Annotated in this window: 90 protein-coding genes and 2 pseudogenes (2 of these 92 cut by a window edge); 48 read left to right on the top strand and 44 right to left on the bottom strand. The window is 70.8% G+C overall.

Annotation, left to right across the window (positions count from 1 at the left end; translation table 11 throughout):
* A protein-coding gene (locus AC07DF_RS18270) for a dienelactone hydrolase family protein (protein ID WP_478971836.1) crosses the window boundary here: on the top strand, positions 1 to 458 show its 3' portion. The gene continues 268 nt to the left of window position 1, outside the view; the window shows 458 of its 726 coding nt (coding positions 269-726); its start codon lies beyond the left edge, outside the window; the stop codon is at positions 456 to 458.
* A 114-nt stretch (positions 459 to 572) separates the two neighbouring features.
* Here the strand turns inward: AC07DF_RS18270 and AC07DF_RS18265 are convergent, their stop codons facing one another.
* Positions 573 to 1,049 (bottom strand): DUF6214 family protein, encoded by a 477-nt coding sequence (locus tag AC07DF_RS18265; RefSeq protein ID WP_478971834.1) that lies wholly within the window; start codon positions 1,047 to 1,049, stop codon positions 573 to 575.
* A 198-nt stretch (positions 1,050 to 1,247) separates the two neighbouring features.
* Between AC07DF_RS18265 and AC07DF_RS18260 the strand changes: the two genes are divergently transcribed.
* On the top strand, positions 1,248 to 2,591 hold the full coding sequence (locus AC07DF_RS18260) for an FAD-dependent oxidoreductase (RefSeq protein ID WP_478971832.1): 1,344 nt from the start codon (positions 1,248 to 1,250) through the stop codon (positions 2,589 to 2,591).
* Here AC07DF_RS18260 and AC07DF_RS18255 read toward each other — a convergent pair.
* A complete protein-coding gene (locus AC07DF_RS18255; RefSeq protein ID WP_478971830.1) occupies positions 2,588 to 2,938 on the bottom strand; it encodes an ArsR/SmtB family transcription factor in 351 nt (116 codons plus the stop codon). The two genes, AC07DF_RS18260 and AC07DF_RS18255, sit on opposite strands and share 4 nt — an antisense overlap.
* 124 nt (positions 2,939 to 3,062) lie before the next feature.
* Between AC07DF_RS18255 and AC07DF_RS18250 the strand changes: the two genes are divergently transcribed.
* Entirely contained in the window at positions 3,063 to 4,142 is a 1,080-nt protein-coding gene (locus AC07DF_RS18250; RefSeq protein WP_478971828.1) for an NADH:flavin oxidoreductase/NADH oxidase, read from the top strand.
* 31 nt (positions 4,143 to 4,173) lie between these two features.
* Here AC07DF_RS18250 and AC07DF_RS18245 read toward each other — a convergent pair whose 3' ends face one another.
* Complete coding sequence (locus AC07DF_RS18245; protein WP_478972726.1) at positions 4,174 to 5,436, bottom strand: extracellular catalytic domain type 1 short-chain-length polyhydroxyalkanoate depolymerase; 1,263 nt, start codon at positions 5,434 to 5,436, stop codon at positions 4,174 to 4,176.
* Between the two features lie 130 nt (positions 5,437 to 5,566).
* Entirely contained in the window at positions 5,567 to 6,649 is a 1,083-nt protein-coding gene (locus AC07DF_RS18240) for a glycoside hydrolase family 62 protein (RefSeq protein ID WP_478971826.1), read from the bottom strand.
* 309 nt (positions 6,650 to 6,958) lie between these two features.
* Between AC07DF_RS18240 and AC07DF_RS18235 the strand changes: the two genes are divergently transcribed.
* Entirely contained in the window at positions 6,959 to 7,936 is a 978-nt protein-coding gene (locus AC07DF_RS18235; RefSeq protein WP_478971824.1) for a pectate lyase family protein, read from the top strand.
* A 49-nt stretch (positions 7,937 to 7,985) separates the two neighbouring features.
* Positions 7,986 to 8,774 (top strand): pectate lyase, encoded by a 789-nt coding sequence (locus AC07DF_RS18230; protein WP_478971822.1) that lies wholly within the window; start codon positions 7,986 to 7,988, stop codon positions 8,772 to 8,774.
* A 76-nt stretch (positions 8,775 to 8,850) separates the two neighbouring features.
* Here AC07DF_RS18230 and AC07DF_RS18225 read toward each other — a convergent pair whose 3' ends face one another.
* Positions 8,851 to 9,609, bottom strand: coding sequence for a PaaX family transcriptional regulator C-terminal domain-containing protein (locus tag AC07DF_RS18225; RefSeq protein ID WP_478971820.1), 759 nt, complete (start codon positions 9,607 to 9,609; stop codon positions 8,851 to 8,853).
* A gap of 75 nt (positions 9,610 to 9,684) precedes the next feature.
* On the opposite strand from AC07DF_RS18225, the gene AC07DF_RS18220 reads away from it, so the two are divergent.
* Both AC07DF_RS18220 and AC07DF_RS18215 read left to right on the top strand, forming a co-directional pair.
* Positions 9,685 to 11,361 carry an acyl-CoA dehydrogenase family protein gene (locus AC07DF_RS18220; RefSeq protein ID WP_478971818.1) on the top strand — a complete coding sequence of 559 codons (1,677 nt, stop codon included), beginning with the start codon at positions 9,685 to 9,687 and terminating at the stop codon, positions 11,359 to 11,361.
* A gap of 153 nt (positions 11,362 to 11,514) precedes the next feature.
* A complete protein-coding gene (locus tag AC07DF_RS18215) occupies positions 11,515 to 13,533 on the top strand; it encodes a HEAT repeat domain-containing protein (protein ID WP_478971817.1) in 2,019 nt (672 codons plus the stop codon).
* A gap of 257 nt (positions 13,534 to 13,790) precedes the next feature.
* On the opposite strand, the gene AC07DF_RS18210 is transcribed toward AC07DF_RS18215, so the two are convergent.
* Positions 13,791 to 14,375, bottom strand: a complete 585-nt coding sequence (locus tag AC07DF_RS18210; protein WP_478971815.1) for an Rv1733c family protein — start codon at positions 14,373 to 14,375, stop codon at positions 13,791 to 13,793.
* A 213-nt stretch (positions 14,376 to 14,588) separates the two neighbouring features.
* Here AC07DF_RS18210 and AC07DF_RS18205 point away from each other — a divergent pair, with 213 nt between their 5' ends.
* Positions 14,589 to 15,746: a WD40/YVTN/BNR-like repeat-containing protein gene (locus tag AC07DF_RS18205; protein WP_478971813.1), complete on the top strand. Its 1,158-nt coding sequence runs from the start codon at positions 14,589 to 14,591 to the stop codon at positions 15,744 to 15,746.
* A gap of 174 nt (positions 15,747 to 15,920) precedes the next feature.
* Positions 15,921 to 16,082: pseudogene (locus AC07DF_RS18200) on the top strand (cupin domain-containing protein); the annotation flags it as partial.
* 18 nt (positions 16,083 to 16,100) lie between these two features.
* Here AC07DF_RS18200 and AC07DF_RS18195 read toward each other — a convergent pair.
* On the bottom strand, positions 16,101 to 16,706 hold the full coding sequence (locus AC07DF_RS18195; RefSeq protein WP_478971811.1) for a TetR/AcrR family transcriptional regulator: 606 nt from the start codon (positions 16,704 to 16,706) through the stop codon (positions 16,101 to 16,103).
* A 151-nt stretch (positions 16,707 to 16,857) separates the two neighbouring features.
* On the opposite strand from AC07DF_RS18195, the gene AC07DF_RS18190 reads away from it, so the two are divergent.
* Together AC07DF_RS18190 and AC07DF_RS18185 are read left to right on the top strand one after the other, a co-directional pair.
* Positions 16,858 to 18,042 carry an FAD-dependent monooxygenase gene (locus AC07DF_RS18190; protein ID WP_478971809.1) on the top strand — a complete coding sequence of 395 codons (1,185 nt, stop codon included), beginning with the start codon at positions 16,858 to 16,860 and terminating at the stop codon, positions 18,040 to 18,042.
* The gene (locus AC07DF_RS18185; RefSeq protein ID WP_478971807.1) at positions 18,039 to 19,484 is read left to right on the top strand and encodes an MFS transporter; all 1,446 of its coding nucleotides are present in this window, start codon (positions 18,039 to 18,041) and stop codon (positions 19,482 to 19,484) included. Before AC07DF_RS18190 ends, AC07DF_RS18185 begins: the two co-directional genes overlap by 4 nt.
* 188 nt (positions 19,485 to 19,672) lie before the next feature.
* On the opposite strand, the gene AC07DF_RS18180 is transcribed toward AC07DF_RS18185, so the two are convergent.
* Positions 19,673 to 20,350: a uracil-DNA glycosylase gene (locus tag AC07DF_RS18180; protein ID WP_478971805.1), complete on the bottom strand. Its 678-nt coding sequence runs from the start codon at positions 20,348 to 20,350 to the stop codon at positions 19,673 to 19,675.
* A 110-nt stretch (positions 20,351 to 20,460) separates the two neighbouring features.
* Between AC07DF_RS18180 and AC07DF_RS18175 the strand changes: the two genes are divergently transcribed.
* Complete coding sequence (locus tag AC07DF_RS18175) at positions 20,461 to 21,462, top strand: N-acetylglucosamine kinase (RefSeq protein WP_478971803.1); 1,002 nt, start codon at positions 20,461 to 20,463, stop codon at positions 21,460 to 21,462.
* A gap of 125 nt (positions 21,463 to 21,587) precedes the next feature.
* Positions 21,588 to 22,511 (top strand): sirohydrochlorin chelatase, encoded by a 924-nt coding sequence (locus AC07DF_RS18170; RefSeq protein WP_478971801.1) that lies wholly within the window; start codon positions 21,588 to 21,590, stop codon positions 22,509 to 22,511.
* 71 nt (positions 22,512 to 22,582) lie between these two features.
* Here the strand turns inward: AC07DF_RS18170 and AC07DF_RS18165 are convergent, their stop codons facing one another.
* Together AC07DF_RS18165 and AC07DF_RS18160 are read right to left on the bottom strand one after the other, a co-directional pair.
* Entirely contained in the window at positions 22,583 to 23,611 is a 1,029-nt protein-coding gene (locus tag AC07DF_RS18165) for a lactonase family protein (RefSeq protein WP_478971799.1), read from the bottom strand.
* A gap of 97 nt (positions 23,612 to 23,708) precedes the next feature.
* Positions 23,709 to 25,199 (bottom strand): FUSC family protein, encoded by a 1,491-nt coding sequence (locus tag AC07DF_RS18160; RefSeq protein ID WP_478971797.1) that lies wholly within the window; start codon positions 25,197 to 25,199, stop codon positions 23,709 to 23,711.
* Between the two features lie 196 nt (positions 25,200 to 25,395).
* Here AC07DF_RS18160 and AC07DF_RS18155 point away from each other — a divergent pair, with 196 nt between their 5' ends.
* The 4 genes from AC07DF_RS18155 (at position 25,396) to AC07DF_RS18140 (ending at position 30,478) form a co-directional block, all read left to right on the top strand.
* Entirely contained in the window at positions 25,396 to 25,872 is a 477-nt protein-coding gene (locus AC07DF_RS18155) for an Lrp/AsnC family transcriptional regulator (protein WP_478971795.1), read from the top strand.
* A gap of 44 nt (positions 25,873 to 25,916) precedes the next feature.
* Positions 25,917 to 26,612 (top strand): HAD family hydrolase, encoded by a 696-nt coding sequence (locus AC07DF_RS18150; RefSeq protein ID WP_478971793.1) that lies wholly within the window; start codon positions 25,917 to 25,919, stop codon positions 26,610 to 26,612.
* Positions 26,613 to 26,748: 136 nt separating this feature from the next.
* Positions 26,749 to 29,562 carry a beta-L-arabinofuranosidase domain-containing protein gene (locus AC07DF_RS18145; protein WP_478971791.1) on the top strand — a complete coding sequence of 938 codons (2,814 nt, stop codon included), beginning with the start codon at positions 26,749 to 26,751 and terminating at the stop codon, positions 29,560 to 29,562.
* Between the two features lie 151 nt (positions 29,563 to 29,713).
* Positions 29,714 to 30,478 carry a DUF4142 domain-containing protein gene (locus tag AC07DF_RS18140; RefSeq protein WP_478971789.1) on the top strand — a complete coding sequence of 255 codons (765 nt, stop codon included), beginning with the start codon at positions 29,714 to 29,716 and terminating at the stop codon, positions 30,476 to 30,478.
* A gap of 45 nt (positions 30,479 to 30,523) precedes the next feature.
* Here AC07DF_RS18140 and AC07DF_RS18135 read toward each other — a convergent pair whose 3' ends face one another.
* Positions 30,524 to 31,297, bottom strand: a complete 774-nt coding sequence (locus AC07DF_RS18135) for a LysR family transcriptional regulator substrate-binding protein (protein WP_478971787.1) — start codon at positions 31,295 to 31,297, stop codon at positions 30,524 to 30,526.
* Between the two features lie 58 nt (positions 31,298 to 31,355).
* On the opposite strand from AC07DF_RS18135, the gene AC07DF_RS18130 reads away from it, so the two are divergent.
* The 6 genes from AC07DF_RS18130 (at position 31,356) to AC07DF_RS18105 (ending at position 37,306) form a co-directional block, all read left to right on the top strand.
* Positions 31,356 to 31,748: a DUF5997 family protein gene (locus AC07DF_RS18130; protein WP_478971785.1), complete on the top strand. Its 393-nt coding sequence runs from the start codon at positions 31,356 to 31,358 to the stop codon at positions 31,746 to 31,748.
* A gap of 195 nt (positions 31,749 to 31,943) precedes the next feature.
* The gene (locus tag AC07DF_RS18125; RefSeq protein ID WP_478971783.1) at positions 31,944 to 33,272 is read left to right on the top strand and encodes an ABC transporter substrate-binding protein; all 1,329 of its coding nucleotides are present in this window, start codon (positions 31,944 to 31,946) and stop codon (positions 33,270 to 33,272) included.
* The gene (locus AC07DF_RS18120; RefSeq protein ID WP_478971781.1) at positions 33,269 to 34,180 is read left to right on the top strand and encodes a carbohydrate ABC transporter permease; all 912 of its coding nucleotides are present in this window, start codon (positions 33,269 to 33,271) and stop codon (positions 34,178 to 34,180) included. Before AC07DF_RS18125 ends, AC07DF_RS18120 begins: the two co-directional genes overlap by 4 nt.
* Positions 34,177 to 35,121, top strand: a complete 945-nt coding sequence (locus tag AC07DF_RS18115) for a carbohydrate ABC transporter permease (protein ID WP_478971780.1) — start codon at positions 34,177 to 34,179, stop codon at positions 35,119 to 35,121. The genes AC07DF_RS18120 and AC07DF_RS18115 overlap by 4 nt, the downstream gene beginning before the upstream one ends.
* Positions 35,122 to 35,150: 29 nt before the next feature.
* On the top strand, positions 35,151 to 36,059 hold the full coding sequence (locus AC07DF_RS18110) for a 5-dehydro-4-deoxyglucarate dehydratase (RefSeq protein ID WP_478971779.1): 909 nt from the start codon (positions 35,151 to 35,153) through the stop codon (positions 36,057 to 36,059).
* Positions 36,056 to 37,306 (top strand): glucarate dehydratase family protein, encoded by a 1,251-nt coding sequence (locus AC07DF_RS18105; RefSeq protein WP_478971777.1) that lies wholly within the window; start codon positions 36,056 to 36,058, stop codon positions 37,304 to 37,306. Before AC07DF_RS18110 ends, AC07DF_RS18105 begins: the two co-directional genes overlap by 4 nt.
* Before the next feature lie 37 nt (positions 37,307 to 37,343).
* Here the strand turns inward: AC07DF_RS18105 and AC07DF_RS18100 are convergent, their stop codons facing one another.
* From AC07DF_RS18100 to AC07DF_RS18005, 20 genes are all read right to left on the bottom strand, one after another.
* Positions 37,344 to 38,240, bottom strand: coding sequence for a peptidoglycan-binding protein (locus AC07DF_RS18100; RefSeq protein WP_478971775.1), 897 nt, complete (start codon positions 38,238 to 38,240; stop codon positions 37,344 to 37,346).
* Positions 38,240 to 39,784: a DUF6519 domain-containing protein gene (locus AC07DF_RS18095; protein WP_478971773.1), complete on the bottom strand. Its 1,545-nt coding sequence runs from the start codon at positions 39,782 to 39,784 to the stop codon at positions 38,240 to 38,242. Before AC07DF_RS18095 ends, AC07DF_RS18100 begins: the two co-directional genes overlap by 1 nt.
* A gap of 76 nt (positions 39,785 to 39,860) precedes the next feature.
* Positions 39,861 to 42,008, bottom strand: a complete 2,148-nt coding sequence (locus tag AC07DF_RS18090; RefSeq protein WP_478971771.1) for a hypothetical protein — start codon at positions 42,006 to 42,008, stop codon at positions 39,861 to 39,863.
* Positions 42,008 to 45,859 (bottom strand): putative baseplate assembly protein, encoded by a 3,852-nt coding sequence (locus AC07DF_RS18085; RefSeq protein ID WP_478971769.1) that lies wholly within the window; start codon positions 45,857 to 45,859, stop codon positions 42,008 to 42,010. The genes AC07DF_RS18090 and AC07DF_RS18085 overlap by 1 nt, the downstream gene beginning before the upstream one ends.
* A complete protein-coding gene (locus tag AC07DF_RS18080; protein WP_478971767.1) occupies positions 45,856 to 48,966 on the bottom strand; it encodes a putative baseplate assembly protein in 3,111 nt (1,036 codons plus the stop codon). Before AC07DF_RS18080 ends, AC07DF_RS18085 begins: the two co-directional genes overlap by 4 nt.
* Positions 48,963 to 49,391: a GPW/gp25 family protein gene (locus tag AC07DF_RS18075; protein ID WP_478971765.1), complete on the bottom strand. Its 429-nt coding sequence runs from the start codon at positions 49,389 to 49,391 to the stop codon at positions 48,963 to 48,965. The genes AC07DF_RS18080 and AC07DF_RS18075 overlap by 4 nt, the downstream gene beginning before the upstream one ends.
* Entirely contained in the window at positions 49,388 to 49,732 is a 345-nt protein-coding gene (locus tag AC07DF_RS18070; RefSeq protein ID WP_329055117.1) for a hypothetical protein, read from the bottom strand. Before AC07DF_RS18070 ends, AC07DF_RS18075 begins: the two co-directional genes overlap by 4 nt.
* A gap of 19 nt (positions 49,733 to 49,751) precedes the next feature.
* Entirely contained in the window at positions 49,752 to 50,288 is a 537-nt protein-coding gene (locus AC07DF_RS18065; protein WP_193483451.1) for a phage baseplate assembly protein V, read from the bottom strand.
* Between the two features lie 40 nt (positions 50,289 to 50,328).
* On the bottom strand, positions 50,329 to 51,468 hold the full coding sequence (locus AC07DF_RS18060) for a hypothetical protein (protein ID WP_382487755.1): 1,140 nt from the start codon (positions 51,466 to 51,468) through the stop codon (positions 50,329 to 50,331).
* Positions 51,461 to 51,835: a LysM peptidoglycan-binding domain-containing protein gene (locus AC07DF_RS18055; protein WP_478971762.1), complete on the bottom strand. Its 375-nt coding sequence runs from the start codon at positions 51,833 to 51,835 to the stop codon at positions 51,461 to 51,463. Before AC07DF_RS18055 ends, AC07DF_RS18060 begins: the two co-directional genes overlap by 8 nt.
* 8 nt (positions 51,836 to 51,843) lie before the next feature.
* Complete coding sequence (locus AC07DF_RS18050; RefSeq protein WP_478971760.1) at positions 51,844 to 52,545, bottom strand: hypothetical protein; 702 nt, start codon at positions 52,543 to 52,545, stop codon at positions 51,844 to 51,846.
* A complete protein-coding gene (locus tag AC07DF_RS18045; protein ID WP_478971758.1) occupies positions 52,542 to 53,231 on the bottom strand; it encodes a hypothetical protein in 690 nt (229 codons plus the stop codon). Before AC07DF_RS18045 ends, AC07DF_RS18050 begins: the two co-directional genes overlap by 4 nt.
* A gap of 38 nt (positions 53,232 to 53,269) precedes the next feature.
* Positions 53,270 to 60,142 carry an eCIS core domain-containing protein gene (locus AC07DF_RS18040; RefSeq protein WP_478971756.1) on the bottom strand — a complete coding sequence of 2,291 codons (6,873 nt, stop codon included), beginning with the start codon at positions 60,140 to 60,142 and terminating at the stop codon, positions 53,270 to 53,272.
* Positions 60,139 to 60,465 carry a hypothetical protein gene (locus AC07DF_RS18035; protein WP_478971754.1) on the bottom strand — a complete coding sequence of 109 codons (327 nt, stop codon included), beginning with the start codon at positions 60,463 to 60,465 and terminating at the stop codon, positions 60,139 to 60,141. The genes AC07DF_RS18040 and AC07DF_RS18035 overlap by 4 nt, the downstream gene beginning before the upstream one ends.
* Entirely contained in the window at positions 60,456 to 62,432 is a 1,977-nt protein-coding gene (locus AC07DF_RS18030; RefSeq protein ID WP_478971752.1) for an ATP-binding protein, read from the bottom strand. The genes AC07DF_RS18035 and AC07DF_RS18030 overlap by 10 nt, the downstream gene beginning before the upstream one ends.
* A gap of 32 nt (positions 62,433 to 62,464) precedes the next feature.
* Entirely contained in the window at positions 62,465 to 63,325 is an 861-nt protein-coding gene (locus tag AC07DF_RS18025) for a Pvc16 family protein (protein ID WP_478971750.1), read from the bottom strand.
* A 73-nt stretch (positions 63,326 to 63,398) separates the two neighbouring features.
* Positions 63,399 to 64,151, bottom strand: a complete 753-nt coding sequence (locus AC07DF_RS18020; protein ID WP_478971748.1) for a hypothetical protein — start codon at positions 64,149 to 64,151, stop codon at positions 63,399 to 63,401.
* Positions 64,144 to 64,878 (bottom strand): T4 family baseplate hub assembly chaperone, encoded by a 735-nt coding sequence (locus AC07DF_RS18015; protein WP_478971746.1) that lies wholly within the window; start codon positions 64,876 to 64,878, stop codon positions 64,144 to 64,146. The genes AC07DF_RS18020 and AC07DF_RS18015 overlap by 8 nt, the downstream gene beginning before the upstream one ends.
* A 104-nt stretch (positions 64,879 to 64,982) precedes the next feature.
* Entirely contained in the window at positions 64,983 to 65,507 is a 525-nt protein-coding gene (locus AC07DF_RS18010; protein ID WP_004003113.1) for a phage tail protein, read from the bottom strand.
* Positions 65,508 to 65,540: 33 nt separating this feature from the next.
* Positions 65,541 to 67,406 carry a phage tail sheath subtilisin-like domain-containing protein gene (locus AC07DF_RS18005; protein WP_478971743.1) on the bottom strand — a complete coding sequence of 622 codons (1,866 nt, stop codon included), beginning with the start codon at positions 67,404 to 67,406 and terminating at the stop codon, positions 65,541 to 65,543.
* Between the two features lie 708 nt (positions 67,407 to 68,114).
* Between AC07DF_RS18005 and AC07DF_RS18000 the strand changes: the two genes are divergently transcribed.
* Positions 68,115 to 68,603, top strand: coding sequence for a hypothetical protein (locus AC07DF_RS18000; protein ID WP_478972723.1), 489 nt, complete (start codon positions 68,115 to 68,117; stop codon positions 68,601 to 68,603).
* Between the two features lie 48 nt (positions 68,604 to 68,651).
* Here the strand turns inward: AC07DF_RS18000 and AC07DF_RS17995 are convergent, their stop codons facing one another.
* Positions 68,652 to 69,023, bottom strand: a complete 372-nt coding sequence (locus AC07DF_RS17995; RefSeq protein WP_478971741.1) for a hypothetical protein — start codon at positions 69,021 to 69,023, stop codon at positions 68,652 to 68,654.
* A gap of 528 nt (positions 69,024 to 69,551) precedes the next feature.
* Between AC07DF_RS17995 and AC07DF_RS17990 the strand changes: the two genes are divergently transcribed.
* Together AC07DF_RS17990 and adh are read left to right on the top strand one after the other, a co-directional pair.
* Entirely contained in the window at positions 69,552 to 70,802 is a 1,251-nt protein-coding gene (locus AC07DF_RS17990) for a transcriptional regulator (protein ID WP_478971739.1), read from the top strand.
* Positions 70,803 to 70,916: 114 nt separating this feature from the next.
* Positions 70,917 to 72,434 carry an aldehyde dehydrogenase gene (gene adh, locus AC07DF_RS17985; protein ID WP_478971737.1) on the top strand — a complete coding sequence of 506 codons (1,518 nt, stop codon included), beginning with the start codon at positions 70,917 to 70,919 and terminating at the stop codon, positions 72,432 to 72,434.
* Positions 72,435 to 72,960: 526 nt separating this feature from the next.
* Here the strand turns inward: adh and AC07DF_RS17980 are convergent.
* Complete coding sequence (locus AC07DF_RS17980; RefSeq protein WP_478971735.1) at positions 72,961 to 73,878, bottom strand: helix-turn-helix transcriptional regulator; 918 nt, start codon at positions 73,876 to 73,878, stop codon at positions 72,961 to 72,963.
* Positions 73,879 to 74,165: 287 nt separating this feature from the next.
* Here AC07DF_RS17980 and AC07DF_RS17975 point away from each other — a divergent pair, with 287 nt between their 5' ends.
* From AC07DF_RS17975 to AC07DF_RS17960, 4 genes are all read left to right on the top strand, one after another.
* Complete coding sequence (locus AC07DF_RS17975; RefSeq protein WP_478971733.1) at positions 74,166 to 75,020, top strand: oxidoreductase; 855 nt, start codon at positions 74,166 to 74,168, stop codon at positions 75,018 to 75,020.
* Between the two features lie 325 nt (positions 75,021 to 75,345).
* Complete coding sequence (locus AC07DF_RS17970; RefSeq protein WP_478971731.1) at positions 75,346 to 76,290, top strand: alpha/beta fold hydrolase; 945 nt, start codon at positions 75,346 to 75,348, stop codon at positions 76,288 to 76,290.
* Positions 76,291 to 76,319: 29 nt separating this feature from the next.
* Positions 76,320 to 77,078, top strand: a complete 759-nt coding sequence (locus AC07DF_RS17965; RefSeq protein WP_478971729.1) for an SDR family oxidoreductase — start codon at positions 76,320 to 76,322, stop codon at positions 77,076 to 77,078.
* Positions 77,079 to 77,175: 97 nt separating this feature from the next.
* Positions 77,176 to 77,982 carry an SDR family NAD(P)-dependent oxidoreductase gene (locus AC07DF_RS17960; RefSeq protein WP_478971727.1) on the top strand — a complete coding sequence of 269 codons (807 nt, stop codon included), beginning with the start codon at positions 77,176 to 77,178 and terminating at the stop codon, positions 77,980 to 77,982.
* Positions 77,983 to 78,177: 195 nt separating this feature from the next.
* Here the strand turns inward: AC07DF_RS17960 and AC07DF_RS17955 are convergent, their stop codons facing one another.
* Positions 78,178 to 79,608, bottom strand: a complete 1,431-nt coding sequence (locus tag AC07DF_RS17955; protein WP_478971725.1) for an endo-1,4-beta-xylanase — start codon at positions 79,606 to 79,608, stop codon at positions 78,178 to 78,180.
* A 595-nt stretch (positions 79,609 to 80,203) separates the two neighbouring features.
* Between AC07DF_RS17955 and AC07DF_RS17950 the strand changes: the two genes are divergently transcribed.
* Positions 80,204 to 81,673, top strand: a complete 1,470-nt coding sequence (locus tag AC07DF_RS17950; RefSeq protein ID WP_478971723.1) for a non-reducing end alpha-L-arabinofuranosidase family hydrolase — start codon at positions 80,204 to 80,206, stop codon at positions 81,671 to 81,673.
* A gap of 128 nt (positions 81,674 to 81,801) precedes the next feature.
* On the opposite strand, the gene AC07DF_RS17945 is transcribed toward AC07DF_RS17950, so the two are convergent.
* Positions 81,802 to 82,290 (bottom strand): GNAT family N-acetyltransferase, encoded by a 489-nt coding sequence (locus AC07DF_RS17945; RefSeq protein ID WP_478971721.1) that lies wholly within the window; start codon positions 82,288 to 82,290, stop codon positions 81,802 to 81,804.
* Positions 82,291 to 82,495: 205 nt separating this feature from the next.
* Here AC07DF_RS17945 and AC07DF_RS17940 point away from each other — a divergent pair, with 205 nt between their 5' ends.
* Positions 82,496 to 84,181, top strand: coding sequence for a ribonuclease J (locus tag AC07DF_RS17940; protein ID WP_478971719.1), 1,686 nt, complete (start codon positions 82,496 to 82,498; stop codon positions 84,179 to 84,181).
* Between the two features lie 149 nt (positions 84,182 to 84,330).
* On the opposite strand, the gene AC07DF_RS17935 is transcribed toward AC07DF_RS17940, so the two are convergent.
* Positions 84,331 to 85,710, bottom strand: a complete 1,380-nt coding sequence (locus AC07DF_RS17935) for a DEAD/DEAH box helicase (protein WP_478972720.1) — start codon at positions 85,708 to 85,710, stop codon at positions 84,331 to 84,333.
* Between the two features lie 780 nt (positions 85,711 to 86,490).
* On the opposite strand from AC07DF_RS17935, the gene AC07DF_RS17930 reads away from it, so the two are divergent.
* The 11 genes and pseudogenes from AC07DF_RS17930 (at position 86,491) to AC07DF_RS17880 (ending at position 96,896) form a co-directional block, all read left to right on the top strand.
* A complete protein-coding gene (locus AC07DF_RS17930) occupies positions 86,491 to 86,601 on the top strand; it encodes a keywimysin-related RiPP (protein WP_346138028.1) in 111 nt (36 codons plus the stop codon).
* Positions 86,602 to 86,627: 26 nt separating this feature from the next.
* Entirely contained in the window at positions 86,628 to 88,478 is a 1,851-nt protein-coding gene (locus AC07DF_RS17925; RefSeq protein ID WP_478971717.1) for a lasso peptide isopeptide bond-forming cyclase, read from the top strand.
* A gap of 37 nt (positions 88,479 to 88,515) precedes the next feature.
* Positions 88,516 to 88,770 (top strand): lasso peptide biosynthesis PqqD family chaperone, encoded by a 255-nt coding sequence (locus tag AC07DF_RS17920; protein ID WP_478971715.1) that lies wholly within the window; start codon positions 88,516 to 88,518, stop codon positions 88,768 to 88,770.
* Positions 88,767 to 89,204, top strand: coding sequence for a lasso peptide biosynthesis B2 protein (locus AC07DF_RS17915; protein WP_478971713.1), 438 nt, complete (start codon positions 88,767 to 88,769; stop codon positions 89,202 to 89,204). The genes AC07DF_RS17920 and AC07DF_RS17915 overlap by 4 nt, the downstream gene beginning before the upstream one ends.
* A complete protein-coding gene (locus AC07DF_RS17910) occupies positions 89,201 to 91,066 on the top strand; it encodes an ABC transporter ATP-binding protein (protein WP_478971711.1) in 1,866 nt (621 codons plus the stop codon). Before AC07DF_RS17915 ends, AC07DF_RS17910 begins: the two co-directional genes overlap by 4 nt.
* Before the next feature lie 120 nt (positions 91,067 to 91,186).
* A pseudogene (locus tag AC07DF_RS17905) lies at positions 91,187 to 91,288 on the top strand (acyl-CoA dehydrogenase family protein); the annotation flags it as partial.
* A gap of 426 nt (positions 91,289 to 91,714) precedes the next feature.
* Positions 91,715 to 92,731, top strand: a complete 1,017-nt coding sequence (locus AC07DF_RS17900) for an ABC transporter substrate-binding protein (protein WP_478971709.1) — start codon at positions 91,715 to 91,717, stop codon at positions 92,729 to 92,731.
* A gap of 4 nt (positions 92,732 to 92,735) precedes the next feature.
* The gene (locus AC07DF_RS17895) at positions 92,736 to 93,572 is read left to right on the top strand and encodes an ABC transporter ATP-binding protein (protein WP_478971707.1); all 837 of its coding nucleotides are present in this window, start codon (positions 92,736 to 92,738) and stop codon (positions 93,570 to 93,572) included.
* Positions 93,569 to 94,483 (top strand): ABC transporter permease, encoded by a 915-nt coding sequence (locus tag AC07DF_RS17890; protein WP_478971705.1) that lies wholly within the window; start codon positions 93,569 to 93,571, stop codon positions 94,481 to 94,483. The genes AC07DF_RS17895 and AC07DF_RS17890 overlap by 4 nt, the downstream gene beginning before the upstream one ends.
* A gap of 96 nt (positions 94,484 to 94,579) precedes the next feature.
* Positions 94,580 to 95,956 carry an LLM class flavin-dependent oxidoreductase gene (locus AC07DF_RS17885; RefSeq protein WP_478971703.1) on the top strand — a complete coding sequence of 459 codons (1,377 nt, stop codon included), beginning with the start codon at positions 94,580 to 94,582 and terminating at the stop codon, positions 95,954 to 95,956.
* A 40-nt stretch (positions 95,957 to 95,996) separates the two neighbouring features.
* Positions 95,997 to 96,896: a TauD/TfdA dioxygenase family protein gene (locus AC07DF_RS17880; protein ID WP_478971701.1), complete on the top strand. Its 900-nt coding sequence runs from the start codon at positions 95,997 to 95,999 to the stop codon at positions 96,894 to 96,896.
* 162 nt (positions 96,897 to 97,058) lie between these two features.
* Here the strand turns inward: AC07DF_RS17880 and AC07DF_RS17875 are convergent, their stop codons facing one another.
* From AC07DF_RS17875 to AC07DF_RS17865, 3 genes are all read right to left on the bottom strand, one after another.
* Positions 97,059 to 102,287, bottom strand: coding sequence for a family 43 glycosylhydrolase (locus AC07DF_RS17875; protein ID WP_478971699.1), 5,229 nt, complete (start codon positions 102,285 to 102,287; stop codon positions 97,059 to 97,061).
* A gap of 212 nt (positions 102,288 to 102,499) precedes the next feature.
* Positions 102,500 to 102,880 (bottom strand): nuclear transport factor 2 family protein, encoded by a 381-nt coding sequence (locus AC07DF_RS17870; protein ID WP_382587040.1) that lies wholly within the window; start codon positions 102,878 to 102,880, stop codon positions 102,500 to 102,502.
* Between the two features lie 45 nt (positions 102,881 to 102,925).
* Positions 102,926 to 103,687 carry a nuclear transport factor 2 family protein gene (locus AC07DF_RS17865; RefSeq protein WP_478971697.1) on the bottom strand — a complete coding sequence of 254 codons (762 nt, stop codon included), beginning with the start codon at positions 103,685 to 103,687 and terminating at the stop codon, positions 102,926 to 102,928.
* A gap of 107 nt (positions 103,688 to 103,794) precedes the next feature.
* Between AC07DF_RS17865 and AC07DF_RS17860 the strand changes: the two genes are divergently transcribed.
* Both AC07DF_RS17860 and AC07DF_RS17855 read left to right on the top strand, forming a co-directional pair.
* Positions 103,795 to 104,691 carry a helix-turn-helix transcriptional regulator gene (locus AC07DF_RS17860; RefSeq protein ID WP_478971695.1) on the top strand — a complete coding sequence of 299 codons (897 nt, stop codon included), beginning with the start codon at positions 103,795 to 103,797 and terminating at the stop codon, positions 104,689 to 104,691.
* Between the two features lie 240 nt (positions 104,692 to 104,931).
* A complete protein-coding gene (locus AC07DF_RS17855; protein ID WP_478971693.1) occupies positions 104,932 to 107,475 on the top strand; it encodes a tetratricopeptide repeat protein in 2,544 nt (847 codons plus the stop codon).
* A gap of 79 nt (positions 107,476 to 107,554) precedes the next feature.
* On the opposite strand, the gene AC07DF_RS17850 is transcribed toward AC07DF_RS17855, so the two are convergent.
* The gene (locus tag AC07DF_RS17850; RefSeq protein WP_478971691.1) at positions 107,555 to 107,965 is read right to left on the bottom strand and encodes an MmpS family transport accessory protein; all 411 of its coding nucleotides are present in this window, start codon (positions 107,963 to 107,965) and stop codon (positions 107,555 to 107,557) included.
* Between the two features lie 141 nt (positions 107,966 to 108,106).
* Between AC07DF_RS17850 and AC07DF_RS17845 the strand changes: the two genes are divergently transcribed.
* A complete protein-coding gene (locus tag AC07DF_RS17845) occupies positions 108,107 to 109,294 on the top strand; it encodes a polyamine ABC transporter substrate-binding protein (protein WP_478971689.1) in 1,188 nt (395 codons plus the stop codon).
* Positions 109,295 to 109,346: 52 nt separating this feature from the next.
* On the opposite strand, the gene AC07DF_RS17840 is transcribed toward AC07DF_RS17845, so the two are convergent.
* On the bottom strand, positions 109,347 to 109,823 hold the full coding sequence (locus AC07DF_RS17840; RefSeq protein WP_478971687.1) for an ester cyclase: 477 nt from the start codon (positions 109,821 to 109,823) through the stop codon (positions 109,347 to 109,349).
* A gap of 87 nt (positions 109,824 to 109,910) precedes the next feature.
* Between AC07DF_RS17840 and AC07DF_RS17835 the strand changes: the two genes are divergently transcribed.
* Positions 109,911 to 110,378, top strand: coding sequence for a MarR family winged helix-turn-helix transcriptional regulator (locus AC07DF_RS17835; RefSeq protein ID WP_478971685.1), 468 nt, complete (start codon positions 109,911 to 109,913; stop codon positions 110,376 to 110,378).
* Between the two features lie 6 nt (positions 110,379 to 110,384).
* Here AC07DF_RS17835 and AC07DF_RS17830 read toward each other — a convergent pair whose 3' ends face one another.
* The 3 genes from AC07DF_RS17830 to AC07DF_RS17820 all read right to left on the bottom strand — a co-directional run bounded on the left by AC07DF_RS17830 (position 110,385) and on the right by AC07DF_RS17820 (position 114,009).
* On the bottom strand, positions 110,385 to 110,951 hold the full coding sequence (locus tag AC07DF_RS17830; RefSeq protein WP_478971683.1) for a cysteine hydrolase family protein: 567 nt from the start codon (positions 110,949 to 110,951) through the stop codon (positions 110,385 to 110,387).
* A gap of 88 nt (positions 110,952 to 111,039) precedes the next feature.
* On the bottom strand, positions 111,040 to 111,171 hold the full coding sequence (locus AC07DF_RS17825) for a hypothetical protein (RefSeq protein ID WP_478971681.1): 132 nt from the start codon (positions 111,169 to 111,171) through the stop codon (positions 111,040 to 111,042).
* Positions 111,172 to 111,549: 378 nt separating this feature from the next.
* Positions 111,550 to 114,009, bottom strand: coding sequence for a SpoIIE family protein phosphatase (locus AC07DF_RS17820; protein WP_478971679.1), 2,460 nt, complete (start codon positions 114,007 to 114,009; stop codon positions 111,550 to 111,552).
* A 244-nt stretch (positions 114,010 to 114,253) separates the two neighbouring features.
* Here AC07DF_RS17820 and AC07DF_RS17815 point away from each other — a divergent pair, with 244 nt between their 5' ends.
* Positions 114,254 to 115,343, top strand: the 5' portion of a protein-coding gene (locus tag AC07DF_RS17815) for an MFS transporter (RefSeq protein WP_478971677.1). It continues 260 nt past the right edge of the window; only the first 1,090 of its 1,350 coding nucleotides appear in the window; its start codon is at positions 114,254 to 114,256; its stop codon lies off the right edge, out of view.

Here is a 115,343-nt window from a genome sequence, read left to right as displayed (position 1 = left end):
ACCGGATGCGGGGCATCGGCCACGCGGCGCTCGACGTGTTGCGCGCCGAACCGCGGACCGACCCCGACCGGATCGCCGTCGTCGGCTACGGCACCGGCGGTGCCATCGGGCTGGAACTCGGGCGCGACGGCGTCGACCTACGCGCGATCGGCACAGTCAACGCGCTGACCACAGGCCGACCGGGCGAAACTGCGCGCATCCGCTGCCCAGTGTGGGCCGGGGTCGGGTCGGAAGACCCGATCATGCCGCCCGCGCAACGGGACGCGTTCACCGCCGAGATGCAGGCCGCGGGCGTCGACTGGCGCCTCGTGGTCTACGGCGGCGCCTTGCACGCCTTCCACCACCCGCCGGTCGACCACCCCACGGTGCCCGGCGTCGGCTACCACCCACAGCACGCGCAGCGCGCCTGGCACGACGTCATCGATCTGCTCACCGAGTGCCTGCCCGTAACGGAGTGATCTGGTCAGCAACGCGAAGCTGGTACCAACTGGGGTCGGGATGCCTCACGCTCCCCTTCGCGCCAAATGACGCTGAGCGGCCTCCGGGACGCCGTCCTGCCCGGAGCGGCCCGCTCAGCGTCGTGCGCGGCGTGGTGCCAGCAGGCCCGCGTCCCGGGCCTGGCCGATCAGCCTCAGCGACTTGCGGCGGCTGTGCCCGGTCGCGCACATCACGGCGAGGACCGGGTCGGCACCGTCCTGCTGGGCCGCGCGGTACTCCTGTGCCACCAGCCACCGCCCCTCCGCGCCGCGCGGCCAGACCGGCCGGGCCCGGCGCCCCGGGCCCGCGCAGCCCTCGGGAGCCGCGCCCGCACCGGCGCCGCACGCCTCGGCCAGCGAATCCTCGAGCCAGTCGGCGAGCACCGCCAGGTCGTCCAGGGACAGCGCGGGCTGGGCGCGTACCTCCTCGACACCGACGCATCCGCCGGCCACGACCGCCAGCGCGTCGACGTGGGCGCCGTCCGTGAAGGCGAGCCGGACGTCGAACCACCGCGTGGCGTCCTGGTTCTCCCGCACTTCCCACGCGGGCCGCACGGATACCGCGCCGTCCACCGGAGAGCGATCAGAAAGATTAAGAAAGGATGCTTCCAGCACACACGGAACGTAACCGCATGATCACATTCGCTATAGATCCGACACGCGCCCCGGTCGGAGCACAGCACCCTGTCAGCGGAGCCCGGCCGGTGCGATGCTGGAGACATCAGCGCTCTCCTGAGATCCCCCGGGATCTGACGGGTAAGGAGTTCCGCCGTGCTGCGAGTCGCCGTCGTAGGCTCCGGGCCGAGCGGGTGCTACACCGCCCAGAGCCTCGTCCAGCTGGACTCCGAGGTGCGCGTCGACGTCCTGGACCGGCTGCCGTGCCCCTACGGCCTGGTCCGCTACGGCGTGGCCCCCGACCACGAGAAGATCAAGTCCCTGCAGAACAATCTGCGCACGGTCCTGGAGCACGACCGGGTCCGGTTCCTCGGAGGTGTGCAGGCGGGGCCCGGCGGGGTGCCTGCCGCCAGGCTGCGGGAGCTCTACCACGCGGTGGTGTACTGCGTGGGCGCCGCCACGGACCGGCATCTGGGCATTCCCGGGGAGGACCTGCCGGGGAGCTGGTCGGCCACGCAGTTCGTGTCCTGGTACAGCGCCCACCCCGACGCCGTGGACGGCGGTTTCCTGCGGAACGCGCGGTCGGCCGTGGTCATCGGCGTGGGGAACGTCGCCGTGGACGTCACCCGGATGCTGGCCCGTGGGCTGGCCGAGCTCAGCCCGACCGACATGCCGCAGGCGGCGCTGACCGCACTGGCGGCGAGCCGCGTGACCGAGATCCACATGGTGGGCCGGCGCGGCCCGTCCCAGGCCCGCTTCACCACCAAGGAACTGCGCGAGCTGGGCACCCTGCCGGGGACGGACGTCGTCGCGGACCCGGCGGAGCTGGCGGCCGACCCGGGGTACACGGACCCGTCCGCGCTGCCGGCCCCGCAGCGGCGCAACGTGGAGGTGCTGCGCGGCTGGGCCGAGTCCCCGCCGGCCGGCGCCCCGCACCGGATCCGCCTCCGCTTCTTCCTCCGCCCGGTCGAGCTGCTCTCCGAGCAGGGCCATGTGGGCGCGGTGCGGTTCGAGCGGACGGCGCCGGACGGGCACGGCGGCGTGACGGGCACGGGCCGGTACGAGGACATCGAGGCGCAGTTGGTGCTGCGCTCGGTGGGCTACCTCGGAGTGCCGATGGAGGGCCTGCCGTTCGACGCCAAGACCGGCACCGTGCCGAACCTGGCCGGACGGGTCCTGCGCGAGGGCGTCGTCACGCCGGGCGAGTACGTGGCCGGCTGGATCAAGCGCGGCCCTACGGGTGTGATCGGCACGAACCGCCCCTGCGCGAAGGAGACGGCGACGTCCCTGCTGGAGGATGCCCCGCTCCTCGCCGAAAAGGACGTCCCCCAGGACACGCTCGCGGCACTGCGAGCGGAGGGAATCGACCCGGTCGAATGGACGGGCTGGCAGTCGATCGAACGGGCGGAGGCGGAGCTGGGAGCGTCACTCGGACGCGGAGTGGTCAAGCTCCCGGACTGGCAGTCCCTGATGGAGGCCGCACGCGGCATGGTCCCTTAAGGGGCGAGCCTCTCGGCCTGCCGCCCTGCCGCGTCGAGCAGCGCGTCCAGCAGCCCCGGAAACAGCCCCTCCAGATCGTCCCGCCGCAGCCCGTTCATCTTCGCCGTCCCCCGGTAGACCTGCCGGATCACCCCACTTTCCCGCAACACCCGGAAGTGATGCGTGGTCGTGGACTTCGTCACCGGCAGGTCGAAGTGCGAACAGGACAACTCCCCGCTCGCCGCGGCAAGTTCGCGCACGATCCGCAGCCGCATGGGATCGGAGAGCGCGTGCAGCACGTCCTCCAGCCGGATCTCGTCGCGCTCGGGATGCGGCAGGGCGCGGCTGCTCACGGCGGGGGACGTCACGGCGGCTCCACTTCCTCTTCCTCGGGGACTCCATAGTACGAGAACCCTCGTAGTTTGACATCCACCGTACTACGATGCCTATCGTACGAGTCGACACCGGCCCTGTGACGAAATGGAGTCCGCCGTGACCGCGCTCTTCGAGCCCTACACCCTGCGCGATGTGACGATCCCCAACCGCGTGTGGATGCCCCCCATGTGCCAGTACTCGGCGGCACCGGAGGGCCCGGAGGCCGGCGTCCCGAACGACTGGCACTTCGCGCACTACGCCGCCCGTGCGGCCGGCGGCACGGGCCTGATCATCGTCGAGGCCACCGCCGTCTCCCCGGAGGGCCGCATCTCCCCGTACGACCTCGGCATCTGGAACGACACGCAGGTGGAGGCGTTCCGCCGTATCACCCGCTTCCTCGCCGAGCAGGGCACGGTGCCCGCGATCCAGCTCGCACACGCGGGCCGCAAGGCATCGACGGACCAGCCCTGGAAGGGCGGCGCCCCGGTCGGCCCGGACGCGTACGGGTGGGACTCGGTGGCGCCGAGCCCTCTCGCGTTCGACGAGAAGCACCCGGTCCCGTCAGAGCTGACCACCGACCAGATCAAGGACGTCGTCGGGCAGTTCGCGGCCGCGGCCCGTCGCGCCCTCGCCGCCGGTTTCGAGATCGCCGAGATCCACGGCGCCCACGGCTACCTGATCAACGAGTTCCTCTCCCCGTACTCCAACCACCGCACCGACGCCTACGGCGGCTCGTACGAGAACCGCGTCCGCTTCGCCCTCGAAGTGGTGGACGCCGTACGGAAGGTGTGGCCGGACGACAAGCCGCTGTTCTTCCGTATCTCGGCGACCGACTGGCTCGAGGACGGCGGCTGGACCGCTGACGACACGGTCCGCTTCGCCGCCGACCTGCGGGCCCACGGCATCGACCTGCTGGACGTCTCCAGCGGTGGCAACGCCTCCGGTGCCCGGATCCCCACCGGCCCCGGCTACCAGGTGCCCTTCGCCGCCCGGGTGAAGGGCGAGACGTCCCTGCCGGTCGCCGCGGTGGGACTGATCACCGAGGTCGAGCAGGCCGAGAAGATCCTGGCCAACGGCGAGGCCGACGCGGTCCTGCTGGGCCGGGAACTGCTGCGCAACCCCTCGTGGGCCCGGCACGCGGCGCGGGAACTCGACGGTGAGGTCCGGGTGCCGGACCAGTACCACCGGTCGGTCTGACCGGCACCCGGGTCTCGGTGCATCTGGTGCCTCAACCGGCCGTGCACGCCGTCCCGTTGAGCGTGAACACGGCCGGAGCGGCGCTGTTGCCGCCATGGCTCGCCTGGTAACCGATGCTGACACTCGCGCCGGGCGCGATCGTGCCGTTGTACGACACGTTGGTGGCGGTGACCGCCCCGGACGAGGGCGCGTAGGTGGCGCCCCAGCCGCCCGTGACGGTCTGGCCGGCGGGGAGTGTGAAGCCGAGTTTCCAGCCGTTGACGGTCGTCGTACCGGTGTTGGTGAGGGTCACGGACGCCGTCAGGCCGGTGTTCCAGGCGTTCACCGTGGACGTCACCTTGCAGGCGCCGGGCTGGGGTTGCGGCGCCGGGCCGGAGCTGTCCAGGCCGAAGAAGGTGAGCACACGGGACGCCATGCCGTGGGCGTACAGGTTGTGGCCGACGCCCTGGAGGCTGATGGCCTCCACGGGGGCCCGGTCACCGGTACCGCCGTAGCGGGTGCGGGTCCAGCCGGACTGGGGTGTGTCGGTGGCGGTCGGCGTCTGGCTCACGCCGTGCACGTTCGTCCACTGCTTGATCTGCTCCCCGAAGTTGGGATAGCGCAGGACGTCGTCCTGGGTGCCGTGCCAGATCTGCATGCGCGGACGGGGGCCGGTGTAGCCGGGGTAGGCGTTCCGTACCAGGTCGCCCCACTCCTTCGGGGTGCGGGTGAGCGTGCCACCCGAGCAGTTGCTGTTCCACTCGGAGCCGTCGGTGGTGGCGAAGCAGGCGAACGGGACGCCCGAGAAGGCGGCGCCCGCCGCGAACACGTCGGGGTAGTCGCCGAGCAGGACGTTCGTCATCATCGCGCCGGAGGAGATGCCGGTGGCGAACACGCGGCGGGTATCGGCGTCGTAGGTGCGGGTGACCCAGTCGACCATCGACTTGATTCCGACGGGGTCGCTGCCGCCGCCTCGGCGCAGCGCCTGGGGCGAGGAGACGTCGAAACACTTGCTGCTGCGGGTGACGGACGGGTAGAGCACGATGAACCCGTACTGGTCGGCCAGGGTGTCGTACTCGGTGCCGTTGTACATGTCCGGGCCGGAGCCGGTGCACCAGTGCACGGCGACCACGACCGCCGGGTTCGGTGTGACGCTCTCCGGCACGTACAGGTACATCCGCAGATTGCTGGGGTTCGTACCGAAGTTCGTGACCTCGGTGAGCGCCGCGGCGGGCACGGCCCCCTCGCGGGCGGGCTCGCCGGCCGGCTCGCGGGCGGCGGCCGCGGGTGCGGTGAGCACGGTGGCCGCGAGCATCGGCAGCAGCGCGGCGACGAGCGCGAGGAGTAACGACCGCAGTGGTCTCCTCGCCGTGGGGCGGGGGGTGGCAGGCACGTCCGTGTCCCTTCCGTTGTGAGGTGCGGCGCGCGAGACGTCGTACGGCGGTTCAGCAGGTGGGGTTCGTCTGGGTCAGCAGGGCGAGCCGCCAGGGCAGCCGGTAGTACTCGCCGCTCGATGCGGGGTCCATCCCCTGGTAGAGGAACCGCAGGCGGCACGGGTCGATCGTGAGGGTCTGGTCGACGCCGGAGCGGATCATCTCGCCGTGACTGAAGTCCCTGGTCCAGGCCGGCCGTCCGGCCTCGAAGGTGACATTGTTGGAGCGGGCGAAGGGGTTGGCCTCGGTGTCGGCGAGCGGTGTCCAGGCGCCGCCCAGAGAGTCGGCGCGCCAGGCCCGGAAGTAGCGTCGCCAGTCGGATCCGGTCGCGAGCGCCTCGACGAGCATGAGATAGCCGGAGCCGTCGCCGAGCCGGTAGACGTTGCCCCCCTCGAAGAGGTCGAAGCGGTTGGGTTCGGACAGCACGATGGCGGTGTCGCGGAAGCCGTTCGGGAACTCGGCGAGCCCGGTGCGCGAGCGGTACTGGTGGCCGTTGCCGTCGGAGAAGAACAGGTAGCAGTCCGTCCGGTCGCAGCTCGTCCAGAAGTCGAGCCAGGAGCCGTCGCCCTTGTTCTCGGTGACGATCGGCGGCTCACTGCCGAAGAAGTCGCGCGGCGCGCTCCAGCTGAGCGGGTCCGAGGGGTTCTTGGTCGTGGAGTAGGACGGTGGGCCGGTCTGGTAGACCATGTACCAGGTCTTTTGGGGCGCGAAGTAGAACACCTGGGGCGCCGCCGCGTACCGGCCGCCGATGTTCGGGTTGGCGTCGAGGAACGTCTGGGGTGCCGAGGCGGCCTCGGACCAGTCGGTGAAGCTCGTGTGTCCGAGGCTCCAGCGTCCGGCGGTATCGGCGGTCGTGAAGTAGACGTGCCAACGGTCCCGGTAGCGGAAGACCGTCGGGTCCTTGACCGACAGGATCGGGTGGGCCGCGTCCGGCTTGGGGCTGATCAGCGGCCCGCTCGACGACCACGTGAACGAACCCGGCAGCGATCTCCCGGGGCCGGGCCGCGAGGTGCCGGCGGCCGCCGGTCCCGGCGCTACGGCCAGCGCACCTACGGCCACCAGCATGAACACGAGTCCAGTGACGAACGTACGCATGCGCGGAGTCCTCATCGACCCGCCCTCTCATGAAGGGAAGCGTTCGTCGGCATGGTGACATGCACATGGCTTTCATGGAAGCGCTCCCACGCCAGCCTCGCAACGCTCCCCGCCCTGACCAGGACCGGCTGAATGTGTTCTGCGCGAGGCGTTGACTAGAAAGCGCTTGCCCCCTACGTTCCGTTCAGCAGTGTGACCGCGACCTCCGGGCCGGTCGTACGCAGCGCGCGCGGTGAACAGCATGGCGAACGTCATTCATGTACATGACCGACCTGCACCATGACGGCACCACGAAGGGACGCACCCCACATGCGTACTCCCCCACGTACACGTCTCCACAGATCCACCCTGGCCGTCGCCGCCGCGTCCGCGTTGGCGACCGTGGCGGTCCTGGCCGTTCCCCAGCCGGCCGGGGCCGCCGAGACCTCGCCGATCGGGTTCGGCGCGGGGACGACCGGCGGCGGCAGCGCCTCGGCGGTGACCGTCTCCACGCTGAGCGCCTTCAAGTCGGCGGTGACCGGCAACGCGGCCAAGGTCGTCCGGGTCAACGGCCTGATTTCGCTGAGCGGTCAGGTCGACATCGGGTCCAACACGACCGTCCTGGGCGTGGGTTCCGCGTCCGGGTTCACCGGCGGCGGACTGCGGCTGAAGAAGGTCACGAACGTCGTCGTCCGCAACCTGAACATCAGCAAGCCCGTCGCACCCGCCGACGGCATCACCGTCGAGGCGTCCACCAAGGTCTGGATCGACCACAACTCCTTCTCGGCCGACCGCGATCACGACAAGGACTTCTACGACGGCCTGCTGGACGTCAACCACGGCGCGGACAACGTCACGGTGTCCTGGAACACCTTCAAGAACCACTTCAAGGGCTCGCTCGCCGGCCACAGCGACAACAACGCGAGCGAGGACACCGGCAAGCTGAAGGTGACGTACCACCACAACCACTTCGCCAACGTGTACTCGCGCATCCCCAGCCTGCGCTTCGGCACCGGGCACTTCTACAACAACTACGTCGAGGGCGCCGACACCGCCTGCCATTCGCGCATGGGCGCCCAGATGCTGGTCGAGAACAACGTCTTCCGCTCGACGAAGATCGCGGTCACCACGAACCGCAGCAGCGACGTCGACGGATACGCCAACCTGCGCGGCAACGATCTCGGTGGAGCCGCGACCGAGGTCTCGCGCGTCGGCAGCTTCACCAGCCCGCCGTACGGCTATTCGGCGGAGCCGGCCTCGTCCGTCGTCACCTCGGTGACGTCGGGTGCGGGCGCCGGAAGGCTCTGACACCCCACCTCCATCCCTCACGCACTCAGACGACAGAAGGAATCGGGACATGACTTCTGCGACACGCCCGCGAACCCGCAGGCGCGCGCTGACCGGCGCGCTGGCCACCCTCGGGCTCTCGGTTGGCATGATCATGATCACGAACGCCCCCACGGCGAGCGCCGCCACCTGGCCGACCCCCAACGGGAGCCAGGGGACCTCCTCCACCATCTCCGTGTCCGGCACCAAGGACTACGGGATGAAGCGGTACTACGGCACCGGAGAGCTGGCCGGTGACGGCCAGGAGGAGGGCCAGGACCCGATCTTCAAGCTCGCGGACGGCGCGGTGCTGAAGAACGTCATCCTCGGCGCCCCCGCGGCCGACGGCATCCACTGCGAGGGCAGCTGCACGCTGCAGAACGTCTGGTGGGAGGACGTCGGCGAGGACGCCGCCACCTTCCGCGGCGGCAACGGCGCCACGTACCAGGTGATCGGCGGCGGCGCCAAGAAGGCGGCGGACAAGGTCTTCCAGCACAACGGCGGCGGCACGCTGAACATCTCCAACTTCGCGGTGCAGGAGTTCAAGACGCTCTACCGCTCCTGCGGCGACTGCTCCACGCAGTACACGCGCAAGGTCAACCTCAACACCATCGACGTGACCGGCACGGGCGCCACCGCGCGGATCGTCGGCATCAACGTCAACCGCAACGACGCGGCGACCCTGCGCAACATCACGATCCGCAACGACTCCGGCCGCAAGGTCGTCCCCTGCCAGAAGTACAACAACAACACCGCTGTCGGGTCGGGACCGGACAGCAAGAACTGCCTGTACTCCACCTCGGACGTCACCTACAGGTAGTACCTCAAGTAGCTCCCCCCACGGTGAAGGCGGCCGTGCGCAGCGTCCCGGCGGGCGCCGCGCACGGCCGTCCGCGTCATGCGCCCCGCACGCGCGCTCGGACCTCCCCGATCAGCTCCTGCTGGTAGTCGGTGTAGGCCACGCGCAGTTCGGCGCCGGGCCAGTCGGCGGGCAGGAGCCCGGGCGGCAGGACCGGATCGGCCGACAAGTGCCGTACGACGGCGGCGAAGGCGGCCAGGCGATCGGCAGGGCGGTGTGCGTCGGCGATGTGGCCGAGCAGCGCGCGGGCTGTGGCAGGCCAGGTGTCCAGCGGCCACAGGGACGCGGCCAGGTCGCGCGGGGGCCGGCCGGGCCGGGCCGTGTAACGCTGGGACACCTGGTCCAGATCGCCGGGGAGGGCACGGTCCAGGTTGGCGGGCCGCAGCCACACCCCCTCACGGAGTTCGGCGAGACGGAGTCCGGTCAGCCGGGCCCGCAGGTCGGCGCGTTGGGCGGGTCCGCGCCCCGTCGCGGTGATCACGACCATCTCCCAGTCGCCGTCCCACGCGCGGGTACGAGGGTGCACGGCGTCGTCCTGGCGGCGCTGGCGTTCCAGCAGCCGGTCGCTGAGGCGGTAGCCGGTGTCCGTGCGCCGCAGGTCACCGGCGGCCACCATCCGGCTGAGCGCCGCCCGCAGCGTGGAGCCGCCGACGTCAAAGCCTTCCACGAGCCGCACGAGCTCTCTGACCGGCAGTTCGGGGGGATGCGTCCCGAGCAGCAGGCTCAGCACGACCGACCGCGCGGACAGGGGGCGCAGGTCGAGCGCGCCGGGCCGCGCCGGGACGTTCATCGGCATGGTCACGTACTGTACGCGGCGGCCCTCCGTGTTGCAGTATTGCTGCGTCCGCAGACAGAGTGCAACACTCGGCGTATGGTCTCGACACTGGACGAACAGCATGCGTACGGCGGACCCGCCACGCACGACGTCACCAACCAGGCCCCGCCCCTCACCCCGTACGACGCCTCCGACGACACGGCCCTGCTGGAGGGGCTGCGGCGGGAGGGCGCCGGGTGGGCCGAGGAGGAACTGCGCCGGCTCGGCAGACTGGCCGGCAGCGCCCAGGCCCAGGAGTGGGCCGATCTGGCCAACCGTCATGAGCCGGAGCTGCGTACGCACGACCGGTACGGCAACCGGGTGGACGAGGTCGAGTTCCACCCGAGCTGGCACCACCTGATGCGCACCGCGATCACGGAGGGACTGGCCGCGTCCCCCTGGGCGGACAACAGGCCCGGAGCACATGTCGCCCGGTCCGCCGGCGGACTGGTCTGGGGGCACACCGAGGCCGGCCACGGCTGTCCGACGTCGATGACCTACGCGGCGGTCCCCGCGCTGCGCAGGCAGCCGGAGCTGGCGAAGGTCTACGAACCGCTGCTGACGAGCCGGGAGTACGAGCCCGGCCTCCGGGTGCCCACGCAGAAGCGGGGGCTGCTGGCGGGCATGGGGATGACGGAGAAGCAGGGCGGCTCCGACGTCCGGACGAACACCACGACGGCCACGCCGACGGCCGAGCCCGGGGTGTACACCCTGCGCGGGCACAAGTGGTTCACCTCGGCGCCGATGTGCGACGTGTTCCTCGTGCTGGCGCAGGCCCCGGGAGGCCTGTCCTGCTTCCTGGTACCGCGCGTGCTGCCCGACGGCTCCCGCAACACCTTCCGCATCCAGCGGCTGAAGGACAAGCTGGGCAACCGCTCCAACGCCTCCTCCGAGCCCGAGTTCGACGGGACCGTGGCCTGGCTGGTCGGGCCCGAGGGCCACGGCGTCAAGACCATCATCGAGATGGTCAACTGCACACGTCTTGACTGCGTGATGATGTCGGCCGCGCTGATGCGCAAGTCCCTCGTCGAGGCGGGGCACCACGCGCGGCACCGCGGCGCGTTCGGCGCCCGGCTGGTGGACCAGCCGCTGATGCGCAATGTGCTGGCCGATCTGGCGCTGGAGTCCGAGGCCGCCACCACGCTCACCCTGCGGCTGGCCGGGGCGGCCGACCGGGCGATCCGCGGAGACGACGCGGACGGGGCGGAGGCCGCGTTCCGCCGGATCGCCACCGCCATCGGCAAGTACTGGGTGACCAAGCGGGGCCCGGCCTTCACAGCGGAGGCCCTGGAGTGCCTCGGCGGCAACGGCTACGTCGAGGACTCGGGCATGCCGCGGCACTACCGCGAGGCTCCCCTGCTGTCGATCTGGGAGGGCTCGGGGAACGTCAACGCCCTCGACGTGCTGCGGGCGCTGAGCCGCGAACCGGGCACCGCCGAGGCGCTGTTCGGTGAGCTGGACCTGGCCCGGGGCGCGGACGCCCGGCTGGACGCGGCGGTGAGCCGGCTCAAGAACCGGCTGCCCGAGGCGTCGCAGACGACGGCCCGCCGACTCGTGGAGCAGATGGCCCTGACGCTCCAGGCCTCCCTCCTCGTCCGGCACGCCCCGCCCGCGGTCGCCGACGCGTTCTGCGCGAGCCGGCTCGGGGGCGACTGGGGGCAGGCGTTCGGGACGCTGCCGGAGACGGCCGGCATCGACGCGATCCTGGAGCGCGCGTTGCCCGACGGGGACTGAACCGGGACCGAACCACCGCTTGCCGGTGAGGGACTGAGCGGTCGTCAGCCAACCGGCGCACAGATCGCGCACCGTCATCTCCCGATTCCGCTTCGTTGTCAGTGCCGTGGTGCAGACTCCCCGTCAGTTGGTACTTCGCCTGGGGAGGACAACGTGTTCAGGGGGATCGACGAGGTCGACTGGGCCTCGCTGCGGCATGCGTACGGCAGCGCGGAGGACGTGCCCGGACTACTGCGGGGACTGGCCTCCGCCGACCCGGCCGAGCGGGAGAGCGCGCTCGACGGGATGTACGGCGCCGTGCACCACCAGGGAGGCGTGTACGACGCGACGCTCGCCTGTGTTCCGTTCCTCCTCGCGCTCAGCGTCCGCGAGGAGGTGCGGGACCGGGCCGGCGTCGTGGAGCTCCTCGTCGGCATCGGTGACATCGCAGGTGACGAAGGCGCCTCGGAGAACGCCGAAAGGGCCCGTGCCGCGCTGCACGCGGGTGCCGAAGTCTTCGTCCGGCTCGCGGGGGACGCGGACGCCGGGGTGCGCCGGGCCGCTCCGGGCGCGCTCGTGCGTTTCGTGGGCCCCCCGTCCCGGGTGCTCGCCCTGTTGCGGGAGCGGATCACCGTGGAGCGGGACGACCGGGTTCTGCTCGCCCTGGCCGCGAGCCTGGGCCTGTTCGTGGAGCGGCACCAGGAGCACGCTTCCGGCGCGGTGGACCTGCTGGCGGAGTTGAGTGGCCCCCCGTACGGCCCGGGGCTGCGGCTCGGCGCACTCGGCCAGCTGGCCCGATGCGCGCCGGAGCTACTTCCCGCCAATCTCGTACCGGCCGTCGTCCGGTTGCTCAGGGACAGATCCGGGGAGCACACCCGCACCGGCCCCGGGGGCCACTGTCCCGGCCCTGACACCCTCGCCGACCGGCTGCGGCGCCTGCGCCCCTCGGACGAGGAGGGCTCCCAGCTGATGCGGACGCTGCACTCCGCGCTCGGCAGCCGCGTCACCGACCGCGTCGCCCTGCTGTGCGGGCAGTTGACCAGCCCGGATCCCCTCGACCGGTGCAACGCCGTGTGGATGTCGGCCGGGCTGTTCCGCGAGTGGCGCACCGGCGGCGCGGAGCCGGTCGCCCTCATCGGGGCTCAACTGGGCGCCGAGGAAGGCCGGTTGCACGACGCGGCGACCGCTGTCCTGGTGGAGCTGTTCGAGCTGGCCGTGCCGGCCGCGGACCGCCTCCACGCGCTGGTGACCTGCCGTCCCGAGCTTCGCGTACGGCACCGGGAGCGGGGCGGGCCGACGCTGGGCGGGCCGCTCAAGGCCCTGGCAAGGACGGGGGACCCACGGGCCACGCCGGTGCTGTCCGAGGTGCTGGCCGGCCCGGTCGTGCCGGCCGACCTGGGCTACGCGATACCTCACCTGGGGCCGGCGGCCTCGCCGCTGGCTCCCGCTCTGCGGCGTCGGCTCGCCCGCGTTCCGCTCGACGGACCCGACACGCCCGAGCGGGCCGCTCCCCTGTTGTCGGCGCTCACGGCACTGGGAGACACCGAGTCCATACCGGTGGTGTTACGCCTCCTGCGCGGCCTGCCGGACGGGCCGCGCGCCGCCGTCGCGGGGGCGGCGTCCCGTGCCCTCGGTGCGTTCGGCAGGGCCGCGTACGAGGCGGTACCGGATCTGCGGGGGCTGCTGGCGAAGGACCGCGCCGTCGCGGCGGCGGAGGCGCTGTGGTCGATCACGGGCGAGCCGGACGCCGTGCTGCCCGCGCTGCTCCGGCAGTTGACGGACAACGGCGGCGACGGGCGCCGCCGCGCGGCCGCCGCGAACGCGCTCGCACGACTTGGGCCGGCGGCCCTCCCTGCCCTGCCCGGCCTGCGGCGGATGGCCGGCTCCGGCGACGCACGGGAGCGGGCCACGGCCGCGTGCGCGGTGTGGCGGATCGCCGGGGAGCCGGAACAGTTCCTTCCCGTCCTCCGCTCCGTGTGGGCGGAGGATCCGCGCACCCGCACGGCGGTCGCCGGGTGCGTGGCGGCCCTGGGGCCCGCGGGAGCGCCCCTGCACGACCTGCTCCGAACGGAGCTCGCGAACCCACGGCGGCACCGGGCCGACGCCCGCGGCTACGGCAGCCGCGACATCCATGAGGACGAGGGATTGCTGCGGGTGTGCCGGGCGGCGCTGGCCGGGGTGGGACACGGCTAGGGCCTGTCGTTTGGATCAGGTCGCAGGGAATCGGCGGCACCTTGTCAGCGCCGGTGAGCGGGGCCTGGTGCGTGCAGCTGCAAGGCGGAGGAGGGCGTCGGCGCGATGGGGGTCCCTCCCGCGCGAGCGAAGCCGAGCGTGGGGGAGCCGGCAACCGACGACAACGCGGCAGATGTGCGTGCCAGGCCCCGCGTCTGCGGCGTGATCCAAACGACAGGCCCTAGGTGAGATCCGTCAACGGCCTCCCGGGGACTCACTCACCCTGTCGTACGTCCCCACATCGGCCCGAAGCGGGACCACTCGGCGTCCCACTGTTCCATCCGGCCGCGTTCCAGCCGGCGGCGCAGGGCCCGGCCGCCGACGAGCGGCAGCGCCGCGGCGCCGATGCCCGCCACGCTGCCGATCAGGAAGGCCCTTACGTCGGCCTGGGACTCGGTGACGGGGCGGGTCACCTGGCGGCCCTCGGGGTCCGTCCACACCGTGACCGGTGTCCCGGCGGCGCTGCCCGCCGGGACCCGGAGCTGTCCGGAGTGCGCGGAGCCGTCCACAGCGGTCCACGTCGCCTTCGCCCACACCTGCTCGGTACGGGACACGCCGCCGTTCTCGGAAGCCCTCCCGGGAGCCCGCTCGTCCAGCCGCGCCACGAGGGGGCGCCACTCGACACGCTCCCGGGCCAGCCCGTCCTCGACGGACCGGCTCACCGTCGTGCCGGCCAGCATCCCGACGAACACGGTGAGCGTCCACACGCCCAGCACGACCCAGGCCTCCACCCTGTCGGCGCGGCGCTTGAGCGGATTGCGCCGCCAGCGCCACAGCCACACCTTCGGACCTCGTAACGCCATCGAAGGCATCCTCCTCATGAGCGCATGACCATCCCGCTGCCCTCTGCATACGGAAGACGGCCCCCGGATGCTCACTGCACCTACTCCGAGGTGACGGCCCCCACGCCGCCCGGTCCGTGCGGGAGGCCCCCGGCACGCGCTCCGCCGAACCCGGCAGCAGGCCCCCGACACCCGCCTGACCTGCATGGGAGCCAGTTCCAGAGGTGACTGTCAGTGGTGGGGTGCAGACTGGCCGGTGTCAAAGACGAGGGCGTCAACGACGACGCCGCGGAGGTGATCGGCATGGCCGAGGTACTGCTCGCCGTGGGCACACGCAAAGGCCTGTTCATCGGGCGCCGGCGGGGTGGTGGCGCCTGGGAGTTCGACGAGAGTCCCTACTTCAACGCGCAGGCCGTGTACTCGGTCGCCCTCGACACCCGGGGCGCGACCCCTCGGCTGCTGGCCGGAGGCGACAGCGCGCACTGGGGCCCGTCCGTGTTCCACTCCGACGACCTCGGCCGCACCTGGACCGAACCGGCGCATCCCGCCGTCAAGTTCCCCAAGGACACGGGGGCGTCCCTGGAGCGGGTGTGGCAGCTGCACCCGGCCGCCGCCGAGCCGGACGTGGTGTACGCGGGTACGGAACCGGCCGCGCTGTACCGCTCGGAGGACCGCGGGGAGACGTTCGAACTGGTCCGGCCCTTGTGGGAGCACCCCACGCGGTCGAAGTGGGTGCCGGGCGGCGGCGGTGAGGGTCTGCACACGGTGCTCACCGACGCGCGCGACCCGAAGGCCGTGACGGTCGCCGTCTCGACCGCCGGCGTGTTCCGCACGCTGGACGGCGGCGCCAGCTGGGCGCCCTCCAACTCGGGTGTCTCGGCGGTGTTCCTGCCCGATCCGAACCCGGAGTTCGGCCAGTGCGTGCACAAGGTCGCGCGGGACGCGGTGAGCCCGGACCGGCTGTACCTGCAGAACCACTGGGGTGTGTACCGCAGCGACGACGCGGGCGCGCACTGGACGGACATCGGCGAGGGGCTGCCGTCCACGTTCGGCTTCGCGGCGGTCGCGCACCCGCACCGGGGAGACACGGCGTATGTGTTCCCGATCAACGCCGACGCCGACCGGGTCCCGGCCGACCACCGGTGCCGCGTCTACCGGACGGCGGACGCGGGCAAGAGCTGGGAGCCGCTCTCGGCGGGGCTGCCCCAGGAGGACCACTACGGCACGGTGCTGCGCGACGCCATGTGCACGGACGACGGCGATCCGGCGGGTGTCTATTTCGGCAACCGCAACGGCGAGGTGTTCGCTTCCGCGGACGACGGCGACACATGGCAGCAGCTCGCCTCGCATCTGCCGGACGTGCTGTGCGTGCGGGCCGCGACCGTCGGGTGAGCCAAGGAGGGGCCCTGGGCGTCACTGAGCCCGCTCGCGCTCCTCGGCGTAGCGGGCCGGCCCTTCCGCCATGCCCCGCATGAACCTCTGGAGGTAGCGCGGCAGGACCCAGCGCAACAGCAAGCTCGTTTCGTACTCGCCGTACCAGCGGATGACCGTGCCGGAGCTCGTGGGTGGCTCTACGTGCTCAACGGACCTCTGCGGCTGGTGCTCGGCGAGCATGACCTGACGCTGCCGCACGGTGAGGCAGCCGAGTTCGACACGTCCTTGCCCCACTGGCTGGGCAGCGCCGACGGCGGCGCGGTCGAGCTTCTCATCCTGTTCGGCCTGCAAGGACAGCTACACGACAGGCGCTCAGGCGTGCGGTGCCGTGGCCCGGATGCCGGCGAGCACGACGCCGACGATGCGCTCCGCGTCCGCGCGGGTGAACGGGCGCATGCCGCGGTTGACGATGAGGTGCACCGGGCCCGAGATCATCTCGCCTAGGAAGGCGCTGTCGACCGGGGGGAGTTCGCCCCGGTCGACAGCGGTGTCCACCCGCCGCCGCAACGCGGCCACACGCTGGTCGAGGATCTTGGTCAGCGCCTCGACAGTGGCGCTCTGGCGGGCGGGCTGGATGGCCTGTTCGAGCGTCCGGCCGAACGGCGTTTCCAGGCCACCTGCGAGCGCCAGCAGGAAGTCCGCCAGGTCCCGGTCGATGTCGCCGGTGTCGGCGACCGAGGCGAGGTCCTCGGCGTAGCGCAGCAGGGCTTCGACCACCAGGTCCTCACGGTCGGGCCAGTTGCGGTAGACGCTGGTCTTGTGCACGCCGGCGAACTCGGCGACCTCCTCGTAGCGGAAGCCCGCGATGCCGTCGCGCGCCACGAGTTCGACGGTCGCGGCGAGGATCTGCGATCTCACCCGCGCGTTGCGGCCACCGGGGCGCCGTGCGGGCAACCGGTCAGCGGTCCCGTCGGCCATCGCCGCGCTCACCTCCTGTTTCTCTGCTCGGGTGCCGATTGTCGTCAGGTGCGGCGTTGCGGTGCAAGCCGGTGGTAAGTAAGCTCGCTAAAAGCGACAGGTTGTTTCTTTAACTGTCGCGGCCCACCTCAGCGACACCTGGAGCGCACACGTGAACATCCTTGTCTCCGGCGCCGGTATCGCCGGGCTCGCCTGCGCACTTGAGCTAGGCACCCGCGGCCACGACGTCACCGTTGTCGAGTACGCCCGGCATCTCCGGCTCACCGGCACACCCATCGACATCCGCGGTGACGCGATCGAGAGCGTGGACAGCATGGGGCTGCTCTCGAAGATCCAGAAGCAGCGTGTCCGGATGTCCGAGCGCACCCAGTTCGTCGACAGCGCGGGCGAGCCGGTGGCCCGGATCCCGATGGCGGAGATCAGCGACTCCGACGACGACATCGAGCTCCTCCGCGAGGACCTCGTGCGCATCCTCGCCGAAGCCCTCCCCGACACGGCGTCGATCCGCTTCGGCGACTCGATCGAGACCCTGACCGACGGCGGCGACAACGGCGGGGAGAACGACGGCGGTGTCGACGTACGCTTCGCGTCGGGACACACGGGGCGGTACGACCTGGTGCTCGGTGCCGACGGCCAGCACTCCTCGGTACGCAGGCTGGTGTTCGGGCCCGAGGAGAACTACCTACGGCACCTGGGTGTCTACTTCGCCCTCGCCGACCACCCCGGCGAGGCATTGTCCGAAGGCCCCAACTCGATCTACAACGTCCCCGGCCGAATGGCGGGCGTCTTCCGGTACAACGGCAAGGCCGTCGCGGTCTTCCAGTTCCGCTCGGAACCGATCGACTACGACCACCACGACCTGGAGTCCCAGAAGAAGATCCTCGCGGAAGCCTTCGCGGGCCACCGGTCGTGGCGGATCCCGGAGTTGCTCGACGCGGCCCTCGCCGATCCTGCTTTCTACTTCACCTCCGCCAGCCAGATCCACCTGCCCTCCTGGCACCGCGGCCGTGTCGCCCTCGTGGGGGACGCCGGGTACTGCCCTGCCTTCCTGTCCGGCCGGGGCACCTCACTCGCGCTGACCGGCGCCCGCTTCCTCGCCGAGGAACTCGAACGGTGCGGCGACGACCACACCGCCGCGTTCGCACGGTACGAGGCCCGGCAGCGCCCGTACGTCACGTTCGCCCAGGACCGTGTCCATAGCGGTCGCGACCGCATGCTGCCGACCACTTGGGCCGCCATCGCCGCACGCAACGAGGCGCTGCGAGCGACGCGGACAACGCCCGACGGCCCTCAGCAGACCACCTCCCCCCGACGCGCTGGAGAGAACGCAGAGTGAAAGACACACTGGAAAAATCCGCCCCTCGCGCCCAGGAGCAACGCTGGAGCAGGCAGCTCATCCTCTGGGCGGCGGTTCTCACTCTCGCCAACGTCCTGGCCGACGTGGTCATCGGCTCACCCATGATGGTCCTGCCCCAGTTATTGGAGCATTTCGACACCGACCAGGCCGCCTGGCTGAACGCGAGCGCGATGCTGGCCGGGGCCATCTGGTCGCCGCTGCTCGCGAAAAGCTCCGACATCTTCGGCAAGCGCCGGATGCTCATCGCCACGCTGCTCCTCGCCTGTGCGGGTGCGCTGGTCTGCCTCGTGGCCCCCAACGTATGGCTCTTCCTGGTGGGGCGTTTCCTCCAAGGCGCCGCCTTCGCCGCGGTCTTCCTCACGGTGGCCCTCGCACGCCAGATCTGCACCCCGCGGGTGGCGATGGCCCTGGTCGGGCTGGTGACGTCCGGCTCGTCGATCGTCGGAATCATCGAGCCGTTCCTGATGCGGCCGGTCATCGATGTGTTCGGCTACCGGAGCGTGTTCATCATGGCGGCGCTGCTCGCCGCGGCGGCCGCGCTCTGCGTGCGTTCCTTCATCCCGGAGTCGCCGATCCGCGGCGCCGGCAGGATCGACTTGGGCGGGGCGCTTCTGCTCGGCGGCGGCCTCGGGGCGGTGCTCGCCTACATCAGCCTCGGGGGTGACCTCGGATGGCTGTCCGGGGGCATGCTCGCGCTGTTGGCGGCTGGTGCCGCCGCGTTGGCCGGCTGGGCGTTCCTCGCGCTGCGGGTCGACGAACCCATCATCGACATCCGGGGCCTCAGCGGCCCCATCCTGCTGACGCTGCTGGCCCTGGTGCTGGCCGCGGGCTCTTTCCGGAGCATGCTGCAACTGACGGGCATCATCGGCCAGGTGCCCTCCGACCTGGGGCTCGGGTACGGGCTGGGCGATGGAGAGGCGGTGGCGGTGCTGCTCGCCGCGCCCAATCTCGGCATCGTGGTCGGCGGCACGTGCGCGGGGTGGGTCGCGGGGCGGTTCGGTCCCGCACTGCCTCTCCTCGGCGGCATCGCCGTCGGGACGGTGGCGACCTTCGCGATGCTGGCGGGCGTATCAGTGCTGCCGCTGGCGGTCGCCTGCGGCACCATGCTGGGCATGGCCGCCGGCGCGATCGGCGCCTCCGGCTACAACCTGGCGACAGACATCGCAGCGCCCGAGCGGCAGGGCACGATCGCCGGTCTGGTGTCGGTCGTACTCGCCCTCGGCTCGGTCGTCTTCAACTTCGCCGGGGGCGAGGTGCTCAAGGCGACCGTTGTTCCCGGGATCTCCGCCGACGGCGCCCCGGTGAGCACGGCGACCGGCGTGTACCTCTACGTCGCGATGGCGGGAGGGCTCTTCGTCCTCGCCGCGGTGCCCGCGATCATGCTGGCACGCGACCGGCGGGCACAGCGTGCGTGGGTGTGACGGACCCTCCCTGGCTTTCGCCGGCGGCCATGGCGTCGAGCCATGAACGCTGATGAATTGATCGCGGACCTGCACGGCCGGTGGGTGTTCGCCAACGCGACGCGGGGGACGCCTCCTTCGACTTCCGGCGCTCCTTCGGCGAGTTCTACGACAGGCCTCTCTGAACGCGCGGCAACGCCCCGGACGGTCTACGGCAGACGCCACTCCACCGGCGCGCTCCCCTGTCGCAGCAGCAGATCGTTGGCCCGGCTGAACGGACGCGAACCGAAGAAGCCGCGGTCCGCCGACATCGGCGAGGGATGGGCGGACTCGATCGACGGGAGGTCTCCCAGAAGCGGCCGCAGATTGCGCGCGTCACGCCCCCACAGGATGGACACCAGTGGCTTGCCACGAGCCGCCAGGGCCCTGATCGCCTGCTCGGTGACCTCTTCCCAGCCCTTGCCCCGGTGCGCGCCGGGCTTGCGCGGGGCGGTGGTGAGCGCCCTGTTGAGGAGCAGCACCCCTTGCTGCGACCACGGCGTCAGATCGCCGTTGGACGGCCGGGGCAGCCCCAAGTCCGTGTGCATTTCACGGAAGATGTTCTCCAGGCTGCCCGGCAGCGAACGCACCTCGGGCGCCACCGCGAAGCTCAGCCCGATGGCCATCCCCGGCGTGGGGTAGGGATCCTGGCCGACGATGAGGACGCGGACGTCGTCGAAGGGCTGCTGGAAGGCTCGCAGGACATTCGCCCCGGCCGGGAGGTAGGTCCGGCCGGCCGCTATCTCGGCCCGCAGGAAGTCCCCCATCGCGGCGATACGTTCGGCCACAGGTTCCAGGGCCTTCGCCCAGCCTGCTTCGACAAGTTCATGCAAGGGTCGTGGTGCCACAGCGCGTCACCCTACTGGCACACCACCGGTCCCCGCACAGGCACGGAACCCCTCACACGCGGGCGCCGCCCTCGGGGCTACTCTTCCCTTCCGAGAAGGAGGGGAGCCCGTTGCGTCCAGTGACCGTGACCGGGACGTCGGAGGAATCCGGGTTTCTCGCCGTGGACTCCGGCGGGTCCGGGCTGCGGGCGGTGGTGGGAACCGCCGAGCGCGGGCCGCTGGCCCGGCGGGAGTCGGCGGAGCCGGTCCGCACGGGCGACCGGGGCATCGACCCTGACCACTTCATGACCCAGCTGACGCCCTTGGTGCGCGCGTTGACCGCGGAGGCCGGGCCGGTGCGGTTGAGCGCCGTCGTCATCGGCGCCACCGGGCTCGCCTCCCTGGGGGACGCGCTGCGCGCCGAACTGCCGGGTGCCCTGGCCCGGGAGCTGGGCGTACGGAGGATCGCGCTGGCCGCCGACGCCGTGACGGCGTACGTGGGTGCCCTCGGGACACGTCCCGGTGCCGTGGTCGCCGGCGGGACGGGGCTGATCGCGATCGGCACCGACCTCACCGGCTGGCGTCGTGCGGACGGCTGGGGGCATCTGCTCGGCGACTGCGGGGGCGGTGCCTGGATCGGGCGGGCCGGTCTCGAGGCGGCGCTGCGCGCCCATGACGGGCGCGAGGGCGGCTCGGCCCGGCTGCTGGCGAGCGCCGAGGAGGTGTTCGGGCCCGTGCCCGGGCTGCCCGGCCGGTTGTATCCGCGGCCGGACCGGCCCGCCGTCCTCGCCTCCTTCGCACCCCACGTGGCCGCCCGCTCCGAGGGGGACCCCGTCGCGGCGGACATCCTGCGCGTGGCCGCGCGGCACATGGCCGACTCCGCGGCAGCCGTGTGCCCCTCCGGCGGCGAGCCCCGTGTCACCGTCACCGGAGGTCTGTTCAAGCTGGGCGCCCCGCTCCTCGGGCCGGTGGACGAGGAACTGGCGCGGCGGCTCCCGCACGCGCGGCGGGTACCGGCCGAGGGCGACCCGTTGCACGGCTCCGTGCGCCTGGCGACCGAGTTGAGCACCGGTCCCCTCACGCTGCCGGGTGACGCGACGATGCTGTCCGTGACAACCCTTTCGGGTGAATAATCCGACCCGCATGATCCGTACGTAACTCAATCCGTACGTAACTCATCAGACAAAACCGGACGTATACCGCTCACCTGCACCCTCCCCGAACAGGAGAGCCCAGGAAACCAGTAACATGCGGCGCCATGAGTTCCCCCACTGGACCCGAGTCCGGCCTGCCAGTACGAATGCCGCGACCCCGCCAGCCGGGACGGCACCGCCGCCCCGAGCCGCTGGTGGCTCCCGAGGGCGCGCCCGCGCTCGTCCTCGCCGTGCCGGGCACGCCCAGTAACGCCACGCGCAGCCTCGCCGAGGAAGTCGTGAGCATCGCCCGCTCCGAGCTGCCCGGCCTCGACGCCCGGATCGGGTACCTCGACGGGGACAACGCGGAGTTCTTCACGCTCCAGGCCGTGCTCGCGCACGCCGCCGAGGAGCGCACCGCCCGCTTCGAGCAGGCGCGTGCCGCCGGTATGGACGTCCGGGAGCCCGACGGGCCCGTCGCCGTCGTCGTGCCGCTGCTCGCCGGCCCGGACAGCGCGCTGCTGCGCCGCGTCCGTCAGGCCGTCATGGAGAGCCACATCGCCGCGGAGCTGACCGATGTCCTCGGCCCGCACCCGCTGCTCGCCGAGGCACTGCACGTGCGGCTCTCCGAGGCCGGTCTGGCCCGCGCGGACCGTGCCCGCCTGTTCACCGTGGCGACCGCCGCGGACGGCATCATCCTGGCCTCCGTGGGCGGTGACGAGGCCGTGCAGGCGGCCGGGATCACCGGCATGCTGCTGGCCGCGCGCCTTGCGGTGCCGGTGATGGCCGCGGCCCTGGACCAGGAGGGCTCCATCGCGTCCGTCGCCGAGCAGCTCCGCTCCTCGGGCTCGCAGCAGCTGGCCCTCGCGCCGTATCTGATCGGCCCGGAGATCGAGCCGGGGCTGGTCGAGGAGGCGGCCAAGGAGGCGGGGTGCTCCGCGGCGGAGTCGCTCGGCCCGTACCCGGCGATCGGGAAGCTGGCGCTGGCGAAGTACACGACGGCGTTGGGCATTACGCCGCAGCAGGTTCAGCAGACGCCGGTTCGCTGACGCGGCCTGGGTGGTGCCGGTCGGGTGCGGGTGCGCTGTGGCTTGTCGCGCAGTTCCCCGCGCCCCTCGGGTCAGCCGATGACCACGCATGATGCCGCCGCCACCCTGATGGCCCCCTCTCGCCTCGGGATGCCCGTGCGCGGGTCGGTGGCGAACCAGGTCACGTCGCCCGAGCGTTCGTTGGCTACGTACAGGACGCCGTCGGACGTGGTCAGGGCGCGCGGCCAGTGGCCGCCGCAGGGCACCGTGGTGACCAGGTGCAGTTCCGCCCCCTCGACGGCGAACACGGACAGCACGTCCTCGCCTCGGGTGGCGGTCCAGACGAAGCGGCCGTCGGATGAGGTGACGATCCCCGAGGGGTAGGCGTCGCACGCCGGTGCGCCCGGCAGGACCGGGGTCTCGGTCAGCGGTGTCAGCACGCCTTCCGCCGCGTCCCAGCGGCAGACGGTGACGGAGGGGCTGAGTTCGTTGACGACGTAGGCGTACGTGCCGTCCGGGTGGAAGGCCAGGTGGCGCGGTCCGGAGCCGGGCCGCAGGGCGGTCTCCCGGTGCAGGACCGGAGTGCCGTCGGCCAGCGTGCACACCCGCACCGAGTCGGTGCCGAGGTCGACGCTGACGGCCCAGCGCCCGCTCGGGTCGGGCTGCACCTGGTGGGCGTGCGGCCCGTGCTGGCGCGGGGTGTGCGGGCCCCCGCCGGTGTGCTGGAGCACGCCGGAGGCGGACCGCGCGAGAGTGCCGTCGGGCCGGACGGGAATGGCGCTGACACTGCCCGAGCCGTAGTTGGCGGTCAGGAGGTGTCCGGCGTACAGGCTGAGGTGGGTCGGCCCGTCGGCGCCGACCGGCACGGGCGGTCCGGCCGGCTCGGGCTTGTCCCCGGTCACGCGGTACGCGGCCACCGCGCCCGTGGCCGTCTCACTGACCGCGTACAGCGTGTCCCCGTCGGGCGAGAGGGCGAGGCAGGCCGGGTCGGGGACGGCGTTCACGCTGCTCAGGAAGGTCAGTGCGCCGCTGTCGGCGTCGACTTCCGCCGTCACGACGCCGGGGCCGCCGGCCGCCGTGAACGACCCGATGAACGCCCGCCGCCTGCTGCCGTCCGCCATCACTGTGCCCTTTCGTCCCTGAGCCGTCCGGAATGACCGCGCGGTCGATCATGCGCGGTCTAGACCAAAGGGTCAAGAGGGTGTGGCGGCCCGTCGCTCAGGCGCCGGCCAACGGGGAGCCCGACGGCGTCCGCAGTGGCCTGGCGAGCTCCGCGAGGGCCCGTTCCAGGCCGTGCAGATGAGCCAGGACCGGTTCCGTCGCGGACGGTCCGGCCGGCTGGACCAGGACGTCGCCGCCCTCGGTGAGCGCCTGGACCGCGGCCTCCACGCGCCCGCAGGCGGCGGCCAGGCGGGCATCGTGGGAGGCCTCCGGGTCGGCGGCGACGGCGACCAGACCGCGGACCTCACGGGCGCAGTCGTCGAGGAGGGCGAGCACGTGCCGGGCCCGCCGCTTGCGGCCGAGCATCGGATTCAGCGGGTGCACCAGCGGGGCGAGGGAGAGCCGCACCCGGGAGAGCAGCTGCTCCAGCTCTGCCACCCGCGGGGCCGGGTCGGCGTCCGCGGCGCCCGCCAGTCGCCGGGCCGTCTCGGCCGTGCAGGCGTGGACGCAGCGCAGGGCCCGCTGGATCCAGGCGTCGGTGACGCTGTGCGTGGTGACGGGCAGGACGAAGATCACGGCGAGCGCGGCGCCGAGCGCCCCGACGCCGGTCTCGGCGAGCCGCAGGGCGAGCAGGCCGGGGCCGAGCACGCCGAGAAGGCCGTAGAGCAGACCGGCGAGCAGGGTCACGCAGAGCATCATCCAGGTGTACGACACGGCGGCGGTGTAGAAGACGCCGAAGACGCAGACGGCCGCGAGCAAGGCCGTGACGGCCGGGTTCCCGTGCACCGGCAGGGCGACGAGCAGGCCGAGGGCGATGCCGATGACCGTGCCGAGCAGCCGCCGGAAGCCCCGGACCAGGGTCTCGCCGCGCGAGGTGGTGTTGACGAAGATCCACCAGGTGGCGCCGACGGCCCAGTACCAGCGCTGGCCGGACACCAGCTGGCCCACGACGAGGGCGAAGCCCGCCCCGGCGGTCGCCTGGATCGCCTGGCGGGTGGTCACCCGGGCCAGTCCGGTGCCGCCCGGCGGGGCGGGCACGACGGGCGGGGCAAGGTGGCGCTCGTAGCACCACAGGCCGAAGCGCACCGCGGCGGCGGCGAGGACGGACAGCAGGACCGCGGCGTACAGCTCGGGCAGCTGGTCCGTCGTGGCGTGCAGGAACTGCGCCACGAAGAAGGTCATGAAGGCGAAGACGCCGAGACTGTGCCCGCGCGGGCCCCAACGGCGGGCGTACACGCCCGCGCCGACCACGGCGAGGAAGGTGAGGTCCCGGGCCACCGGGTGGTCGTGCAGTCCGGCCGCGGCGGTGAGCACGGGCAGCCCGACGACGGGCAGCAGCGCGGTGGTGACCGCCTGGCCGCGGACCGTGGAGTCGGTGACGGTGAACAGGGCGAGCAGTGCCGCGAGACCGCCGGTGACGGCCCCCGTGAGGGAGTGCCCGGCGAGGCCGCACAGGGCGACCGCGAAGGCGATGCCGAGCACGGCGCGCGCGGCGAACCGCAACCGCGTCCGCCCCGGATCCGGAGCCATGAACACCCTCTTCAGCACCGCTTACCGCCTCCTTCGCGCGCAGGCATGAGAAAGCATGAAAAAGGCGCCGCGGGGTCCGCAGCGCCATCGACGCGTCCATATGAGCATCCCGGACACCACTGGCTCAACTGGCTCCTTTTAGACTGGGCCATTGGTACAGCCGCAGCGGTCGGAGAGCGGCCGCGGCAGGGCCAACGGACGAGGAGGGCGCGGCATGCCCGTGGACGAGCTCGACACCCGCATCCTGCGGCTGCTGCTGGAGCAGCCGGGCACCAGCGTGCGCGAGTACGCCCGTATCCTCGGCGTGGCCCGGGGGACGCTCCAGGCCCGGCTCGACCGGCTGGAGCGCGACGGAGTGATCACCGGCACGGCGCCGGACCTCTCCCCCGCCGCGCTCGGCCATCCGGTGCTCGCGTTCGTGCACATCGAGGTCACCCAGGGCCATCTCGACGAGGTGGGCGACGCGCTGGCCACGGTGCCGGAGATCGTCGAGGCGTTCTCCATCACGGGCGGCGGGGATCTGCTGACCCGGGTCGTGGCGCGGGACAACGCGCATCTGGAGGACGTCGTGCAGAAGCTGATCAGCCTGCCCGGGGTCGTCCGCACCCGCACCGAGATCGCCCTGCGGGAGCGCGTCTCCCACCGGCTGCTGCCGCTGGTGGAGTCGATCGGCCGCGCGGCCCGCTCCTGACCCCCTCAGGCTCCCTGGATCATGGTCTTTGACATGCTGACACCATGAGCAATCTCGGCGGCATATCGGTCATCTTCGATCTCGACGGAACGCTCGTGGACAGCGAGCCGAACTACTACGAGGCGGGCCGGCAGACCCTCGCCGAGCACGGCGTCCCCGGCTTCAGCTGGGCGGACCACGAGCGGTACGTCGGCATCAGCACGCAGGAGACGGTCGCGGACTGGAAGGAGCGGTACGGTCTGCGGGCTTCCGTGGAGGAACTGTTCACCGTCAAGAACCGCCGTTATCTCGAGCTCGCCCGCAGTTCCACGCGCGCCTACCCCGAGATGCGCAGGTTCGTCGAGCTGCTGGCGGCCGAGGACGTACCCATGGCCGTGGCCTCGGGGTCCTCGCCCGAGGCCATCCAGGCGGTGCTGAGCGGCACGGGCCTGGACGCCCATCTGCGGACCGTCGTCTCTGCGGACGAGGTCGCGCGGGGCAAGCCCGCTCCCGACGTCTTCCTGGAGGCGGCCCGCCGGCTGGGGGCGGACCCGGCAGGCTGCGTGGTACTGGAGGACGCCGCCCCCGGCGCCGCCGCCGCACACGCGGCGGGGATGCGGTGCATCGCGATCCCGTACGTCCCGGCACAGGCCGACGCCCCGGAGTTCACCACCGCCGGGCTGCTCCTGCGGGGCGGCCAGAAGGAGTTCACGGCACAGGCGGCGTTCGACTGGCTGGCCCGCCCGGCAGGCGTTTCCTGAACTCGCCCCTCCCGACCCGTTGACGCTCCCCCGCCCCCTCCCTAGGGTCTGGTCGATCACTCGCACAGTGTTCGATATACCGAATACGTCGAACGCGTCGAGTCCGTGGACCCGCTGGCCCCGTGGAGGAGCACACATGGCACGGCCCCTCTCCAGACGAACCCTTCTCCAGGCGGCGACCCTCGCCGCCGCCGTACCCGCGTTCTCCGAGGCGGCGACAGGCCGGGCCGTCGCGGCCCCCGCGGCCGCCGCCGACATCCCGGCCTCCTGGACCGTACGGCCCTTCGGGCTGGAGGACGTGAGCCTCGGCCGGGGCGTCTTCGCCGACAAGCGGCGGTTGATGCTGGACCACGCCCGTGGCTACGACGTGAACCGGCTGCTCCAGGTGTTCCGCGCCAACGCCGGTCTCGCCACGGGCGGCGCGGTCGCCCCGGGCGGCTGGGAGGGCCTGGACGGCGAGGCCAACGGCAACCTGCGCGGGCACTACACCGGCCACTTCCTGACCATGCTCGCGCAGGCGTACCGGAGCACGAAGGAGCAGGTGTTCGCCGACCGGATCGGCACCATGGTCGGGGCACTGACCGAAGTGCGGGCGGCACTGCGGCGAGAACCCGCGGTGCTGAGCGTCGCCGGGAGGTTCGGGACCGCCGCGGACCAGGTGCGGGGCTCCTACCAGTACGTGGAGCTGCCGGCCGCCGTGCTCGGCGGCGCCCCGGCCATCACCCTCTCCGTCTGGGTGCGGCCCACGCACGACGCCGACTGGACCCGCGTCTTCGATTTCGGCGACGGCACCACGCGTTACCTGTATCTGGCCGCCCGCAACCAGGCGGGTGTACCGCGCTTCGCCATCACCACGTCGGGCGCCGGCGGCGAGCAGAGCCTCGACGGCACGGCCCCGCTGCCGCTGAACCAGTGGAGCCACGTGGCGGTGACGATCGCGGGCGGCACCGGCACCCTCTACGTCAACGGCACCGCCGTCGCCCGGAACACCGCGATGAGCCTCACCCCTGCGGCTCTCGGCACTCTGAGGAACAACTGGCTCGGCCGCTCGAACTACTCCGCCGACCCCGTCTTCGCGGGCGCCTTCGAGGAGTTCAACGTCTTCTCGCGGGCGCTGACCGCCGCCGAGATCACCGAGTTGCAGAGCCGCCGGGCCGCCGACGCCTCGACGGGCCGGGGCGATCTGGCGTCGTACTCCTTCGACGAGACGGCCGGCGGAACCTTCGCGGACGCCTCCGGCCGCGGCCTGACCGCCACCCTGCGCCGCACCTGGGGCGGGCCCAGCCACCCCGGGTTCCTCGCGGCGTACCCGGAGACGCAGTTCATCGACCTGGAGTCGAGGACCTCTCCCGACTACACGAAGGTGTGGGCGCCGTACTACACCGCGCACAAGATCCTCAGGGGCCTGCTCGACGCGTACACCGCCACGGACGACGACCGGGCCCTGGACCTCGCGTCCGGCATGTGCGACTGGATGCACTCCCGGCTGTCCAAGCTGCCGGAGGCCACGCTCCAGCGGATGTGGGGCATCTTCTCAAGCGGGGAGTTCGGCGGCATCGTCGAGGCGATCTGCGATCTGCACGCTCTCACCGGCAAGGCCGAACACCTCGCGCTGGCCAAGCTGTTCGATCTGGACCGGCTGATCGACGCGTGCGCCGCGAACACCGACATCCTCGACGGACTGCACGCCAACCAGCACATCCCGATCTTCACCGGGTACGTGCGGCTGTACGACGAGACGGGTGAGGAGCGCTATCTCACCTCGGCGAAGAACTTCTGGGACATGGTCGTCCCGCACCGGATGTACGGCATCGGCGGCACCAGCACCGCGGAGTTCTGGAAGGCCCGGGACGTGATCGCGGGCACCCTGAGCGCGACCACCGCCGAGACCTGCTGCGCGTACAACATGCTCAAGCTGAGCCGGACCCTGTTCTTCCACGCGCAGGAACCGAAGTACATGGACTACTACGAGCGGGCCCTGTACAACCAGGTGCTCGGCTCGAAGCAGGACAAGCCGGACGCGGAGAAGCCGCTGGTCACGTACTTCATCGGGCTGACGCCCGGTCATGTGCGTGACTACACGCCCAAGCAGGGCACGACCTGCTGCGAGGGCACCGGCATGGAGAGCGCCACGAAGTACCAGGACTCTGTGTACTTCGCGAAGTCCGACGGCAGCGCGCTGTACGTCAATCTGTACAGCCCGTCCACGCTGACCTGGGCCGAGAAGGGCGTGACGGTCACACAGACCACCGGCTATCCCAGGGAGCAGGGCAGCACCCTCACCCTCGGCGGCGCTCGCGCCTCCTTCACGTTGCGGCTGCGCGTGCCCTCGTGGGCGACCGCCGGATTCAGAGTGACCGTCAACGGGAAAGCGGTGCCGGGCACTCCGGCGCCGGGAAGCTACTTCGCCGTGTCCCGGACCTGGCGGGCCGGCGACACCGTCCGGGTCACCCTGCCGTTCCGGACGCGGGTGGAGAAGGCACTCGACGACCCGTCCCTGCAGACCCTGTTCCGCGGCCCGGTCAATCTGGTCGCCCGCTCCTCCGCGGCGGAGTTCCTGAAGGTCGGGCTGTACCGCGACGCCGGTCTGTCCGGCGACCTGACGGCCTCCCTCACGCCGGTGCCGGGCAAGCCGCTCCACTTCACGCTGGACGGGACCGAGTGGGCGCCGTTCGCCGAGGGGACGGAGGACCCGACGCACGCCTACTTCCGGCGCACGGAGCCGAAGGCCGTCTTCGGCGGCCGGGACTCGGGCGTCGCCAACCCGGCGAAGGCCGACGGCACCACGCTGCTGGACGAGATATGGGCCGGGGCGCCCTTCCGGAACAAGGGGGCGCTGGTGGCGCGGGTGCGGTCCACGGTGGACGCGTGGGTGACGGCCGGGCTGCTGAGCAGGGCCGACGGGGACAAGGTGGTGAGCACGGCGGGAGCGGCCTCGTACGAACCCTGAGCGGGCCGGGCCGCGTTCGGGTGGGCCCGGTGCTGTGCGGATCCGGCGCCGGGCCCCGTCACATCCGGAACTTTTTTGCAGCAGGGGTGATTGTTTCGCGTCCGGCATCCGTACTTCTCGGTGTTGGGCCGTTCATACCCCAGGAGGCACGATGCGCATCTCGCGCAGCACGGCAGGAACCGCGTTCGTGGGCGGTGCGATGATCCTGACGCTCACCGCGCTCGCTTACCCGAGCATGCTGGGCGTGGAGAACGCAGCTTCCGGCCAGGACCGCATCATCGCCAACACCCAGTACGGTCCGCTGACCGAGGCGGATCGCGACTTCGTGGTAAAGGTGCGCGCGGCCGGGCTGTGGGAGCAGCCGCTGGGGCAAATGATCATGGAGCGGAGCAAGTCGCCGGCGATGATCGAGGTCGCGGAGCATCTGCTCGTGGGGCACGGCCGGCTCGACGCGGGCTGCCGCAAGGTCTCCACGGACCTGGGCATCACCCTGCCGAACGAGCCGTCGCCGCAGCAGCAGCAGTTCGTGGCGACGGCGGAGGGCAGCACCGGCAGGGAGTTCGAGTCCACGGCCGTGACCCTCATGCGCATCGCGCACGGGGGCATCTTCCCGACGATCGCCAAGATCCGGGCGACCACCCGGAACAGCATGGTGCGGGAGCTCGCCGACACGACCAACGACACCGTGCTCGACCACATCACGGTCCTGGAGAAGACCGGTCTGATCAACCAGGAGCAGGTCAGCTTCCAGATCACCTCCCCGCCCAAGCTGCCCCAGGAGCAGACGACTCCCCCGCCGCCGCAGCAGGGTGCGCCGGTCCGTGTGCTGGAGGTCCCGGAGAACCTGAAGGACCTGCAGACGGTCGCTCCCAACCCGTCCTACGGGGCGCCGCAGCCGTCTCCGTCGGCCGGCTGAGCGAGGAACGGGCCGGGGTCGCCCCCTTCTGCGGCGGCCCCGGGATCAGGAACGGCGGCGCGGCTTGCCGCGCCTGTCGCCCTTGGGGGCGCCACGCCCGCCCTTGCCGGTGCGCTTCGCACCCCCGGCCCTCCCGGCCGCCGACCTCCCCGGCACCGGCTTTCGCCGGGCGCCGCCCCGGTCGGCCGCCACGGACTCGTCCGGCTGCTTGCGGCCCCGGGTGCTGTTGACCGTACGGCCGCGCACGATGCCGATGAAGTCCTCGACCTGGTCCGTCGTCGCGTCCTGGGGCCAGGCCAGTGCCACGCTCGACTCGGGGGCGTCCCTGAGGGGACGGTGCGTGAGGTCCTTGCGGTGGTGGAGGCGGGCGAGCGACAGCGGCACGACGAGGACGCCGATCCCGGCCGCGACGAGTTCGACGGCGTCGGCCGTGGTGGCGGGACGTTCGAAGGCGGGCCGCCCGGGGAGGCTCTCCCAGGCGAGCACGTCGTCGAGGGGATGCAGCACGATGTCGTCGGCCAGATCCTCGGGGGACACCTCGTCGACCGCCGTGACCAGGTGGTCCTTGGGCACCACGACGACCGTCTGCTCGGTGTAGAGGGGGATCGCGCTGAAGACCGTCCGGTCCACGGGCAGCCGGACCAGGCCCGCGTCGGCCTCCCCGCCCAGCAGCCGCTCAGCCACCGCCCCGGCGGCCGCCTGCGTCAGATCCAGCGGGACGTCGGGCTGCCGCTCGTTCCAGATACGCACCCACTTGTCGGGCATCACCCCGGGTACGTACACGAGCCGGAACGTGGGAGAAGTTTCCGAGCCTGTCACCTCGCCAGGTTACCGGCCGTGGTCAGCGGTCGTGCACACGCTCGATACGCTTGATGCCATGACGTCGCACCAGAGCACCCAGACGATGAAGCCCGCCACCGCGGCGAAGAAGCTGGGTGTGTACCTCGAGGCCACACCCGCCGAGTTCCGGGAGGGTGTCGTCTCGCGCGCCGAGCTGAACGAGCTCCAGGCGAACCCGCCGCAGTGGCTTCAGGACCTGCGGCACAACGGCCCGCACCCCCGCCCGGTGGTCGCGGCGAAGCTCGGGATCTCGATCGCGGGGCTCGCCCGCGCCGGGGTCACCGAGCCCCTCACCACCGAGCAGATCGAGACACTGAAGCAGGAAGGCCCCGAGTGGCTGGAGCGCGAGCGCGCCACCCAGGCGGAGGTCCGCAAGGAAGCGGTCCGCATCAAGAAGAAGAACGCCGAGCAGGCGGAACGCCAAGCCTGACGCCCCCTTGTCCCGAAGGCCCCGACCGGATCATCCGGTCGGGGCCTTCGTCGTTCGCCACCCTGCCCGGGGGCGTGAGTATGGCGTCGGTGAAATCTTTCGGCCATGTATTGACATGGCGATGAAACGATCCGTAGCTTGGCCGATCATTTAGATTCGTGAAATGAGTTCACGGATATGAACGGAGAACCATCCATGCGGGATCGCCGACGCAGTCACCGCCTGGCTGCCGCGCTCGCCGTCTCGGGGCTCCTGTTCGGAACGGCCGCCTGCGGCTCCGGTTCCGGCAGCGCCCGGGCCGGCGATCCGAACACGCTGGAGGTGTGGACCCGGAGTGATCCGGAGTCCGCCCAGACCTATCAGAGGGTGTTCGCCGCTTTCACCAAGAAGACCGGCATCAAGATCGACTACCAGCCGGTCATGAACTTCGACCAGCAGTTGCAGAGCCGCGCGTCCACCAAGGACCTGCCGGACGTCATGATCAACGACACGGCCCTGATGGGCAGCTACCAGGCCCAGGGCCTGCTCAAGCCCATCACCCCGGGTTCGATCGCCGGGCACGCCGAGATCACCGCCAAGTCCTGGTCCTCCACCGTGGGCCGCGACGGCCGGCACTACGGCATCCCGTACTCCCGTCAGGCCATGACGCTGTTCGTCCGCAAGGACTGGCGGGAGAAGCTCGGCCTGCCCGAGCCGAAGACCTGGCAGGACACCCTCGCCCTCGCCAAGGCCTTCGCCACCCGCGATCCGGACGGGGACGGCAAGAAGGACACGTACGGCATGGTGGTCCCGGGCAGCGCCCAGAACGGCTATGTCGCCTGGTGGGGTTCGAGCTGGCTGTGGCAGGGCGGCGTGCGGATCCTGGAGAAGGAGGGCACGGGCTACCGGCCCGCCATGGACTCGGCGGCGGCCCTGCGCACCGTCACCTGGATGAAGGACAACCTCTTCTGCGTTGACAACGGTGTCATCCAGCCCAGCGCCCTGACCTCCGTCACCGCGAACACCACCAACTTCCAGGACGGCAACGCCGGGATGTACCTCACCGGCCCCTACAACATCTCCACGTTCGACAAGGCGCTCGGCAAGGACAAGTACGAGGTCCTGCCCGCGCCCACCGGCCCGGCCGGGAACAACGACGTGCTGGCCGACGGCGAGAACATCTACTTCGGGGCGAAGACCGGAAAGGCGAAGCAGGAGCAGACGCTCGCCGCCTTCCTCGTTTCCCCCGAGGGCCAGACACTCGCCATGACCGGCGACCACCAGCCCGTCGTGCGCATCCCCGTCAACTCCACGCTGGACGCGGCGCAGGTGCGCGACGACCCGCGCTGGAGTGTCGTGCAGAAGGCGTACGAGACGGCCTCCGTGCAGTTCCCCAACGCCCCCGACTTCGCCCCGATCAAGCAGGACACCGCCGACGCGCTCAACGCGATCTTCACGTACTGCGGCAGCGACGTCCGCTCCGGCCTGAAGGACCTCAACGACACACTCGCCGGTGACCTCAAGGACCAGGACCTGCTGAAATGACCGCGACCGTGACGACACCCGGGCCGCGCAGAGCCCGGATCCTCGGCAAGAAGGCCGTACTGCCCTGGCTTTTCCTCGCCCCGGGCCTGCTGCTCGCCCTCGTCTTCAAGTTCCTGCCCATGGGCAAGGGCGTCTGGCTGAGCTTCTTCGACGTGCGGCCCTTCCTCGGTGACAAGTGGGTGGGGCTCGACAACTACACCCGGGTCCTGACCGACCACCGCTTCCAGGACGCCATCGGCCACACCTTGGTCCTGGGCATCGGGATGTCCCTCGGCGGCATCGTCGCCGGCTTCCTCCTGGCCCTGCTGCTGGAGGGTCAGGCCCGTTCGCTGAAGATCATCCGCACCGCCGTGTTCCTGCCCGTCGTCACCGCGACCGCGGTGGTCGGCGAGATGTGGCGGCTGTTGTACTACCCGACCTCCGACGGCCTCATCAACAGCGGTCTCGGGCTCCTCGGCCTGGGACCCGTGCCCTACCTGGACAACCCCGACACCGCGCTGTGGGCGACGATGGCCATGGGCATCTGGATGCTCGCCCCGTACAACATGGTGATCATCCTCGCCGGACTGGCGGGCGTGGACCGCTCGTTGTACGAGGCCGCCGCGATGGACGGCGTCTCGCTCCGGCAGCGGCTGCGCCACATCACGCTGCCCGCGATCCGCCCCGCCCTCGGCATCGTCCTCACCCTCGCCGCGATCCGCGGACTGCGTGTCTTCACCGAGGTGTACGTCCTCACCGGCGGCGGTCCGGCCGGGTCCACCGACGTGTGGATGACCCGCGCCTACACCCTCGGCTTCACCCGTAACGACATCGGCGGCGCGTCCGCCGCCTCCGTGGTCCTGCTCTGCGTGACGCTGCTGCTCACCGTCACGGTCAACTACCTCCGCAAGAGGGGAGACGTGAGATGAGCGCTCCCGCCATCGACCCCGTCCGGACACCGGTGACCGCCTCCCCCACGCGGAAGTCCGCCGGGAAGCAGCGCGCCACCCCGGCCCGCTTCGACACGGCCCTCGGCTGGAACGACCGGCCGGGCCCCGCCTGGGCACTGCGCGTCCTGCTCTGCGTGCTCGCCCTGGGGGTCTTCGCGGCGCCGTTCCTGACGATCTTCTCCGGCTCGTTCAGCGAGAAGGCCAGCGGCTCCACCCTGTCGTTCCTCCCCCACCATCCGACCCTGCTGAACTTCCGCGTGGCGGGCGAGCGCGGCATCTGGGACTACTTCGGCAACTCCCTGGTCATCGCGGGCGGCGGACTGCTGCTCCAGCTCGCCGTCTGCACGCTCGCCGCGTACGCGCTGGCCCGGCACCGCTTCCGTGGGCAGGCGCTGGTCCTGACCCTGTTCATGCTGACGATGATGCTCCCCGAAGAGGTCATCGCGATCCCGCTGTCCCTGGTCCTCGGGCATGTGCCCGTGGTCGGCATCGACCTCAAGGGCACGGTCTGGGGCGTGATCCTGCCACTCGGCGCCTGGGGATTCTCGGTGATGCTGCTGACCGAGTTCATGAAGGACATCCCCACCGAGATCGAGGAGGCCGCCCGTATCGACGGCGTGGGCGAGCTGCGGATGCTGTGGCAGGTCATCCTGCCACTGTGCAAGCCCGCCCTCGGCGTGGCCGGGGTGCTCGGCTTCATCATGATCTGGGACCAGTACCTGCTGCCCCTGATCGCCGCCAAGGACCCCACCGACTACACGGTCACCGTCGCCCTGTCCATCCTGCGCACCGACCCCGAGGTCGGCTCCGGGGTGGTGCTGGCCGGTGCGGTCATCGCCCTCGTCCCCAGCCTGATCGTCTATCTGCTCCTCCAGCGCTCGCTGGTCACCGGCATCGCCGCCGGCGCCACCAAGGGCTGACCACCCAACCCCCCACATATGAGGGAGACATGAAGTTCCACGGAGTGCTGTTCTTCCCGGTCACGCCGTTCGCGGCGGACGGCTCACTGGACGAGGAACGGCTGGCCCAGCACATCGAGTCGGGTGTCGCCGCGGGCGCGGGAGGTGTGTTCGTCGCCTGCGGCACCGGCGAGTTCCACGCGCTGTCGCCCGATGAGATCGAGCGGGCCACCCGGGTCGCCGTCGAGACCACGGCCGGACGCGTGCCGGTCCTCGCGGCGGCCGGCGGCCCGGCCCCGGTCGCCCGGGACCAGGCCGCCCGCGTCGAACGGGCCGGTGCCGACGGCATCCTGCTGCTGCCGCCCTACCTGGTCAGCGCCCCGCAGCGGGGCCTCGTGCGGTACGTCGAGGAGGTCACGGCCGCCACCGGGCTGCCCGTCGTCTTCTACCAGCGCGGCACCGCCCGGCTCACCGAGGACACCGCCGCCGAGATCGCCGCCCTGCCCGTGGTGGTCGGACTCAAGGACGGCATCGGGGACATCGAGCTGATGCACCGCATCGTCCGCGCGGTACGTGCCGTGCCGGGCACCGAGGACTTCCAGTTCTTCAACGGCCTGCCCACCGCCGAGATGACCGCACCCGCCTACCAGGGCATCGGCGTCGAGCTCTACTCCTCGGCCGTCTTCGCCTTCGCCCCGGAGATCGCCCTGGCCTTCCACCGGGCGCTCGCCGAGGACGACGACGCCCTGGTCTCCCGGCTCCTCGACGAGTTCTACGGCCCGCTGGTCGCCCTGCGCGACGAGGTCCCCGGTTATGCCGTGTCGCTCGTCAAGGCGGGGGTGACGCTGCGCGGCCTCGACGTCGGCGGCGTACGCGCTCCGCTGCTCGACCCGGCGCCGGAACACCTCGCCCGGCTCTCCGAACTCCTCGACCACGGACTGAAGGTGGCCGCCGCATGACCTCCACGCGCATCCGCGAGCTGATCATCACCCCGATCGCCTTCGGCGACCCGCCGCTGCTCAACTCCAACGGGGTCCACGAGCCGCTCGCCCTGCGGATCATCCTCCAGCTGGTGCTGGAGGACGGCACCGTGGGCCTCGGCGAGTCGCCGGGCGGCACGGCCCGCCTGGAGCGGCTGCACACCGCCGCGAAGACGGTCGTCGGCATGGACGTCTTCGACACCACGGCCGTGGCCGCCGCGATCGACGCGGCCCTGCTGCCGACCGTGCCCAGCTCCCACGAACGCGGCTGGACCACCTCGGCGATCGAGGTGGCCTGCCTCGACGCACAGGGCAAGCTGCTCGGCCGCCCGGTCAGCGACCTGCTCGGCGGCACGGTCCGCGACTCGGTGCCGTTCGCCGCGTACCTGTTCTACAAGTGGGCCGAGCACCCCGTACTCGACGGCCGCCCGGCCATCACCGACGACTGGGGCGAGGCCCTGGACCCGGCCGGGATCGTCGAGCAGGCCCGGCTGATGCAGGAGCGGTACGGGTTCAGGTCGTTCAAGCTCAAGGGCGGTGTCTTCCCGCCCGACGAGGAGATCGCAGCGATGCGGGCCCTCGCGGAGGCCTTCCCCGGGCAGCCGCTGCGCCTCGACCCCAACGTGGCGTGGACGGTCGAGACGTCCAAGTACGTCGCCCGTGAACTGGACGGTGTGCTGGAGTACCTGGAGGACCCGGCCAAGGGCATCGAGGGCATGGCGGAGGTGGCGAAGGAGTCCCCCATGCCGCTCGCGACCAACATGTGCGTGATCGCCTGGGAGCATCTGAAGCCGGCCGTCGAGCAGAACGCCATCCAGGTCCTGCTCACCGACCACCACTACTGGGGCGGACTGCGCCGCACCCGTGAACTGGCCGCCGTCTGCGAGGCGTTCGGACTCGCCCTGTCGATGCACTCCAACTCGCACCTGGGCATCAGCCTCGCCGCGATGACCCATGTCGGCGCCGCCATCCCCAACCTCGATCACTCCTGCGACACGCACTACCCGTGGAACTCGGCGGACGACGTGATCGTGCCGGGCGTGCTGGAGCTGCGCGACGGGGAGGTCAAGGTGCCCACCGGTCCGGGTCTCGGTGTCGAACTCGACCACGACAAGCTCGACGAGCTGCACCGGCGTTACGTCGACTCCGGGATGCGCAGCCGCGACGACACCGGCTACATGCGGCGGTTCCGGCCGGAGTACGAGCGGCTGCTCCCCCGCTGGTGACACCCGTGCGCCCCTCCGCGGGGAGGGGCGCACGCGCTCACTTCCCCGACTTGGGCACCTTCAGCCGGTCCCAGGTGAGCTTGCCGGGGATGCCGTCGGCGTCCCTGCCGGAGAAGCCCTGCTTCTGCTGCCAGAGCGCGTAGGAGCGGCGGTCGGCCTCGGACCAGTCGGGGCTGGGTCCCTCCTCGTAGCGGCTGCAGCCCTCGGCGACCAGGCGGCGGCCCATCGCCGTGATGATCGGGGAGCGCTGTCCGGCGTGGAAGAACGCGGCGCCCGGGAACGGCTCGTAGGACGGCTTGGGCGCGGGCTTGGGGTCCGGGTCCGGCTTGGTGCCGCCCCCGGCGCCCTTCAGCCGGTCGGATATGCGCTTGCGCATGCCGTCCATGGTGAAGCCGCGCGGGTCCACCTTGCCCGGCTGCCACTCCTTGTGGCCGATGACGGAGCGCTCGGACCAGCCGTGGTGCCGGCAGATCGCCGCCGACACCCTCTCGATGGCCTCCTTCTGCGCCTCGGGCCACGGGTCCTTGCCGTTGCCGAGGTTGATGCACTCGAAGCCGTAGAAGTGCCGGTTGCCGTCGGTGTCGGCCTCGTTGTCGCCCGGCAGCTTCGACTCGTTGATCACGGCGCGCAGGACGTCGCTGTCGCCGAGGCCGGCATGGTTGGCGCGGCCGTTGCCGACCAGGTGCACATGGCCCTTCTTGTCGATGACGCCGTGGCACAGCGGGCCGGGCAGGTTCGAGTAGCCGTCGTAGCAGATGTCGACGGAGGCGGCGGTGCCGGAGGTGACGGTGTGGTGGATCATCACGCCGTTCACCGGGCCCCAGGGGCCCTTGCTGTTGCGGTTGTGGGTGCGCCAGCCGCGGACCTCGTGGACGGTCACGCCCTCGGCCCGCAGGATCTCCACCAGCTTCGACGCGCTGAGCGGCTTGGCCATCAGTTGTCTCCTTCGACGGCGGCTTCCGCCTCCGCTGTGGTCTGGGACCTCCCCTGTGAGGGGTCCTCGGCGGCCAGCTCCTCGCGGCGGGCCTGTTCTTCCGCGGCGAGCGTCGCCTCGTCGGCGGCCGGCACGCTGCTCGCCAGCGGGCCGAACGCCAGGCGCAGATCGACCGCGCTGCCCTCGCCCTTGATCAGGGCCAGCGGGGCGAAGTGCCGGGCGATGCCGGCCGGTCCCCGGAGCAGCGGGCGGCGGGCCGGGTCGACCGGCCACTCGACGCTGCCGGTGGCGGTGCGGGCGGGCACGATCCAGTGGTCGCCGGTGCGGTAGGCGCCGTCCTTGGCGAAGTACACCTCGACGCCGTCCTCCAGCGGCAGCCACTCCCCCTCCGTGACGGGGATCGCCCCGCCGCGCAGATCGGTGCTGCGGCCCTTGCGCTTCGGGCCGCCTCGGTGGTCCCAGCGGCGCAGGTACGGGTTCAGATGCGCCAGCCGTCCGACGCCCGGGTCCGGTTCGGCCGAGAGGCGGACGCGGCGGCCGGGCAGGTCCAGCTCCTCGACGCGCAGCAGCGGCAGGGGCTCCAGGCGGGAGGCGTAGGCGGTGTCCGTGAACTCCACGTGGTCGCCGACGTCCAGGTCCAGCTTGTCGTCATGACCCAGGGACGCCAACTGCACCCAGGTGCCGTCGAGTTCGTCGACGGGGAAGACGACGGAGCCGTTCTCCCGTGACCACTTGAAGGTGGCGTCCTTCGCCTCGCCGCCCGCGTGGACCTCCACGCGGTACAGCTGGTTCTCCGGGCCCCGGTAGCGGGCGTCCGGCTTGACCAGGCACGGGTCCTCATCCGCGTGGTCGGGCCGCTCGCTGCGGGCGGCGAGCCGGGCCGAGGGGGCCGACTGGCGCTGCGCCCAGCGGGTGAACGCGGCCCGGACGACCTCCTTGGACGGGTCGGTCTCCTCGATCTCCAGCTGGGTGAGGGAGAGCGGCAGCACCTGCCAGACGACCTTGAGGCGGGCGGAGGTGTCGGGCATGGCCGCGCCGAGGGCGACCTCGCGCAGGGCGGGGTCCTCGGCGGCGCTGACCGAGCGCTCCCACACGTTCAGGTAGACGAGGAACGGCGTCTGGGCGGGCGAGGGCAGCCGGTCGCCGGGCTTCTCCGGGTCGCGGAAGGCGTCGGGCTGGTCCCAGTAGGTCCACTGCGCGGGCGGCTCCGGCGCGGACTCCTCGCTCTCCTCGTCGGTGACGGGCACCCCGGCCGCCGGGCGGTCGGCGTCGCACAGGATGCCGTCGACGTAGTAGCGGCCGCCGTGGATGACGAGGGTGTCGATCTCGTGCTTGCCGCCCACGTACTCGATGCGGAAACCGGCGGCGTCGCGCGGGCCGCCGTGGGGGCCGATCAGGTCGGCGGCGAGGCTGCGGGCCTGGTGGAGCTGGATCGCGGTCTGCTCGTTGAGGTCGGCGTCGAGCTGGACGCGGCCCTGCTGGGCGACGACCGCCGAGTAGTGCCGCTCCGGCCGGAACGTCGAGCGGGAGAGGTCTGCGTGCATGAAGGGTGTCCCCCTGGTTCAGAAGTGCGGGTTCACGAAGTCGGTGGCGGTGCGGCTCAGCCGGTGGCGGTGCGGCTCATGTCACGAAGAAGATCCCGGCGTCGGTACCGGCCGGGGTGTACTCGGCGAGCCGGGCCCTGAGGCCGTCCTCGCGCTGCGGCCGGTACAGGTCGTGGAAGGCGCCGAGTTCGGCTCCGTCGTCCGCGCCGCGCCGGATCTCCTCCGGGCAGCGGTCCGCCAGCAGCCCGTACCAGGGCGTGCCGTAACGCTGGGAGGCGAAGAGCGGCTTGGTGTCCGCGCAGCGGTGGCGGCGCGGGGTGCGTGAGCCGGAGGGGACGTAGGAGTAGCGCAGACAGCCGATGCCGCGCCGGGCCACGTGGAGCCGGCCCGTGAAGACGCTGTTCTCGGCGATCTTCACCGCGTGCGTGTGGATCTCGCCGATGACGGTGGTGCGGTGCAGGTGCAGCACGGCGTGGGCGTGGCGGCAGTCCGGGGCGGACAGGGCCTCGCGGTCGTCGGCGGTGGCGTCGAGGACGCTGTCCCGGATGTGGATGTCGAGGGGGTCCTCGCCCACCTCGTCGCCGATGACCTCGATGGTGCCGAGGATGCTGTGCTCGATCTGGAGGCAGGCGGTGGTGCGGTCCAGGACGATGCTCGGCTCCTCGGGCGAGTGCGGATCGCACTCGGGCTCCAGGGACCAACCGGGCACCAGCGTGCTGTGCCGTACGACGACGGCGCCCATCGCTCCGGTCACGTTGATGCCGCGTCCGGCGACCAGCAGTCCGTCGAGGACGACACGGGGCCGCTCGTGCGGGGCGCAGTCCTCGGACACCGCGCGGATGTTGAGCGCGTCGGGGCGGTTGCTGTACCAGTCGAGCAGCCGGATCACGGGGCGCGTGCCCTCCGCCGCCCGCAGTTCGAGCCGGTCGCCGGGGTCGAGGTCGAAGTCCAGCTGCTCCTGGTAGGCGCCGCTGTGCGTGATCTCGATGATGCCGTCGGGCCCGGTGCGGCCTGCCCGGCGGTCGTGCTGCCAGGCCCGGTAGGCGTCCATGATCTGCCGGTAGGGCTGTCCGGGCCCGACCCGGTAGAACTCGGCCTCGGGACGCGGCTCACGGTCGCGCTCGTACTCGCCGCCGCCCATGTCGGCCCCGAACGCGTAGTGGTGATCCACCCACACGCCCTGCCGGGGCGCGGACCGCGCCCCGAAGGCGATCCGGCCCAGCTCGGGATCCACGGCGACCTGTCCGCGCTTGGGACGGTAGCGCCAATCCGACAGGTCCGCGACCACGATGTCCGAGGGCGGAACCGGGTTGTCCTCGCCGTCACGCCGGATGACGAAGCTCTTGCCGGGGCCGTAGTAGTCGAGCAGCCGGTCGTGCAGGAGACGGCGCGTGATGAACGCCGGCACGTTGTCGACGGTGGCGATGTGCGTCGGCGAGGGCTCCGGGAACGGCTTGGTGGCCAGCGGGGTGTCGTTGCCGAGGATCGAGAAGGTGTAGAGGTTGCGGGCCCGGTCGATGCAGTAGGCCGGGGTCCGGGTCAGCGCGTACGCCTTCAGCCGCCACACGAACAGGGCGACGCCGGCCGGAGTCCAGCCGCCCTGCCGGTGCCGTGACTCGGCGCGGCGGACATCGGCGGTACGGGCGCTGTTCGCGAAGGGGCCGCCGCCGAGGGCGAGTTCGGCGCCGTCGCGCAGGTCGGTCAGCCGGCCGCGCTCGCCCCGGTGGGTGCCGGTGCCGTACAGCTTCACCGGCTGGGTGTGGGCCACCTGCCGGGACAGTTCGACGGCGCGCGCCGGCCAGGCCGCCACCTGTTCGGACAGCTCCTCCAGCAGGTGCAGGGTGCCCTTGCGGCGGCGGCTCGCGACCGTGGCGGCCACGTCCCGGCGCGGGGCGACGGCCTCGGCGAGGGCGGCCCGGCCACCGTCGTGCAGGCCGGTGGTGAGGACGCGTTCGTAGCCGGGCAGGGTGCGGTAGCCGACCAGGTCGCCGAGGTACGGCAGCACCCAGGGGGCCGCCGTCTCCACGAACAGGTCCTCGTAGCCCTGCTGGACGCCGTCGCGGACACGGTCGACCTGCTCGGCGATCACGGCGAGCAGCGCGCGCAGCGGCTCGCCCTCCTCGGCGTCGCGCAGCCGGTGCCAGCGGGGCAGCAAATCGGCGAGCCCGTCCGGCTCCCGAGGCACCACCGGGGGCGGAGTCTCCAACTGGGGATCCGGGGACATCACTTGACCTCCGTCAGAATCAGGGTGTCCGCGGCCCGGGGCGACAGCAGCGCGAGCTGGGCCGGGCGGATGCCGCGGAAGACGTACACCGACCGGCCCTCGGGCAGCCGCCGGGTGTCGGTGATGTCGGGGTTGAGGCGCAGCAGTTCGGCGAGCGGGACGCCGTACTTCGCGCAGATCTCCGACAGCGTCTCGCCGTTCCCGGCGCGGACCGTGTGGATCTTCTCGTCGTACGTCGCCGGGTGCGCCGGGACGGATGCCCGCGGTGGGCCGGGCCGGGTGAGCAGCTCGGTGAGCTCCTCCGGGGTCGCGGAGGCGGGCACGCCGGTGAAGACGTCGACGTCCACGTAGTCGACGCCCGGCACGGTGTGAGCGGTGGCCAGGACCTCGGAGAGACGGGCGGGCCGGCCGAGCTCCCGGCCCTCGAAGCCGAGCCGGTTCAGCAGGGCCTGCCGCAGACGCGGCTCGACGTTGTGCCAGGCGTGGTCGGGGGCCACCTTCACCTGGGCGGCGATCAGCAGCAGGACCAGTTCCCGGCCGTCGACGCGGACCGGGAGGTTGGGGTCGCCGTACTCGGTGAGGGCACCCCGCAGGGCGCGCAGGGTGTCCGAGTCGGGGGCGATCGGCACGTCGTCCGTGCCCGCCACCGTCACGTGCAGCACGCGCCGCCGCCCGTCGAAGAGTTCGCGTGCCGAGGCCCGGCCGATGCCGGCGCGGGAGCGGGCGAAGTCCTCGTAGTCGGACTCGGACACCAGCCGGTCCAGCGCCGAGACGGCCAGCGGGACCGTACGCCGCGTCAGGCCGGGGCCGTCGGCGTCGGCGCCACCGGTGGCCGGACGCGGGTTGGTGACCGCGGTGACGCCCAGCGGCCGGGTGAGGGGCTGGGTGACGCGGTCAGCGGGCACGTTGGCTGCCCTGCCGGTGCCGAAGCGGTAGCGGGCGCGGACGTTCTCGTGGCCGGAGGGCAGCCGGGCGCCGTGCACACCGTCGCCGAAGGTCACGGTCGTCCGGCCGTCGGCCGTGGCACCGCTGATGTAGACCCGCTCGGTCGGGCCGCGCCCGGCGAGGCTGTCGACCTCGTGCCACAGCACGCCGTCGACACGGATCTCCAGTACGGGGGTGGCGCCGAGGGGGTTGTCGTCGGCGAGCCAGGTCAGCGGGGACTGCCAGAGCGCGAAGGTCTGGTTGACGCGGTCCGAGTCGCCGCTGCCGATGGCCTCCTCGCGGCTCTCGCCGTGGGTGGCCTCGACGACGTTGCCGAGGATGCGGACCGTCTCGCGGCGGTAGCGGTGGGCGAGGTCCGCGGTGAGGGTGAGCCGGGTGTGCACGTGGTCGCCGGGGAGGCGGGAGTCGACCGCCGGGTCGGCCGCCGCGACCGTGACCATCTCGGTGGCCTTGACGCCGGCCGTGCCCGGGATGTCGCTGCGTTCGCCCGCCACCATGAGCGTGCGGCCGGGCCGCAGCCCCTCGTACAGCTCGGCGAGTTCGATCTCGTTGCCGTGCACGTCCTCGCCGAGGGGCTCGTCGGCGAGACGCAGGGGTTCCCCGGCCGCGTGCACGGTGGTGTCGCGGATGTGCGACAGCAGGACGTCGAACTCGTCCAGCCAGGGGGCGGCGAGGGTGAGTTCGGTGCCGCGTCCGGTGATGCCGTAGTTGGTGTACGCGGCCGTACGCGCGGCCACCACCTGGGTGGTGACGAACGCCAGCTTCGGATCGCCGGGCACACCGCCCTCGGCTCCCTTGGCGGGCCGCTGGATCGCCACCCAGCTGCCGACGGTGATGGCCTCGTGCACGGTGTCCAGCTGGAGCGTGCGGCGGTTGACGGGCTCCGGCTTGCTGGCGATGACGACCTCGACGCCCGGCTCGGCGCTGCCCACCGTGTACTTGAGGCTGATCTCGTGGTCGCCGTGCGTGAACTGCTCACCGGCGCCCGGCCGCAGGGCGATCTGCTGGGAGGTGCCGTTGTGGACGCCGACGTGGACCAGGCCCTCGTCGTCGGGCCGGGACACGAACAGGGTGCGCTCGGGCAGGGCGGACAGGAAGCGGGCCGTGACGCCCGGCTCCTGGGAGTCCGCGGGGCGCCGGTTGAGCCAGCTCAGGTCGCGGTCCTGGCCGGAGCGCACGGACAGTTCGACCTGGCCGGGGCCGAGCGCGAAGGTGACGGGCTGGGCGACGGGCAGGTTCTCCGCGCGCTGGTCGGAGCTGCTGCCCTCGACGTACTGGAACTCGGCCCGCACCGGGGTCTTGCCCGTCGTGTCGAAGACGACCCGCATGGTCGCCAGCACCGCCCCGGTCAGCGGCCAGTCGGCGGTACGGATGACCCGGCCCCGATCGTCCTGGACCGGCTTCAGCGGGGCCGTGGCGCCGAAGGGGGCCGCGGTGACGCGCAGGGCGAGCAGCTCGCGCAGCAGCTGCGGGGTACCGGGGGCGGCGGCCGTGCGCCAGGCCGGATAGAGACTGCCGAGGCCGGGGTTGAGGGCGGAGAGGAGTCGTGCGGTGTCGGTGCCGGGGAGCTGCCGCCGGGGGGTACCAGGGGGGTTGGGGGCCGTGGCACGGAGGGCGGGGAGTACAGCGCCCAGGGCTTTCAGAGCGGCGTTGGAGTCGCCCCTCAGGGGCGCGGGCTGTGTCGATATGCGGCTCCGCCGCGTGGGCGCGACCAGCCCCGACGGCGCAGCAGACGGCCGCGCACCCACCACCACACCCTCCTCATCCGTATCCGTCTGCGCAGGCGCCAACTCCAGAGCCCGCTCGGCAAGTTCGGCCAGCACCGCTTCCAACTGCTCGAACCACGCCGCCACCCCCTCATACGGAGCAGCCAGCACCTGCGCCTCACCGAGCCGGGCAAGAGGCTCGGAAAGCCGGGCCGCGAGCCGCTCGGGCGTCTTGATCTCCTCCAGGTCGTCACGGAGCGGCTCGAGAACCTGATCCTCGAAGTCCTCGATCAGCCGGCTGACCGGCCGCGGGTTGGGAACCTCCGGCGTCGGCGGCTCCTCCCCCGGCTCACCGGGCTGCACGGGCAGCGCGATCCAGCGCCGCACCTCGTCGAGGAGTTCCTTCAGCGTCGCCGGCGCCGACTTCGGCAGCGAGATCGCCGTGATCTCGTCGTCCCGGTCGACCCGCGTCTTCGCCACCGGCAGCAGCTTGCGCGCACCACCCGCGCCCTCCCCGAAGACGAACAGCAACTGGTCGCCGGTCTGGAGCGAGAGCCCCGTGCCCTCGACGAAGAGTTCGGAGCGCTTGTCGAGGTCCTGCGGGGTGAGCAGCGAGGGACGGCGGCGGCGGACCTTCAGCTCGTTGAAGTCCCAGCGGGCCGTCAGGTCCCGGGCGGTCTCGAACGTCAGCGACGCCTCGTCGGCGTTCGCGGGGACGCTGTGGCTGCGCGCGCCTCGCGGGATCAGCACGTTCTGCGCCTCGGCGCGCGGGTCGCGTTCGAGGGTGTATGCCAGGTGCGTGGCGGCGGCGACACCGGGACGCGGCCGGTGCCCGACGAGCCGGCCGAGCAGCACCAGGGAGCGGTGCTCGTCGGCGGTGCGGAGATAGGCCTCGTCGGCGATCCGCTCGGAGTGGAAGGTGAGCAGGTCGCCGAGGACGGCCGTGGCGTCGAGCAGGCCGATCGCCGGGTCGTCCGGGGTGCGGACGGTGAGGCGGTTCAGCGCCGGGTAGGCGGGCGAGGCGAGCCGGTCGAGCAGGGCGGCCAGGAACGAGCCGTACTCGCCGACGCGGTAGTCGAGCGCGGTGCGGCCGGGCGGGTTGTGCGGCGGCTTCGGCGCGAGGCGCTCGTCGTGGCCGCCGCGGCAGGCGCCGCCGCAGCCGCAGTCGTCGGTCGCGGGGACCGGGTACGGGTCCGTCATCGGGCACCTCCCAGGGATATCGCCAGCAGGCCGTTCTCCGGCCGGTCCGGGTCGTTGTCGCACGTGGCGATCTCCAGCGGGCCGAGCCGCAGCACGCCGTCCTCCCTCTCTCCTCGGTCCTGTTCGGACAGCCGGCGCAGCCGGGTGACCTCGACGCTCTCCACCCCGGGCACGGCCGCGGCGACGGCGACCAGTCGGCTGAGCCGGACCGGTTCGCCGAAGGTGAGCGCGTCGGGGTGGAAGAAGCCGAGCCGTCCGCCGGGCAGCCGTCCGCTGCCGAGCACGCGGTACAGCTCGGCCAGGATCTGCCCGTGCTGGTGCCCCGGCTCGGCGCAGACGTTCAGCGCGATGTCGAGCGGCACCAGGCGGGCGGGCCCCACGACGAGGTCGTGGCCGATGCGCCGGTACGTCTCCAGGGCCTGGGCGACCGAGTCGAGCAGGTCCCGCGACGGGGTGCCGGTGCCGTACGCGTCGATCGCGATGTGTGCTTCCTGGACGCTGCCGGTCCAGCGGATCTCGGCCGCCGCCCGCTGCACGCCCGGCAGGGCACCGGCAAGGGCGGCGTAGTCGTCGGCGGTGACCGCGCGCAGCCGGGTGCGGCGCAGGTCGAGCGGGGCGAGCTGGCGTACCTGCTCGACGGGTTCGGGCTGGATGCCGCCGGTGGCGGGCAGCGGATTGCGCACGACGGCGGCCGGGACGTCGCAGTCGCCCTGCACGACCAGGTGGTTGATGGCCTCGGCGCCGACGTTGCCCGCGGTGCCGCCGCCGAGCCGGTAGCGCAGCTCCAGGCGGGAGCCGGGCCTGGGCCTCGCGCCGTGCCGGCCGTCCCCGAAGCGCAGGGCGAGGCGCCCGTCGTCCTCCAGTTCGCCGACGAAGTGCCGCTCGCGGGGACCGCTGTCGAGCAGGTCGCGGCGCGGCACCCAGGTCTGCTCCCCGTCGTGCGGACGTACGGCGGGCAGCGCCCGGCGCGGGTCCTGGGTGAGGGCGGCGGTCGCCGAGCCGCGCAGCACCGTCTCCTCGGGGTGGAGTCCGGCCGCGTAGGCCGGGCCCCAGGCGTGGGCGATCTCCCAGGCGATGTGCCCGTCGAGGACGGTTCCCGCCCGGGCCCGGGCGGCGAGGACCTCGACGCGGCGCAGCTTGGAGTCGAGCAACTGGTCGCTACGGTAGAGCAGTTCGCGCAGGGCGCGGACCGGGTGGCGGTGCAGTTCGAACCGCTCCAGCACGTTCAGGCCGTAGATCACGGCGAGTTCGGCGATCTCCTCCCGGCCGAGCCCGTCCCGGTCGCGGGCGCTGCGCCACAGTTCGACGAGGCGCTGCCGGACCCGGCCCGGGATGGCCGCGATCCGCTCGGCCTGCCCGGCGGCGACGGTGCCGGGGTCGGGGAAGGGCACCGCCTGGGTGACGGGCGTCCGGCCGAGGACCGGGCGGAAGCGGGGCGCGATGCCCGGGTAGACGGACTGGGCGAGCAGGGTGCGCAGGGCGGTGGCCTGGGCGTACGCGGTGCCGGGGACGACCTGTTCGTGCCGCTGCCCGGCGCTTTCCAGGCCGAGTCCGGCGCGGTTGGTCGCGGCCTCCCCTACGACACCGAAGAGTTCGCGGACGTCGCTCGGTACGAGGGCCCGGCCCGACTCGGTCCGGGCCGTCAGGGCGTTGATCAGCCGTGCGGGGGCGTTGCCCTCGTCGGTGTCGTGGCAGCCGAAGACGGGAGGGTCGCAGGGGGCGGTCACGGCGGGCACGGGCGGCACGGTGACCGTCTCGGGCAGGCCGGTGAGCGTCCGTCCGTGGTCGGCGAGGACGACGTTGCCGCGGGCGAGGGTGACGTCGTCGACGGGCAGGCAGTCGCGTCCGCCGCGGGTGGTGAGGCAGAGCGGGAAGCGCAGCGCGTCCTCGGCGGCCCAGGTGATCTCCAGGACCGGCTGGTCCTCGATCCGGTCGAGGCCGGGTGTGACGGAGGTGATCCGGACGGCCTGGCGGTGGGCGGGGTCGGCGTCGCCCGGCGTGCCGGTGCGCGGGCCCTTCACCTCCTCCAGGACGAGCACGTCGCCCGGCCTGAGGGCCAGCCGGCGCGAGCGGCAGGTCTCCGGGTCCACCCAGGCGTCGCGCAGGGTGGCGGCGGTGGCGCCCCGCGGCAGGGTGCACACCTCGCCGCCCCAGGTCCACAGCCGGATGGCGTTGTGCGCGACCCGCAGCTCCAGCGGGTCGGTGGCGACGACCGGTTCGAAGACCTCCACCGAGCCGCGCTCGTCGAGGTCCCCGAGGTCGGCCTCGTCGATCACGGTGCCCGGCTCGGGGCGGTCGTGCGGGTCGAGACTGCGCACGTCGACGGAGGCGAAGCGGAACGTGCCCGGGGCGAGCGTCCGGTCCTGCGCGGTCCGGACGGTGACGTAGGCGCGGGCGTTGCAGCCGTCGTGCATCGCGTAGTCGATGAGCTTGACGTGACGGCGTATGGAGACCCGGCGGCGGGCGGTGTCGAGGTAGGCCTCGGTGGCGACCGCGTCCTGCTGGTAGCTGATCTGGTCGCCGGTGTGGGCGAGGAGTTCGACGAGCGTCATGCCCAGGTCGGCGGGGTTGCGCTCGACCCAGTCGGGGGTGGTGAGCGCGAGCCGGTCCAGGAGCAGCTTGCGGATGGTGTCGTAGTCGCGGGCCGTGTAGTCGATGACGGGCGCGGCGGGGAAGTCCGTCTCCGGCCGGTGCTCGTCCTTGCAGTCGAAGGGGGTGGGGCAGTCGGGGCGGAAGGAGAACGTGGCGCTGTGGTAGCGCTGGTCGAAGCCGCGGTACGGCTCGGTGCCGGGGCGGCCGTACGGGTCGGTCTCGACGAGGGAGAGCCGGTAGCGGGAGGTGTCTCCGGCCCGGTCGAGGGTGACGTAGAGCCGGTCGTCGAGCTCCGGGTCCTCCTCGCGTTCGACGCTGACGTCGACGGCGGTGATGCCGGTGACGCGGCGGCCGCCGTCGACGCGGATGTTCTCGGGGCCGAGGCCGTGCGGGGCCTTGCCGAGGAAGGTGACGGTGAGCAGCAGACCGTCGTCGCCGGTCTCGACGGTGTCGACGCCATTGAGCTGGGCGGCCCTCACCTTGGCGCGGCGGGACGCTGTGGTGCCGGTCGTCATGCGGCGGCCCTCCCTTCGAAGACGTCGTCGCGCCGGGTGCCGGTGGCCCGGACGGCGTACGACAGATACACGCGGACGGAGTGGTCCTCGCTGACGATGTCGAGGGCTGTGACCTCGATGAGGTCGCCGAGCCAGCGCTGCAGCGCGGCCTGCACGGAGAGTTCGAGCGTGCTGATCAGCTCGGGGCTGTTCGGCGCGAACACGAGGTCGAGAAGTCCGCAGCCGAAGTCGGGGCGCATCACGCGCTCGCCGGGGCTGGTGAACAGCAGCTGCTCGATCAGGTCGTGGACGTGCTCGCCGTGGCCGGCGTGCGCGGTGCGGCCGCGGCGGTCGGCGCGGAAGGGGAACGCGACATCGCCGCGCGGGCCCCTGGCACCCATGGGAGCGGTGACGTTGCCGGGATTCATCGGGCTCGTCGGACTCATCGGACGGTGACCTTTCGCTGCGCGGCCTGGACGACGGGCGGCCCCTGCGGGACGAAGGCCGCGCTGAAGCACTGGGCCGCGGAGGTGTCGAGCAGCACGGGCGCGCCGTCGACCGTGATGCCGGTGGTGTCGGCGGTCCAGCGGACCGTGACGCACGGCGAGGGCACCCGGTCGACGGTGTGCGGGCAGCCGGTGACCACGTAGGGGTGCGCGGCCGTGGCGACGGCGGCACCCGCGACGCGGACGCCGCCGGAGGGCGGGGTGGCCGCGGTGACGCGCCCGCCGTGCGGGCAGCCGAGCACGGTGCCGGCGTCGAGAAGTCTTCTGGTCGTACCTGTCACTTGCTGGATCCCCCGTCGTCTATCGCTTCGAGAGCACGGTCAACTGGCCCTCGTTGATCGTCACTTCACGTCCGCGCAGCACGACCTCGGCACCGGCGCCGGTCGCGATGACCACGGCTTCCTTGGTGATGCGGATGTAGGCGCCGCCCTGGGCCTGCAGGAGGATCCCCTGTTCGGCGCCGGGCGTGTCGTTCATGACGAGCTTGTGCGCCTGGGGTGTCTGCACGACGACCGGCTTGCTCGGCGAGTTCGCTTGGAGCTCGCGGCGCGCGTCGGGCGGCAGTTCCTCGGCGGCGCCGTACCAGCACCCCGTCCACACCGGGAAGCTGGGGTCCCCCTGCTCGAACTCCACCCACACGCCCGCGCCGGGCGGCGGCACCACGAACTGCCCGGACTCCGGCCCGGTGAACGGCAGGCAGGGCAGCGCCCAGGTCGACGGCTCGTCGCCGAGCACGTCGGGGACCTCGACGGTGACGCGGCCGATGCGCAGCGGGTCGTTGTTGTCGACGACCCGGCCGCGGAATTTGCCGAGGTAGCGATTGCTGGGTGCCGCCATGGTGGAGGTGCTCCTGGTTGATGGTCTCGGGGGGGGTGGGTTACGGCCGGACGTAGTCGCTGCGGGCTTCGAGCCCTTCCCTGGAGAGGGTGAAGTTCTGCTGGTACGAGCCCGGCCGCAGGTTGTGCGTGACGGACTTGACGTAGTAGTCGCCGTCGTAGGCGCGTCCGGCGCCCCGTACGCCGACGAGCTGGCGCGGCTGGAGGATGTAGCCGTGCCGGTTGACGTCGAGGGAGCCGGAGCCGGAGACGACGTCGGCGGAGACGGCCGCGCGGGCGAGCAGTTCGGCCTCGGCCTGCTCGCGCTGCTGCTTGGCGGTGCCGGACAGCGTCTTGCGCTTCAGGGCCGGGGTGGGGCGCCTGCCCAGGGGCGGGCGCAGCGGGCTGATCGGCGGCTGTGGCAGCAGGGTGGACTGCCGGGTGCCGGGGTCCTGCCAGCGTGCCTGCGGCTCTTCCCGGGCCGTCCCGTCGTAGGCGAACGTCAGCTGGTCGACGGTGGACTGGGCGTCCATGTTGACGTTGAGGGCGTGCTGGCGGATGCCGAGCCGGACTTCTGGGCCCCAACGGGCGGACGACTGCCCCGGGTTGGGTCCGGGTTCCAGGTAGAAGGTGTAGCCGTTGGCGCGGGCGAGCTCGGTGACGTACTGGAGGTCGGTGCCGGTCTGGTAGTGCACACGCAGGTCCTGGTGCGGGGGCTGGGCGACCTTCTCGGTGTAGACGTCGGGCCGTATGCCGTAGTCGGAGTAGCGGCGCAGGATGGCGAGGGCCCGCTCGGAGGGCGGCAGGTTGGGGTAGCGGGCGGTGCGCTCCTCCAGGTCCATCAGCAGGGTGAGGTCCTCGCCCGTGACGGTGAGGGTGGAGTGGCCGGGCCGGTTGCTGGCACCGACCTCCTGCCGTACGACGAGCCCGTCGAACAGCACGGCGGCGGTACCCCGCACGTTGACGGTGACGATGAGCCGGGTCTTCGGATCGAAGTACCCCTCGGGCAGCAGCCGGCGGCTGATGATGCCGTTCTTGGTGAGGTCGAAGGCGAGCTGGAAGCCGCTGCGCTCGCCCGCGGTGGCGGTGATCTGCGCGGACAGCAGGGCCTCGGTGACCTCCGCGGGCACGGGGCGGGCGAGCTTGGGCCCCATGAGGAGGGTGATGTGCACGGGGCCCTGCCCCACGGGCAGGTCAAACACGCCGGTCCCCCTGCGGGAAGCCGCCGGCGACCGGAATGCCGATGATCCGCCCGGCCTCCTCGGTCAACTCGCGTGGATCGAGTACGGGGTTGGCGTCGGCGATCTGCCACCACTGCCCGGGGTCGCCGAAGTACCGCTGGGCGAGCAGGTCGGGCCGCTCCCCGGCGCCGACGACGTGGGGCTGGGTCTCCTGGTCGCCGCCGTCGTCGAGGGGCGGCAGCAGCCGGCGCTTGGTGTACCTGACCTCGCTTCCGTCGGGTCGGCGGTGCACCCCGATCTCGGCGTCGTGGTACCGGCTGGTGCGTGGATACGGATGGGCCCCGGGTATGGCGTCCAGGGCGCTCTCGTACGGTTCGATGTCGGCCATGGTGTGGCTCAGCCCCTCCTGATCGATGCGCTCGCCGCGGCTCCGAGGCCGCCGCCCAGCCCCAGCGCGCCGAGGCTGCCGCCCCGTGCCGCCGCGGCCAGCCGCTCCTTCTGCGCGAGGTGTGCCATGTACAGATCGGCGCCGCGGTGCCCGGCGGGCAGATCGCTGACGGTGAGGATCTTCATGCCGATACTGAGGGAGGCGCGGATGGGGTTGAGGTTCACGTCGAAGGCGGACTCGTTCACGGACAACTCCGTCAACCGCACGGGCATGACCCGCTTGCTCCCCCATGTGAACAGCGTCAGCGGCATCTCGATCGGGCTGATCTCGATGGCGCCCTTCTGCGACAGCTTGCTCGCGGCGCGCAGTTGCGCGGTGGTCGGCTGTACGAGCATCTCCAGCGTGGCGAGCTGAGGGTGGATCCCGTCGGGCGCGGCGACCTCGAACTGATCCGTCGCGTCGATCTCGGCGGTGAACTTCCAGGTCTCCTGCGCGGGCCCCTTGAGCCGCAGCGCCTCGTTCCGGTCACCGCTACCGGTCCCGCCGCCTCCGGCGTCACCGCTGTCACCGGCCGACTGCGGGGTCACGCTGCGTTCGAGGGTGTCCGGGTTGAACTGGAGCACGATGATGCGTTGCGGGGTGCCGGTGTCGGGGTTGACGACGACGATGCCGGAGCGGATGGGTTTGGGGATGTCGGCGTAGCGGGTCACGTGCGCTCCCGGAGGCGGGCCTGCAGGTCCGTGTAGTCGTGGTCGGGGAAGAGGCGGGGGAAAACGTCGAGCATTTCTCCCAGCTCGTCCCCCAGACCCACGAAGTCGTCGTCCGCGAAGGAGACATCGCAGAACAGGAACTGCCAGCCGAACGTCCCCTTGGTGAGCGTGAGGGCGTCGAGATAGCGGCAGTGGTCGAGGGCCATCCGGAAGCCGCCCAGGTTGTAGTGGAAGTCGTGGTACCAGATCTCCGGGTTGGGGGTTTCCGGATTCAGGCGCAGCGCCGTGAAGGCGCCCGTCCCGCTCACCGGGTGATCGTCCAGCACCCTGAACTCCGCGTACCGCTGCCGTTCGTCCTGGGTCATCAGCTCCGTCGCCGTGGGCGGCGCCTCGGTGGCGACCACGGCGGGCAGGTGCGAAATGCTGAACTCTCCCGAGAGGCCGTTCTCAGAGGCTTCGATGCTCCAGCTGGCCGAGCACCGGTCGAAACGAACGAAACAGTCCTTGAGCGCGCCGTCCAGGGAGACGCCCGTGGACGCCGTGATGTCGGCGAATGCCGCGTCGATGTCCTCGCACACGGGGTCGACGGCACCGGGCAGGGCGTCGTACACCTCGAATTCGGATGCCTCTCGCAGTTCGCTCATCATCAGCCGGAGTCGTCGTTCGGCGGGGTTCAGGTCGGTCATGGGTAGCTCCGTTCGTCAGGCGTGGGGCGGTGCCGTGGTCAGTAGGAGATCAGTCCTTCTATGTGCCGTGCGCGGATCTCCGCCTTGACCGTGCTGAACTCGCCCTGCAACGGGCTGCTGGTCGCCTTGAGGTGTTTCTCCAGCCGCGAGGTGAGATCGCCGACGTTCCGGAACCGCCGCTGGCGGGACAGCTTCCTGATCTCCGCGGCCATCTTGGTGGATGCCTTGAAGTACTTCGAGAACATGCGGTCCTCTTCGCTCTGCCGGTTCACTTCGATGAACTTCGGCAACGGAATGTCCTCGGTGTAGTGGCGCTTCGACGCCGTGGTCGGCGGCCTTTCCTTCCACGTGTTCCCGGACTTGTAGTGGTAGTTCCACCTGGTCATGACGTTCTCCGGGAAGAACTCGTGCGGATTGCTCCGGAACTTGACCCGGACGGTGTACCAGATCGCCTTCCCCGCCGCCGACCTCGCCGTGTTCGCTTCGTCTTCGACGCCGTAGTGGAATCGCGTATTGATATCACCCGGCGCCGGTACGAGGTTCGAGCCGGATGCCAGGCCGCCCAGCTTGAAGGGCAGAAGGTGCATCTTGACGAAATGGTTCGGGGCCTGGGAAAGGGCTTGGCTCCACCCCACGGGGTTGGGTGGTTTCTTGTTGTGCAAGCCTGCCGGTTGCCCCTTCGGAATGCCCTGTTGCAGGTAGTATGCCTTGAAGTTCCGTGCCCGCACGTTGTCCACGAACGGCGGGAACACCGCGGGGGGGATGTCGTTGTTGTTGTTCGTGTCGCGTTCTTCGAGGAGGCGGGCGAGTTTGACCATCGCCGTCTGGAGTCGCCTGTACTGCCAGGACCGGATGTTCGTGGGGATCGGACGGCTGCCGTAGTTCGCGGTCGTGTGCCTGGGCGACATGCGGTTCTGCATTCCGTCGATGCTCTGGGACAGCGCGTCCGCCTTGCTGAGGGCGGTCGTCTGGGCGTTCCTCTCGGTACCGGCGGGCATCGTCGCGATGTCCGACTGCCAGTCGGCGAAGAACGCGCTCATCGCCTGCTGCACACTGCGCACCACGAGGTCGGCGCTCTGCGTGCGGCCGTTGAACAGCAGGGTGTGCAGCTCACCGTCGGCCATCCGGAACCGCACCTTCGGCAGCGGAGGCGCCTCCTGCTGCCTGTCCTCCTCACGCCGCCTGTCGTTGTCGCGGCGCCTGTCGCGGTCCCTGTCACGCGTGCGATCCCGGTCGTGCCGGCGTCGCCACTGGTCCCGCAGACGACGCAGCCGGTCGTTCAGACGGCTGCCGAGCCGGCGGCGGGCCTTCCCGTAGAGCTTGCGCGCCGCCCGGCGGGCGCGGTTGACGGCCGCCTTGACCGTCTGGCGGGCACGCCGCAGCGGGCTGCGGCGAGGCCGGTCACCGGGCCGGCGGCCCCCGTCCGGGGAGCGGCGGTCGGGGGTGCTGCCGGTGTCCCGGCGGCGCTCGTCGGGGCGCCGCCTGTCATCGGTGCGGGGCTCGTCGGCGCGCCGCCTGCCGTCCGCACGGCGGTCATCGGGGCGTGTGTCGCGGGCGTCGCGGTCACGGCCGTCCCTCCGGTCGGCGCCGGGGCGGCGCCGGTCGCGGAGCGTGTCCCGGGCCGGGCCGCGGCGGTCGGCCCCGCGGCCGTGCTCGTCCCTGTCGTCGTCGCGCAGCCTGCGCTCGGCGTCCCGTGCCCGGCGCCGGGCCGCGTTCACCTCGCGGCCCTCCTCACGGCGTTCGTCGTCGTCGCGGCGCTTCTTCGGGCGGGTGGAGTGCGAGGGGCGCGGCTTCTTCTCCGGGGAGGAGCGCTTGCCCGGGCGGGGCTTGGACGAGGGCCGGGAGGCCTTGTCCGGCGAGGGCTTGCGCGGGGCGGGGCGGTCGGCCGGCTTGTCCGTGTCCCTGGTGCCGTCGTCCTCGCGCCTGTCGTCCCTCGGCTTGTCATCGTCAGGCTTGCCCGGTGCCTCCGGCCGGTCCGGGCCGGGCTTGTCCTTCTTCGTACGGATCTTCTTCAGCATGTCGCCGAGCCGGTCGGCGACCTTGCCCATGAACCGGCCGACCCCCTCGACCAGGAACGTGTAGACCAACTCGAGCAGGGCCACGACACCGGCCGCGACCGCCTTGGCGAACGGCAGCGCGCCGTTGCCGCTCTTGACCGACTTCAGGAAGTCCATGAACAGGCCGAACGCGGCCAGGATCTCGCTGAGGGCGCCCCACGCCGTCTGGAGGGCGTCGATGATCGCCATGACCCAGCCGGCGCCGGGGATGAGCTTGGCGACGACCTTCTCGACGACCATCACGCCGATGATGACGGGGAGTTGGGGCAGCGCCTCGTCCCAGGCCATCTGCGCCATCTGCTCCACGGTGACGCCGCCGGAGATCAGCTCCTGGAAGTCCTCCATCGGGATGCCGATGATCTCCTGGACCTTCTGGTTGAACCAGGCCCGGACGGCGGTCTTGATCTCCTCGAAGAGGTGTTCCTTGGCGCCCGTCTCCGCGGCGGCACCGGCCTTGCTGATCCAGTCGCCCGGGTCGGAGACGATGTCGTTGAAGATGGCCGCCCACTCACCGAGCGCGGCGACCGCTGCGGCACCGAACTCCAGCGCGCCGACGGTGACCGTCTCGGCGATGTCGACCGCGGCCAGCAGGCCGCCTTCCAGCGCGTCGAGGCCGGCCAGGAGTGCGCCGCACAGGCCGTCGAGGAGCTTCCCGGCGACCTCCTTCAGCGCGTCGGCCGCCTCGTTGACCTTCTGCACGGCCCAGTCGCGCGCCCCGTCGATGGTGTTGCGCCACTTGTCGCGCATCGCCGGGTAGTCGGCGAGGAGCTCGTCACCGAGGGCGATCAGCGCGTCGGCGAAGGTGTTGATCTGGTCGATGACCCAGTTGCGGGCGTCGTCGATGAGCTTGAAGACCTGCTGCTTGAACTTGTCGATGAGGTCGGTGACGACCTGACGGGCCTTCTCGAAGACGCTCTTGATGGCGTTCTTGAGCTTCTCGAAGAACTCCTTGAGCTTCTCGATGGCCTCTTCGAGCCAGTTGTCGGCGTCGTCCTTGCCGTCCTCCTGCTTCTTCTCCGCCTCCTTCTCGGCGTTCGTCTGCTCGTCGTCGATCTTCTTGTTGTCGTCCTCGGTCCGCTTGTCGACGTCCTTGTCGGTGTCCTCCTCCTTCTTCTTGATGTCGTCGCGGACCTTGTCGTACTTCTTGCCCTTCTTGCCGTCGATCTCCGCGACCTTGGCGTCCTGCTCCCCGCGCCACCGCTCCCGTGAGTCGGCGATGTCGGACCGGCCCTTGTCGCGGGCGTCGGACTGCTTCTCGCCGCTGGCCGTGACCTCCTTCTGGAGGTCCTGGTCGTGCTGCTTGCGGTCGTCCGCCGCCTTCTTGTCCTTGGCCCGGCGCTCCTGCCCCATCTTGTCCCGGCCCTGGGAGAAGCCGGCCTGGATCTGCGGGCCCCGGTCGTGCTCGGCGACCGCGGAGGCGGACTCGATCGGCACACCGCCGCCGGACACCGACCGCGCGCCGCCGCCCTTCGCCGTCTTCTTCCCGCCGGCCACCTTGCCGGTCAGGGTCTCCTTGGGCACGTCGGGATAGATCTGGTCCTCGCCCATCGGGCGGGCCGCGTCGTCACGTCCCGACCGGTGCAGCTCGTTCTTCCGCTCGTCGAGCTTGCGGCCCTGCTCGTCGGTACGCTGCGGATCCGAGTCGTTCTCCAGCGGAAGCCTCGGGGCGTCGCCGACGCGGGCGTTCTTCAGCCCCTCGTCCTTGGTCGGCAGTCCCAGGATGGAGTCGATCAGGTCGTCGAGCGGGAGGATCTCCTTCAGCAGCTTGCCGAACAGCTGGGCGCCGATGGTGACGGCGATGTCCCACCAGCTCGGCTCCGGCACGTTCGCGCCCGGGACGTCACCTTCCGGCTTCTGCTCGCCCTTGATCTCGGGCGTCTTGCCCTGAGCGGCGTCGGTACGGGCGACCTTGGCGTTCGTGTACGTGCCCGGGGCCGCCGCCCGCGGGCCGCCGGGGACGGTGCGCGGGGAGCCGGAGGGCCGCTGCATCTTCGGCGGCGCCTTGCGCAGGCTGGTGCGTTCCTTGTCGACCGAGCGGCCGACCGCGCCGCTGACGCCCTTGAGTGTTTCCAGGGCCTGGTGCGGCTTGAGCCCCGCGGCCGTCGACAGACCGGACTCGGGGGTGGCGTTGGAGACGTCCGGGGGCGGGGTTGCCTTCTTGGCCTTGGGGTTCGCCTTTGATCCGCCGGCCTTGGAAGGGCGGCCACCGGATCGGACGGCCGCCGGGGCTGCGGTCCTACGGCCGCCGCCCGCACCTCCGCCGCGGCGCGACGCGGTCTTCGCCGCCTTTCGCGCCGCCTGGCGCTTGCTGCCCGCCGGGCGGGAGCGCGAGCCCGTGGAGCCGCCGGACGATCCGGCGGGGGCCGCGGAATCGGCGGCCTTGGGGGTGTTGGTCTTGGGTTGCGGTCCCGCGGCCATGGGCGATGGGCCGTTGCCCGGTGCCAGTTTCGGCGCGCTCGAGGGACCCGGGGTGGAGACCTTGTCCGGGCCGCTCTCCGGGCCGGGAGTGGTGGCCGGGCCCTTGCCTTCGGAAGTCTCCTGGCCACCGGGGGACGTGTCGGGTGCCGGAGCCGTGGTCCCCTGGTCCCCGGCGGTGTCGCGTGAGCCGCTCGTCCCGCCCGCCTCGCGGCCGCCTTCGGACTTGTCGGCCTGCTTGTCCTTGCCCTTGTCCGCCGCGGAGCCCTTGTCCGCTTTGGAGTCCGCCTCCTTCCCGCCACTGCGGTCGGGGGCCCCGGCTTCGGGTTTCCGGGCGCTCTGCGCGGCCTCGCTCGCGCCGTCCTTCCCCACCCCGGTGCTCGACGGTGCACCGGCACCCTGCGTACGGGCGTCCTCGCCCGACTTGGCCAACTGGTCCGGCGCGGCGGTCTCACCGGGCGCGGCCGCACCGGTCGACGCCACGTCCGAGGTCCGGGCCTCCTCATCGCGCCGTGCGGCCTCTCCGTCCTCCTTGCGTTCGTCCGACTGCTTCCGGTACCGGTCGCCGTCGGCAGCGGCACGGGCTGCCCCGGTGTCCGCACCCGCCGCTTCGGGGGCGCCGTCGGCCCCGGGCTGCTGCCCGGAGTCCGGCCCGAAGGTGACGGCGTCCGGGACCTCGTCACCCACCATCGTCTCCTCGGCGGACGACGGGGTGTCCTGAGCGGTCCCAGGCCGCTCGTCCTGCTGCGCCCCGTCCGATACCGAGGCGACGTCCGTGGACGGAAGCGGGGGCCGTGGGGCCGTGCCCTTCTGCCGTTCCTCGACGAGGCTCGCGTTCTTCGCCGCGTCGGTGTGCCCGAGGAGATCGGCCTCCGAAGGGGGTGCCGCCTCGCCGCCCGGCGCCTCGTCCGCCCGGACGTCTTCGTCTCTCTCGCCGCGCTCTGACTCCGGTTCGAGTCCCAACGGCTCGTCGTCCGTGTCCTGTTCGTTCTCCGGGTCGCCCGGGGTTCGGGACGTCCGGGCCTCGCGGCCGGTCCGGGACTTCTCCCCGGGCTCGGCACCGCTGCGGTCGACGGTGCCCGGGGCAGGGGCCTGGCGGCGGGTCGCCTCCGACGCCCCCTCGTCCTCGCGCCGCTCCTGCTCGCCGGCCTGCTTCTCGGGCTCCTGGGCGGCCTCGTCCTCGGGGCCGCCCCGGTCCTCCTCGGCGTCGCGCTCGTCCTGCTTGTCCTGGTCCTGCTGGTCGCGTTCGGTGTCCGAGGCGTCCTTGCGTTCGTCGGCGGCGTCCTGCTCGGCGTCCCGGCCGGAGGCTTCCTTGTCCTCCTGCCGGTCCTGCGAACGCTCCTGCTCGTCCTGGGCCCCCTCCTGCTGCCGCCCGGCCGAGCCGGCGCCGCCCTGGGCGGGCTCCTGGGCGTTCTCCTGGTCGGCGTCGCCGGAGGCGGATCCTTCGTCCTGGTTCCCGGCGTCCTCTTCCCGGTCGCCACCGGGCGCGGTCCGGCCATCCTGCGCTTCCCCGCCGGGCTTGCCGGGCTCGTTCGGCCGTACGTCCTGGCCCGGAGCGGGATCGGCCTTTGAGTCCTCGCGAGCGCGCTCCTCCTCGATCTCCTCCGCCGCACCGGGTACGGCCAGCGGAGCCGCGGCGGCCTCCAACGGCAGCGGGCCCGACCGCTCCGTCTCCTCCACGCCCTCCAGCAGCCGGTCGACGACGGGCACGGGCAGCCGCAGTTCCAGCCTGTCCAGGACGCTGTCCTGCACCTCGGGCGCCATGCGGGCCAGCTGGATCCGGACGCGACCCGACCGGTCCTCCGGGTCGCCGCGCAGGGAACGCAGAAGGCCGTTGGCGAGGCGGTCGACGAGGGTCGCGGGGTCCAGTTGCTCCGTGCGGCGGCGGTCGGCGTCGACGGTCGCGTAGCGGAGCCAGCCGGGGGTGGCCTGTGCCTGGTCGAGCTCCGCCGCCGCGTCCGGCCCGGGTTCCGTGTCCCGTACCAGCTCCTGCGCGGCCGACTCGGCCTCCCGTTCGATGGCCTGCTGCGGCAGGCTCACCGCCCCCAGGTCGCGGCCTGCGCGCAGGGTGCCGAGGCCGTGCGGGTTCTGGACGGTGTGCAGGAGCTCGTGCGCGAGCAGCCGGCGGCCTTCGTCCGTGCCCGGCCGGTACGCCCCCTCGCCGAAGAAGATGTCCTGGCCGACGGCGACCGCGTCCGCGCCGAGCAGGTCCGCCAGGTGACCGGCGTCCCTGCCGGTGTGCAGGCGTACGCGGCTCAGGTCGTGCCCGAGGCGCTCCTCCAGCTCCCGTCGTACGCCCGGGTCGAGCGGCTGACCCGCGCCGCTGACGATGTTCTTCGGCTCCGGGGCGCGGGACGTGGCCGCACGCTCCTTGCGCTTGCGGCGGCGCTGCTCGGCGGACTGCTCGGAGCGGCTGTCCTGGGTCGGTGAGTTGCTCATGACGTCACCTCCCCGCGGCCGCACAGGCCTTCGTGCACCGCGCGGGCCAGTTCCTGCCCGAGACGGCGGGCGGACAGGCCTGCGGGCAGCGGGGGCAGGCCGGAGAGGACATCAGCCGTCCAGGGACCGTCGGCGGGCACGCCGCGCTCGCGGACCAGCCGGGTCAGCTCGTCCTCGAAGGCGGCCGAGACCCGGTCGGGGTCCGCGCGGAAGCCGTCGAGGACCAGCTCGCCTATCTCCACACGGATCTCGCGCGGCGCCGGGGCCGACGCACCCACCCGCGTCCCACCCGGCTGCGTCCCACCGTTCTGCGTCACACCCATCCGCGGACCTCCGTCGGCGTCAAGGAGCGTTCCAGCTTGAGGTATTCGGTACGGGCTCCCGCGAGCATGTGCCGCATCTGGAGCGCCTCGCCCTCCTCGGCGGCGAGGAACGCGCCGGACAGGGCGATGTTGCGGATCGAGCCGCCCGCCACGGTCAGCTGCGCGAGCAACCGCGGGTCGATGTCCTTCACCGGGGCCTGCGGCGGCAGCACGCGGCGCCAGATCTCGGCGCGTTCGTGCTCGGCCGGGAAGGGGAAGTCGACGACGAAGCGGATGCGCCGCAGGAAGGCGTTGTCCAGGGCCTTCTTCATGTTGGTGGTGAGGATGGCGAGGCCGCGGTATGCCTCCATCCGCATCAGCAGGTAGCTGACCTCGAGGTTGGCGTACCGGTCGTGGCTGTCCTTGACCTCACTGCGCTTGCCGAACAGGGCGTCGGCCTCGTCGAAGAGGAGGAGCGCGCCGCCGCGTTCGGCGGCGTCGAAGACACGGCGGAGGTTCTTCTCGGTCTCGCCGATGTACTTGCTGACGACCTGCGAGAGGTCGACGACGAACAGGTCGAGGCCGAGTTCCTTGGCCATCACCTCGGCGGCCAGGGTCTTCCCGGTGCCGGATCCGCCGGCGAAGAGCGCGGTGACGCCCAGGCCCCGGCGCAGGGTGGCGGCGAAGCCCCACTCCTGGTGGACCATGGCGCGCTGACGCACATGCGCGACGATCTCGCGCAGCACGCCGGTCTGCCGCTCGTGCAGCACGAGGTCGCTCCAGCCGGCCTGCGGTTCGATACGGCGGCCGAGTTCGTCCATGCCGACCCGGGCCTCGTCCATACCGGCCCGCCAGGCCAGGCCGGCGGCGTCGAGCTCGTCCTCGTAGGGCAGTTCACGGCGCACGGTGGCGGCGGCGGACCGTACGACGTGTGGCGGCAGCTGGAACTGGGCGATCAGGGACCGCAGCTCGTGCTCCTCCAGGTCCGCCACGCCGTCGAACGCGTCGGTCCACAGGGCCAGTTGCTCTTCGTCGTCCAGGCGCGGCACGCTGACCCGGGTGCCGTGCGGGCGGTCCGTGCGGCGCGGGTCGGCGCTCGACACGACGACCGGTACGGCGGCCCCGGCCAGGAACGCCTCCGTGGCGGCCTGCTGATCCCGGTCCGGCTCGCCGAACTCCAGGAGCAGCGCGGCGGGCAGCAGGATCGCCTCGCGCTGCCACAGCCGGGCGAACCGGTCGCGTTCGGCGGGGTCGAGGGGGATGTCCTCGGCGCTCAGCGCGTACAGCCCGAGCCCGGCGCGCGCGGCGGCCGCGGCGGCGATGTCGGCACGGCTGCGCAGGTCGCCGCCGACCAGTTCGACGAGCAGCGGCGCGTCGGGGCGGGCGCCGTCCGTCCAGCCGGCCGCGACCCGGCTCGCGGCGAGGTCGTACGACGGCGGCAGCCGGTCGGGCACCGTCGTGCGGCGCAGCCGGCCGTGCAGCCGGGCGTCCAGGTAGGGCGAGCCGAGCAGGAAGTGCAGGATGCGTTCGTCGAGCCGGAGCCGGGACGTCGTCAGCCGTGATGTGTCGTCCAGCTCCACGACCCGCCAGCGGCGCAGCGGCGACACGGGCGGCAGCGCGCTCCAGTGCGGTTCGTCCAGGGCGGCCAGGGCGAGCGAGAACGTCGGGTACGCCCGCTCCGGATCACCACTCGCCGCGGCACACCGCGCGCCGGTCGTCGGCTCCAGCTCCTGCGCGGCGGCGAGCAGCACGAGATCACGCTCGAACGCAGTGAGCCCGAGGCAGGCGACCAGGGCGTCGAGAGGGGCGGTGCCGGGACCGTCGGCGGGCTCGGGCAAGGGTGTGTGCTCCTCCCGCCCCTCGGTCGTCCCGTCCGTCCCGCGGAGCGCGTGGGCGTCGACACGGCCCAGGACACGCCGGATCTCCGCGGTGAGCGTCGTGCCGTCGCCCGCCGCGGCAGCGACCGTGGCCGTTCCCCGCGCTCCCATGTCCTCACCTGCCCCCGTCGCTGCCATGCGCCTCAGTTCTCCGTGTCCTCACTGCCGTCCGCCTTCTTGGCCGACGGCTGTGACCGTGCGGATTTCGCAGGCCTGGCGGCCGGCTTCTTCGCCGTCCTGGCCGGCTGGGACGGCTTGCGGCCCCGGGCCGGCTTGGCGGGCTCCTTCGCCTCGGTCCTGGCAACGGCCTTCGTCGGCGCGCCGGCGGACTCCGCGGCCGTCCGCGAGGGCTGGACCGACTCGTCAGGCACCGCCTCGGGCGACGGCGCCCCCGGCGCCCCGAACGGCAGCACCCGTACCTCCGGCCGTTCCACCGGCTTCGCCGGCACCGGCGTCTCGCGCCCGTCGATGAGGACCAGGACCGCCTGGTAGACGACGGACAGCGTGTACGGCGTCTGGTGGAGCATCCCCCACAGCTTGGACGTCTCGTCGACGTCCATCACCGTCGGCGTGAACCGCACCCGCTGTACCGCATCGGCCAGGTCGCTCCCGCTCAAGTGCGGCCGCTGACCGGCGAGTTCGATGATGTCCCTGGGCAGTACGGGTATCTCGTGCAGGGTGCGCACCACCGAGCCGATCAGGCGCTGCCCGACCAGTTCCGCCTCCTCGCCGTACGCGCTGATCAGGTAGTGCAGGTCGAGCGCGGCGGCCGGTCGCCGGACCAGCGTTCCGTCGGACGCCCGGGCGGGCAGGTCGTTGTTGCGCTGCGAGGTGTTCGGCGTGACCTGGTACAGGAACACCGTGATGGTCGGCTCGAGAGGCGGGTCGGCCGGCGGCTTGCGCGGCTCGACCTTCACCGCGATGTCGATGTCCGGCGGCAGATGGGCCTCGATCAGCAGGGCGAGGGCCTGGGTGACGTGGGCGAGGGCAAGTGCGTTGCTCATGGCGTCGGTTCCTCGGTCCCTCTCGTCGTCCTGGTCCTTCTCGTCGTACGGCTGCCGTGCCGTCGCGTGTCACTCACTCGCGTCCCCTGGCCAGATAGTCCGCCAGGCTGACCGCGGCCCGGGGGCGCTCCGCGTCCCGTGGCCGGGGCCTGTCGGCACCGCCCTGCGGCGCGCCGCCCGCGGTGACCTCCAGCCGCCCGATCTGCACCTGCACCACCTGCTCGGCCGGGCGCCCGGGACGGCGGGCCGCGGCCTGCCGGACGGCGTCCCGTGCGGCCGCCGTGTCCGCCGCGCTGGGGAGCAGCGGGGCGGACACGGCGGCGGGGGAAGCGGCGTCCGTACCAGGGGGGGTGGGCACGGACGCCGCGTTCGTGGGGGCCGCCCGCTCGGTACGGCCCCGGCCCGCCGCGCGGCGGGCGGTGTCGGGGACCGGCCGCAGCACGGGGCCCGTGGGGGTGACGGGACGCAGCAGCGGCCCTTCGTTCTCGGCGGGCCGGGCCGGCCGGAGTGCGGGCTCGTCGGGTGCCGGGGCCTGCTCGGTCCGTACGACCGTCCGCTCCCGTTCCGTACGGACGACCTCGCGGGCCGCCGGGCGCGTCCCGTCCGGCCGGGCGACGGCGGCCGGGGCGGCGACGGGCCACAGCGGTTCGGTGCCGTCCGGGTCCGCCGCGGCGGCCCGTACCGCCTCGACGCGCTCGAACGGGCCGGCCAGCCGCGGCCGTACGCGCACCACTCCGGGCCGCCGCGCGGCGGGCGCCGCGTGCCGGGCGAGCAGCCGGTCGAGGAAGTCGGGCTCCGGCCGCCCTTGCGAGGTGGAGTCAGGCATCCGCACACAGCTCCAGGTAGTAACGGCGCCGCAGCGGGCTGAGCGCCAGGATCTCCGGCTCGCTCCAGCCGTACGCGGTGGCGAGCAGATGGACGTCGAGCAGGAGGTCCCGGGCCCAGGCGTCCAGTTCGGTCCACAGGTAGGAGGCGATGTCCAGCTCGGCCCGGGTGGGCTCCCCGCATTCGGGGCAGGCGATGCTGAGCGTGACGTCGGCCCCCGGGTCGGCGGCCTGGGCCGCCTCGGCGATCCGCCGCTGTACGGCGACGGGCAGCGTGTCCGCGGACACGGACTCCCCCTCGCGTACGGCGCTCACCACACACCGCGCCAGTAGCACGCCACGCGGGTCGGCCGCCCGGGCCGCCGCCGTCAGGTCGGCGACGCCGGGCACCCGGAACTCGACCTCCCAGCCGTCCTCGGCGACCCGCACCAGCGGATCGCCCCGGTCGGCCAGGGTGCGGGCGAACTCCCCGGCGTCCAGCTCGAACTCCATGTCCGCGCCGCACGCCGAGCAGTCCAGACGCACCTGCATCCGCTCCCCGAACAGGGCCCGGCGCAGGGCGAACAGATCCGCCTCCCGCTCCCCCACCGGAAGCGACAGCAGCGCCTGCCGGTCACCGCCCAGATCCGGCCGGGCAGCCCTGTGCAACAACAGCGCGCGCCCGGCCGGCTCCTGGGCCAACCCGGTCTCCCAGGTGGCCAGAACGTCGACCGCCTGTGTGATGGCCATGCCTCCCCCACTACGTGCCCCATAGGGGCGCGGGGAACTGCGCGACCAGCCCCCCACGAACCCGCAGACGAACAACAACCCGACGGCGCTTCCCCAGCGGAGCGCTACGCCGGGTTAAGGAACGACGGCTCCTCTGGTTCGGGAACCTCGTAGTCCCGCTCCCAGCCCTCGCACTCGAGCTTCAGCGACTGGATGGCCACCGCGTTGGCGTTGGCGTCCAGTTCGCCGAGGACCTGGTACTCACTCGGCCAGGTCCGGTACAGCTTGTGCGAGACGGCGACCTGGCCGGCCTCGTTGAGGACCTGGATCACGATGTCCTTGCGGAAGTCCGCGAGGGACACCTCGGAGCCGAGGCCCGCGCCGACCTGCCAGACCTTGTTGGCCCAGCGGTCGAACTCGGGGTCGTGCGTGACGCCGCGCTCCAGGGTGATGCCCTCGAACTCGGAGCGGCCCGGCGACTTGCGCGGGGACGAGGGGTCGCCGCCGTGGCGGTGCTTGACGACCTCGGTGGTCCGCTTCAGCGGACTGATCTTGCTGATGCCCGCGACCGTCCGACCGTCCCACAGGACCAGGAACTTGAAGTTCTTGTACGGGTCGAAACGATGGGCGTTGACCGTGAACTCTGCCATCGAAATGTCCTCAGGGATTCCTTGGAGCGTTCCTTAGAGCGCGAACTGTCCGGACGTCTGCTGGATCTTGACGACCACGAACTCGGCCGGGCGGACCGGCGCGATGCCGACCAGGACGTTGACGATGCCGTTCTCGATGTCCTCGTCGGTCGTGGTGTCGCTGTCGCACTTGACGAAGTAGGCCTCGCGCGGTGTGCCGCCCTTGAAGGCGCCCTGGCGGAAGAGCGTGTGCAGGTAGGAGGAGGCGCTGAGGCGGATCTGCTGCCACAGGTTCTCGTCGTTGGGCTCGAACACCACCCACTGCAGGCCCCGCTGGAGGCTCTCCTCGACGTGCAGGGCCAGCCGCCGCACCGGCACGTACTTCCACTCGCTGTCGAGGGCGTCGGAACCCTCCATCGTGCGTGCGCCCCAGACGACCGGGCCGGTCACCGGGAACGTCCGCAGGACGTTGACGCCGAGCGGGTTGAGCAGGCCGGTCTCGCGGTCGGTCAGGTTGACCGTGAGCGAGTGCACGCCCGCGAGCCGCGCCTCGGTGCCGGCCGGGGCCTTCCACACGCCGCGCTCGGCGTCCGTACGGGCGATGACGCCGGCGACGGCGCCGGACGGCGGGAAGGAGCGCAGCCGGCCGGTGAGCGGGTCGGTGAGCTGGAGGTGCGGGAAGTACAGGCCCGCGTGGTTGCCGCGGACGGCGTCGAACGCGGCGAGCCCGGCTCGGGCGGTGTCCACGCTGACCCAGGTGCTCGGCGCGTCGACCAGCAGGAAGATCCGCCGCTCCTGGCACAGCCGCTGGGCGGCCGAGACGACGGTGACGGCGTCCTCCGCCTTCTCGTACGCGGCGAGTTCGGGCAGCACGAGCAGGTTGACGTCGGCGACACCGCGCAGCGCCTGGATACCGGACTTGTCGGCCTCGGACCCGATGAGGTCGCGCGGGCCGGGCGCCTCGCCGTCCTCGCCGCCCTCCAGCGGGAAGACCGGCGGGTTGACGGAGGCCTCGAGGCCGAGGTCGTTGGCGCACTCGCCGAGGAAGCGGACGACGTCCTCGGGGTCGGTGGAACCGGCCACGACCTGGACGCGCCGGCCGAAGGCGGTGACCTCGGCGCCGGCGAAGGCGTGCTTGCCGGGCGCGTCGGGCAGGGCACGCAGCTTGCGCTCCAGCAGCAGCGCCAGCTCGGCGACAGAAGACGGGGCCTCTCCGTCGCAGTCGGGGTCGTAGAGCGTGAACTCCCGCTCGACGTCGCCGATCTTGACGGTGAGGTCCACGGCGAGGTCGGGCAGCTCGTGCCCGAACGGCTTGGAGACGGTGCCGGACGGGTCGGGCCGGCCCTCGCCGACCGCCTCGACGCGGATCAGCCGGGAGCCGGCGTTGACGACGGTCTGCGCGTACCGGCCGCTGGACGGGTCGGCGGACAGACCGGTGAAGCTCTCGCGGGCCTCGCCCTTGGCGTCGTGGACGCGCAGGTTGAAGGTCTCCTCGGGGCAGGGCGTGTCGTAGTCGACGGCGACCCGCAGGCCGTTGCCCCACACGCCGGGTTCCTTGGCGTGCACCTTGAGGACGTCGCACTCGCTGTGGCCCTCGGTGGACTCCAGCGTGACACAGGCGGCCTGGCCGCTGCCGGCCTTGGCGACCCGGACGATCACGGCGACGGTGCCGCCGTTGCCGAAGAACTGGTGAACGGCGTAGCCGACGGCGCTCTGGGCGCTCAGGCCTCCGAAGCGGCGCTCGAACTCCGTGAAGCTGGTGACGCGCACCGGCTCGTTCAGCGGACCGCGGCGGGTGTGGCCCACGAAGGCGGTCACCGAAGTGGTCAGGGTCGAGATGGTGCGGGTGCTGCTGGGAAGCTCTTCGACGTAGACACCGGGATACGTCGGCTTGGCGGCGCTCACTGCACTCATCGGCATTCCCCCTCCTAATCCCTGTCTCGGGCACCGGATGACGGCACCAAGAGACGGTGAGGGAGGGACGTTCGGGCCGGGCGCGAGGAACTGCCCCCCGAGCGTCGGCGGTGGGCACGCGCACCTCATCAGTTCCCCCGTCAGTACCCGTGCGGTTCGGTCGCACAGGTCAAGCAGCGCGCTTGTGACTCCTGATGCTCAAGTGCTCAATCCACCTTGATGCGTTCGGAGTTGACCGAACAAGACAGGTTCTGGCCAGCACGCTGGAAGGTTTTGTGAAGGCAAACTTCCCTGATTCGCACATCCTGCCCGCGTGCCCTCGTGGACTGGCCCACACTTCGCACACAGGGGGTGTGAAGGCCGGTGGCGGGCATGCCTTCGGGGCCGCGCATTTCCGGCGACGACACCCCATCCGCCCAGCGCACTCCCCGAGTTCTCCCCGAGTCGTTCATCGGCCAGTGGCCGGTTTCGTATGGGCGGCATGGACGCGTCCGGAGTTGACCGCGGCCTTACGTGTTGCGTCTTCGAGTGCCCTGTTTCGACCGGGACATGCCCGACCCAAACGCCAGGCCGCGCCACCCCTTCCGGCGCCTAGAAATATCTACGAGCATGACTGGGCCGGACCGGCACCGCGGATCTCCCGGATCCCCGTGGGCCACCGGCCCGAGTCCCGCGTGCGTCCTTCGCGGCGCGCCGACTGTGCCTGGGGTGGCCATGCAGAGCGTCATGTGGAAGCAAGCCGTCGAGTGGCTCGCCGCGGCCGCCACGGACCCCCAGGAGTGCAAGCGGGAGTGGGACTACGGCGCGGGCACGGTTCTCGTGGAGGCCGGGCGCTACTGGGACGTGCTGAGCGTTCCCGACCGGCTCGGCCTGCTCGCCCTGGACTACCTGTGGCGCGATCCGGTGAAGGTGCCGGGCCCCACCCTCGTGGACTGCACGGCGCGCAGAGTGGGCTTCTTCCTGCCGCCCGACCCCGTCAGCGAGTGGGTGGGGTTCGGGGTCCGGCACGTCGGCCGTGGTTCCTGGGTCGCCGTACCACCGCCGTACCGGCCCGCCGGCCGCCTGGAGTGGCTCGTCCCACCGGACGGCACCGGCGCCCTGCACTCCCCCGGCACACTCGAGTCGGCCCTGCGCGAGGCCACGGGCACCCTCGCGGTCCTGGCACCGGTCAGCGCGGAGCCGGTGGCCCCTGAGGGCTGGTGAGACGGACGGCGGCGGGAGCGGCCAGTGTTCCCGCAATCCGATCGGCGATCAGGCCTGTGTGGCGGCCGGGGGCCGGCGGTGCGCCGGCAGTGCCGGCCGGGCCTGAGGGCCGACCGGCAGCCGGGTGGGCACCGCCAGGGACGACCGGGCCTGTGGGCCGACCGGCAGCCGGGTGGGCACCGCCAGGGACGACCGGGCCTGTGTGCCGACCGGCAGCCGGATTGGCGCCGCCAGGGACGACCGGGCCTGTGGGCCGACCGGCAGCCGGATTGGCGCCGCCAGGGACGACCGGGCCTGTGTGCCGACCGGCAGCCGGGTGGGCACCGCCAGGGACGACCGGGCCTGTGTGCCGACCGGCAGCCGGGTGGGCACCGCCAGGGACGACCGGGCCTGTGTGCCGGCCGGCAGCCGGGTGGGCACCGCCAGGGACGACCGGGCCCAGGTGCGGGCCGGTGTTCCACGCGGGGACGGCGGTCCAGGTCTCGCTCTCGGTCGGCGCGGCGAAGGAGACCCACTGGCCGTCACGGTGCTCCGGGGTGGTGTGACCCCTGGCCTCCCACTCGGCGACCAGCGCCGCGTAGATCGGCGGATGGCCCGAGTATCCGCTGGTGAGTTCGGCGTACGGCCGGGACGCGGCGTCGTTCCCGAGCAGGCGCCACGCCGTCGCAGTGCTGTCCATGCCAGGGCAACGCGACGCCGCGCGCCGGTGGTACGCGGCCGGGACGCCGTCCGTCGGGTCGAGTGAACCCGTCACCCGAACGGCGGCACGCGGGGTCCGGACAAACATCCAGTCAGGCGGTCGCTCGTTCAGAGCAGAGCCACTTCCCGGCCGGTCATGCGAAACCCCGGACCCCGGTCCGCCGGTTTCCTCGACCGGGCCCGGCGCATCCGGTAACACTGACCTCACGCCGAGAACCGGTACGACGGCTACGACGGCAGGGAGAGGCCATGTCACAGCGCCCTGACCTCCGGCAGCGCAGGACCGTGCTGGAGCACGAGTGGTCCCACTGGGTACCGCGGCTGAGCGTCCCCGGCACGCGGCCGGGCGGCAGCGCGGCGCTGCGCCACGAGGTGACCGAGTCCTGGGCGCGCTCACTGGGCAGTGTGGACCCCGGCCGGGACAGCGCCCCGGTCACCGACGGCGGCCCGGTGCACCAGCGCTGGACGTCCTCACCGCTGTACCGGCCGGTCTCCGGCCTCGCCGGCGAACTGCACAGCATCGCCGAGGACGCCGGTTTCGTCACGGCGGTCACCGACGAGTCCGGCACCATCCTGTGGACCTGCGGCGGCCCGACCATGCGCCGCAAGGCCGAGCGGGTCAACTTCGCGCCGGGCGGCCGGTGGGACGAGCAGGCCATGGGCACCAACGCCCTGTCCCTCGCACTGCGTACCGGCCGCCCCAGCTCCGTCTTCTCGGCCGAGCACCTGGTGTCGGCCCTGCACGGCTGGGTCTGCTACTGCGCCCCCGTGCACGGCCCGGACGGCCGGGTCCTCGGCGTTCTGGACCTGTCCACCACCTGGGACCGCTCGCACCCCCTGGCCATGTCCACCGTGCGGACGCTGGTGTCCACCATCGAGGCCCGCCTCTCCACGGAACACGACCGCCCGGGCCGGCCGAGCCGGGCGAGTCGGCTGCGGCTCACCTGCCTGGGCGCCGAACAGGCTGTACAGGACGTGTCCGGCGAACGTCACCTCACCCTGCGCCCCCGCCAGTTGGAGATCCTCACCCTGCTCGCGCTCGAACCCGACGGCTACTCCCCGGAACGGCTGCGCGCCGCCCTGTACGGCGACCGGCCGGTCACCGCGTCCACCTTCAAGGCCGAGATCTCCCATCTGCGCCGCGCCCTCGGCGGCGGCATCGCCCCTCGCCGCTACGCCCTGACGGTCCCGGTGTCCTGCGACGCCGCCGACGTCCTGCGCGCACTGGAACAGGGCGACACGGACACCGCCCTGCGCCGCTACGGCGGTCCGCTGCTGCCCCGTTCCGAGGCGCCCGGCATCGAGGAGTGGCGCACTCGCATCGAAGTGGCCGTACGCGAGTCCGTCCTGGCGAGCACCCGCCCGGACCACGCCCTGCGCTACGGCGAACGGGCCCCGTACGACGCGGAGATCCACGAACACGCACTGCGTCTGCTCGGCCCGGACGACACCCGCCGCGCGATCGCCGCGGGCCGGCTGACCACGGCCCTGCGCGACTGAGCCTGCGCGCGGCGGCCGGTCCCGCGGCGCCAACCTTGCGCCAACCTCGCGGGAGCACAGTGAAGGGCGTCACTTGTCACCGCCCTTCACCGCCCTTCACCGAGGAGAGCCGCCATGGTGTACGCGCAGCCAGGAACCGACGGCAGCATCGTCAACTTCGCCCGGCGCTACGACAACTTCATCGGCGGTGACTTCGTCGCCCCGGTCGAGGGCCGCTACTTCGAGAACCCGAGCCCCGTGACCGGCAAGGTCTTCTGCGAGGTGGCCCGCTCTTCCGCCGCCGACGTCGGCCTCGCCCTGGACGCGGCGCACCGGGCTGCCGACAAGTGGGGCCGCACGTCCACCGCGGAACGCGCGGGCGTCCTCAACAGGATCGCGGACCGTCTGGAAGAACACCTGGAGAAGATCGCGGTCGCCGAGACCTGGGAGAACGGCAAGCCGGTCCGCGAGACCCTGGCCGCCGACATTCCGCTGGCCGTCGACCACTTCCGGTACTTCGCCGGTGTCGTCCGCGCGCAGGAGGGCAGCATCGCGGAGATCGACGCCGACACGGTCGCGTACCACTTCCACGAGCCGCTGGGCGTGGTCGGCCAGATCATCCCGTGGAACTTCCCGATCCTGATGGCCACATGGAAGCTGGCGCCGGCCCTCGCGGCGGGCAACTGCGTCGTCATCAAGCCGGCCGAACAGACCCCGGTCAGCCTGCTCTACGTCATGGAACTGATCGCGGACCTGCTGCCCCCGGGTGTGGTCAACGTCGTGAACGGCTTCGGCGTCGAGGCGGGCAAGCCGCTGGCCTCCAGCCCGCGCGTGGCGAAGGTGGCGTTCACCGGGGAGACGACGACCGGCCGCCTGATCATGCAGTACGCGAGCGAGAACATCATCCCGGTCACGCTGGAACTGGGCGGCAAGAGCCCGAACATCTTCCTGCCCGACGTCATGGACGCGGACGACGACTTCCTGGACAAGGCCGTAGAGGGCTTCGTGATGTTCGCCCTCAACCAGGGCGAGGTGTGCACCTGCCCGTCCCGCGCCCTGATCCACTCCTCCATCTACGAGGACTTCATGGCCCGTTGCGTCGCACGCACACAGGCGATCGTCGGCGGCGACCCGCTGGACCCGGACACCATGATCGGCGCGCAGGCGAGCAACGACCAGTACGAGAAGATCCTCTCCTACCTCGACATCGGCAGGAAGGAAGGGGCCGAGGTCGTCACGGGCGGCAACCCCCGCGCGGTCCCCGGCCTCGAGGGCGGCTACTACATCGAGCCGACGATCTTCCGCGGCAGCAACGACATGCGGATCTTCCAGGAGGAGATCTTCGGCCCGGTCGTCTCGGTCACGACCTACGACTCCGTCGACGAGGCCCTCAAACTCGCCAACGACACCCTGTACGGCCTGGGCGCCGGCGTCTGGACCCGCGACGGCAACACGGCCTACCGCCTGGGCCGCGAGATCAAGGCGGGCCGGGTCTGGACCAACTGCTACCACGCTTACCCGGCGCACGCGGCGTTCGGCGGCTACAAGAAGTCGGGGATCGGCCGCGAGACGCACAAGATGATGCTGGACCACTATCAGCAGACGAAGAACCTGCTGGTGTCGTACTCGCCGAAGAAGCTGGGCTTCTTCTAGAGGACACATGAAAGGGCGCCTGACCTGACCTTCCACCCAGTCGGGCGCCTCGCGCTCGGCCCCTTCAACACGCTCTTCCGGACCAGTCACGGACCAAAACCCCGGCCTACGTGCAGGATCCTCGCGTCGGGGACTCAGGGCGCCGCCGTACTCGGCGCGGTCCTTGCCGACGAGTTCGCAGATTCCGACTACCTGCGCCACTGGCTCGCTCTCTCCACCGCGGCGACGAATCCCGCCCACCCGACACACGAGTACTCGTAGGGCGAGTGGGCCTCCCAGAACGGCGACGCCGACCCCTGGAGCGGCGCCTTCGCCGAGCACGCTCTTCCACGACCCGGTCGGCACGCCGCCCCTCAAGGGCCGTGCCGCGTCCACGACTTCGCCGTCTCCGTCCTCACGAGTTTCAGCCCCATCGTCGGGCTGACCCCGACCGAGGCGCACACCCTGGACCAGGTCAGTCGCCACGCGGGGGGTGGAGCCGCTGAGCTGGCTATGGGGGGAGCCGGCGGCGGACGCCCGGCCGGGTCTACGCGTGGCGGGGACCTTGTTCGCCCAGCCCGTCCCGTTGCGGCTGGGCGGTGTCCTTGCCTGCGGTGGCGGGGCGGGGGGTGGACTGGGCGTACCAGCTGGCGAGGATGCGCAGTTTTTCGAGGTCGTCGTCAGTCTTGCCGGCGTAGACGAAGAGGATCTGGTCAGGGTCGCCGGGCAGGGAGAGGGCTTCGTAGGTGATGTCGAGGCGCCCGACGACGGGGTGGTTGAACCGTTTGGTGCCCCAGGTGCGTTCGATGACGGTCCGCTCGGCCCACCAAGTGCGGAACTCGGAGGATATCGAACGTAGTTCGGCGACGAATTCGGCGATCTGCGGGTCGTGGGGGTTGCGGCCGGCCTCGGCGCGCAGCACGCCGACGACTTCGGAGGTGACCTGAGCCCAGTCGAGGTAGAGGGAGCGGGCGGCGGGGTCGAGGAGCATCCAGCGCAGCAGGTTGCGCTCGTCGGGCGGGCGGTGGTTGAACGGGGTGAACAGCGCGTCTAGAAGGTCGTTGGAGGCCAGGACCTCGTTGCGGCGGCCGAGGACGAAGGCGGGCTGGTCGTGCAGTCCGTTCAGCATGCGCAGCAGATCGGGCCGCACCTGCTGGGGCGGCGCCTGCTGGGCGCTGCGGCGGGGGTGGGGGCGCAGCAGGTCGCGCAGGTACTGGGTCTCTGCTTGCGTGAGCTTCAGGGCCTCGGCGATGGAGAGGATGACCCCTTCGGAGGCGCTGGTGAGCCGCCCCTGTTCCAGGCGGGTGTAGTAGTCCACGCTGACACCGGCGAGCTGCGCGACCTCTTCGCGACGCAGGCCGGGTACTCGCCGGCCCGGGTAGTTCGCCAGGCCGACCTGGGAGGGGCGGACCGCGTCACGCCGGGTGCGCAGGAACTTCTTGATCTCCTCGGCATGGTTCGCCATGAGAACCAGTCTTGCCCGGCTTGCGGCTGCGATCCACCGGGGTGGGGGGGAAGGTTTTTCCCCGGCAGCAATGGCCCCCACAGGTGGCTTGGCCCTCGGCTCCACGGCGTGCATGAATGGTGGGGCGGCCATCGCAGTGACCTTCAACAGGTCCGCGGCCCGCCTGCCGTGTGTGAGGCACAGGCCGGGGCGGGCGCCGCTTCACCCTGTACGTAGCACCTCTGTCGCCGGAACCCCGTTGTGATCGCCGTAGGAGGGGTGCGTCCGTTCTGAGGAAGATCCGCTTCATGACTGCTCAGCAGAAGGTCTGGTTCATCACCGGCTGCTCGACCGGCTTCGGCCGCGCTCTGGCCCAGGAGGTTCTCGCCGTCGGCCACCAGGCGGTCGTCACCGCCCGCAACGTCGCTCAGATCAAGGATCTTGTCGAGGGCAACGACCAGGCGCTCGCCCTGCCCCTCGACGTCACCGACGCCGCGCAGGTCAAGGAGGCCGTCGACGCTTCCGAGAGGCACTTCGGCGGCATCGATGTGCTGGTCAACAACGCCGGCATCGGCTATTTCGCCGCCGTCGAGGAGAGCACCGACGAAGAGATCCGCCGGATCTTCGACATCAACGTCTTCGGCCTGTCCGACGTCATCCGCGCCGTCCTGCCGGGCATGCGCGCACGCCGCGCGGGAACGATCGTGAACTTCTCCTCCATCGGAGGACTGCGCGCCTTCCCGGCCGTCGGCTACTACGCCGCCACCAAGTTCGCCGTCGAGGGCCTGACCGACGCCCTGCGCCAGGAGGTCGCACCGCTGGGCATCACCACGCTGCTCGTCGAGCCCGGCCCCTTCCGCACCGACTGGGCCGGCCGTTCCGCCAACGAGACGCTGCCCGAGCGGGAGATCGCCGACTACGCCGACACGGTCGGCGCGGCCCGTGCCGCGTTCCGCGCGGACACCGGCAAGGAGCCCGGCGACCCCCACGCCGCCGCCCGGGCGATCATCACCGCCCTCGCCGCCGACGCCCACCCCCAGCGCCTGCCGCTGGGTGCCCCGGCGTACACCATGGCGATCGAGCATCTGGAGTCGATGCTCGCCGAGATCCGGGCGAACGAGGCACTGACGAGGTCGGCCGACTTCGACGCCCCCGCCGCCTGACCCCAGCCTGGAGGGCCGGCCGGTGACGGCGGCGCCTGGCCCGTCACCGGCCGGCACCTAAGGCAGCCCGCGGTTTTGGCCAGCCCTGGCCGGAGCCTGGGCCCCCAGCGTCTTCTCCAGCACTTCCTGCCCTCCTCGCGCACGGCAGTGAAGGAGAGGGAGGCAATGCACACCGCTTTCCCCGCCGATGCGGCGCTCACGGCATGTCCCCACATCGTGGTGACGGCCTGACCTGACACCCACCTCAGCGGACAACCACCTGCGGCCGACTGCCCCGCATCAGGCCCTCCGCCTCCCGCACCCCTACGACGAAAGGCACCCCAGGATGAACGCGCACGCCGCAGCGGCCACCGTCACCGACCACGGCAGTGTCCAGATCAGCCACGGCCGTGCCTGGATCGACCAGGACGCCGGGGTCCGCATCGGCTACACCCTCGCCCAACCGTCCCCTCTGCCCGAGGCCGAGGCGTCGAAGGCGGTGCTGCTCATCCACGGCGCCCCGCAGACCCGGCATGCCTGGCGCAAGGTACTCGCCCCGCTCGCACAGGCCGGCTACCGCGTCATCGCCCCCGACTACCGTGGCGCCGGCGCGTCGACCAAGCCCCGCGACGGCTACGACAAGTGGACGATGGCCGCGGACCTGCACACCCTCATTCACGAGCACCTCGGAGTTCAGGGGCCCGTCTCCGTCGTCGGCCACGACCTCGGCTCGATGCTGGCGTTCGGCTACGCCCTGCGCTTCCGCGACGACGTCGTCAGCCTCACCACCATGGAAGCCCCGCTGCCCGGCACGCACTACTACGAGCAGCGCAAGGTCGCCAAGAGCGCCTGGCACTTCGACTTCCACGCCAACCCCGACATCGCCGTCTACCTCACCCACGGCCGGGAACGCTGGTACATCACGCGGTTCTTCGACGACCTGACCTACCAGCCCGACGCCATCACGGACGCCGATGTGGACGTCTACGCCCGCGCCTTCCAGGCCCCCGGCGCGATGCGCGCCCTGTGCGAGATCTACCGGGAACTCGACCACGACGCCCAGATCCACCGCGATGCCATCGCCTCCGGCGGCAAACTCACCGTCCCCGTGCTCGCCTCCGGCGGCGCCACCCAGGCACTCGCCGCCAACTATCTGGCCATGTGCGAGGAGATCGCCGACCACGTCACCGGCCACCTCGTCGAGCAGTCCGGCCACTGGGTGCCCGAGGAGAACCCGGGAGAGTTCGTGCGCATGTTCCTCGACTTCGACACCCGCACACGCACCGCCTGATCACCGCTCACGCCAAGGAGAGAGCCACCATGGCAGACAGCCACGACACCCGCCTTCAGGGCCGCGTCAGCGTCATCACCGGTGCGTCCTCGGGCATCGGCGCGGCCAGCGCCCGGGCCCTGGCCGCGCGCGGCGCCCGTGTCGTCCTCGCCGCCCGCAACGCCGACAAGCTCAACAACCTGGTCACCGAGATCCGCGACGCCGGCGGCACCGCGACCGCCCGCATCACCGATGTCACCCGCCTGGACGACGTCGATGGTCTGATGGAGTTCGCGGCAAGTGAGTACGGTCCCGTCGACCACCTGGTCAACAACGCCGGCCTGATGCTCTTCTCCAAGTGGTCCGACCGTGCCGTCGACGACTGGGACAAGATGATCGACACCAACGTCCGCGGCTACCTGCATGCCATCAGCGCCGTCCTGCCCGGCATGATCTCCCGACGGTCCGGCCACATCCTCAACCTCAGCTCGGTGGCCGGCATCCGCGTCGGGGACGCCAGCGGCGTCTACAGCGCCACCAAGTTCTTCATCCGTGGCATCACCGACAGCCTCCGCCAGGAAGTCGGCATCACCCACGGCATCCAGGTCTCCATGATCAGCCCCGGCGTCATCGACACCGGCTGGGCCGACAAGGTCTCCAACAGCGAGGGCAAGCAGATCGCGAAGAACCTCAACCAGGGTGCCATCCACCCCGACCGGGTGGCCGACGCCGCCGTCTACGCCCTCGACCAGCCCTCCGACGTCGCCGTCAACGACATCGTCATCCACCCCACCCGCCAGGAGTGGTAAACCCACCCCCGCCCCGGAGCCAGCCCGCGCCGACCCCACGGCGGTCGGCCACCGGCAGCACCGAACGGCCAACCCCACACGGAACGGAGCACGTCTCATGAGCAGCACCGCCCCCTCCCACCGCCCGCTCGCCCTGGTGACCGGGGCCTCCGCGGGCATCGGCTACGAACTCGCGAAGCTGTTCGCCATCAACGGCTTCGACCTGATCGCCACCGGCCGCAGCGAGCACACCGACCAGGCAGCCGCCGACCTCGCGCGGCACGGCGTCCACGTCACACCCGTGCGCGCCGACCTCTCCCGGAGCGAGGGCGTCGAGACGGTGTGGCGGGCGGTGCGAGACATCGGCCGACCGCTCGACGCCGCGGTCCTCAACGCCGGCCGCAGCATCGGCGGCGCCTTCCTCGACACCGACCTCGACGACGAACTCTCCCTGATTCAGCTGAACGTGGCCTCCGTCGTCCACCTGGCCAAGCACGTCGCCCGGCACATGGCCGGCAACGGCTGCGGCCGCATCCTGATCACCTCGTCGCTGTCGGCGACCCTGCCCACGCCCTATGAGACCGTCTACGGGCCCTCCCGCGCCTTCACCCGCATGTTCGCCCTCGGACTGCGCGAGGAACTCAAGGAACACGGCGTCACCGTCACCTGCCTCATGCCCGGAGCCACCGACAGCAACTTCCACGCCAGCGCCGGCATGAACAACACCGCCTTCGGCCCCGGCATGAAGAAGAACAGCCGCAAGGAAGTCGCCCGCCAGGGCTTCCTCGCCTTGATGAACGGACGCGCCGAAATCGTCGGCGGCGACGCCGCCACCAAGCGCACCGCCATCGAACACCGCTTCCTGCCCGAGACCTACAAGGCCGCCCGCCACGCCACCAAGGCCAAACCCCGCCCTGCGCACTAGGTGTATTGATCACGAGCTGAGTGCGGCACCCCTCTGGCCTGAGATAGCCCCACGCGACGAGCCTGAAGTTCCGCAGGGGGCGAGGTCGGTGGTTCAGGTTCGGGGCTTTCGAGATCAGCGCCGTTGCCGCCGTCGGCGGTGGATGCGCCCTGCACCTCCACCGCCTTGCCGTTGGCCGGGACCATCAGCGGTGTCTCAGGTGCGGGTCCAGCGCTGGTTGCTGCCGTTCGAGCAGGAGTAGAGCTGGATCAGGGTGCCGTTGGCGGTGCCGCCTGTGACGGAGTCGAGGCAGAGGCCGGACTGGACGCCGACGATCGATCCGTCGGAGTTGAGGCGCCATTTCTGGTTGTCGCCGCCCCAGCAGCTGTAGATCTGCACTTTGGTGCCGTTGCCGGTGCCGGCGGCGTCCAGGCACTTGTTGCCGTAGACCCTGAGCTCGCCGGCGGCGGTGTACGTCCACTGCTGGTTGGTGCCGTTGTGGCAGTCCCACAGTTGGAGCTGGGTGCCGTCGGTGGTACTGGTGCCGGGCACGTCCAGGCAGCGGCCCGAGCCGACGCCCTTGATCGGTCCGGAGTCCGGAGGGGGCGTGGAGGAGCCGCCGTTGAGTGCGTTGAGGACGGCGGTGTAGGCGGGCTTCTTGCTGCCGTTGCCGTTGAACAGCAGCGGCGTGTGCTCCGGTCGCCAGGAGTCGGTGTCGCGCACACCCCAGACGGTGATGCCGAGGCAGCGCGGGACGGCCAGGCAGTCGTTGGTCACGTTGGCGTAGGTCGTGGCCGCGGCGCCCTGGATGTCGAGTTCGGTGATGGCCACGTCGACGCCGAGGGCGGCGAAGTTCTGCAGGGTGGTGCGGAAGTTGCTGTTGTAGGGGCTGCCGCTGTTGAAGTGCGACTGGAAGCCGACGCAGTCGATCGGCACTCCGCGCTGCTTGAAGTCGCGGACCATGGCGTACATGGCCTGGGTCTTGGCCCAGGTCCAGTTTTCGACGTTGTAGTCGTTGTAGCAGAGCTTGGCGGCCGGGTCGGCGGCGCGCGCGGTGCGGAAGGCCACCTCGATCCAGTCGTTGCCCGTGCGTTGCAGGTTGGAGTCGCGCCGGGCTCCCGAACTGCCGTCGGCGAAGGCCTCGTTCACGACGTCCCACTGGGCGATCTTGCCCTTGTAGTGGCGCATCACGCCGTTGATGTGGTCGATCATCGCCTGGCGCAGCGTGCTGCCGCTGAGGCTCTGCATCCAGCCGGGCTGCTGGGAGTGCCAGGCCAGGGTGTGGCCGCGCACCTGCTTGCCGTTCTGCACCGCCCAGTTGTAGACGCGGTCGCCGGCGGTGAAGTTGAACTGGCCCCGCTGCGGTTCGGTGGCGTCGATCTTCATCTCGTTCTCGGCCGTCACCGAGTTGAACTCACGGCCCGCGATCGTCGTGTACGCCGAGTCGCCCAGCCTGCCCGAGGCGATGGCGGTGCCGAAATAGCGGCCGCTCTGCGCCGCCGCGGCGCCGAGCGTGCTCTCGGCGGCGTGTGCGGTCGGCGGCGCGACCAGTGCGGCGACCGTACCGAGGACGCCGACGACCAGCGCCAGCAGCAGGCTGCGGAGCTTCCGGCGAGTCATGGGTCCGGGTAGGACATACAAGCTCATGGCTGTGCCTCCAAGGTGGTAATCACGCAAGGACTGAAGCGCAGGGGAATGCGTCGTCCGCTCGCACTCGGCAGGCGGACGGGGCGGGCCGGAACCCGGGCAGCACGGAATCACCGGACACCGCGGTCATGGGAGCGGGACGCGGCGTCGCGTACCTCTTCGACTGCGCGAAGAGCCAGGATGCGCTGGTACGAACCTCACCTGAACGAGACGGGTGGCGCAGGTGCTTTGGTGCGCGGATCTGCCGTGCAGCACGACTGCTCAGGGCCGACGTGCTTCGATATCTCGAACTGTGGCCGGGTTCTCAGACAGGGATGATCGAGGTGTTGACATGGATCGTCAATACTCTCCGCAGGAAAAGTTTCCGCCCTTCGTCCGAAACTTTCGGAACCCTGGTACGCCATCCCACAAACCCCGGGCGCGGTTTGTGGACAGTTCGGTGACAGGGCTTGACCAGAGGGCAGCTCATTCCTAGCTTGTGGCGTCGAAGCATCCGGGAATTCTTCGAAACATTCGAGATTTACCCGCCCTCCGGCACGTCCGCTCCGCGGCTCATCGGGGTCACCTCACCCCCCACGCCTAAGGAGGCGCTCTGATGTGGTTTCGTCACCCGTCCCCGGTCCGTCCAAGACGCCTGCTCGCGGCCCTTGCGCCCTTGCTGCTCGTGGCCACCTTCCTCGGGGCCCAGCCCGCCGCCGCGGCGGCCGTGGACCCCAACGCCTCGTACGTGCTGGTCAACCGCAACAGCGGCAAGGCCCTTGATGTCTACAACAGGGCGACCAGCGATGGTGCCCGCATCACTCAGTGGACCAGGAACGATCAGAACCAGCAGCAGTGGCAGTTCGTCGATTCCGGCGGCGGCTACTACCGCATCAAGTCCCGCCACTCGGGCAAGGTGCTGGACGTCCACAACTGGTCCACAGCGAACGGCGGCTCGATCGTCCAGTGGGCCGACCTGAACAGCACCAATCAGCAGTGGCGGCTGGCCGACAGCTCGGACGGCTACGTGCGGCTCATCTCGCGCCACAGCAACAAGGCCCTCGAAGTACAAGGCGCCTCCACCGCCGACAGCGCGAACATCGTCCAGTACGACGACTGGGGCGGCAGCAACCAGCAGTGGCAGCTCGTCAAGGTCGGCGGCGACAGCTCCGGCCCGTGCGAACTTCCGTCGACATACCGCTGGACGTCAACGGGCGCGCTGGCGCAGCCCAAGCCGGGGTGGGTCTCGCTCAAGGACTTCACCGTCGTCCCCTACAACGGCAGGCAACTCGTCTACGCGACGACGCACGACACGGGGACGAGGTGGGGTTCGATGAACTTCGGCCTGTTCACCAACTGGCCGGAGATGGCCTCGGCCGGCCAGAACACGATGTCGGCTTCCACCGTCGCGCCCACGCTCTTCTACTTCGCACCGAAGAACATCTGGGTGCTCGCCTACCAGTGGGGCAGGACCGCCTTCTCCTACCGGACGTCGAGCGACCCCACCAACCCGAACGGCTGGTCATCCGAGCAGCCGCTCTTCTCCGGAAGCATCTCCGACTCCGGAACCGGACCCATCGACCAGACGCTCATCGCCGACGGGTCGAACATGTACCTGTTCTTCGCCGGTGACAACGGCAAGATCTACCGGGCCAGTATGCCGATCGGGAACTTCCCGGGCAGCTTCGGAACGACCTCGACCGTGGTCATGAGCGATACGCGGAACAACCTTTTCGAAGCCCCGCAGGTCTACAAGCTCCAGGGCCAGAACCGCTACCTCATGATCGTCGAGGCGATCGGCTCGCAGGGCCGCTACTTCCGCTCGTTCACGGCCACCAGTCTGAACGGCTCGTGGACGCCGCAGGCCGCGACCGAGAGCAATCCCTTCGCCGGCAAGGCCAACAGTGGCGCCACCTGGACCAACGACATCAGTCATGGCGAACTGATCCGCACCAGCCCTGATCAGACCATGACCGTCGATCCCTGCAATCTGCAGTTGCTCTACCAGGGGCGCAGCCCCAACTCCGACGGCGTCGACTACGGCCTCCTGCCCTACCGGCCGGGTCTGCTGACACTGCGGCGCTGACGGCGTGACACGAGTCCGGCTCCGGTACGGAGCCGGCTTGGCGGGCTCGGCGGAAGGCCGAGCCCGTCCGGGTCACGGGCCGGGCCAGGCGCCGGGCGGGCCGGCCCCACGCGAACCGGCACACCGCGTCACGCCGAAGCAATGCGAAACTCGAATTCGGGACGGTCCCACGGCACGGCGGGCGGGTTCGCGAGCGCGGTCCCGGTCCGGACCGCACCGACGCGGTGGTAGAAGTCCTGGGCAGGAAGATGCGACACGACCTTGACCCGGTCGATCCCGGCGGCACGGGCCTCGGACTGCATGTGCGCGACGAGCAGCCGTCCAATACCACGCCCTTGCGCTTCGTCGGCGACGAACAGCAGATCGAGCTCCGGTGGAGCAAGGACGAGCGAGTAGAACCCGAGGACCCGGCCCCCATGCTCGTCGGCACCGACGGCCACGAAGGCGCGGTGGGCTTCGATGTAATCAGGACCGACCCGGTAGCCCGCCACCGCGGCCGCGAACTTACCCTCGTAGGCGCCTGAGCCACGTACCAGCCGCGTGAGCCGTTTGGCATCCCGCGCGACTGCCCTCCGTATCGTGATCGGCCGGCTGATCGGGGATGTGCGGGAACTCATCGGGAAAGTATGCCGCACCGAGGTCCCGTCAGGATGTTCCTCGGCGTGTGCTTACGGGGAGCGGCCATGGTCGGCATCCTTTTGGGTCTTCGATGCCGGTTCACCCGCGGACGGCGGTCCGCCTTCACCACTCGGGCGCTCCGTCGGACGGAGAGATCACAGAGGCAATGGATCATCTCGTTCGCTCTCCGGGTACCGTCAAGGAATGAGTCATCCACACCCCGAACTGAAAGCCGCCCCGCCCCTTCCCAAAGGAGGGCTGCGGGTCATCGCCCTGGGCGGCCTGGGTGAGATCGGCCGCAACATGACCGTGTTCGAGTACGCCGGCAAACTGCTCATTGTCGACTGCGGCGTGCTGTTCCCCGAGGAGACCCAGCCAGGCGTCGACGTGATCCTGCCGGACTTCACGTCGATCCGGGACCGGCTGGACGACATCGTGGCCGTGGTCCTCACCCACGGCCACGAGGACCATATCGGCGGCGTGCCGTATCTGCTGCGCGAGCGGTCCGACATTCCCGTCGTCGGCTCCAAGCTGACGCTCGCGTTCCTGGAGGCCAAGCTCAAGGAACACGGCATCCGGCCGCGCACGGTGCGGGTGCGGGAGAGCGACCGGCGCGGCTTCGGGCCCTTCGACCTCGAGTTCGTGGCGGTCAACCACTCCATCCCGGACAGCCTCGCGGTCGCGATCCGCACCGGCGCCGGCATGGTGCTGCACACCGGCGACTTCAAGATGGACCAGTTCCCTCTCGACGACCGCATCACCGACCTGCGCGCCTTCGCCCGCCTCGGCGAGGAAGGCGTTGATTTGTTCCTCACCGACTCCACCAATGCCGAAGTACCCGGCTTCACCACCTCCGAGCGTGAGCTGAACCCGGCGATCGAGCAGGTGATGCGCACCGCGCCGCGACGGGTCATCGTCTCCAGCTTCGCCAGCCATGTGCACCGCATCCAGCAGGTCCTGGACGCCGCCCACCAGCACGGCCGCAAGGTCGCCTTCGTCGGCCGGTCGATGGTCCGCAACATGGGCATCGCCCGTGACCTGGGCTATCTGAAGGTCCCGTCCGGTCTGGTCGTGAGCACGAAGGAGCTGGAGAAGCTCCCGGACCACAAGATCACTCTGGTGTGCACCGGCTCCCAGGGCGAACCGATGGCCGCGCTGTCACGGATGGCGAACCGCGACCACATGATCCGCATCGGCAAGGGCGACACCGTCCTGCTCGCCAGCTCCCTCATCCCCGGCAACGAGAACGCCATCTACCGGGTGATCAACGGACTCACCCGGTGGGGCGCCCACGTGGTCCACAAGGGCAACGCCAAGGTGCACGTCTCCGGGCACGCCAGCGCCGGCGAACTCGTCTACTGCTACAACATCGTCAAACCCCGCAACGTCATGCCCGTGCACGGCGAATGGCGCCACCTGCGGGCCAACGCCGACCTCGCCATCCGTACCGGCGTCGATCCCGGCCGTGTCGTGATCGCCGAGGACGGCGTCGTCGTCGACCTCGTCGACGGGCGGGCCTCCATCACCGGCAAGGTTCCCGCCGGCAACGTCTACGTGGACGGGATGGAAGTCGGCGGCGCCACCGAGGCGTCCCTCAAGGACCGCCTCACCCTCGCGGAGGAAGGCGTCGTCACGGTGGTGGCGATCGTCGACGCGGACACCGGCGCCCTCGCCGAGGCCCCCGACTTCCTCGCCCGCGGCTTCGTCCACGACGACACCACCTTCGAGCCGGTCGTCCCCGTCATCGAGAAGACCTTGGCGACCGCGGCCGAGGAAGGCGTCGGGGACGCGCGCCAACTCGAACAGCTCCTCGCTCGCGCCGTGGCGAACTGGGCGTTCCGCACCCACCGCCGCAAGCCCCTCATCATCCCCGTCATCATCGACGCCTGAGCCACAGCCCGGCAGCACGAGCCGGGCTGGTCCGGGGTCGAGTGGACGTGGACCGCTTCCAGGACACCGAACGTGCCGCGCAAGGTCGGTGTCCTGGCCTCACCGTTCCCTCAACGATCAGGACGACTGGGGTGTACGGCCGGCGGGGATCAGCCGCCGCGCCGCACCCGGGCCGCCTTGCGGGCCTCCGCGAGCTTGCGGGCCTCGTTGCTCTTCCGGGACGACCTGCCACCGGAGCCGCTCTTCGCGTCCTTGGCGCTGCCAAGGCCGCGGAACGGGGCGTTGTGGTTCTTGGGCCGGGTTGCGGCCGCCCCGCCGTCGAGCGGCTCTCCGGAGGGGGTCTTGGCACCGGTGATCCGGCTGAGCTCCGCCTCGCCTGAGCGCACTTTGGTCACCTTGGGAGCGACGTCGGCATCCGCCATGACCTGGCTCGTCTCGCGGCGCTGTCCCGGCAGGACGAGCGTCACGACGGTGCCGAAGCGGCCGGCCCGAGCCGTGCGGCCGGCGCGGTGCAGATAGTCCTTCGGGTCGGTGGCCGGATCGACGTTGACCACGAGGTCGAGGTCGTCGACGTGCAGGCCGCGTGCGGCGACGTTCGTCGCCACCAGCGAGGTGACCTGCCCGTTTTTGAACTGGGCCAGGGTCCGGGTGCGCTGCGGCTGGGACTTCCCGCTGTGCAGGGCGGCGGCGGCCACGCCACTGGCCCGCAGATGCCGCGTGAGCTGGTCGACGCCGTGCTTGGTGTCCAGGAACAGCAGGACGCGGCCGTCCCGGGCGGCGATCTCCGTGGTCACGGCGTACCGGTCCGGGCCGTGCACGACGAAGACGTGGTGCTCGATCGCGGAAACCGCGTTGGACGAGGGGTCCACGGAGTGGACGGCGGGGTCGCGCAGATAGCGCTGCACCAGGTGGTCGACGTCGCGGTCGAGGGTGGCGGAGAACAGCATCCGCTGTCCGTCGGAACGCACCTTTTCCAGGATCTCGGTGACCTGCGGCAGGAAACCCATGTCACACATCTGGTCGGCCTCGTCCAGGACGGTGATGCGCACCCGTCCCAGCCGGCAGCCCTTGCGCTCGATGAGGTCGTGCAGCCGGCCGGGCGTGGCGACGACGATCTCGGCGCCGTCGCGCAGTAGGGCGGCCTGCCGTCCGATGGACACTCCACCCACTACGGTCGCGAGCCGTAGCCGCAGTGCCTCGGCGTACGGGGTGAGCGCCTCACCGACCTGCTGTGCCAGCTCCCTGGTGGGCACGAGAACGAGCGCCAGCGGCTCTTTGGGCTGCGCGCGCTGCCCGGCCGTCCGGGCGAGCATCCCCAGGCCGAAGGCGAGCGTCTTGCCGGATCCAGTGCGGCCCCGGCCCAGGATGTCCCGTCCCGCGAGCGCGTTCGGCAGCGCCGCCGCCTGGATGGGAAAGGGCACAGTCACGCCGTGCTCGTCCAGCGTCCGCAGAACCTCGGCCGGCAGTCCCAGCTGTGCGAAGGACGCCACCGTGGGCAGCGCCGAAGCGGCGTCCGGCGCCTCGGACACACAGTCCTGCCGCCGGGCATCGCCACGTGCTGATTCGTTCACAGTAAGCCTTCCTCCGAAGGGACCGTACCGAGGAAGGCGCGGCGGGGACGCGGTCACCAGCCCGGGACATCGATCGGAGCACCGGCACAGCGACCCTGCAAACGGTCAACGTTAGCACGGGGCACGCCGTCGACCCTGTGAAAGCAGCGCTGCCCTGGACCTTGTGCACGCCAGAAGACGCTTCGAACGACCTGCCTCATGTGGTGGCACGGCTTCCTCCACGGCCACGGCATGCACAGCCGGGCCGAGGCGCACGAAGGAAGGCGGCGCACGCCCGAGCGGCGAGTCGACTCGTCGCCTGCACAGGGCTTGCCGGTGAGGTCCTCGGGATTCGGAGTCGAGGGCCCTGAGGGGAGCCCGGCGAGTGGAGTGAGTGCGCCCCAGCGGCGCCCACCTGTGGCCGGCTTCAGACGCCCCCCGGCAGGTGCGGCGAGCAAGTGCCGAGGCGCACGTCAAAACGTCTCTTCGCGCATGCGTACACCCGGGTCACCCATGATGTCGCGCCGAGGACAGACAAAACGAGAGCGGGCGCACAACCCTGGAGATTCGGAGTTTGCATATTATCCGAGCTTCGCAAAGGCTCTTGCCTTGATCTCACGCTCTGCAGCTAGCTATTGCTGCGTCCGCTTCCTGGCCCGGGTTCCCGATGAGCTCTGGGCCGACCGGCAGCGCACGAGCCCGGTCCGGCCGGGCCGTCGGTCAGGGAGGCGGGCGGGAAACCGTACGTGAGGAGTGGTCATGAAGAAGGCATACGAGGCACCGACGCTCGTCCGGCTCGGCACCTTCCGGAAGGAGACGGGGTTCCTTCAGCGCTCCGGCAACGACCGGCTGATCCTGAGCAAGAACTGACGACCGACAGTCCTTGACCCGACGTCATGACTGAACTGCACGAAAGTGCGGGGACGGGCCGCGGCGACGCGCACTTCACGGTCTTCACGGACCGTGCGGACGCGGCCGCCGCGGCCCGCTCCTTCGCCCGCCCCGGAAGCCGGACCCTCGCGCACGCGTCGGGCCGGCCCTGGCTGGTCGGTCACTGGAGCGACGACGAACTCGTCACCGCTGGTGTCGGCAGCGCCTCCCTCGCCGTCGTCGGCTGCTGCCCGATCGGCACGGACGAACTGCGGCGCCGGGCCGCCCGGTTGCGTGATCTCGCGGAGCTCGACGCACTGGCCCGATCCCTCCCCGGCAGTTTCCACCTGGTCGGCGCCCTGGACGGACAGATCAGGGTGCAGGGCACCGCCTCCGGACTGCGACTCGTCTTCCACGCGGAGATCGACGGCGTGCGAATCGCCGCGACCCGAGCCGACACGCTGGCCACCGTCCTGGGCCTGGACCCCGACGTGGAGGAACTGGCCGTAAGGCTGCTGTGGCCCGCCCCTCACCCGCTGTTCGAGACATCGATGTGGCGTGCGGTCACCGCCGTTCCTCCGCAGGACGCCGTGGTCGTCGCCGCGGACGGCCGCAGCGTACGGCACACCCGGTGGTGGACTCCGCCGGAGCCGGTCCGGCCGCTTGCCCAAGCGGCGCCCCTGATCCGGACGGCATTGGAGGAGGCCGTCGGCGCCCGTACCCGCCAGGGCGGCGTGCTGAGCTGCGACCTGTCCGGGGGCCTGGACTCCACCTCCGTCTGCTTCCTGGCCGACCGCTCCCCCGCCCGCGTGGTGGCCAGTACCTGGCCGGGACGGGATCCGGCGGACACCGACCTGTCCTGGGCCGAGCGGGCGATGAGGCACCTGCCCGACGTCGAGCACGTGGTGTGGGACGCGGACGCCTCGCCGCTGGTCTATGAGGACCTGCTCGGCATCGACGACCTCCTCGACGAACCCACCATCGGCGTCATGGACCGCTCCCGGGTCCTGCACCATCTGCCCGGCCTCGCCGCACGCGGCAGCCGGCTGCATCTGACCGGCATCGGCGGCGACCACGTGGCATGGTGCTCCGAGGCGTACTACCACCGGCTGCTGCGCACCCGCCCGCTGTTCGCGCTGCGCCAGTTACGCGGGTTCCGGGCTCTGTGGCAGTGGCCGCTCGGCGGCACACTCCGCGCCCTCGCCGATTTCCGGCCGTACGGGAAGTGGCTCGCCGACGCAGCCGGTGAGCTACGCGGCCCGTTGCCCCCGTCCGTCGCGACGGGTCTCGGCTGGGGCATGACCCCGCGCCTGTTCGACTGGGTGACTCCCGAGGCCGAGCGGATGGCCCGCCGGGCCCTGCTCGACGCAGCGGCGACGGCCTCGCCGCTGCATCCGGACCGCGGTCTGCACACCGACCTGGAGCAGATCCGCTCCTGCACCCGCGTGATCCGGCAGTGGGACCGGATGGCGGCCCGTGCCGGCCTGCCGATGGCCTCTCCCTTCCTCGACGACCGCGTCGTCGAGGCGTGTCTCGCCGTACGTCCGAGCGAGCGCGTCACGCCCTGGCGCTACAAGCCCGTCCTCACCGCCGCGATGCGCGGGATCGTGCCCGAGGAGTGCCTGCGGCGCAGCAACAAGGCCACAGCCTCCATGGACGCCTCCAATGGACTGCGGGAAAACCGCGCCGACCTGCTGGCCCTGTGGGAGGACTCACGGCTGGCGGAGCTGGGCCTGGTGGACGGCGCCGAACTGCGCCGCCTCGCCCGGCGGCCCGCGTCCCCGGGGCTCTCCGACGCCATCCTCTACTCCACGATCGCCGCGGAGGTGTGGCTGCGAGGGCTCGCCCACGGCCGCACCCATGTCCCACAACCCTGACCGCATCCCCTGTCAGACACGTCAGAAAGGCCCTCATATGCCCCTGCGGCTCGGCGAGAACGTCTCCACGGCCGAAACCGACTACGGCACGGTGCTGCTGGACGAAAAGGCCGGTGCCTATTGGGAGTTGAATCCGACGGCCACCTTGGTGGTGCGGGCACTGCTGGACGGCGGCGAGGAGGCGGACGCGGCCGCCGCCCTGGCCCGGGAGTTCGACATCGACCAGGAGCAGGCCCGGCAGGACGTCGAGACGCTCGTGCGGGAGCTGCGCGACTCGGGGCTCGCCTCATGACGACGCCCAGCGCGCTGGAGCGGCCCACCGGTGTTCCCCTGGCCCGACGCCTGACCGCCCGCCTCGTCCTGCTCCCCGCCGTGGCCCTCGCCCTGCTGCCGCCCCGTCACATCCGCGCCGTGCTCGGCATCCTGCGGCGCGGCGCCACGCCGGCGACCACCGCGCAGGCTCAGAACGCACGCGACGCCATGTGTGCCGCCAGCCTGCGCTGCGCCGGGCCGAAGGGGTGCCTGCCGCGCTCCCTGGGGGCGGCGCTGCTGTGCCGTCTCGGCGGAACATGGCCGACTTGGTGCACCGGCGTACGGGTCACCCCGCCCTTCACCGCGCACGCCTGGATCGAGGCTGACGGCCGTCCCGTCGGCGAGGGTGTCCCACCGGGCTACTTCGCCCGCCTGGTGGCCGTCGCCCCGCGGCCACGGCCCACTGACCGATGACCGGCGCGACGGCATCGCGAGGCGGCCGGGCCGCGGTCGCAGAGGTCGAGCCCGGAGCCGACAAGTCCACCTTGGCGGCGGTGGCCACGATGTACCGGCTCACCGCCGGGCATCGGAGCGCCATCGCCGTCGCCAGCGTGCTGACCCTCGTGGGCTCCGCCCTGGGACTGGCCCAGCCCCTGGTCGCCAAGCAGGTCGTGGACGCCAGCGGCCACGGGCAGCTCATCTGGCCGCTGCTGGCCCTCCTGGGCACACTGTTCGTCGTCGAGGCGGCGACGGGGGCAGCGGGACGCTTCCTCCTGGAGCGGATGGGCGAAGGTGTCGTCCGGCAACTCCGGCACGGGCTGGTGGGCCGACTGCTCCGACTGGAGATGAGGGAACACGATCGTCACCGGGGCGGCGACCTCGTCTCCCGGGTGACGGCCGACACCACCTTGCTGCGGGAGGTCGTCTCGCAGGCCGTGGTCGATCTCGTCACGGGAAGCCTGGTCGCCGCCGGGGCGATCGTCCTCATGGCGTGGCTGGACCTTCTGCTGTTGCTCCTGGTCGCCGTGACCGTCGCGGCGGCGGCCGTGGTGGTCGCCTCGCTGCTCAAGGGCATCCGGAACGCGTCCGAACAGATGCAGGGCTCGATCGGTGCCGTCGCCGCCGATCTGGAACGCGCCCTGCACGCCCTGCCGATGGTCCGCGTGCACCGCGCCGAGGAGCGTGAGGCGGCCGGCATCGGTGCCCGCGTGGACGCGGCCTACGGCGCGGGGGTGCGCAGCGCGAAGCTCGCCTCCGTGATGAGTTCCGCGGTCGAACTCGCGGTCCAGGGCTCCTTCCTCATCGTCCTGGTCGTCGGCGGCCTGCGTGTAGGCAGTCAGGCCGGCTCCCTCGGCGACCTCGTCGCGTTCCTGCTCTACGCCTCGTACCTCGTCCTGCCCCTGTCCTCCGTCTTCCGCGCCGTGGGCCTCATCCAACGCGGGATGGGCGCCTACCAGCGCATCGACGAGGCACTCCGCCTTCCCGTGGAGCCCACCGAACCCCACGTCCCGGAAGGCCGCGCCCCCGCACCGCGGCCCGCCGGACCGTCCGGCACCCGCGAGCACCCCGTTCTCGACCTGCGCGACGTCCACTTCGGCTACGCCCCGGGGCGGCCGGTCCTCCGCGGCGTTTCGTTCGCTGTCCCGCAGCGTCGGCAGGTGGCCCTGGTGGGCCGCTCCGGTGCCGGCAAGAGCACGGTGTTCGCCCTGGTCGCTAGGTTCTACGAGCCGGATGCGGGCACCCTGCTCTACGACGGGCGGCCCGCGGCCGAACTCACCCGTGGCGCCTGCCGCCGAGGCATCGCCGTGGTCGATCAGAACACCCATGTCGTCCACGGCACCTTGCGCGACAACATCACCTACGCCGTGCCCGACGCCACGGAGGCGGAGATCCGGCGCGTCGTCGAACTGGCCCGGCTCGAAGAGGTCGTCGACCGGCTGCCCGGGGGCCTGACCGCTGTCATCGGTGAACGCGGCGGCAATCTCTCCGGCGGCGAACGTCAACGTGTCGCCCTGGCCCGCGCGTTGCTGGCCCGCCCCTCGCTGCTCCTGCTGGACGAGCCCACCTCCCACCTCGACGCGATCAACGAATCGGCGCTCACCACGGTCATGAAGGACGTCGCCCAGGAGTGCGCCCTGCTGGTCATCGCCCACCGTCTGTCCACCGTGCAGCACGCCGACCACATCGTGGTGCTCCAGGACGGTCGCGCGTCCGCCGCCGGACGCCACGAGGAATTGCTGGTCAGCAGTGCCCTCTATCGCGAGCTGGCCGCGAGCCAGATGCTCCGGGCGGGCGGGGAGCACGGGTTGGGCGAGCGGGAGCGGAGGGACGGCTGACGCGTTCCGCCTCCCGGCCCGGCGGCTCGAGTTGGAGTGGTGTTCGGACTGCCAATGGGCACCGTCGGGTCCAGGCGGCCGGATCGGCGAGGCGGGGCCAGGGGCCTTCGCCACCCCGAGCAAGAGACCACCGCCCGCGCCCTCGACATCGTCGGTGTCCGCTCCGCGTCCGCGCGGCTGGGCTTCGACCGCTTCTGGCGCGATGGTCGGACCACCCTCCTTTCATCCTGCCCGTCTGACCCTGGTCGGCGGCAATTGTGAACGCCGTGCTTCACTCCCGTGTCGGGCAGTTCAGAAGATGAGACGCATGCGCAAGCGACATTGACGTGGCCGGTTTTCGCTGCAACTCTCTTGACTGTGAGCCATTCCGAGAAACTAGCCGCGCGCCTGCACGTCGACTTGCGACGCCAGGCCAGCGCCATCTGTGCCGTCGGCTTCTGAGCCCCGGACGGGCATCTCTCGCGCGCTCCATTTCATAGTCAACTGTCGCGTCATCCGCTGCTGCTGTAGACGCTGAACTCCTCGTAGCTCTTTCCGGCGAGGTCCCTCTTCCGCCGCCCGTCGCGGCTTCGCGTGCTGTCCTGTTCAAGAACCGCACGCGGTCCTGACCATGGGCGATTTCCCTATTCCGTTGAACAGGACCCTTTCATGGCCACTACGGCATCGTCCCGACGTCAATTCCTCTCGCTGCTCGGTCTTTCGGCGGTGGCCGTGAGCTGCGGAACGACCGCCGGAGCCACGTCCGGCAAGGGCGGAACCAAGACGCTCCGCTATCAGGGCTGGGCGGGCCAGGTCACTCTGCCGGAGCTGGCCGAGGACCTCGGCTATCTGGAGGACGTGAAGCTGGACTGGGTCGGCAACACCATCAGCGGGCCGCAGGACATCCAGTCCGCGGCGACCGGCCAGGTCGACTTCGGCGGCGCGTTCAACGGCGCGGTCGTCAAACTCGCCGCGAACAAGGCCCCCATCAAAGCCGTCATCAGCTACTACGGCGCCGACAAGTACGCCTACAACGGCTTCTACGTCCTCAAGGACAGCCCCATCCGCTCGGCCCGGGACCTCATCGGCAAGAAGATCGGGATGAACACCCTCGGAGCCCACTCCGAGGCCATGCTCGACATCTACCTCCAGCGGGGCGGCCTGTCACAGTCGGACATCGGCAAGGCAGAGCCCCTGGTCGTCCCACCGGTCAACACCGAGCAGACCCTTCGCCAGAAGCAGATCGACGTGGCCGTACTCGGCGGCCTCCTGCGCGACAAGGCCCTGGCCACCGGAGGCATCCGCCCGCTGTTCACCGACTACCAGCTGCTCGGCGCGTTCAGCGCCGGCACCTACGTGATGACCGACCGCTTCCTCAACCAGAACCCCGACACCGCGCGCGTCTTCGTCACCGGCGTCGGAAAGGCCATCGACTGGTCCCGCTCCACTCCCCGCGAGGAAGTCATCGCCCGGATGACCGACATCGTGAAAAAGCGCGGCCGCAACGAGGACCCCGCCCCGCTGAAGTACTGGCACTCCTTCGGCGTCGCCGAGAAGGCGGGCCGCATCACCGGCAAAGAACTCAAGCTGTGGGTCGACTGGCTGACCGAGCGCGGCGACATCAAAAAGAACCAGGTCACCTTGTCGGACCTCTACACCAATAAGTTCAACGCCAGCGGGAGCTGACCCCATGCCGGAATCCACCACACCCAAGATCGAATTCGAGAACGTAACGAAGGAATTCACCGTCAAGGACCGGAAGGGAACGCGGCAGACCACCCGTTTCACCGCCCTCGACGGAATCGACCTGCGGATAGCGGACGGCGAATTCGTCGTCCTCGTCGGTCCCAGCGGCTGCGGAAAGTCGACCCTGCTGGACCTGCTCGGCGGTCTCACCCGGCCCACCGGCGGACGCATCCTGCTCGACGGGCACCCCATCACCGGGCCCGGCCTCGACCGCGGCATCGTCTTCCAGCAGTACGCGCTGCTGCCCTGGCGCACCGCGCAGGGCAACGTCGAGTTCGGCCTGGAAGCCACCGGCGTCCCCCGACGCCAACGTGCCCGGCGTGCCCGGGAGTTCCTCGACCTCGTCGGCCTCACCGGCTTCGAGGACCGCCACCCGCACGAACTGTCCGGCGGGATGCGCCAGCGCGTGGCGATCGCCCGCAGCCTGGCCTACGACCCCGATGTGCTGCTGATGGACGAGCCGTTCGCCGCGCTGGACGCCCAGACCCGCGAGTCGCTCCAGGACGAGCTGCTGCGCATATGGCAGCGCACCGGAAAGACCGTCCTCTTCATCACGCACGGCATCGACGAGGCCGTCTACCTCGGACAGCGCGTCGCCGTCATGACGTCGAGGCCAGGTCGCATCAAGCGGATCGTGCCGGTGACCCTCGGCTCCCGGGACGCGACGGACGACCTGCGCTCCAGCCCCGAGTTCGCACACCACCGGCACGAGATCTGGTCACTGCTGCACGACGAGGTCGCCAGGGCCCAGCAATTGGAGAAGGAGGCGGCTGCCGTATGAGTTCGGCAACCGGCACGGTCACCGAGAAGAGCACCACGTCCGGCTCCACCGAACTCGCCTCGGTCCCCTCCCCCGGGACGTCGCCGCCGGACCCGCGCCGGGTTCCCGCCGCAACGGCCCGGGCCCGCCGGGCGGTGCGCCGACTGCCGGATCTGCTGGTGAGCGGAGCCACCAAGTCCGCTGCGATCGTGGCCCTGTTGCTGCTCTGGGAGACCGCGCCGCGCCTGGGGCTGGTCGACCGGACGTTCCTGCCGCCGTTCAGCGAGGTCGCCCGCGCCTGGTGGGAACTGGCAGCCGACGGTCAGCTCGCCGACAACGCCCGCGCCAGCCTGGTCCGCTCCTTCAGCGGATTCGGCCTCGCCGTCCTCGTCGCCGTGCCCCTCGGCCTGCTGATCGGCTGGTACCGGCCCGTGGCCGACCTCCTCGGCCCGCTGCTGGAGGTCTTCCGCAACACCGCCGCACTCGCCCTGCTGCCGGTCTTCGTGCTGCTCCTCGGCATCGGCGAGACCTCGAAGATCTCCATCGTGCTCTACGCGTGCACCTGGCCCATCCTCCTCAACACCATCAGCGCGGTCCGCGGCGTCGACCCCACTCTGCTGAAGCTGGCGAAGTCGATGGACCTGTCCGCGCCCAAACTGTTCCAGAAGGTCATCCTGCCCTCCGCCGTACCGGTCGTCTTCACCGGCATCCGGCTGGCCGGAGCAGTCTCCATCCTCGTGCTCGTCGCCGCCGAGATGATCGGCGCCAAGGCGGGCCTGGGATATCTGATCAACGCCTCGCAGTACAACTTCGCCATCCCGCAGATGTACGCGGGCATCGTCACCATCTCCGCCATCGGAGTGGCCTTCAACCAGCTCCTGGTCGCCGTGGAACGACGACTCAGCACCTGGCGCCTGCCGGCCGGCGGCTGACCTCGGCCCGCTCTCCTGCCCCACCGCCGTCCGGTCTGCCGCACTGCCCCGCTCGACTCCCGCCTCTCAGTCGCACGCTCCGATCCGAGGAACCTCATGACCGCGACCAGCCCCCGACGCCTGCACCTCAACGCCTTCCTGATGAACGCCGGCCACCACGACGCCGCCTGGCGCCACCCGCGTACCCAGCCCGAACGGGTCACCGAGCTGCGCTACTTCCAGCAGCTCGCCCGGACCGCCGAGCGCGGCCTGTTCGACTCCGTCTTCCTCGCCGACGGCCTCGCCCTGTGGGGGAAGGTCAGACACAACGCCCTCGGTGGCTTCGAACCACTCACGCTGCTGTCGGCCCTGGCGGCGGTCACCGACCACGTCGGCCTGATCGCCACCGTCTCCACCACCTTCAACGAGCCCTTTCACACCGCCCGCAAGTTCGCCTCCCTCGACCACATCAGCGGCGGCCGGGCCGGCTGGAACATCGTCACCTCCGGCACGGTGAACGAGGCCCGCAACTTCGGGCAGGACGAGCACCTGGAGCACGGGCTGCGCTACGACCGGGCGCGGGAGTTCGTCGAGGTGGCCACCAAACTGTGGGACAGCTGGGAGGACGACGCGATCCTGCTCGACCGGGAGCGCGGCGTCTACGCCGACACCGCCAAGGTGCGGGAGATCAACCACCGCGGGGAGTACTTCGGGGTGCAGGGCCCGCTGAACGTCCCCCGTACCCCCCAGGGTTACCCACTGCTGGTGCAGGCAGGCTCGTCGGAGGACGGCAAGGAGTTCGCCGCCCAGTACGCCGAGGCCGTCTTCACCGCCCAGCAGACCCTCGCCGACGGCCAGGCCTTCTACAAGGACCTCAAGTCACGGCTCGTCCGCCACGGCCGCACCGACGAACAACTGCTCGTGCTCCCGGGCATCGCCCCCGTCATCGGCTCGACGGAGGCCGAAGCCCGCGCGCTGGATAAGGAGCTGACGGAGCTGCAGGTGCCCGAGTACGGACTCGCCCAGCTGTCCGCGATGCTCGGCACCGATCTGACCGGGCTGCCGCTGGACGGGCCGCTGCCCGAGCTGCCCGGGGAGCGGGACATCAACGGCAACAAGAGCCGTTTCACGCTCGTCGCCGAACTCGCCCGCCGCGACGGACTCACCCTGCGCGAGCTCATCGCCCGACTCGGTGCGGGCCGTGGTCACCGGGTGTTCGCCGGCACCCCGGAGCAGGTGGCCGACCAGCTCGAGGAGTGGTTCACGCAGGGTGCCGCGGACGGATTCAACATCATGCCGCCCCATCTGCCGGGCGGCCTGGAGGACTTCGTCGATCACGTCGTACCGATCCTGCAGCGGCGCGGCCTGTTCCGCACCGAGTACACCGGCAGCACGCTGCGCCAGCACTACGGCCTGCCCCGCCCCGCCAACCGGCTGGTCGCAGCGGCCGCAGGAGAACTTCTCCGCCCATCACTTCCTGACACCACCCGCTGATGACCTCTCCCTGGTCACTTCCCGAAAGGAACACCCGCACATGACCACCAGCACCGGCTTCGACATCCGCAGGATCGGCGGCCGCATCGGCGCCGAGATCCTCGGCGTGGACCTCTCCGGCGACCTCGACCCCGCCCTCGTCACCGAGATCAACTCCGCCCTCCTGGAACACAAGGCCCTCGTCTTCCGCGACCAGAACCTCGACGACGCAGGCCAGCTCCGCTTCGCCTCCCTCTTCGGCGAACTCACCACCGCACACCCCACCGTGCCCTCCGTCGAAGGCCGGCCCCAGATCCTGCCCGTCGACGGCGACGAAGGCATCCGCGCCAACCAGTGGCACACGGACGTCACCTTCGTCCGCACACCCCCCAAGGCCTCCACCCTGCGCAGCATCGTGGTCCCGCCCTACGGCGGCAACACCCTCATCGCCAACTCGGCAGCCGCCTACCGGGACCTGCCCGAGCCGCTGCGCGAGCTGGCCGACAAGCTGTGGGCCGTCCACACCAACGACTACGACTACGCCGCCCCGAAGAACGACAAGGCCGCCGAACACCGCAAGCGGTTCGTCTCCCGCAAGTACCGCACCGCCCACCCCGTCGTCCGCGTCCACCCCGAAACCGGCGAACGCGGCCTCTTCATCGGCGGCTTCGCCCAGAGCATCGTCGGACTCAGCCCCTCCGACTCCCGCGACCTGCTGCGCCTCTTCCAGGCCTACGTCACCCGCCCCGAGAACATCGTGCGCGTCGCCTGGACGCCGGGCGACGTCGTCCTCTTCGACAACCGCATCACCCAGCACTACGCCCCCGACGACTACGGCGACCTCCCCCGCCTCCTCCACCGCGTCACCGTCGCCGGCGATGTCCCCACCGGCATCGACGGCACCCTCAGCCACGTCGTCGAGGGAGACGACGCCTCCCACTACACACCCACGGTCTCCTAAGAGGTGAGAGGGCCGTCTCCACCGTACGAACCACCTCTTGGGGTGGGCGCGGCCTTCTGCCACTCCCCCCGGCAATCAGACAGGAAAGCCAGGGAACAGAGGGGCGGCGATGCGAACGCTCAACCGCGCAGCACAGTCGCCGCCCCTTCGTCGAAGACGGACCTAACGCCGCTTGCTTCCGATGGTGACGACGCCCTTCGTCCTGGCGTTGGTCTTGTTGTCGTAGAGGACTTCGCCCGTGGACTTCTTCCAGATCTTGATGCGGAAGGTGTCCGGGCCATCGGTGGCGGTGATCCTGAAGGCGTAACCGCCCTTGCCGCCCACCGTGCCGGCGCCCTGGTAGACGGCCTGGGAGTCGTTCACCACGAGCCAGTCGGAGCCGGTCGAGCGGAAGGTGAGTCGGGCGGAGCCGAAGACGAACGTGGCCTTGCCGGTGGGGACAGTGGCTCCCTTCCGGTACTCGGCGCCCAGGGTGAACGCCGCCTTCCCGGTCAGCCCCGGCCCGGCCGGGTAGGCACCGGCGGGAGAGGTGATCGTGCCGACGCCCGCTGCGGGTCCGGCGGCACGGTCGTAGACGATCAGCTCCGCGAGCGTGGTGGAGTCCGTGCCCTCGTCGTCGTCGGTGACCGTGACGACCGGGCGGTGGATTCCCGCGTCGTCGTAGACGTGTGCGGCGCGACAGCCGGAGTCGTGGACCGTGCCGGTCGTCGGCGCGCTGCCGTCCTTCCAATCGACCGTGCAGGTGTGGCGGTCGGCCGTGCCCGGGTCGTCGAAGGAGGCCGTGACCACGGCGGGCTTGCCCGCCGGGAGGGGCGAGGCGGGGCCCTTGGCGGAGGTGATCGTCGGGGCGGCGTTGGAGACCTTGACGGTCGCCGTGTCGGTGCCGCGCCCGCCCGTCAGGGTGACCTGGAAGGTCCCGTCGTCGGTGCAGGTAAGGGTCGTCCGGGCCGCCGCTGGGTCCGTGACGGCGCACGGGGCGCCGCCCTGGACGGTCCACTTGGGGGTGCCCGCCCCGGAGACGGTGCCGGCGAGCGTGATCGCCTCGCCCTCGGCGCCTGTGGCGTCCGGCCCCGCGTGGACGACGGTGACCGGGTCGATGCCGCCGAGGGTGGGGACGACCTTCTTGATCAGGCCGTCGGTGTCGAACTCCAGCTTGTCGATGGTGGTTTCGCGGTGCGTGCCGTCACCGCCGGGGATGGCGAAGCGGTGGTAGGCGATGTACCAGTCGTCGGTGTTCGGGACGTGGACTACGGAGTGGTGGCCCGGACCCTTGATGCCGAGGGACAGGTCCTTCTCCAGGATCACGCCCTGCTTGGTCCAGGGGCCGGTGGGCGAGGGGCCGGTCGCGTAGGCGACGCGGTAGTTCTCGTCCCGGGTGTCGTTCTCCGACCACATGAAGTAGTAGGTGCCCTTGCGCTTGATGACGAAGGTGCCCTCGTTGTAGCCGCTCGGGGTGATGTCCGTGACCTGCGCGGTGTCGATGGAGGTCATGTCGTCGCCCAGCGGGACGACGTAGGCGCGGCCGTTGCCCCAGTAGAGGTACTTCTTGCCGTCGTCGTCGGTGAAGACCGCCGGGTCGATCATCTGGCCGCGGAAGTCACCGGCCTTCAGCAGCGGCTTCCCCAGGGCGTCCCTGAACGGCCCTGTGGGTGAGTCGGAGACGGCTACGCCGATGTTCGCGTCGGCGCAGAAGTAGAAGTAGTACTTCCCGTCCTTCTCCGTCATCGCCGGTGCCCAGGCCCTGCTGTCCGCCCAGCTGACGTCCGGCCCCAGGTCGAGGATGACGCCGTGGTCCTTCCAGTGGACCAGGTCCGTGGAGGAGTAGGCCTTGAACTGTGTGCCGCTCCAGCCCTCGAAGCCGTCGGTCGTCGGATAGATGTAGAAGGTGTCGCCGAAGCGCTCGATGTTCGGGTCGGCGTTCAGGCCCGGCAGGACCGGTGTCTTCATGATCAGCGCCGATACCTTCCAGGTGCGCTTCTTGCCGTCCGACCCGGTGACTTCGTACGTCACCGGCCGGGTGAAGTCGCGCACGCTGCCGGAGGCGGGGCTGATCGTCGCGCCCTCGGCGAGCGTGAACTCCGGTGCCAGGGCGGTGAGGTCCGTGCCCGCCTTCATGGGCAGGGTGATCGCGCCGGCCGCGTTGTCGACGAGCGCGTCGACCTTGAGCGCCGGATGCGTCACCTTGGCGATGCCCGCGGTGTTGCCGCTGAGTCGCATGACCTCGGTGCCCGTGAGGGCACGGTCGTAGACGCGGAAGTCGTCGACCTCGCCGCCGAAGTAGGGGTCGGCCGCATACAGGGAGCGGCCGATGTAGCCGCTGTGGTCCTTGGCCGCGTCGTACAGCTCGGACGGCTTGATGGTGGTCGTCGTACGGGCCGCCTCGACGCCGTCGGCGTAGAGGACCATCGTGCCGGTGGCGCCGTCCAGCGTCACGGTGACGTGCCGCCACTGCCCGGGCGTGAGCTGCGAGCCGGCCGTCAGCTTCGACTCCGCCGACCAACTCGCCTTGGTGATCGCCGAGTAGAGGCTGGAGCCGCCGTTGGAGGGCGTGGCGAACAGGTACTTGTCGCTGTCGGGGCCGAGCCCGAACAGCCACTGGAAGCTGCTGCCGCCCTTCCACTTGGCGTACGTCGACACGGTCACGCTCTCGGCGTTCTTCAGCACACCGTTCGGGATCTTCACGTACGGCGAGTTCGACGAGTCGCCGGACATCTTGAACGAGCCGCCCTCGACACCGGTGCCGAAGTCGGGTGTGCGGACGTAGGTGCCGTGGTAGCCGTGGCCGCTGGAGTCACGGACGATGCTGCCGCCGGTCTCGTCGAAGTCGTAGTGCAGCAGCAGGTCGGCCGGGATGTCCGGCCCCTCCTCGGACACGGTGACCGAGGCGCGGACCGGCACGGCCGTCCCGTCCGGCAGGCTCCCGGTGACGGTGAAGGTGCCCGCCTGGGCGTACTTCGACGCCGGGACGTCCTCCCAGGTGACCGCGACGGGACGCCTGGCGCCGTCGGCGTACTCGGCGATCACGGTGGCCGGCAGCACGGGCGCCTTGCCGACCCCGGTCTTCACGGAGACGTCCTCGACGCTCTTCACGATCTGGTCGGGCTGGTAGGCGCGCAGCAGCCGGTCGTACTCGGCCTGGGTGACCGGCAGCACGGTGCCGTGCCGGGGCTTGGCGGGCAGGTCGTAGCCGGTGGACGGGGTCCAGGTGCCCGAGTCGAGGTCGGTCGTCTCGAACGGGATGTAGCCGCGTCCACCGAACTCGTCGAGGAACGCGTACCACTTCTCCTCGGTGTTGGACTTGAACACCAGCGGCCCCTCGGCGGCGTTCATCGCGCCCTTGCCGATGCCCTCGGCTACCGGGGTCCAGGACGGGTTCAGGATCGAGTCGCTCTTCTCCTGGAAGATGAACTTGCTGTTGGGCGTGGAGGAGCTGTTGTTCCGCTCGTCCTTGGACAGGCGGTAGTACGTGCCGTCGTGCCGGATCATCGTGGAGTCGATGACCGAATAGCCGCGGTCGATCCAGACCTTGGGCTCGCTGAAGGTGTGGAAGTCGCGGGTGGTGGCGTACATCATGCGGTTGTACGTGTCGCCGGAATGGTCGGCGTTGTCGTACAGCTTCGACGCCCAGAAGACGACGTACTCTCCGCGCTCGGCGTCGTAGAACGCCTCCGGCGCCCAGGTGTTGCCCGCGCTGTCGGGTGAGACCTTGACCAGGCGCTGGTTCGTCCAGTGCACCAGGTCGGTGGACTCCCAGACCATGATGGACTTGCTGCCGGTGCGCTGGGATGCGTCCCAGTCGCCGTTGCCGTAGATCCTGAGGTCGGTGGCGATCTGGTAGAACTTGTCGCCCTCCGGGGAGCGGATGATGAACGGGTCGCGCAGGCCCTTCTCGCCGAGCGTGGAGGTGAGGACCGGCTTGCCGTCGTTCAGCTCACGCCAGTGCAGCGGGTCGTCGCCCTTGCTGAGGGCGGCGTAGAGCTGTTCGCCGTCCGAGGTGCCCTCGCCGGTGAAGTAGCTGAACATGTAGCCCTTGAGGGCCGCCTCGGCGGGCAGTTCGGGCACCTTGGCCGTCATGACGCGGGTGGCCTTCGCTTCGCCCTTGGTGACGGTGGCGGTCAGTTCGACGGTGGTGCCGCCGTCGCCGTGCGCGGGACGGTGGACCTCGCCGCCCGCGGAGACGACGTCCGGCTTCGCGGAGGACCAGGTGACGGTCGTGCCGTACGTGCCGCTCTCGGGCAGGGTGAGGTTGCCGCGGGCGTCGTCGAGGTTGTGGACCGTGAGGGCCTCGGCGGCCTCCCGGGTGGCGGCGGCGTCGTCGAGCGCGGGCCGGACCGTGACGTCGAAGGCCTTGGTGCCGGTCACGGTGCCCCTCTTCAGGGTCGCCGTGAGCGTGGCGCGGCCGTCCGGTGAACCGGCCTCGGGGCGGGTCACCTTGCCGGTGTCCGACACCACGGACGGGTTGTCGCTGGCCCAGGTGATGGCGGAGCCACCGGCCGTGCCGGTCCTGGGCAGGTCGAGGTCGGAGGTGACGCCGCTGGTGTCACCGAGGCTCAGTGCGTCCTTGTCGTCGGCGACGCCCTGGGTGGCGACGGGGAGGGAGAGCTGCTCGACCTCCGAGCCGTCCAGTGCCCGGTCGTACACCCGGAAGTCGCGTATCCGGCCCTTGAAGAGCTTGTCGCCGTCGTAGACGGACTTGCCGATGTAGTTGGCCGTAGTGGTGCCGGAGCCGATGGCGCCGGGCGTGGTGGTGACCGAGGTGTTGCGGCCGACCTCGACGCCGTCCTCGTAGAGCACGCCCGTGGAGCCGGTCTGGGCGTAGGTGATGTGCTTCCACACGCCGCGGGTGAGGTTGTGGGAGTCGGACGGCTTGGTGGTCTGCTCGGTAGACCAGTTGCCCGTCGCGACGGAGGTGCGGAAGGAGTTTCCGGTGGTGAAGAGGTAGCCGTTGCCGCTGCCCGCGCTGGTGTTGCCGAAGCCGTAGAGGAAGTAGGGCGTGCTCTGGGCGGGGTCGATCAGCACGTCCATGGAGACGCTGATCGAGTCCATGCCCTTCATGACGTCGTCCGGCACCTTGATGTAGGTGTCGGACCCGTTGAAGGCGAGCCCCTGACCGGATGCCGACCAGTCGGCGGTGCCGCTGACCGTGCCGTTGCGGCCGTTGCCGGAGGCGTCGGTCACGGTGCCGCCGGGGCCTGCGTCGAGCTTGTACCAAAGGGCCAGGCCGTCGGTGATGTCCGCGGCTTCGGCCGCCGGTGCCGCCGGTTCCGCTTGCGCGGGAGCGGCGGGTCCGGTGAGGGTGAGCAGCATCGACGCGGCGGCCAGTCCGGCGAGATGGCCCGCCCAACGTCTCGCGCGGTGGTGAGGTCGTGCGCATCGTACGACGTGCGTCATGTCGAGGTTCCCTGCTGAGGCATGGCTGATGACGGGCAAGGCGGAACGCGGAAACGAGGAACCGACGAGGCGACGGCGAGCTCTTGCCGTGGGCCTGCCGTTACACGCGGGGGACGTGTGTTGCGAGAGTCTCAGCCGACGCCCAGGGCAGCGTCAATAGGTTTCGAACAATGTCCGGCGGGTCGAACGCATTCGTCCCGCGCGCGGTGGCGCTAGAACATGGTGTTGTCGTTCTTGGAGGTGGGCGGGATGACCTGGAGGACGTCCCAGTGTTCGACGATCTTGCCGCCCGCATCGAAGCGGAAGATGTCGATGCCCGCGTACTCCTCTTCGGGCCAGATCTGGTGGCAGTGCAGGATGACGTGGTCGCCCTCGGCGAAGGCGCGCTTGAATTCGACGCGCTTGCCGGGATACTCGGCGGCCATGCGTTCGAAGTAGTCGATGAACGCCTGCTTGCCGTCGGCGACGTGCGGGTTGTGCTGGATGTAGGTGTCACCGACGAACTGGTCGATGGCCTCCGCCGGGCGGCACTGGTTGAACATCAGGTGGTAGAACGCTTTGGCCGTGGCCTTGTTCTTCTCCGGGTCCCTCATGGTTCCTCCGTCGGGTCGGGCGCCGGGTGCGGCGCGATGAGTGCGTCAGAACAGGCCGTTGGAGTGCGGGAGTTCGGCGGGCACGGGGACTACGACGTCCCAGTGCTCCACGATCTTGCCGCCCTGGACGCGGAAGAGGTCGTAGTAGGCGACGGGCACGCCGAATTCGCCCTCCGACTGGAGCAGGACGAAGTCGCCCTCGGCGATGACCTTGTGGACGGTCTTGTAGACGAGGTTCTTGCCCTGCTCGGCCCACTTCGCGGCGGCGGCGCCGAAGCCGTCGAGGCCGTCGGCCGCCTCCGGGTTGTGCTGGTGGTAGGTCTCCGTCGAGATGTAGTCGGTCAGTACCGAGTAGTCGGCGCCCTTGAGGACCTTCTCGGCGAACTCCGCCACCAGGGCGCGGTTGGCGTCGGTCTTGTCCAGGTCGGCCGGCTCGGTGGGGCCGTCGGTCTGGGAGCGGCCGGAGGCGGTGTCCTCGACCAGCGGGGTCAGGGCGTCCCAGTGCTCGGCGAGCCTGCCGTCGGCGTCGACGCGGAAAATGTCGAAGGCGACCAGCGGGTCGGGGCCGAAGCCGTGGTACGTGCCGTGCAGGGCGACCAGGTCGCCGTCGGCGATCACACGGGCACCCTCGTACCGGAAGCCCTCCGGCAGGCCGGTGACCAGCCCGCGCAGGGCCTCGGGGCCGTCGGCGGCCAGGGCGCTGTGCTGGCGGTAGTCGGCAGCGATCCAGCGGTCCACCGCGCTCGGGTCCTGCTCTCCGAACAGCTCGGCGGCTGCGGTCAGGACGGTGTTCTTGGCGTTGCTCATGGCGCTTCTCCCTTACTGCTTTCCGACACCGGATCGACTCCGAGCGGACTGACACCTTCAAGCTATGGGAGATGAACAGGCCGGATCGGATACGCTGGCGACTCGCTATGGTCAAAAAGCGACACGATGCCGATCGCGGCATCCCGGAGATCCCCTTCGCCGCGCCCGCCGGCACCCCGGCCGGCGTGGAGGTGCTGTCCCTCGCCGACCTGCGCCACCGGGTCCCCGCAGAGCGGCTCGCGGCCCCTCAACGCCCGGACTTCCACCACCTGATCACCCTCACCGGCGGGGCCCTGGGGCACACCGTCGACTTCACCGCCTACGCCCTCGAACCGGGTTCCTGGCTCTGGGTACGCCCCGGGCAGGTCCAGCAATGGGGGGATCTCACCGACGCCGAGGGCACCTTGATCCTGTTCCGTCAGGACTTCCTCGACCCGGCCACCGCGCACGGCGCTCGCGCGGAAGACCCGTACGGGCCGGTCCTGCGACGCCCCCTGCCCGACGACGCAGCGGCTCTGCGACTGGCCGCCGACCATCTCGCCACCGAGTTCCACGCCCTCGGACACCTGCCCCTCGAGATCCACACCGCGGCCCTGCGCCATCTGCTGGCGGTCCTCGTCCTGCGCCTGGCGCACCTCACCGCGCCCGCCGGTGGTCCCGCCCCCGAACCCGACGCCACGTATCAGCGCTTCCGCGATGCCGTGGAGAAGGACTTCGCGCGCACCCGCCGAGTGGAGGACTACGCCGAGACGCTCGGCTACTCGGCCCGCACCCTCTCCCGCGCCACACTCACCGCCATCGGTCTGGGCGCCAAGGAATTCATCGACCGCCGCGTCGTCCTGGAGGCCAAGCGCCTCCTCGCCCACAGCGACCAGAGCGCGGCCCGCATCGCGGATCGCCTGGGATTCTCCAGTGCGACACACTTCAGCAAGTTCTTCCACCACCGCACCGGCCATACCCCGATCGCATTCCGCGACACGGTTCGCGGGTACACCGCGAAGTGAAAAGCGGCCCATGGAATCGGGCGATTGATTCCTCTCGGCGGCGCGAGATGGTTGCCCTGTCTACAACCTCGTTCTTGGATACCGTGGTTCTCAGGAAAGAACTTCACCACCGGGATTCACACGACTCGTGGATTCATCATGTTCAACCGCCGAGGAGCAAGCGAAGGGGGACTGAACTCCTCACTGCCCGCTCCCCGGTGGGTGGCATGGTGGGTGTGGAGCGGTTTGGGGACCGTCGGGATGATCGGTCTGCTGATGTGGGCCGGCGAAGATCATCCAGCCTGGAATGACAGTGCGTGGGACTGGGCCTGGGGGTGGGTGCAGACGATCGCCGGATGGATGGCGCAGATCTGCGGCGGCCTCGGCAGGGTCTTCGATCACAGCGGCGGCCTCTCGCTGGGAGAACGGCTTGGGTTCTTCGCCGCCATCCTGCTCCTCTTCTACTTCTACTGGAGGGCGACGCGAGCGTGGCTGGCGTACAAACCAGGCCCCGTCGACGTGCAGCAACTCACTGACTCGACACCGCCCCTGGGGGCGAACAAACCCTCCGTCGAGGACCTGACCGCCGAGTTTCGGCGACAACTGTCCGAGAGCAGCATGTACGCGCCGACAACGCTGCCCGCCGAGGCACCGCCGATGAGCTTTCTGGAACTGCTCGGCGACGTCGAGATCGACCCCAAGAAGCTGGGTGCCGTTCTGCCGCGCCTGCTCAGCCGGCTTCGCCCGAAGTTGGCCTATCGGGTCAGCGGGGTGCTCCGGTACCGGGACGAAGAGCCGGAACGCTACGGCATGACCGTCACCGTCATGGCGTTCGTCTTCGGCGGCTCACGCGCGTTGACCGTATGGGGAAAGGACTGGGACGAGGTCATCCGCAAAGCCGGATACTGTGTGATCAGCTCGCTGTTGCCCGTGACCCGCGCCGGCAGGCAGCCGCCCTGGCGAAAATGGTGGGGACGGGAGCTGAATCCAGCGCTGTACGCGTCCTATCAGAAGGCGAACGAGTTCAGCCGGGCAGGCCACTATCACGAGGCCTTGGAACAGTACTACGAAGCGATCAAGCTCGATCCTGTGAATTCATACCTGCGAGCGGAGCTGGCTGAGGTTCAGGAGAAGATGGGCCTGCACATCGATGCGCTCGATACCTGCCAAAGGGCTCTCACCCTCGACGGACAGACCGCGCACGAGTATGACAAACGCCTGTGGCAAAGCGGTGGGAACCTGCACTGGCGCCGATTCCGCTACCTCCGGCACCCTCGAAAATACCGCGACGTGCTCGGCCTGCGCTACCGGAACACCATCATTCTGGGAATCTCTGAGAAGATAGCAGAGCAGTGGTACGAGCGCATTGGTGCGAATGGTGAGGACACACACAAGGATCTCATACCGATTCTCGTGAACCGTTACTGGCCGGTGGCCATCGAATTGGCAGATATCGACCCCTTGCACCAAGAACAGGCGGAGCTCCCGGACAACGAAGAAAAGGCCAGAGATTGGATCGAGGCTGTACTGTCGCGGACGCGGCCGCCTGACAGCAAAGACCGCGATACGCCGGATATGAATCTGAGGCGTATCCGTCTGACCTTCCAGAAAGCCGCTACGCAAGAGACAGACCGTCTCGCCGCCGATGACCTATGGGCTCGCTTGGCCGGGCTCTATGCACCCGAGTGGGTGTGGATTCTTATGCGGTCCTTCTGGCCCTTCTCCTATGTCCAAAGCGCGCGCGTTCCACTGCAACCGGTAACCCGGGGAGCATTTCAGGTCAACCGGAAGGTGTGGGCAGAACTGCGGTTGACCTGGGCCACCGAGTGCTTCAACAACTGCCGCCCGGCCCGGAACCGCGCCGATGCCACGAAACTCCGCAAACAGATCAATACGGCCCGGGGGCGAATCCCCCTATGTCCCGTGTGGCGCCGTCGCGACTGGTTGACGCTTTACAACAGCGCCTGTGTATATGCCGTAGCGATGATGAAAGAGGCCACCACGAAAAAGCTCAGCGACGAGCTTGCCCGCTGTGCGGTGACGACGCTGGAGAAAGCGATCCTGGTCTCGAAAGGTAAGTTCGCGTCGGTGGAGCAGGCATGGCTGATCAATGAGGACCCCGATCTGGCAATGCTCCAGGGGCACAGATACTTCAAGAGGTTCAGAGATACCGCCTACCCGTCCCCGGAAGTCTCCAAGAAATCTGTTCCGAGCAACATCGAGCAGATGAGGGCTTACGACTACCGGCTGGTCGAGGAAACCGCCAAGGTGATGCAGGAGGTGTGGCTCCGACGGAGCAAGGAGGAGGTCTTCGATATTTATGAGGTGACCGAGTGGCTGCGAGTCGAACGCGTCATCTGGAATCGGATTCATGAGGTCGCCGCCGCTGGCCACATATGGAGTTGGCGCTACCGCGTGGATCTCATACGCTCGGTCCAGGGCAATAGCGATCCGGTCCTGTGCGGCACCGCAGGTTTTCCTCCTTCCGTACTCGTGGACGAGGCCCCGGACGGCCACCGGGCCTTCAAGGAAATCGATGCTCGGCTGAAGAAAGTGATGAAGGAGACTGAGAGGGCGCAGGCTCCCGACTCACGTAGCCTGCAATGGCAACAGTTCCTCAGCCAGACCACAGCGACGCCTGAAGCCTCACTCAGCCCGAGCACCTATCACGATCTGTCGTCCGGATATGCGGCGACGTGGCAGACGCTCCGCGACTGGCTGGTAGGGGAGCCCAAGGACCAAGACGGTGAACAGTCGTTCGTCGCCGCTGTGGAGAGGTTCCCCGAGCCGAACGGACAGTCGTGAACGAGCCCTGGCCGGCCTGACCTCCGCCGCGCATGGGGGCGGGACCTCCTGACGGGGTCCCGCCGAGGCCTCCCCGGAGTTACCCCGCGACCGGGGACTCCGCGATGCAACCACCCGCGGTCACCAGGCCCTTGGCGCTCTGCTCCTCGATGACCTTGCCCTTGTAGGTGATCTTGCAGACGACCTGGGCCCCTTCGAGGTCCGTGGCGACCGGCATGACCGCCGCGGGCATGATGCCGCGCAGCTTGACCGTCTTCGTCCAGGGCAGCTTGGGCTTCGACACCGACTCGATCTTCGGCGCCGTGGCCTTGCCACCGCCGCCGTGAAACTCGATCGAGTCCACGTTCTTCCCCGTCACCTCGTAGGTGACCTCGTACGTCTCGTCCACGGCTTTGTCGACCTGGTCGACCGCCTCGGAACAGGAACTGAGGCCGAGCGCGAGCCCGGCGACGGCGACGGAACAGACGGCCGCGCGGATGGTGCGGTGCATGAGGATCCCCCCGGATCATGATGGTCGAGCCCGCAGCCAACCGCAAAGGGAAAGTAAAGTCAAACTGATATACGACCCAACGAATTGACTTCAGAAGCGCTGTCAATTGTTCGGTCCCGAAAGGCGGGGCATGCTGCCCGAATGCCCTTGCAGACGATCCCTCCGCTCTCCCGCCGCACCCTGCTGCGCGCACTCGGCTCCGGCGCGGTGCTCGGCGGACTCGCCGGGTGCGGTGTGCCGGCCGCGTACGTGCGCCCCGGTGACCGCGCCGCGGCCGATCTCTCCGCCACCGATCGACGGCTGATCTGGGCGAACTGGCCGTTGTACATCGACACCGACGACGAGAACCAGGCGCGGCGGCCGACCCTGGAGAGCTTCGAGCGGCGCACGGGCGTGTCGGTGGACTACGTCGAGGAGATCAACGACAACGACGAGTTCTTCGGCAAGATCAGCCCCGCGCTGATGAACCATCAATCCAGCGGGCGCGATCTGATCGTCATCAGTGACTGGATGTGCGCGCGGTTCGTGCGGCTCGGCTGGGTCCAGGAGATGGACCGGGCGCGGCAGCCGAACGTCACCAAGTATCTGGACCCGCAGTTGCGTTCGCCGGACTTCGATCCCGGCCGTAGGTGCACCGTGCCGTGGCAGTCCGGGATCACCGGGATCGCGTACAACCGGCGCAGGGCCGGCCGGGAGATACGGCAGGTCTCCGATCTGTGGGCGAGCGACCTGAAGGGCCGGGTCACCCTGCTGTCCGGCCTGGACGAGGCGTTCGCGCTGCTGATGCAAGGCAACGGCGTCGACATCACCCGGTGGACGGCCGACGACTTCGAGGAGGTCTGCGACCAGGTGGAGGAGCAGGTGAGTCGGGGACAGATCCGGCGCTTCACCGGCAACGACTACATCAAGGACCTGTCGAGCGGGGACGTCCTGGCCTGTCAGGCGTACTCGGGCGATGTGATCCAGCTCCAGGCGGACGACCCGGACATCGAGTTCGTCGTCCCCGAAGGGGGCGCCGAGTTGTGGGCCGAGTCGCTGATGGTCCCCAACCTCGCCCGCCACAAGGCGAATGCCGAGCGGCTGATCGACTACTACTACGACCCCGAGGTCGCCGCCGAACTCGCCGCCTGGGTCAATTACGTCTGCCCGGTCCCGGCCGCCCAGGACGTCCTCGCCTCCGCCAAGGACAAGGAGACGGCCGCCCTCGCCGAGAACCCCCTGATCTTCCCGGACACGGAGCTGCGCGGCCGGCTGGCCGTCGCGCGTGACATCACGTCGGCGGAGCGGGTGGAGTTCGGGAAGCGGTGGAACGGGATCGTGGGGTTGTAGGGCGTGCCTGCCCGAGTGCGAGGGGGTGGGCGGCCCCTTCCGCCTCAGCCGATCAGGGCACATCGACTTCCCGGGCAGGGCCGTTGGGGCCGGAGACGGCGCCGAGCTGGGACAGACCGTCGAGGATGTCGGTGCAGGTCCAGTATTCGACGAACCGGCCGTCCTGGACGCGCAGGATGTCGTTGCCGCTGAAGGAGATCTTCGTGCCGATGGGGGCGGTGGCCTGAGGGATGCCCCCGGTGTAGGCGGCGCGCATGGTCCAGCGGGCGGAGAGCAGGTCGCCGTCGACGATCGGACCCAGGTCGACGGTGATGGTGATGTCGCCGAAGGCGGCCATCGTCTGCTCGATCTCGGGCAGCAGGCGCTCGGGGCCGGTGGTGGCCTCGGAGTCGCTGCCGTCGGGACGTGCCTGGTGGACGACGAATCCGGGGTCGAGGATCTCCTCGGCGTGGCTGAGGTCGCCGCGCCACATCTCGCTCCAGCGGCCGTAGAGGGCGCGCAGTCGCTCGGGGGTGTGGGTGGTGGTCATGAGTTCTCCCAGGGGTCGTGCTACAAAGGACCTGCACCACACATTATCTGCGTGACGCAGAGATTAGTACGGCACAAGGGTGATTCCATGTCAAACCGAACCCGTGGGGGGCTGGTCGCGGCGGTCACCGCGACGGCCCGGCGCCACCATGCCGCCTACACGCTGTTCAACCAGGCCATGGCCGAACACCTGGGCCTGCACCCCACCGACCTGCAGTGCGTGAGCCTGCTCGCCCTGGAACCCGGCCCTCGCACCACGGGGCAGATCGCGGAGCTGACCGGGCTGACCTCCGGATCAGCCACCCGTCTGGTCGACCGCCTCCAGAAGGCCGGACTCGCCGAGCGCCATCCCGACGCTCACGACCGGCGCAAGATGCTCGTCTCCCTCACCAGGGGACGCACCCCCGAGATCGAGGCCGCCTGGGACACCCCTGGGAAGGCCTTCGACCAAGCCCTGGACGACTTCACCGACGACGAACTCACCGTCATCGAGCGGTATCTGCGACGCACCACCGACGTCGGCACCGAACAGACCGCTCGCCTGCGCACCGGCTGACCCTACTCACGCCGGGGTGGTGGCTTTGAGCCAGTCCTCGACGGCGAGGACGTCTGCCCACTGCGGGAACAGCTTCTCGGCGAGCATCGTGTGCACCTCGGGGTCGGTGTCGAGGCAGGCATCCGCCAGGACGGTGAGGCCGAAGTCCAGGTCGATGGCGTGCCACAGAGTGGACAGCACCACGGCGCTGGTGGCGATGCCGGTGAGAACAAGGCTGTCGATATCTCGAGCCCTGAGCACCAGGTCGAGGTCGCTGCCCGAGAACGCGCTCCCCCGCCCCTTGGTCACCACCACGTCGCCCTGCTGGGGGGCGACGTCGTCATGGATCTCGGTGCCGGGAGCACCCTCGGTGAACAGGCCGGCCCGCAGGACGTTCGCCATCACCCTGCTGCGGGGGCTGACTTCCGGGTCGCCCGGCCGTAACCCCATCACCACGTAGATCACGGGGATCCCGGCGGCCCGGGCACCGTCGATCGCCCTGCGCAGACGCGGCAGATATCCAGAACCGTCGTTGTCGGCGATGGCCACGACGTCCCGTTGAACATCCATCACCAGAAGTGCGCTGCTCGCCATGCTCGCCGTTCCTCCTTCGCTGGGAAACAAGGGCAAGTCTGCTGGATCTGCCGAGCCGCGGTGGAGGATCGGATGCAGGTCCTCGCGGTCACGCGGAGGCTGACCGGCGAGCCAGTTCGTAGGCGAAGTCGACCGTTTCGGTGAGGCGGTCGTCGGCCGTATGGCGGCCGAGTCCGGCCATGAGGTCGGCGTCGAACTCGGAGGCACGATCGGCGAGCACCGGATGTGGCCGGCGAGTTCGGGAACCGTCCAGTGGTGCTCGACCGAGAACTCGTGGCGTCCGGCGACGTCGAACCCGGCACGGGACAGTACTTCGTGGTCTGGGTCCCGCTGCCGTGCCCGGTCCCAACCGGGCGGGACGCGGCCGGAAGCACCGAGGGTGTCCTGCCACGAACGCAGGAGCCTGTCGAGCGCCTGCTGCCAGTCCCGGGGCCCGGCCCATGGCGAGGTCGACCAGCACAACGCGAGGCAGCCGCCGGGCTTGAGCCAGGTGTGGGCGCGCTGGGCCACCGGGGAGCGGTTCAGCCGGTGAAAGGCATTGCCGATGACGATCAGCTCGAAGCGTCCGAAGGTTGTCCGACGTCCCGCCGCAGCCGGATCACGTCGTGGCCGGACCCGAGTCGTCTGTCGACAAGGCCTGTTCCGCCCAGATGGTTTTCCCGCGGCGCGCGTGGCGGGTGCCCCACCTTCGGCTGAGCTGGGCGACCAGGAGCAGGCCGCGGCCGCCTTCGTCGTAGGTGAGGGCTCGGCGGAGGTGCGGTGCGGTGCTGCTGGTGTCGGACACCTCGCAGATCAGGTGGCGGTCCAGGATAAGGCGCAGTTCGATGGGGGGCTCGGCGTAGCGGATGGCGTTGGTGATCAGTTCGCTGACGACGAGTTCGGTTACGAACGCGTCCTCCTCCAGATTCCACTCCTGCAACTGCCGGGTGACGCTGCGTCGGATCCGGGCGACCTCGGACGGTTCAGGTGGTACGTCCCAGGTGGCCACATGGCCCGAGTCCAGGGCCTTCGTCCGGGCCAGCAGCAGCGCCACATCGTCGGCCGCTCGGTCCGGGAGCAGCGCCTGCAGCACGTCGTCGCAGGTGCTCTCCAGCGAGGATCCCGCTCGGGCCAGCGTCTTGAGCAGGTCGTCGACCCCCTGGTCGATGTCGCGCCCGCGCGCCTCGACGAGACCGTCGGTGTACAGCGCGAGCAGGCTGCCTTCGGGCAGCTCGATCTCGGTCGCCTCGAAGGGCAGGCCGCCCAGCCCCAGTGGCGGCCCGGCCGGAAGGTCGAGCAGAAACGGTTCGCTGCCGGGGATGAGCAGCGCCGGCGCCGGATGGCCGGCGCGTGCCACGCAGCAGCGCCGGCTGACCGGGTCGTAGACGGCGTAGAGACAGGTGGCGCCGATCTCGGCGGCGCTGCCGGGCGCGTCGTCCTCGCCCTCGGCCGAGAGCCGGTCCACCAGATCGTCCAGGTGCGTCATGAGTTCGTCGGGCGGGAGGTCGACGTCCGCCAGGGTGCGCACGGTCGCGCGCAGCCGTGCCATGGAGGCCGAGGCCTGGATCCCGTGCCCCACGACGTCGCCGACGACCAGGCCCACCCGGGCGCCGGAGAGCGGGATGACGTCGAACCAGTCGCCGCCCACCCCGGCCTGCGCGCTGGCCGGCAGATAGCGCGAGGCGGTCTCGACCGCGGGCTGCCGGGGATGTCCCTGCGGCAGCAGGCTGCTCTGCAGGGTCAGCGCGGTGGTGCGCTCCCGGGTGAAGCGGCGGGCGTTGTCGATGCTCAGCGCGGCCCGGGCGGTGATCTCCTGCCCCAGAAGCAGGTCGTCCTCCGTGTAGGGTTCCGGATTCCGGTGCCGGGTGAAGGTGGCCACGCCGAGCGTGATGCCGCGGGCCCGCATCGGCACCGCCAGGACCGAGTGGAAACCGAAGCGCCGGACCCGTTCCGCCCGCTCCGGGGCCTGGCTCTCCCACCTGGCCACCCCGGCCGGGGTCACCTCATGGATCTGGGGCTGTCCCGAGACGAGGACCTCGGCCGCCGGTGACACGTTCGGGTAGACCGCGACCGTACCCAGCGCCACCACGGCTTCGGGGCAGCCCGGAAGCACCGACTGGTTGGCCACCCGGCGCAGCATGACCTCACTGGGCAGGGTCATGGCGCGCAGCTCCTGGTCGTCCTCGATGTCGGGGAGCAGGTCCACGGTGACGAAGTCCGCCAACGCCCCGACCGCGACGTCGGCCATCTCCTGGGCGGTCTGGGTCAGGTCGAGGGTGGTGCCGATACGGACCCCGGCCTCGGCGACCAGGGCGAGGCGCTGCCGGGCCAGATGCTCCTCGGTCATGTTGTGGGCGGACAGGAGGACGCCCTGGATCATGCCGTCGGGGTCGTACACCGGCGCCAGCGTCACCGACCACAGACTCTCCCGCCGGTCGCCGGACAGTTGCAGGACGGCCCGCCGGTGCTGTCGTTCGCCGGTCGCCAGGACCCGTCGCATCAGGTGCTCGGTGCGGTCGCTCTCCGCGTCGAGGACGATCTCCGACACCCGTAGCCCGCGCATCTCGGCCTCGGTAAGCCCCATCACGCGTTCCATGTCCGCGTTGGCCCGCAGCAGCCGCAGCCGTGTGTCGTAGAGCGCAGTGGTGCACGGGGACTGGGTAAGTGACCACCCGAGCAGACCGTCCTCGTCGATCTCCGTGCGGGAGCGGGCGACCGGCGAGACGAGAAGCCACTCATGGCCGCCGCCGTCGCCGGAGGGGCCCCGCTCACGGCGGTGGGCCAGCAGACTCACCCGGACGAGGCTGCCGTCCCTGTGGCGGAGGTTCACCGAGCCGTTCCACCGGCGTAGTCCCGTGATGGCACGCAGCGTCTCGGTGAGCGGCTCGCCGGCGAGCAGAACGGTCGCGGAGCGGCCCGTGACCTCCGGTGCCCGGTACCCGAGCAGCCGTCGTGCGCCTTCGCTCCACCCGGTCAGCCTGCCGTGGGCGTCCACGACCGCCCTGGCCGTTGCCGCCTCGCCGTCGGACTGCACCGGATCCGTCCCCGGCTGGTCCCCGGTGGTTCCCGGTTGCGTCATCGCGCCATCCTGCCCAAAGCAGCACCGGCCCCTGATCGCTATGCACGGCATGAGTGCAAACCAGGATAATTGAGTATTCATCCGTGGTCACCAGCTCAGCGGCTCTCCGCGCGCACCGCCGCAATGTCGATCATGTGGCTCGGGGAAGCCCTAAGGGACTGTAAGGACTTGGCTCCCGCCATTGAGCGGCCCTGTTCGCGCCGTCGACTCTGTGTGCTTCCGGGCCGCAGACAAGGGAGTTCCGATGGCCACACAGACCACCGCCGAGCGTGCGCGGAAACCACGCCGCGACGAACGCAGGGTCGTCAGCAACATCGTGCGCGGATCGATCGGCAATCTGATCGAGTGGTACGACTGGTACGCGTACACCGCCTTCAGCGTCTATTTCGCGTCCGTCTTCTTCCCCTCCGGCGACCAGACCGCCCAGCTGCTGAACACCGCCGCGGTGTTCGCCGTCGGCTTCCTGATGCGGCCGATCGGCGGCTGGGTCCTGGGCCGCTACGCCGACCGCCGTGGCCGCCGCGCGGCGCTGACGCTGTCGGTGACGCTGATGGCCGCCGGTTCGCTGATCGTCGCGCTGACCCCGTCGTACGGCGCGATCGGGGTGGCCGCGCCGGTCCTCCTGGTCCTGGCCCGGTTGTTGCAGGGGCTGTCGGTGGGAGGTGAGTACTCGACCTCCGCCACCTATATGTCCGAGGTGGCCACGCCCGGCCGCCGCGGCTACTACTCGAGCTTCCAGTACGTCACTCTCATCGCAGGCCAGCTGACGGCGCTCGGTCTGCAGATCGTGCTGCAGCAGGTGCTCAGCCCCGAGCAGATGGATTCCTGGGGCTGGCGGATCGCGTTCGTCGTCGGCGCCGCGGGGGCCGTGATCGTGCTGTGGCTGCGGCGCGGCATGGACGAGTCCGAGAGCTTCGAGCGCGCCGCGTCGGAGGGCGAGAAGGAGCAGGGCGGCCCGGCCCGCGGCAGCCTGCGGCTGCTGCTGTCCTACCCGCGCCAGTGCCTGGTCGTCGTGGGGCTGACCATGGGCGGCACGCTGTTCTTCTACACGTACACGACCTACCTGCAGAAGTTCATGGTCAACACCAGCGGCATCGCCAAGCCGACGGCAGCCTGGATCAACTTCTTCGCGCTGCTCGTGTTCGTCCTGCTCCAGCCGGTGATGGGCCTGCTCTCCGACCGGGTGGGACGGCGTCCCCTGCTGATCGCGTTCGGGGCGCTGGGCACCGTGGTGGTGGTGCCCTCGCTCACCCTGCTGTCGCACACCAGCGACCCCGTGTACGCGTTCCTGCTGATGGTCGGGCCGCTGGCCGTCAGCTCCCTGTACACCTCGA

It is taken from the genome of Streptomyces sp. NPDC044719, from assembly GCF_056433405.1.
This window is presented reverse-complemented; position numbering and strand designations above follow the sequence as displayed.

Bases quoted from the DNA above. Each gene is read 5' to 3' on its own strand.
- AC07DF_RS18245 (WP_478972726.1), bottom strand. From the start codon at position 5,436: ATGCTCGCGGCCACCGTGCTCACCGCACCCGCGGCCGCCGCCCGCGAG.
- AC07DF_RS18240 (WP_478971826.1), bottom strand. From the start codon at position 6,649: ATGCGTACGTTCGTCACTGGACTCGTGTTCATGCTGGTGGCCGTAGGT.
- AC07DF_RS18235 (WP_478971824.1), top strand. From the start codon at position 6,959: ATGCGTACTCCCCCACGTACACGTCTCCACAGATCCACCCTGGCCGTC.
- AC07DF_RS18230 (WP_478971822.1), top strand. From the start codon at position 7,986: ATGACTTCTGCGACACGCCCGCGAACCCGCAGGCGCGCGCTGACCGGC.
- AC07DF_RS18225 (WP_478971820.1), bottom strand. From the start codon at position 9,609: ATGCCGATGAACGTCCCGGCGCGGCCCGGCGCGCTCGACCTGCGCCCC.
- AC07DF_RS18220 (WP_478971818.1), top strand. From the start codon at position 9,685: ATGGTCTCGACACTGGACGAACAGCATGCGTACGGCGGACCCGCCACG.
- AC07DF_RS18210 (WP_478971815.1), bottom strand. From the start codon at position 14,375: ATGGCGTTACGAGGTCCGAAGGTGTGGCTGTGGCGCTGGCGGCGCAAT.
- AC07DF_RS18195 (WP_478971811.1), bottom strand. From the start codon at position 16,706: ATGGCCGACGGGACCGCTGACCGGTTGCCCGCACGGCGCCCCGGTGGC.
- AC07DF_RS18170 (WP_478971801.1), top strand. From the start codon at position 21,588: ATGAGTTCCCCCACTGGACCCGAGTCCGGCCTGCCAGTACGAATGCCG.
- AC07DF_RS18165 (WP_478971799.1), bottom strand. From the start codon at position 23,611: ATGGCGGACGGCAGCAGGCGGCGGGCGTTCATCGGGTCGTTCACGGCG.
- AC07DF_RS18155 (WP_478971795.1), top strand. From the start codon at position 25,396: ATGCCCGTGGACGAGCTCGACACCCGCATCCTGCGGCTGCTGCTGGAG.
- AC07DF_RS18150 (WP_478971793.1), top strand. From the start codon at position 25,917: ATGAGCAATCTCGGCGGCATATCGGTCATCTTCGATCTCGACGGAACG.
- AC07DF_RS18145 (WP_478971791.1), top strand. From the start codon at position 26,749: ATGGCACGGCCCCTCTCCAGACGAACCCTTCTCCAGGCGGCGACCCTC.
- AC07DF_RS18140 (WP_478971789.1), top strand. From the start codon at position 29,714: ATGCGCATCTCGCGCAGCACGGCAGGAACCGCGTTCGTGGGCGGTGCG.
- AC07DF_RS18130 (WP_478971785.1), top strand. From the start codon at position 31,356: ATGACGTCGCACCAGAGCACCCAGACGATGAAGCCCGCCACCGCGGCG.
- AC07DF_RS18125 (WP_478971783.1), top strand. From the start codon at position 31,944: ATGCGGGATCGCCGACGCAGTCACCGCCTGGCTGCCGCGCTCGCCGTC.
- AC07DF_RS18120 (WP_478971781.1), top strand. From the start codon at position 33,269: ATGACCGCGACCGTGACGACACCCGGGCCGCGCAGAGCCCGGATCCTC.
- AC07DF_RS18115 (WP_478971780.1), top strand. From the start codon at position 34,177: ATGAGCGCTCCCGCCATCGACCCCGTCCGGACACCGGTGACCGCCTCC.
- AC07DF_RS18110 (WP_478971779.1), top strand. From the start codon at position 35,151: ATGAAGTTCCACGGAGTGCTGTTCTTCCCGGTCACGCCGTTCGCGGCG.
- AC07DF_RS18105 (WP_478971777.1), top strand. From the start codon at position 36,056: ATGACCTCCACGCGCATCCGCGAGCTGATCATCACCCCGATCGCCTTC.
- AC07DF_RS18100 (WP_478971775.1), bottom strand. From the start codon at position 38,240: ATGGCCAAGCCGCTCAGCGCGTCGAAGCTGGTGGAGATCCTGCGGGCC.
- AC07DF_RS18095 (WP_478971773.1), bottom strand. From the start codon at position 39,784: ATGCACGCAGACCTCTCCCGCTCGACGTTCCGGCCGGAGCGGCACTAC.
- AC07DF_RS18090 (WP_478971771.1), bottom strand. From the start codon at position 42,008: ATGTCCCCGGATCCCCAGTTGGAGACTCCGCCCCCGGTGGTGCCTCGG.
- AC07DF_RS18085 (WP_478971769.1), bottom strand. From the start codon at position 45,859: ATGACGGACCCGTACCCGGTCCCCGCGACCGACGACTGCGGCTGCGGC.
- AC07DF_RS18080 (WP_478971767.1), bottom strand. From the start codon at position 48,966: ATGACGACCGGCACCACAGCGTCCCGCCGCGCCAAGGTGAGGGCCGCC.
- AC07DF_RS18075 (WP_478971765.1), bottom strand. From the start codon at position 49,391: ATGAGTCCGACGAGCCCGATGAATCCCGGCAACGTCACCGCTCCCATG.
- AC07DF_RS18065 (WP_193483451.1), bottom strand. From the start codon at position 50,288: ATGGCGGCACCCAGCAATCGCTACCTCGGCAAATTCCGCGGCCGGGTC.
- AC07DF_RS18055 (WP_478971762.1), bottom strand. From the start codon at position 51,835: ATGGCCGACATCGAACCGTACGAGAGCGCCCTGGACGCCATACCCGGG.
- AC07DF_RS18045 (WP_478971758.1), bottom strand. From the start codon at position 53,231: ATGACCGACCTGAACCCCGCCGAACGACGACTCCGGCTGATGATGAGC.
- AC07DF_RS18040 (WP_478971756.1), bottom strand. From the start codon at position 60,142: ATGAGCAACTCACCGACCCAGGACAGCCGCTCCGAGCAGTCCGCCGAG.
- AC07DF_RS18035 (WP_478971754.1), bottom strand. From the start codon at position 60,465: ATGGGTGTGACGCAGAACGGTGGGACGCAGCCGGGTGGGACGCGGGTG.
- AC07DF_RS18030 (WP_478971752.1), bottom strand. From the start codon at position 62,432: ATGGGAGCGCGGGGAACGGCCACGGTCGCTGCCGCGGCGGGCGACGGC.
- AC07DF_RS18025 (WP_478971750.1), bottom strand. From the start codon at position 63,325: ATGAGCAACGCACTTGCCCTCGCCCACGTCACCCAGGCCCTCGCCCTG.
- AC07DF_RS18020 (WP_478971748.1), bottom strand. From the start codon at position 64,151: ATGCCTGACTCCACCTCGCAAGGGCGGCCGGAGCCCGACTTCCTCGAC.
- AC07DF_RS18015 (WP_478971746.1), bottom strand. From the start codon at position 64,878: ATGGCCATCACACAGGCGGTCGACGTTCTGGCCACCTGGGAGACCGGG.
- AC07DF_RS18010 (WP_004003113.1), bottom strand. From the start codon at position 65,507: ATGGCAGAGTTCACGGTCAACGCCCATCGTTTCGACCCGTACAAGAAC.
- AC07DF_RS18005 (WP_478971743.1), bottom strand. From the start codon at position 67,406: ATGCCGATGAGTGCAGTGAGCGCCGCCAAGCCGACGTATCCCGGTGTC.
- AC07DF_RS18000 (WP_478972723.1), top strand. From the start codon at position 68,115: ATGCAGAGCGTCATGTGGAAGCAAGCCGTCGAGTGGCTCGCCGCGGCC.
- AC07DF_RS17990 (WP_478971739.1), top strand. From the start codon at position 69,552: ATGTCACAGCGCCCTGACCTCCGGCAGCGCAGGACCGTGCTGGAGCAC.
- adh (WP_478971737.1), top strand. From the start codon at position 70,917: ATGGTGTACGCGCAGCCAGGAACCGACGGCAGCATCGTCAACTTCGCC.
- AC07DF_RS17980 (WP_478971735.1), bottom strand. From the start codon at position 73,878: ATGGCGAACCATGCCGAGGAGATCAAGAAGTTCCTGCGCACCCGGCGT.
- AC07DF_RS17975 (WP_478971733.1), top strand. From the start codon at position 74,166: ATGACTGCTCAGCAGAAGGTCTGGTTCATCACCGGCTGCTCGACCGGC.
- AC07DF_RS17970 (WP_478971731.1), top strand. From the start codon at position 75,346: ATGAACGCGCACGCCGCAGCGGCCACCGTCACCGACCACGGCAGTGTC.
- AC07DF_RS17965 (WP_478971729.1), top strand. From the start codon at position 76,320: ATGGCAGACAGCCACGACACCCGCCTTCAGGGCCGCGTCAGCGTCATC.
- AC07DF_RS17960 (WP_478971727.1), top strand. From the start codon at position 77,176: ATGAGCAGCACCGCCCCCTCCCACCGCCCGCTCGCCCTGGTGACCGGG.
- AC07DF_RS17955 (WP_478971725.1), bottom strand. From the start codon at position 79,608: ATGAGCTTGTATGTCCTACCCGGACCCATGACTCGCCGGAAGCTCCGC.
- AC07DF_RS17950 (WP_478971723.1), top strand. From the start codon at position 80,204: ATGTGGTTTCGTCACCCGTCCCCGGTCCGTCCAAGACGCCTGCTCGCG.
- AC07DF_RS17945 (WP_478971721.1), bottom strand. From the start codon at position 82,290: ATGAGTTCCCGCACATCCCCGATCAGCCGGCCGATCACGATACGGAGG.
- AC07DF_RS17940 (WP_478971719.1), top strand. From the start codon at position 82,496: ATGAGTCATCCACACCCCGAACTGAAAGCCGCCCCGCCCCTTCCCAAA.
- AC07DF_RS17930 (WP_346138028.1), top strand. From the start codon at position 86,491: ATGAAGAAGGCATACGAGGCACCGACGCTCGTCCGGCTCGGCACCTTC.
- AC07DF_RS17925 (WP_478971717.1), top strand. From the start codon at position 86,628: ATGACTGAACTGCACGAAAGTGCGGGGACGGGCCGCGGCGACGCGCAC.
- AC07DF_RS17920 (WP_478971715.1), top strand. From the start codon at position 88,516: ATGCCCCTGCGGCTCGGCGAGAACGTCTCCACGGCCGAAACCGACTAC.
- AC07DF_RS17915 (WP_478971713.1), top strand. From the start codon at position 88,767: ATGACGACGCCCAGCGCGCTGGAGCGGCCCACCGGTGTTCCCCTGGCC.
- AC07DF_RS17910 (WP_478971711.1), top strand. From the start codon at position 89,201: ATGACCGGCGCGACGGCATCGCGAGGCGGCCGGGCCGCGGTCGCAGAG.
- AC07DF_RS17900 (WP_478971709.1), top strand. From the start codon at position 91,715: ATGGCCACTACGGCATCGTCCCGACGTCAATTCCTCTCGCTGCTCGGT.
- AC07DF_RS17895 (WP_478971707.1), top strand. From the start codon at position 92,736: ATGCCGGAATCCACCACACCCAAGATCGAATTCGAGAACGTAACGAAG.
- AC07DF_RS17890 (WP_478971705.1), top strand. From the start codon at position 93,569: ATGAGTTCGGCAACCGGCACGGTCACCGAGAAGAGCACCACGTCCGGC.
- AC07DF_RS17885 (WP_478971703.1), top strand. From the start codon at position 94,580: ATGACCGCGACCAGCCCCCGACGCCTGCACCTCAACGCCTTCCTGATG.
- AC07DF_RS17880 (WP_478971701.1), top strand. From the start codon at position 95,997: ATGACCACCAGCACCGGCTTCGACATCCGCAGGATCGGCGGCCGCATC.
- AC07DF_RS17875 (WP_478971699.1), bottom strand. From the start codon at position 102,287: ATGACGCACGTCGTACGATGCGCACGACCTCACCACCGCGCGAGACGT.
- AC07DF_RS17870 (WP_382587040.1), bottom strand. From the start codon at position 102,880: ATGAGGGACCCGGAGAAGAACAAGGCCACGGCCAAAGCGTTCTACCAC.
- AC07DF_RS17865 (WP_478971697.1), bottom strand. From the start codon at position 103,687: ATGAGCAACGCCAAGAACACCGTCCTGACCGCAGCCGCCGAGCTGTTC.
- AC07DF_RS17860 (WP_478971695.1), top strand. From the start codon at position 103,795: ATGGTCAAAAAGCGACACGATGCCGATCGCGGCATCCCGGAGATCCCC.
- AC07DF_RS17855 (WP_478971693.1), top strand. From the start codon at position 104,932: ATGATCGGTCTGCTGATGTGGGCCGGCGAAGATCATCCAGCCTGGAAT.
- AC07DF_RS17850 (WP_478971691.1), bottom strand. From the start codon at position 107,965: ATGCACCGCACCATCCGCGCGGCCGTCTGTTCCGTCGCCGTCGCCGGG.
- AC07DF_RS17845 (WP_478971689.1), top strand. From the start codon at position 108,107: ATGCCCTTGCAGACGATCCCTCCGCTCTCCCGCCGCACCCTGCTGCGC.
- AC07DF_RS17840 (WP_478971687.1), bottom strand. From the start codon at position 109,823: ATGACCACCACCCACACCCCCGAGCGACTGCGCGCCCTCTACGGCCGC.
- AC07DF_RS17835 (WP_478971685.1), top strand. From the start codon at position 109,911: ATGTCAAACCGAACCCGTGGGGGGCTGGTCGCGGCGGTCACCGCGACG.
- AC07DF_RS17830 (WP_478971683.1), bottom strand. From the start codon at position 110,951: ATGGCGAGCAGCGCACTTCTGGTGATGGATGTTCAACGGGACGTCGTG.
- AC07DF_RS17820 (WP_478971679.1), bottom strand. From the start codon at position 114,009: ATGACGCAACCGGGAACCACCGGGGACCAGCCGGGGACGGATCCGGTG.